This window comes from Sphaerospermopsis aphanizomenoides BCCUSP55, from assembly GCF_001586785.1.
Taxonomy (GTDB): Bacteria; Cyanobacteriota; Cyanobacteriia; order Cyanobacteriales; family Nostocaceae; genus Sphaerospermopsis_A; species Sphaerospermopsis_A aphanizomenoides_A.
On the sequence record NZ_LUFH02000003.1, the window covers coordinates 1 to 115343 of the forward strand.

Sequence of the window (115343 nt, forward strand, 5' to 3'; positions counted from 1 at the left end):
ACCGCCAGCGTTCATCCTGAGCCAGGATCAAACTCTCCGTTTTGTTAAGTTTGTTTTTAGCTCTTTTGACTGATTTCTACCTCAGTCCGGTAATTATCTTTACTTGACGCAGGTACTTGTTATATACTGGCTTTCAAACTATAATGTTTTCAAGGTTCGGTGTCCCTCCGAGTCCCGCTCTCTAGCGGCTCTCTCTCAGGCACTTATTCAATATATCGAACCTACTTTGCAATGTCAACTCTTTTTTCAAACTTTTTGGGAAAAAATTTTTTTAACGGCTCAAAGCTGCTGATAGTGCTGGGTTTAGGCAACAATGGTTTAGGCATTGTTGACTTAAGGAAGAGTAGATAGTGAATTTTCAGTCAGTAATAGCGGTTTTACATCAGTTTTGGGGTGAGCGTGGTTGCTTGATTGCTCAACCTTATGACATGGAGAAGGGAGCAGGCACTAAAAACCCCCATACTTTTCTAAGGGCTTTGGGTCCAGAACCTTGGGCTGTTGCTTACGTTGAACCTTGCCGCCGTCCGACGGACGGGCGCTATGGAGAAAACCCAAATCGGTTTCAACATTATTATCAATATCAAGTGCTGATTAAACCTTCACCAGATAATATCCAAGAAATTTATCTTGATTCTTTAAGGGCTTTAGGGATTCGTCCAGAAGATCATGATATTCGGTTTGTGGAAGATAACTGGGAAGATGCGACAGTGGGGGCTTGGGGTACTGGTTGGGAAGTGTGGTTAGATGGGATGGAAATTACTCAGTTTACCTATTTCCAACAATGTGGGGGTATTGATTGCCGTCCGGTGTCCATTGAGATTACTTATGGTTTAGAGCGACTGGCTATGTACCTCCAGCAAGTGGAAGCCATTACTAAGATCCAATGGACGGATAACATTACTTATGGTGATGTTCATCTTCAGGGTGAGATTGAGCAGTGTACTTACAATTTTGAAGCCTCGAATCCTGAGATGTTGCTGACGCTGTTTAATATATATGAGCAGGAAGCTACTCAATTAACGGAACGAGGACTGGTTTTACCCAGCTTGGACTATGTAATTAAGTGTTCCCATACTTTTAACTTGCTCGATGCACGTGGTGTAATTTCCGTGACGGAACGGACTCGTTACATTACCAGGATTCGACATTTGGCCAGGAAAGTGGCTCATTTATATGTTGAGCAAAGGGAGAAGTTGGGTTTCCCATTGCTTAAAAATGCCGTAAGTTGAACAATAGGCTAAGTGTTAATTTTTGTAACCCCCCAGAACAGGGGGGTCATAGTTGAAAATAGTGGTGTGTGTCAGATGATCAATATCAGTGAAGCTTTAGAACCTATTGCGACTTGGTTTCGTTCTTTGGGTGTTCCTGAACCAATTGTGCATTGGGGACATCCTGTGATGATGGGAATTGTGATTTTTGTGGTGGGTAGTTTTGTGGGTGTGACAGGTTGGCGAGGAAAACTGCTGCAAGATGTGAGTAAAGATGCTGCGCTTAAAAGTCGAAACGCCCATCGTCAGTTAGCACCTTGGTTATTTATCTTTTTGGCAGGTGGTTATACAGGTGGTGTATTGTCTTTGGTGATGCAGCATCAACCACTTTTTGAAAGTCCTCATTTTTGGACTGGTTCGATTGTATTGTTATTGCTCTTGGTGAATGGTTTAATTTCTTTAAGCGGATTTTTTGGAGATCAAGCTGGTTTACGTGCAGTTCACGCTTATTTAGGAAGTACAGCACTTTTGATTTTGTTTGTTCATGCTGTATTAGGTTTTAATTTGGGTATGTCTTTGTAAAGTTAGTATTTTCCAATTTTTCGATTTTGTTGGGTGGCGTTGTCGCTTAACCCAACCGACAATTATTTTTCTACTAAACTGCATTTGCATTTGTTTATATAGAGTTACTTGTATACAGCAGCCTTTAGCAGTCAGCGGTCAGCAGTAAAACCCTTTTGGTGCAAGGCTTTGTAATAAAAACTTGTACCTGTTTGATCTGCAATATGCTGTATAAATTTTATTATTTGGTGGTTTGGCAATTAAATTTTTATGATGCAGAGTAGTGTAATAATTTGTCTTGCCTATATTTTAGGGTTGCTATTTACGGTAGTTCCTTGGGGTGGTGTATGGGTTTTGGTGTTGGGGATATTAGCCGCAGTTCTATTTCGTGCCAGTTACATTAGTCTATGGAAATTTACTCAGAAACGCGGAAAGCCTGTAACCAAGTCTAAGACAGGGACTAATACTCCGCTAACTACACCTCATCCCAGAGTTTGGCTAATAGCCGGTTTAGTGGGGTTGTTGGCAACTGTGTATTTTCAATTGCGGATACCCCAACCAGGAGAAAAAGATATCAGTCAGTTTGTTTCTGGTGAAAATAATCGTAATCAAGAACAATTGGTAATTGTACGTGGGGACGTTGCTACTAATCCTCGTTTAACTCGCAGTCAAAGGGGACAATTTTGGCTGAATGCAACCCAGCTAGATGAAGTGAAAAATGATCAAGGCCCGGCCAGTTTACCCAAAGGCGTGACTGGTAAGTTGTATGTGACTGTGCCTATACTGCAAGTTACTGGTTTATATCCTGGCCAACAAATTGCTGTCACGGGGATGTTGTATAAGCCAAAAGCGGCATCAAACCCTGGTGCTTTTGATTTTCAGAGGTATCTGAAACAGGAAGGTACTTTTGCGGGTTTGATTGGTAAACAGATCAATTTTATTGATGAAGAACGTCAATGGGGATGGTGGCAGATTCGGGAAAAAATTGTGCGATCGCAAGTTCGTTGGTTGGGTGTTCCCGAAGGTCCCCTTGTGAGTGCAATGGTTTTGGGTAGCAAGGCTGTAGATTTACCTTATGATATCCGTGATTTATTTGTAAAAGCTGGTTTAGCTCATGCTTTAGCTGCTTCGGGATTTCAAACTTCTCTGATTTTAGGTGTAATTTTACAACTAACTAAACGTGCAAAGAAGGGAACTCAAATTATTTGCGGTGCCTTGGGTTTAATGACTTTTTTGTGTTTAGCTGGGTTTCAAGCTGCGGTACTCAGAGCCGTAATTATGGGTTTTGCCGCTTTAGTTGGTTTAGCTTTGGATAGAAAAGTTCAACAACTTGGATCTCTACTTTTAGCAGCTACATTATTATTGTTATTTAATCCTGTTTGGATTTGGGATTTAGGTTTTCAACTTAGTTTTTTAGCTACTTTAGGATTAATTGTTACAGCCACACCAATAACTAAACGTTTGGATTGGCTGCCACCTGCGATCGCTTCTTTAATTTCTGTTCCTTTAGCTGCAACAATTTGGACTTTACCCCTACTATTAAACATTTTTAGTGTAGTTGCAGTTTACAGTGTGCCATTAAATATTATCACTACACCATTGATTTCTGTCGTTAGTATTGGTGGTATGGTTAGTGCTTTATTCAGCTTAATTGTACCAGATTTAGGTAGCACATTAGCAAGTTTTTTATACTATCCAACTCACTGGTTAATTAAATTGGCTAATTTTTTTGCTGATTTGCCAGGAAGCTCATTGGCAGTTGGAAGTATTTCTACTTGGCAAATGTTGGTAATTTATGGATTAATTATATTTACTTGTTTAATGCGCTGGTGGCAGCGCCGATGGTGGTTTGCTGGATTAATTGCCGTTGTTTTAGTAATAGTTCCTGTTTGGCATTCTGCCAACAACTTATTGCGAATTACATTACTAGCAACTAATAAAGAACCTGTGTTAGTAATTCAAGATAAAGGGCAAATAACTCTGATTAATAGCGGTGATGAAGGAACAGGACGTTTCACAATTTTACCTTTTTTACAACAACAGGGTATCAATAAAATTGATTGGGCTATTTCTAGTAAATTTTTAGCTAATCAAAATGATGCCTGGTTAGAACTTTTGGCAAATTTACCTATCACTAATTTTTATGCTTATGCCTCCCAGGTAGAAAATAATCTTGAAACTCAAATAATTCAGGAAAAGTTGCAAAAACATAAAGGGATTTACCAATCTTTATCATTCGGACAAACTGTCAATAACGGTTCAACCATTGCCCAATTTGTAAATGATCAATTACCAATTTTACGATTACAAATTTTTGGACAAAATTGGTTATTAATAGGTAGTGTCAAATCTCAACAAATACAACAGCTAGTGAAAACAGGCGGTTTATCTAGTCCGCAGGTGCTTTGGTGTCCATCAGAATCTTTAAAGGATTTGGTTTTGGCATTGCAACCACAAGTAGCTATAGCATCGGCGAATAATCTTGATAGCAAAACTTTATCAGCTATCAGTAAAGGGAAAACTAAACTGTTCTTCACAGGTGAAGATGGGGCTATTCAATGGACACCTAATGGTGACTTTGAAGCTTTCATCCAAGTTACAGAAAATAAATCTTCCAGTTTTTGACAAGTTTAGGAATCGAGATGTTATAATTGTGAGCAATGTAAAATATTATTCCTTTTATTCACTAAAAATCAGCGAATAAAGTGAATAATACGGTTGGAGAGGTGTCCGAGTGGTTGATGGTGACGCACTCGAAATGCGTTTTGGGGAAACCCAACGGGGGTTCGAATCCCCCCCTCTCCGTTTAATAAATTAAGTACGAACAGTTTCCGGCCACAGTTCTCGCAATGCAGGTGGCATCATGTTAATAACATCTTCAATTTCTCCTTGAGAAACTCGTTGAGCCATAATTTTGAAGACAGCACGCACTAAAGTTTCAGGATCGATATCAGCATTAACATTGCGGAAGTAATGACTGATATGTTCAAAGAATTCTTCCTTAGTTTTATCTTTGTGTTGTTTAGCACCTGGTCGCCAATTTTCGTAATAGAATCCACCTAATAAAATGGGTAACTGCGCTCCTAAATGGGCAGCTTCTTCTACAGTCAAGCGATCGCGCAATGTATGTAATGTCGCTCGTAAAGCTTGAAAAACTTGGTGTTTATTTTCCCAACCTAATTCTTTTGCTAACTCATTCACCCAAGGAATAGTTTTCTGCAAAGTTGCATCAAAAATATCTAATCCTGTCATTGTCATAATTTTTTCTCCTTCAGCGCAGCAATATAAATTGAGTTTAGAATCTAAAAAATCTGTTATCAGTTCAGATGATATAAAGCTAAATATTTATCAACTTCTAGCTAATGAAGTAAGATTTTATCTCCATTCCTCTATCTGGTAGGGGATTAATATCTTTACATCACTGTATTTTAGGTTAAACTAATGCCAGTATGTGAGGAGTAAAAAATGGCAACTCGCAACCAGGTGGAACTATTGGCGTTGAGTTTTGTTAGTGTTTGCTTTTGTTTGGGTATTAGTTTAGGAGTGACGATCAAATTTGGCAAAATACAGCAATCAGATGCTGCTGCGACAGAGATTCCTGTATTTACGCCTGATTCCATTCCGAGCTTAGAAGATGAACTACAGACAGTCACTATTAAAGCTGTTGGGGATATTATTCCTGGAACAAATTTTCCTAACTATAAATTACCGCAAAATCCCAATCAGTTATTACCGAAATCTGTAAGAACGCACCTAGAAGGAGCAGATATTTTATTTGGTAATTTTGAAAGTAGCTTAACTTACCATCCTTACAGTGCAAAAGATATCAGTCGCGGACAAACTTTTGCTTTTCGTTCACCACCTGCGTATGCTCAATTATTTGCCGAAGCTGGTTTTGATGTCTTCAATATAGCCAATAACCACACGATGGATTTTGGTGTCATTGGGTTTAGAGATACAGTTAAAAATTTAGAAAATGCGGGGATAAAAACATTAGGTCATAAAAATCAAATTCTCTACCTAGAAGCTAATCAAATACCAATTGCGATGATTGGCTTCACAACATATAACTTATATAATTCAGTTCATAACTTAGCCACAGCTAAAGCTTTGGTAGAAGAAGCGAAAAATAACGCCAAAATTGTCATTGTTTCCATGCAAGTTGGCGCAGAAGGAACTGCTGCTTTGCACGTAAAAGATCAGACAGAATTTTTCTACGGTGAAAACAGAGGTAATTCCTTAAAATTTGCCAGGACAATGATTGATACAGGAGCAGATTTAGTTTTAGGACACGGGCCTCATGTTCCGAGAGCAATTGAATTTTATAAAGGAAAAATCATTGCTTATTCGTTGGGTAACTTTTTAGGATATCGAACTTTAGCTACTAATGCTCAAACAGGTTACTCAATGATTTTAGAAGTCAAACTGAACTCAGAAGGTCAATTAGTATCTAGTAAAATTATCCCTGTGCATTTAAATAAACATGGTATCCCACAAATTGATCAATATTTCAGAACTGTGGGACTACTGCGTTATTTAAATAATCATGATTTTCCTGATAGTCAGCTAGAAATTAATCAAAAAGGAGAAATTGTGGTTGTGAATCAAAAACAAAATTTAGATACAGCAAAAAATCGAGAATAGGTAGCACCAATTTGAAAAGTTATATCAAGTTCGGCTAATTACTTACGATATATAGCAATTCTCATTCAAGTGAGGTACAAGCAGTCATAGTTAAACGCAGATGGACGCAGATAAACGCAGATGATTTTGTACTTCATTAGACTAGGAAATGCTATAAAAGTGTTGGAAATATTTGCTTTTTTATATTCCCTATTCCCTATTCCCTGACCCAACAGATATCGTAAGTTTTCCACCGGACATGATATTACTCTGATTTTTCCAAAGACTTCTCCTCTGTTGAAGATTGATTATCGCTAGACGAATTTGATTTTGTTTCTTGGGTTGGTACAACTACCGCAGAAGGATCTTTACTCTGAGATTCTTTTGGTGGTGCTGGAGGTATGACCACAGGATTTTTAGGTGGTGGTGCTGGAGGTATGACCACAGAATCATCTTGTGTTACAGGTGCGGATGAATCAGAATTCTGATTAGAAGCTGGTGGGACATTTTCTGAGGAAGGTGTAGAGGTAACACGAGGAGATGATTTAGCTTCCCGTAGCTTTTCACTCAGGGATGGTGTAGAAGTAACAGCAGGTGTAGATGTGGTACGTCGAGTTTTGCGGAATGGAACTTCTGGAGAATTATTTTCAGGTTCTTGAGATGAGTTTTCTGGAGAAGAGCGATCGCTACGCTGACCAGAGGTAACGCTTGCTTGACTATCTGTATCGCTACTGGGAGTTGCTTCTTGGTAAATACGACGTTTGCGTTTGCGTCGTTCAGATGTAGAAAAAGAAGCAGATTCACTGGGATAATCTGTTTGATTTGCTGGACTTTCAGGTGAAGTTGTACTTCCAGCTACAGGGTTTGGAGTAGTCAGTTCTGGTTTAGATTCCTCAGACAGCGGATTAGGAGTTTGTAACTGAGATTTAGGTAGTATTCTGGTAATAGTAAATCCTGTGGTAGCAGCCGCTAAAACTATACCAATGCTGATCAATATCTTAGTTAGTGGTAATTTGTTTTGTATTGCTGTAACTGCTTCCACTGGTGATGAGATGGTAGTAGGAGTAGGAACAGCTTGGTTGAGGAGATTTTCTGATTCTTGGACAGATAAATCAATCGTTGGTGCTGGTTGGGTTGGTAATGATGGTGTCATCTCAAAGCCATTTCTACCAGGTAGTAATTCTAGCCACTCTGCTACTGTAGCTGGACGAAAACGCGACTCTACAGCCATACCTCGCATAACTGCTTGATTAATAGACGCACTGAGGTGGGGTTGCAGTTCACGAGGAGAAGCCATTGGTTGGCGATCGCGCAACAATGAAGGGATAGGAACTTGTCCTGTTAACAGCGCATATAAAGTTGCCGCTAAACCATAAACATCTGTTGCTGGAGTGCGTGGTGCTTGAGTTAAATATTGTTCAATCGGTGCATAACCCTCACTCACTAAACCTGTGTGAGTTTGTTTAACACCGCTATTAAATTCTCTAGCAATACCAAAATCAATTAGCACTACCTCCTGAGTTCCTTGACGGAGGATAATATTATCAGGTTTAATATCTCGGTGCAGCAAACCATTATTATGTACTACCTGCAATGCTGCCCCAATTTGGCGAATATAATGCACTGCTGTCTCTTCTGGTAATGGTATTCCTGGCAAAACGAAGGCTTGACCTAAAGTTTCCCCAGGAATATATTCCATCACCATGTAGGGTAGGTCATTCTCCACAAAAAAATCACTAACCCGGACAATATTGGGATGGATGCAAGTAGCTAATCTTCTGGCTTCATCTTGAAATTGACGCTCAAACTTGGGAAAATCAGGATTTTGTCGCAACCGTTCATTGATCGTCTTCATCACTACCTCTTGTCCCAAGTAGTGATGCTTCGCTTTGAACGTAATACCAAATCCACCCCGGCCTATCTCTTGGATGATAGTATATTTTCCACTTTGTAAAATTGTGCCTGTTAACATAGGGAAACTTGATTCCTTAGTGGGCGGTTGACACTCCCCTCAGCGGTTTTGTCTTATTCATCATATAGCAGGAGACAAAATACAGGTAAAAGGTGACAGGTGACAGGTGACAGGGAACAGGTGACAGGTGACAGGTGACAGGGAAAGCTGAAAATTGTCAATTGTTAAAATCTCTGACCTATGCCAATATGTACTCGACTATCTCCTTGGTCATTAATTCCATAGTCAGCGCGAATTAAACCCAAAGGTGACTCAACACGGACTCCTGCACCATAACCAAAACCACTACCAGGTTTGTTCCGCACACCCGCAGGATCTCCAATTACCGTATCACCAGATCCTAAATCTGAAGCAAAATCTGCGAATATCACACCTCCAGCGATGGGGAAGATGGGAAAACGATATTCAGCAGAAGCTAAAACATAACTGCGACCACTGGCTACATCACCAGCATCATAACCACGCACTGAATTAGAACCACCTAAATTAAAGGTTTCATAGGGTGGTAAATCTCCGATCACTGTACCAGCTTGCAAATTGAGAGCAAATATTTGTGGCTGTTTGCTATTAAACCATTTAACTGGCAAAAACTGGCTGTAATTACCCCTGAGACGATTCATGGTAATCTGACCATGACCAACGGGAATAGATTGTTCGGTGCTGAAAGAGAGGATAGAACCTTGAGTTGGTTTGACAGGGTTATCCCTCTCGTCTTTGGTTGCTGTGAAGGATACTGTAGTGAGGTCATCTATTCCCGTATCACTGAAAGATAATTGGTTATTGTTGGCATCTCTGGGGGTAATATTACCTTCCCGATCACGGATGGTGACACGAGTATAGTTAAGACCGACAGAAGCATCCCAACCATCTAGCTGTTGTTGCACACTGAAACTACCACCTATTTTCCCTTCTCGGACTTTTTCGCCATTGGCCAATGTGATGGTATCGTCGAAGGTATCTGAAAGTTGTCTTCTTCTAAAGGTTTTGATGTTATAACCTAAGCGTTCAGGATTGCTTGCTCGATAAGGACTATTAAAATTAGTGTTAAACAGAATATCCTGGCGATTTACTTCCACATTAGCTGTCAAGGTATCATTAATACCGCCAACATTTTGGTCTCTATAACTGACAACCACTGATATCCCATCATCAGCATTGTAACCGCCACCCAAGTTAACTGAACGCGCCCCAATTTCTTGCAGTTCATAAACTAAATCCAGTTTTGTTGCATCTCCTTCAAAGGCAACATTGACACTTTTAAATAAACCTAATTTATATAAAGTTTGGACATCTTGCTGGGCTAATTTGTCTTCAAATACTTTACCTGGTTTTAATTTGAGTTGCTGTCTGAGGAAATCTTCTTTAGTTCTGCCTTTAATGGGATTACCTTGATTATCAACCTTTTGTCCCTCGTCATTCAGAAAGCGAAATTTGACATTACCCACCAACCCTTCAGCTACATTTACCGTGAGGATACCTTGGCGGCTGGGTTGAATTGATAGTACCCTGGCTAGGGTATAACCATTTTCTGCATACCATTTATTAATTTGTTCTACTATTTGTTTCAGTGCGGCTGGACTGATATCTTTACCAATCTGATTCCTAAATTTTTCTAAGGCTACTTGATAGGTGAGAATTTTTGCACCAGATAGCTGTAATGCTTGCACTACTACAGGTTGAACTTGATAAACTACATTCAAACCAGCAGAGGTAGTTGTGGTGTTAACATTAGCACTAGTAAATAAACCAGTATCCAGAATTGCGGCTACATCTTTTTGCAATTGGGTTTGACTGGTTTGTCCTCCTGTTTTAGTTTTAATAACTTGGCGAATTATTTGCTCTAATTCGGGATTAGCACCAACTATCTGTACATTAGTAGCAAGAACAAATAGATCATTATCTGTATCTGTAATCAAGTTGTTATTAATATTTTCGGGTACAACTACAGGTGGATTTAAGTTGTTATTAATATTGTTATTAGTATTATTGGGTACAACTACAGGTTGGGAACTAAATTCTACAGCATAAGTAGTTTCAGGAGATGCAACTGTTTCCTCTGGTGTCGGCTGAGTTTCTACAAACGGAACTACTACCACATCAGTGGCTGATTCGGTTTTACCTTCTGGATTTGTGGTTTGATTAAGTAGAGCATTTGCTTGCTGAGTGGCATTACTAGCAGCTAAAGTAGCTAATGTGAAAATTGCCGCAGAAGAAACTCGCATAATTAATATTGATTAACTTCATCAACTGGTAGTTAGTAGCAGTCATCCGATTTTAGATTTTGGATTTTGGATTTTGGATTGACCTCACAGATAGGGGGCTTGTAGCATCAAGGAATTATTGGACAACAAGAGGGGGGTAGGGTTTAGGGTGTAGGGTCAATTGAATTAAATTCGTAATTAACTCTTCCTATACCTGTGAATTCATAGACAGGGAATTGTAATTTTTTGTTTCTGGTCACAAAAGTTGTCAGCAAACGCTGATCTAATTATTGCCTGAATAAATTTAAAGACAGAAGATTTGAAGTAAATTAGGTACAAACCTCAATCTAAAAGTCTTTGCTGGCAAGCATTTGAAAGCTGACTGCTGACTGCTGACCGCTGCTGTAAGTATTTATCTCTAAGGATAGTTTATAGCAGGGGAAATACAGGTTTATTTAGTAATCACCAATACTTATTATCAGACGCTATGATGACAAATTGCAATAGGCCGCAGCGATTGCCATTCAAAAATATAAAATATAAAATCCTATGACTAATTTATTGCCATTATCTTTGATGACAAATTCCCTAGCAGCTACTTCGCGGTTACAGTTACTGGTTTTAAGTAATGGTCATGGAGAGGATATCATTGCTGTGCGTATTTTACAGGAACTGCAACGGTTATCTTCGCCACCAGATATTTTTGCTTTACCAATTGTAGGTGAAGGGCGTGCTTACCAGCAGTTGGATATACCCTGTATTGGGGCGGTTAAAACCATGCCTTCCGGTGGCTTTATTTATATGGATAGTCGCCAATTGATGCGAGATGTGCAGGGTGGTTTGGTGCAGCTGACCTGGAAGCAAATTCAGGCTATGCGCCGTTGGGTAAATTGTCAGACAAAATTAGGTAATAAGAAGGCGATTTTAGCGGTGGGGGATATTGTACCACTGTTGTTTGCAGCTTTCAGTGGCGCTAACTATGGGTTTGTAGGAACGGCAAAATCTGAATATTATGTGCGAGATGAGGCGGGTTTGTTACCGAGAAAATCAAAATCGGCACGTTGGGAAAACTTTTCTGGTTCGATTTACCATCCTTGGGAAAGGTGGTTAATGAGTCGTCGTCGTTGTCGGGCGGTGTTTCCTAGAGATTCGCTGACGACGGAAATATTAAGACAGTGGCCGATCCGGGCTTTTGATTTGGGTAATCCCATGATGGACGGTTTAGAACCAAATGTGACAAGGGCAAAATTTTATAGTGCTGAACAAGAAGAGATTGTTCGGCCTTTGATTGTGACTTTGCTTCCTGGTTCTCGCGCTAATGAAGCTTATGCTAACTGGGAAGTTATTATGACTGCTGTATCTGGTTTGATGACTAGTTGGCGGGAGCGAAATATGGTATTTTTAGGTGCGATCGCTCCCGGTTTAGATGGGGATATTTTATCTCACACTCTGCAAATTCAAGGTTGGCATAGATGTACAGAATCTCCCATTCAACTAGCTGATCAAGATTGCTTGACGTTTAAACAAAAGAATAATTATGTAATTCTCAGCCAAAAAGCTTATAGTGACTGCTTGCATTTAGGAGATTTGGCGATCGCAATGGCAGGTACAGCGACAGAACAATTTATTGGTTTAGGCAAACCTGCGATCGCTATTCCCGGAAACGGTCCTCAATATAACCCCGCTTTTGCTGAAGCCCAAAGTCGTCTTTTAGGATCATCTTTAATTTTAGTAGACCAACCAGCCAAAGTTGCCCAAGTAATCCAATCCCTGTTTAAGAATCCTGACCTTTTTAATCAAATTGCCGAAAATGGCAGCAAACGTATGGGTCAACCAGGTGCAGCAAAACGCATTGCGGAATGTTTGCAAGTACAATTTAGTTGAAGTTGAAACCATTTTAACCCACTAACCCAGAACGCAAAGCCCGAACCGCAGCTTGGGTACGGTCATCAGCACATAGTTTGTTTAAAATATTGCGAACGTGAGTTTTGACTGTCCCCACCGTAATGTATAGCTTTTCGGCAATTTGTCCATTACTGCAACCAGCAACTATTAACTCTAAAATTTCCAGTTCCCGTTGAGTTAAGGGATAAGTTTCGAGAACTTGCTCATATTCTGTGGCTAGTGCCTCGATTTTTACAGTTTTTGGTTTATCTGTAGTTGTACTTTCGCCTGGTAAACCCAAACGCATTTTTTTTAATACCACGTTGGCAATAGCCGGATCAATCCAAGAGTTACCAGCGTGAGTAGCTTGTATTGCTTCTGTCAATTTATTGATGCTTGTTTCTTTCATATAGTAAGAATCTGCCCCAGCTGCAAAAGCTGCTAGAACTGCATCTTCTGTATGATTCATGGTCAAAATGAGAATTTTTGTATTTGCTTGTCCGTTTTCTAACTGTTGGCGCTTAAACTTACGAGTCAGTTCAATCCCGTCCATATCTGGTAAACCAATATCTACTACAGCCACATCAGGTTTAGTGGTTTCCAAGAGTTTTAAACCCTGAGTAGCATTGGCTGCTTCACCAATCACTTTTAAACCGCTCTGTGACTGTAATGCTGCCCTTAGTCCCATGCGGGTTAAATCATGATCTTCAATCAAAAGAATGCTAATTTCACTCATTGTTACACTCAACGATATAATATCTGTTTGTATCTGCTTGCTGCTGTGAACTTAAAACATTTTGTAAGTATTTGATTTTACTGTTTCCCCAAACCAAAGGTAGATGATATTTTAAATGAGTTGCATCCACCGAGAGAAATAATAAATTCCACTTATTTTATTTTAGGCAGAAGTAAAAATCTAGCTACGGATATATAGCTATTAAGAAAAAAAAGATGAAATATTGATACGAATGTAAAATCAGGTAGGTATCAAAATCAGAAATAAGGAGTTGATCAATGCTGATAACTGTTGGCTGACAGATGAATGCTTATACTTAGCATAATCAACTAAAATCAGACAGACACATAACTATGTTATCTTAACAGTACAGGTAGAAACTAACCTGTGATTAGTCCAAGAGAACTGTTTATTCCTTATGTAAATAAGGACAGAATTCCAAGTTAATGATTAAGTATACAGTTATCAGTGAATGCCTATGCCAAACTAGGCAGCAAGTGTAGCTATCGGGGCAAGACTTTATGGCCAACAACTTGAATCAGGAGTTCAGGAGTATGCCTCTAGCTTGCATCTTATCCCCTGCAAAGATGCTATGCCTTAGGGAAGCTTTCGCTTCAGCGATACAGAAGACTTATGCCAAAAAGCTGCTTACCTTAGACATAGCTTGGCATTAGCCATAGGCCAAACCAAGCAGATTAAACCAAGCAGATTAAGAAGAGGAATGAATTTTTTTCCTCTCACCCCTACACCCTGATATTTTTGTAACTAGTAACTTGGGTTAATGCTTCATGAGTAACAACTCACTTATCAGAACTGAATACTTTTTTAGTGAGTAAAATTGCTCAGGTTTATGATACACAATATTTCTATGCAACTCTCACTAATGGCTGAGGACGGTGAATCATCTACTCATTTACAATTGTGTTGAGATGGATAAAGTATTTTATTTTACTTTATATGGACTCTAGATCATGGGGGAGGGAATTGTTTTCATCTGCAAAATTGCTAATTGTTTACCAATAATTATTAATTAACCATGAACAGTTTTCTCTTAACTAAAGTTATCAATAGTAAATTCTTAGTTACATGATTGAAAAAAACAAATGCTGTACATCAATGTATACTGCACAGCGAAAATAAAAACTGATGGAAGAGACGCTAAAAATTTTGGTTGTAGATGATGATGAAGTAGATCGCATGGCAGTCCGTTTAGCCCTGACGAAGGCAAGTGTTTACATGGAAATCAGCGAGGTCAGTGACTGTAATGATGCCCTCTCTGTCCTCGAAAATACTAAATTTGACTGCGTTTTTCTCGATTATCACTTACCAGACCAAGATAGCTTAACTTTAATACACAAGCTGCGCTCTTCAGAAATCAAAGTTCCCTTAGTCATTCTCACTGCTCAAGGAGAGGAAAAAATAGCTGTTGAGTTGATGAAAATAGGTGTGACAGACTATCTGATTAGATCTCAGCTATTCTCAGAAAATTTAACACGAGTTTTACAAAATGCAATTCGATTATATCAGGCTGAAATGAAAGCCGATGTGGCATATCAACAACTCAAAGAAAGTCATGAACAACTAATTCGTAAGAATCAAGAATTGGAGCAACAACAGCAAAAAATTCAGTTGCAAAATTTGAGATTGTTAGAAGCCTCACGACTCAAGTCAAAGTTTTTAGCAACCATATCTCATGAGTTGCGAACCCCAATGAATGCCATTATTGGGTTTTCACAGATACTATTACGTCCCAAGTTTGGTAATCTTACTAATCAGCAAGCGGATATGGTGGAGCGTATCCTCAATAATGGTAAGCATTTGCTGATGCTGCTCAATGAAGTCCTGGATTTTTCCAAATTAGAATCGGGAAAATTAGAACTAAAACCGGAAATATTTGATTTATCGAAAATAGTTAATAACTCTGTATTGGAAATACGCTCCTTAGCTGAAGCTAAAAATTTATCTTTGCTTGTGGAAATAGACTTACAAAATAGTTTAGTATTCAATGACCCAATCAGAGTACGTCAGATTATAATTAACCTGCTTTCTAATGCGGTTAAATTTACAGAAACGGGAGGAATTTGGATAGAAGTGACAGAAATTCCCAAAAATAGATTAACCATGACGATCCGAGATACAGGAATCGGCATTTCTCCTCAAGATTATACACATATTTTTGAAGCATTTCGACAAGTAGATCAAGGGATTAGCCGTAAATATCCTGGAACTGGACTAGGTTTAGCAATTACTGATTCATTGGTAAAAATGATGGGAGGAAAAATATTTCTGGAAAGTCAATTAGGAGTGGGTTCAATATTTAAAATTGAATTACCACGTCAAATAACATCAGCAGCTAATGATGTAGGAGATGATTATAGTTTAAATTTAGCTAGTGATGATGGAATTTATTTTTATCATCAAAATCCACGCCAAATACCACCACAATTAAACAAAGCTTCAATTGAATATCCTCATCTCAAACTGTAGATTAATTGTCAGCATTCAGCCGTCAGCTATCGGCACGGCTTCACCGAACGGAGACGCTACGCGAACAGAGGAACTCCGTTAACGCCGTGGCGTAGCCACTTACTGATGAATGATAGCTGAATACTTAAGATTAAGTTAGCTTAATTTGAAAAAGTTGTAAATTATTATGTCTGTTATCAAAAGTGATAAAGTTGACCGTATTCTTGCCGTTGATGATACTAGGGATAATTTAATTTTAGTGCAAACACTTTTAGAAAGTGAGGGTTATGAAGTTGAATTAGTATCAGATGGTGCAACTGCTTTAGCAAAAGTGAAGCAATCTCCACCGGATCTGATTTTATTAGATGTGATGATGCCGGGGATGGATGGTTATGAAGTAACACGCAAAATTCGTAATTATGCTGATCTTAGTTATATTCCCATTTTGTTGATCACAGCTTTTCACGAATCTAGTGTAGTTGAAGGATTAGATGCTGGTGCTGATGATTTTATTCGGAAACCATTTGATACAGATGAATTACTGGCAAGAGTGCGATCGCTATTGCGACTGAAGCATAGTATTGACGAACAACAAAAAATGACTCGTCAAAGAGAAGATTTTGTTTCTCGTCTCACCCATGATTTACGCACACCTTTAGTAGCAGCTGATCGAATGTTAGCACTGTTTCAACAGGAGACTTTTTGTAAAATTTCTCCCGAAATGAAGCAAGCGATCACTGTAATGATTCGCAGTAACCAAAATTTAATGCAAATGGTGAATACTTTACTAGAAGTATATCGCTTTGAGGCAGGGAAAAAAACCTTAAATTTAGAAAGATGTGATTTACAGGAAATAGTCCAAGAAGTCATTAGTGAACTAACACCCCTGGCGATTGAGAAAAACTTGACTCTCAACTTAAACACTCATGAATTAAACCAGCTAGGTAATAATCCTGGCATCATCATTGCTGATAAACTAGAAATCCGGCGTGTGTTGAATAACTTAATTGGTAATGCTATTAAGTTTACGGATACAGGGGGTATCGAAATTCGCCTTTTTGAAACCTTACCTACCAAAACTGATCCAGGTGAAATCGTCATTGAAGTTGCAGATACAGGTTACGGAATAGCACCAGAAGATCAAGCAACTATTTTCGAGCGATTTCGTCAAGGGAGAAATAAAAGATCAGGTAGTGGTTTAGGACTCCATCTGTCACAAATAATCATAGAAGCACATGGAGGCCAAATAGAAGTTCTCTCAGAATTAGGTAAAGGCAGCGTGTTCACTATTAGACTACCGAAAAAAACTAATTTTGATTAGTTCTAGCTTTCCTGACAGACTTCCAACGGAGAATAGGGAACAAATTTATCATCAAGCAACCGCCAAATAATCTCCTCTAAATCCTCCAGCATATAGGGTTTACTAATGTAGTCATCAAAACCTGCTTTAAGGATACGTTCTTTTTCTTCCCTACCTGCTAAAGCCGTAACTGCAACTACTGGAATATCGGCAGTAAGTGGTTCTCGTTTTAAAGATCGCACAATATCTAGACCATTTAAACCCGGTAACAAAATATCCAACAAAATTAAGTCTGGGTGATACTCTTTCGCTACTAATAGTGTTGTATAACTTTCATTTTGACAAATAAATCTACACCCTAGTAACTCCAGTGTATAACTCAGTAACAGTAGACTATCATCATGATCTTCTACTACTAAAATTAAAGGTGACTGAGAGCTTTGCTTCTTTTCATCACTCATGAATGAATGTGTCAGATACATCTCTTCTCCAGAAAATTAAGTTGGGCTTTATCGTCTTTATAGTTAAATCAGACGATAATTCCGCAAGTCATCAGAGAGTGCTTATTCAGGATTAGATTGTGTTTTGCTGGCGCTCAGTTGCTCATCCTTACCCACATCACAAAGGAAAGAAAAACTCAATCTGAATAGCTTTAGCAGACACCCCTTGATTATATGCAAAATTACAGAATATTTTCCTCATAAGTTCACAATAACTTTATCGAGAAAAATTGCATAGTTATTTCCTCTAGTATCACTTCTAACTTGTCTATAATCTCAATAGAGGAATCCTATTCCCTGCCTCAATGAGTAATTAGGGCTACGCCAAGCTACGCTATCATTAATCAAACCGGAGTCCTAGATATTGATTATGTGTAATTCTGTATAAGAACCAAGATCACGTAAATGATGAATATACAGGTAAAAATTGTGAGGATTTATTAAATAATAGTAACTTTAGCAACATGATCATTTATTGTGGGGGAGGAAAAGTTGTTTTGACTACACAAATGGGATAATTTATTTTTTGGCGTTCCCTTAGCTACCAACGGAATTCATACGAAATCTTACTGAATTTTAATACTACTTAATTAAGATACGATAGTAAGCATTCAGCTATCAGTGGTCAGCAGTTAGCTAAAACCTGTTTTGAGACTGAGTTTAAGGATTTGTTTTGGGAAACTTACACCAAACTTAATTAGTAATCCTTTTGTCAGAATGCTCATAAATTCATGGTTGAAAATTGCTGATAGCTGTTAGCGCAGCTTGCCGTATGATTCCTAAGTCGTTATGCACGCTATAGGCGTTAGCTGACGACTGAATGCTTACATACGATACAATTTTTGTATCATCTCTGGCATGATGAAAAAATAATTCTAGGCTTGCTAAACTAGATATAGATATGGATTTTGACTATTTCGGCAGTAACGATAATAATTCCGCGAATAACAATCGACAAAACCTACTCTCTAGTGGTTGGAGGCCATTTAACCGTGATTTTGATTGGGGCTATTTCCAGCAACTAATATTGAACGATACCCAGGAATTAACCCAAAAAAGTATTAATTTACTTAGTTATTATGCAGATGCTTTAGCTAGAAAAGAATATGCTTGGTGGGCAAATATATTAAACTTAGCATCTGACTATACTCGTGGTGAATTGCAAAAATTTTGGAACTTTATTACACCGGATGCACTCACTCCAGATTATCGTTACAAAGATGTTTTAAGTACAGAAACACCTATTGTTCAATTCGTCAGTCGTAACAGTATTCCTATTGACTATGTTCTCAATTTATTGCAAGAAATTACTGTTTTAAGAGTGCTACGTTTATTAGAACGCCCTGATATTATCACTCAATATTACTCAGAGAGAGATTTCTATTTTCCAGTCGAAAAGTTTGTTAGCTGGGAACGCCTAGATGTAATCAATACCGTTTATGCCTACTGGTCTAAACATGATATTTGGTTACAGATTGATCCCTATGATCGGGGACGGAGACAATATACCTTAATGTCGAAAAATTTAGCGCCATTAATTAATAAAGCCACTTATGATTTAGCAGTGATGTTAAGTGGATATCAAAATCGTGTCGGTAAGGTGCATAATCAGTTTCCTATTCGGTCATTTTCTCAAGAAATTCAAAATTTTACTGATTCAGTTCAGCAAGCTATTCTCAATCAAAATCAACTAGCAGTTGTGGTGCATGGAGAACCAGGTACCGGTAAAACAGCATGGACACAATCAGTAGCAAAAGAAATTCTTGTCCCTTTAGGCTATGTAATTTTTATTTTGGATCATGATGCCATTACTAACTTTGTTCCCCCAAGCTATTTAGAAAGAATTTGCATTATCATCAACGAAGCTGATAACCTAGCTCAAAATAGAGCTTCAGAAGTAGCCCAATATAACAACAAAACTGAGCATATTTTAGCGTTGTTAGATGGCACTTTGTACCAAAGTGTAATTGATGAATCTGGAGTACAAATTAAGCAGCGTTTGGTGGTATTGATGACTTGTAACACTACAGAAAGATTAGATCCAGCTATGCTACGCAAAGGAAGAGTAGATTTAATGTGTGAGTTTACCCAACGTTTTGTTTAAGCAATCAAGGATTTTATTCCTGACTCCTGACTCCTGCTATACATAAGTTAATACTCCTTGTTCCCATTGGGAGAATATCTGATCAAAAATCCATGAACAAAGTTTTCCAATCAGAAGAACAGCAAATTACTAGATTATTTTCTCACCTGGAATTTGATGGCAATAAATTAAATCATCAACCAGGTAGCGTCTTAGAAAGCACTGCTTTGATTGCTGTAACTACCATTGCTGCTGGCAACAACGAAACCAACGAAACCAACAAAAATTAACAAATAGCGTCTATAGATCGCTTATACCAGGTAGTTAAATCACATTAATTACAATGATTACAGTGGCATTAGCCTTAATCGGAAAACAAATTTTTTCAATTTAATCTCCATTTTAACATTATGAATCCACAATCTCCCTTGCAATTGACTAAAGGGGCAATTCTGCGGTTAAGTTTGTTATTTTTAGCAATGCTTGGGTTTGTTGTGTGGTTAAATCAGTCTGGGTCATTGGAAAATGCCCAACTTTTAGAAAACCTTTATCGTCAGGGAAATTATATTGAGGCTGTATTATGGGGTTTGTTTGCATTTGGATTTATAGTATATAGCTACAAACGAGATTCCCGCATAGCTAAACGTAAAAATCAAATTACATCTCTAATTTTCCTGTTGTTTGGATTATCTGATATTGTCGAAGTGCAAACGGGAGCATGGTGGAAACCTTGGTGGTTATTTCTCTGGAAAGCAAGTTGTGTTTTAGGGTTTATAGTTTGCTTTTGGGATTATTTGAAAACTCATCGTTCCCACAATCACTAAATTAATTTTAATTGTTAATCAAACATCATTAAATATGAGTAATTTACGCTTGGTTAAAATCAGCAAATTTATGAGTAAATATTTACGTCATGAACCAGAAGAGATAGGCATTCAATTAGCTCCTGGTGGTTGGGTTACTGTAGATGAACTGCTAACAGCTTGTGCTAATCACAAATTTCCTATCACCCGTGAAGAATTAGAAGCAGTTGTTGCTACTAGCGATAAAAAACGCTTTGCTTTTGATTCTACATTGACTTTGATTCGTGCTAATCAAGGACACAGTATAGAAGTTGATTTGCAGTTAGAACCTGTTGTACCTCCCAATCTGCTATATCACGGAACAGAAAGCAAATCTGTAGATGCGATTATGCAAACAGGAATTTCTAAAATGTTACGTCATCATGTACATTTATCTTCTGATATTGCCACAGCAAAAACAGTGGGTGCAAGACACGGAAAACCTGTTATTTTGACTGTAGATGCTGCTAGGATGTATGAGCATGGTTACATTTTCTATCGTTCTGATAATGGTGTTTGGTTAGTAGATCATGTACCACCTGAATATTTACGAACAATTTCATCTGATTTAGGTAGACAAGAGTGAGCATTTCCTATTAACTCGGATTTAAATTACGAATTACGCATTACAAATTCTGGAAATACTTCTTTTGATAGACTTAATAAGTAGATAAAATTACTAATCTATGGATAGGAATTCTCATGGATTAGACTATGAATATTATTGCTTGGATAATTCTGGGTCTGATTGCTGGAGCTATTGCTAAAGCTATTTATCCTGGTCGTCAAGGTGGCGGAATTTTAGCCACAATGGTATTAGGTATGGTTGGTCCTTTAATTGGTGGAACTTTAGTTACTTTGTTAGACACAGGCACTTTACAATTTACATCTGCAACTTTGAGTATTCCAGGAATTATTGTGGCACTTATTGGGGCAATAATCGCCATTTTTCTTTGGGGATTATTTACTGGACGTACGAGTGATTAGTGGGATAGTTAAGATGATTTAAATACCTAGAGCCGAGATATTAGCAAATAAAATTTAGTCAAATATAAAAAGGTAATGAGTTTTACCCCATTACCTATTACTCATGATGAAAATACAAGTAATTAAACACCAACTTTTACTCTTGACCAAACACCATTTTCATCTTCATCAAATTGTTGATGAACTGCATCCCAAGCAGATCGTTCAGCGGTAGACTCGTCTGTTGTATCATTAAGTATGGAGTTATAACGCTGAATAAATGTACGCTGCGCTTCTTCTGATAGATGAGCGCGAACTTCAGGAGATAAGTCTTCTGGACTGTTACATGGACCTGGACAAGGATGAGCTAGTGTTTTACCAATAGTTTGAATTTCTTCACCACCAGCACTTTCTAAGATCAATTGAAATTCTCCACTGCGATCGCTTGGTATTTCTACCATTAATAAAAACTCTCCCGCTTCTAAGCGAGTTTGATAAACCGCAGCTTTATCTTCTGGCATTCCTAAAGCAGTAAAAACTGATACTAAACCAGCACCAGCACTACCAGCGATCGCGCCACTTGCAGCACCCAGCAGCAAAGCACCAATAGGGCCTGCTGCGACAATTGGTCCCACAAAGGGAATAAACAATACACCTACACCCGTCAATAAGCTGAGGAAGGAACCAAACAAAGAACCAAAAATTGCTCCTGTTCTCAAACCTCCTAAAATTACATCTCGCTTGCTAATAAAACCAGAAATTCGCGTTTCTGACTGGAAATTTCTACCCATCACCGAAATATGATCTTTCGGTACACCTCTATCTAGTAAACGCCGAATTACATCATCAATTTGCTTTTGTTCTTTAAATATAGCTGAGATGGTACGCTCTGCTTGATATCCTTCTGGCACTTCTTTACTCCTTGTATTTTTTCAGGGAATTTATGTTAATAATTCTTGACTACACACCAACCGGAACTTTATTTTCTGTTGGTTGTTGTCTACCATCCGGTTCTAATGCTTGTCCTTCAATAAATGAGCGCAACATCCAAGCCATTTCTTCATGTTCTTCCATCAATTCAGTTAAAAAATCAGCAGAACCTTGATCATGAAATTCTTCGCTACATTGGTCTACATGATTTCTTAAATTGCGAATCACCTGTTCATGATCTTCTACCAATTGAGTTACCATTCCCGTAGCTGTAGGAATTTCTCCGCTATGTTCTTTGAGAGTAGCAAGATTGAGAAATCCTTCCATTGTGCCAGTGGGATAACAACCCAAAGTCCGAATTCTTTCAGCTATTTTATCAATATTTTCCGTCAGTTGTTCATAGTGTTCTTCCCACAGTTCATGCAAGCTGCGAAACTGTGGTCCGACAACATCCCAATGATATTTTTTCGTTTTTACTAGCAGTACATAAGCATCTGCCAAATCTTGATTTAACAAATTCATCACCCCGTGACGCTGTTCGTCTGTTAAACCAATGTTTATTTTATGTATGGTCATCATTTATCATCCCTATTAGCACGTAAATAACTTACATATAAGTTTTAAAAATATCGAAATAATCCTCATCAACCAAAGGAAAGATTAACCTTTAATTACTTTTATCCTTTTGGTAATATATAGATTATTAATTACCTAAAATTAGTTAAAACCCCCGACTTATTCACAAATCGGGGTTATTGTTATGATATTTACTTGTTGCTACCTGTCATTTTTTCCAAAAATCCTTCTACTTCCTGCTCTACAGAAGTCGCACTTTGTGAATTTTCGGGACGCTTCATTTTTTCAATATCAGCATCTCCCTGAACTTCATTCAGTCCCCTCTTTGTTTTTTCTTGAGATTCTCTCATTCCTATTGGTGGTTCTTTAGCTGCTTCATCAGTTTTACGTTGAGTTTCCAATAGTTGTGTTGTTGCTTCTGTCGGATCACTCTGATAACTACTGATAGCTAAAACAGGAAAAGCATTAAATAAAAATATGAAGGTACAAGCAAAAGCTACTAATATCAACCTGGATACTAATTGCCCTCTAGACTTAACAAAATCAAGAACTGTCATTGTTATTATTTTTAGGTTTATTTTGTGGTTCAATATAAAATAATAATTAAATAAAATATGTTTTTAATCCGTCTCTAGAGAGAATTAAGATGAATCTTAAATTGAGGTATAAATAATTCTTTAGATAGAAAATAAGACTTGACCTAGAGGGGATTTGAGAAGTATGAGAATTGATTTTAATCCTCCCTACCTACCCTTGTAAAAGGCTGAATCAAACAATCAAATTTCTCCTTTTTAAAGTAGGTTGATGGGGATATGTAGCTAAACCACTAGCTAAAATTGAGATTTTCTGTTAATACTGTAAAAATTCAAATTCCCATCGTGTGAAATATAAGTAGAACGACGGAAAAAAACCAAACTATGTAAAGAAAAGTAAATTAACCTAAAACCCTTTTTTCTCTTGCCTCGTGCTTTGTCATAACGACAATTTTTAACACCTACCTACTTAGCTATCATAGATAAAAATTTATGCACCCTGATAATTCCACAAACAACCACAAACAAACAATCAAAATAATTGCTATTTCCACAATAGCATTATATTTCACAGCTTGTACCAATAGCCCAAATAGACCACAATTAAAAACCAACAGCGAAGCCGTGGGTGTTTCCATTCCTGAAAAACAACCTGATACCAAATCACAACCACCTGCTAAAATCGAAAACTTGAATTTTATCGTTCCTGCAAAATTTCAAGGAAAGACTGTTTATAAAGTCGAACCCAAAAGTAACGAGAAAGTTATTGCTTTAACTATTGATGATGGACCCTGGCCAAAAACCACAGCAGCAATGTTAGATATCTTCAAACAAAATGACGTGAAAGCCACATTCTTTTGGGTAGGAACTTCATTAAAAAATAATCCCGAAATTGCTAAACGAGTTGTAGCTGAAGGTCACGCTATTGGTAATCATACATGGCATCATTGGTATCAAGGCATGGATCAAGCTACAGCTAAAAGTGAAATTGAAAAAACAAATGAATTAATTTATAAAACAACAGGCGTAAAAACAGCTTTATTTCGTCCACCTGGAGGTTATTTAAATAATGGTTTAGCCGCCTATGCTAAAAGTCAAAATAATGCCGTTATTATGTGGTCTTTAACTTCAGCCGATACTGATCGTCATGCAAAATATCAAGTATTTGTGAAAAATGTGATTAAAGGTGCAAAACCAGGAGCAATTGTGTTGATGCACGATGGAGGTGGAAATCGTGAAAGAACAGTCAAAGCCTTACCAGATATTATTAATAAATTGAAACAACAAGGTTATAGATTTGTGACAATTCCTGAATTATTAGAAATGGAGAAATAAAAGATTACAAAGGACAAAAATCTATGCCTAAAAATAAGCGTAAACAAATAATAAAACTTCTTGGTATTATCATCATAATATTGATTATCCTAGGAATAATCATCGTTCCCAAAATACCAGAAATTCCCCTCACTAATCTCAATGCAGTTCCAGTCACTCCACCACCATGTCAATTAACTGAACAATTACAGCCTTCTCCTAACAGCGCAAATTTGACTTTTAACATCCCTACTAAATCTCAATCTCAAATTTATCGTCGAGTAACACCTAATAATAATGAAAAAGTTATTGCTTTAACTATTGATGATGGATCTTGGAAAAAAACCACAGCAGCAATGTTAGATATCTTCAAAGAAAATGATGTAAAAGCCACATTCTTTTGGGTAGGAACTTCATTAAAAAATAATGCAGAAATTGCCAAACAAGTTGTCGCCGCAGGACACGCTATTGGTAATCATACCTGGACTCATGCCACTAAACCCATGAATCCCATCACAGCCAAAAATGAAATAGAATGTACTGCTCAACTTATGTACAAAACTACAGGAGTGAAAACATCCTTATTTCGTCCTGCTGGTGGTAGGTTAAATAATGGATTATCAGCTTATGCTAAAACTCAAAACTATGCCATTTTTAAGTGGACAGTAAATTCCGGTGATACGAATTTATCTGACCCAGAATTTATTGTTGATAATGTTCTCCAAGGTGCAAAACCAGGTGCTATTGTTTTACTGCATGATGGACGAGGCGATCGCACCGCCACAGTCAAAGCCTTGCCAGAAATCATTAGGGAACTAAGACAGCAAGGCTATAGATTTGTCACTATTCCCGAATTACTGGAAATGCAGTATTAGGTTTAAATAGGGGATGCTGAGTGCAATTGTTTTTGACTCAGCACTCATTACTCAGCACTCAGCACTGTTTACAGACGCACAAAGTTGAGCTTCTTGCCACAGTTTCCCTAAAAAGAACTCGGCTCGATCGCTCATCAATGTCACAAACACACCATCAGCATTGTCATAACCATCAGATAACCAAGAACCCTGCAAGGTGACTTCCAGATACTCAGCATCACAGACAGACAGCGCCATGATGTCACTGTCATTGTGCTGCACCTCAGCCTTCAACCTTTCTACTCCTGGTAAATCCACAGGTAGCAAAAAGGAAGCTGTACTAGGTTCAAAATGTAAAGGTTGACCAACCCGTAGTGCCAAAATCACTCTTTGTCCTACCCATTCTTCTAAGGACAGAGTGAGATGCTCTAAATAAAAATTGTTTTCGGTATAAGTTAATTTCAGCATTCCTTTCGCTCTCCTGTTATTCCAGGTTGGCTTGCATATTGATCCAAAATTGTTCTGCAAAAGAAACAGCAGGGTGCTGTGGTGCTTTTGGTTTTTTTCGCAATTGCATACCAGCTTCCCCTAGGGTTTTATCACCTTTATGGGAGTTACATCTTTCACAAGCTGTAACCACGTTATCCCAGGTATGCAAGCCTCCCTTAGATCGGGGAATCAAATGATCTAGAGTCAGACGTTTGGTACTACCGCAATATTGACAACTGTGATGGTCTCGCCGCAGCACTTCTCGCCGATTCACTGGTGGCACTTTCCACATTCTTTCAGCAGCCGCAATTTTTAACCGGATGTGCTTTGGTACGGAAATTACCAAGTTAGGTGAGCGAACTAACCAGCCTCCTTCCGTAGAAAAATCCACTGGTTCAGCCTTGTTGGTTACTAATAATACAATTGCTCGCTTGATATTCACCTTACACAGTGGCAAATAATTTTGAGAAAAGACCACCACGGATTGTTCTAACACTTGCATGGCACTTGTCACAGTCTGACTCCTTATCAACGGTTATCAGGGAATAGGGAATAGGGAATAGGGAATAGGGAATAGGAAAATAGATAATTTTGAATTTAGAATTTATTTGTCATCTGTCACCTGTCACCTGTCACCTGTCACCTATCACCTATCACCTGATGAAAAAACCCCCGCTTCTGATTTAGGTGAAGCGGGGGTTTAAAATTGACCTGATATTTTTCTGGTCTTATTGTGGTACTGCATTTCTGCACCTGTACCCCCCGCTTCTTATTTCTATCTGTGGTTTACTATTTGGCGCATCCAGGCCAATATATCTGAAATCATCATTACCCTCTGTTGTTTGCCCACCATGCAGTTGGCGATCGCCCATAAATAAATACTCCACTCCCACAGCGGCAAATTCCCAACTGGCTTGCCAAATAGTGGAATGCGAAGTAGTAGAAATGGGGTAAATAGATTTCACAGCAAATTTCACCTGTTAAACATTACTGTAAACATACTACACTTGTATTACCATCTTGTCTATACCTCTAAGGAGAAAAAATCATGCATACCATCGCACGCACCTCAACCACCGATATGGAAGTTACCAGCATCCGTTTAGAACGGGAACTGAAAGATAAACTCAAAGAGATAGCTGGTAATCAGGGATATCAAGCTCTAATTCGAGATGTCCTGTGGAACTATGTCCAGCAAAAATCCGGTGAATGGAAACCCCGATTTTCCCGTGCTGATATTCGAGCCAGCATTGCAGCTACAGCACAGCAAGATGAACGCTGTGTCCTCACAGGTACATTAATTCAAGCTCAACAACCGATGTTATTGGGATTAACGAAAAATGGCGATATAGTGCCTCTCAGTGTTGAAAGTTTAGCTGGCTAGTCCATCACAGATCTACTACTTTTAAGCTTTTGTAAAATTTTTGAAAAATGCAGTCTAGTTATTTACATTAGTAACTGGGCTGCATTGATCGCAACGACGGGTAAATGTTCTGTAAGTTCAATTAAGTTTCTCTTACATAAGTAATTTAAAGCAAAAATATATTATATTAAGCACTAAAACGTATAGTGTTAACGCGGAGAATATTGATGATATTTTTTATTGAATTCCAGAGTAATTACGGTTTATGTAAAGTTGCAGACGAGATATCCTAGTTTTGGGACAGTAGCCTAAATCAGTCTCAAAATTACCAAACTCATAGAACCAGAATGCTAATCTTGGTAAGATTATCGTCATCCAAACAGCAAAAATTAGTTGATAAAGCTCATAGATACAGATAAGCAAAACATCCAAATGTCACCAAAATTTAGTTGAAGTCTTTATAAACAGCTTACGATTTATCAGGGTGCTGCAACACAACTAACAGTTGCGTGCAAACTAAACAAAGGGATGACTATCCACCAGCGAACCAATAATGAAAAAGCGTTTATTGCCACTACCAGACTGCATAAAAGATAATGATGTAGAACAACTACATCCATACCGAGCCAAGCTCATGCAGCAACAAGAAACAACAGCCCAAGCCTTGGCGCAGAAGATTAATCATATCATCGCCAATAGCCAGACAACATCATTGATGTTGCAAGAAATTGCTCACCTCTTAGGAGTAGCCTTCAAAGTAGATTGCTGCTGTCTGGTAACGGTAACAAAAGATGGATTTAGCGAAGGTTGCGCGACTAATTGGTGTAGTGAAGAATATTTAGGATTACCACCTTCCCAAGAAATTCTATCAACAGATCAGTTATTGATCAGTTCACCAGTTGTACAATGTGCTGCTGAAACATTAAGCATTGATGATATTTCCTTAATTCAGCAAACCCTAGTCATTGGCTCTCAAACTTTACCAATACCAATTAAATCGGTTTTAGCAATTACCACTCGATTTAGTGGGCAAAATAATGGTGTAATTTGCTTAATAAAATTCCAAAATTATGAATGGAATGAATCAGAAAAACAATTATTACAAGCAATAGCCTCATCCTGTGCGATCGCTCTAGCTCAAGTAGCACAAACACAGATACTTAATACTCAAAAACAGTATCTACACAAAACCAACCAGCATCAAAGTTTAATTAAACAATTAACTATATTAAGCCTTAGTAACTTGGAGTTGAATCAAATGCTCCAGTTAGTTATTTCATCTACTGCTGAATCTTTAGAAGCAGATCGAGGATTGCTAATTTTATTGAAATACACAGATCCCATGTTTAGGAATCGTCCTAAAAAACAAATTCCTAAAGCTAAAGCTACTGTAGTAGGAGAATGGACTAAAATCCAAAAGATATCTAACACTGCTTTAGACAACCAAGTCCAGACTTTTTCTCTGTCAGAATGTGGTTTATGCCAGCGTGTATTTACAGAATCTGGAAAACCAATTATGGTTGATAACTCTATAGATTTAAAGGAGAATTTACAACCCAATCCATTGTTTGCTCTTGATCAGTTTCCGGCCACACTGTTAATGCCATTAGAAAATCAAGGCAAAGTTTTGGGATTTTTAGTTTTACAACAAGCGGTTACTCGCAGTTGGCAACCCGCAGAATTAAATCTTGTGGAAATGGTCTGCGCTCAATTAAGTAATGCCATAATTCAATCACAAACACTGCGGCAAGTCCAAAATTTAGTAGATGAAAGGACAGAGCAACTCAAACGGAGTTTAGAAGTACAAGCAAAATTGTACGAAAGAACAAAGCAGTATGTTGAACAGCTACAACAACTCAACGAACTCAAAGATGAATTTGTCAGCAACCTCAGCGATCGCTTGCGTTATCCCTTAACAAATATGCGAATGTCAATTCGTAACTTGCGGTTGCCAGGTATTACTCCAGAACGTCAATCTCGATATCTAGACATTCTCGAATCAGAATGTACCAAGGAAATCAACCTCATTAATGACCTGCTGACTCTCCAGAAACTAGAAACTCATCAAGAAGCACCGCAATTACAAACCATAGATTTAAATACCAGAATTAATGACTTGGTAGCTGCGGCAGAAAAGCCATTGGCAGACCAGGGATTATCAGTCAACGTAGATTTACCGAAAAAGCCCTTAAAGCTGCAAACAGAAGTGGAAAGTTTTGATCGCATTGTGCAAGAACTTTTAACCAATGTCAGTAAATACTCGGAGCGCGATACGATAGTCCATGTACAAATGACTCACAAAGTCGAACAAGAACTTGATCAAGTTATGATTAAAGTGACTAATACAGGACGTGGCATCTCACAAGAGGAAGCGGCCTATATTTTTGACAAGTTCCGTCGTGGTAAAGGACGTTGGACTCCAGGTACTGGCTTGGGATTGGCATTAGTCAAGTCTCTGGTACAGCACTTACATGGAGCGATCGCCATTGAAAGTACCCCCATAGCCAACTCTCAATTGAGCGAAATTTGTTTTACCTTGACCCTTCCTCAGTTTTCCGCAGCAACTAAACCAGATTCTCAACAGTGACTACAGAAAACAACACAGCGGGACTTAACTCCCCCATCTCTATTGACGAAACTCGACTAGAAGACAGCGTCAATGCTGACCAAGTAACCATCCAAGTCGAGAAATTATCAGAACGACAACGACAAATTACTGCCAAAGTGCTAATTCCCCACCCTGTCGAAAAAGTCTGGAAAATTCTCACAGACTACGAAGCCTTGGCAGAATTTATTCCCAACCTGGCCAAAAGCTCTCTGTTAGAGCATCCCAATGGAGGTATCAGGTTAGAACAGATAGGCTCTCAACGCTTGCTCAATTTCAAATTTTGTGCGCGTGTAGTTCTAGACCTGGAAGAAATTTTCCCTAAACTAATTAACTTTCAAATGGTAGAAGGAGATTTCAAAGGTTTTTCCGGGTTTTGGTGCTTAGAACCCTATTCCCTGGGTGAACATCAAGGAACACATCTCTGCTACACCATCCAAGTTTGGCCTAAGCTAACAATGCCCATATCCATCATTGAAAGCCGACTCAGTAAAGACCTACAACACAACTTACTGGCAATTCGCCAACGTGCAGGTGAGTTAACCTTCAGTTGAATATTTTCTATTGGTAATATTCAACACAAATTAATTTCAGGATAGAAAAGAAACCTCATTTATTTCTTTTCTATTCTTATCTAAATTATTGATTTGTTTTTAGATACCCCCAGGGGAATTCGAATCCCCGTTACCTCCGTGAAAGGGAGGTGTCCTAGGCCTCTAGACGATGGGGGCGTGGACTTCAGACTTTTAATAATCTACCGGATTTTTTCGAGGATGTCAACACCTTTTTCCAAAAAATTTTTGATGCTATCTAAACTGAGTTGGAGCAGGTTGAAAAATTCATGCTTTCTCCTCAACTCGATACTTGGTACTCGAAAGTCGGCAGTCTCATGAATTCCGTGTTTTATCCAAAAATCTCTGAATTTCTTAACGATGGAAGTATGGTTTCTAGTACGCCATGTCCGGTAATATGGCAAAATATCCGGACTTGAAGTATCTGTTGTACCCTGTAGAGTTATTATTTATGATTCTGGAGCAAGGATTTTGGTTCTAACGCTCAAAATCTAAAACATGGAAGCATCTTTTGAAATTACCCTACAGATGGTGTTTACAGTCCTGGCAGGCATTAGCGCCCAGGTGATGGCAGCATATCTGAAGCTGCCGAGCATCGTCTTATTACTGTTGTTAGGCATCATCTTAGGTGCTGATGGTCTTGGAGTATTACATCCGCAGTTATTAGGAACTGGACTAGAAGTAATTGTCTCTCTGGCAACGGCAATTATCTTATTTGAAGGCGGACTCAAACTGGATTTGCGGGAGTTAGGCAGAGTTTCAGTCAGTTTGCAATTGCTTGTCACCTTGGGAACACTAATCACGCTGCTGGGTGGTAGTATGGCCGCGCACTGGCTGGGAGAATTTCCTTGGAATATAGCTTTTCTCTATGCTTCTATAGTCGTTGTTACCGGGCCTACAGTTGTTGGTCCCCTACTCAAACAAATCAACGTAGATCGACAAGTAGCAACTTTGTTGGAAGGGGAAGGGGTTTTAATTGACCCAGTGGGAGCTATCCTAGCCTACGTTGTTCTCGATACGATTTTGAACGGTGATGCTGACCCCCTCAAAGCCATCATGGGTTTAATATTGCGTTTGGGTGTAGGTGCAATGATTGGCGGTGTGGGCGGTTATCTGATGAGTTGGGTGTTCAAACACGCCAGTTTTTTATCTTTTGAACTCAAAAATCTGGCAGTTTTGGCCACATTGTGGGGTTTGTTTACTCTGGCACAGACGATTCGCAGTGAGTCAGGAATTATGACTACGGTCATGGCTGGGGTTGTATTTGCCAATTCATCAGTTCCAGAAGAACGGCTATTGCGAAGCTTTAAAAACCAACTCACAATTCTCAGCGTGTCTGTGTTGTTTATCCTCCTAGCCGCTGACTTATCTATTGCCAGTGTGTTGGCCTTGGGTTGGGGTAGTTTATTGACAGTTTTGGTCTTGATGTTTGTGGTGCGCCCAATTAATATTTTGTTCTGCACTTGGAACAGTAATCTCAATTGGCGACAGAAACTGTTTTTAAGTTGGGTTGCACCGAGAGGAATTGTTTCTGCTTCTGTAGCTTCTTTATTTGCTATTTCGCTGACACAAAGGGGTGTAAATGGTGGTGATGCCATTAAAGCTCTGGTCTTCTTGACAATTATCATGACTGTTGTCTGTCAAGGCTTGACGGCGGGCTGGATTGCTAAATGCCTGGAAATCACCTCCAAGGAAGCAACTGGAGCGGTAATTGTGGGTTGTAATCCTTTAAGTTTGTTGATCGCCCGGTTTTTCCAAGAGCGAGGAGAAAGTGTGGTGATGATTGACACTGACTCGGAATACTTTGCTCAAGCTGAAGCTCAAAATCTACGGGTGATTGCTAGTAGTGCGCTAGATGCAGAGGTTTTAGAGGAAGCTGGTATTGCTTCCATGGGAACTTTTTTAGCGATGACTAATAATGGCGAGGTGAATTTTGTCTTAGCACAACGGGCGGCTGAGGAATTTAGTCCACCCCGTGTCTTGGCGGTATTTCCCCGTGATCAGCAAGCACCTAATTCTGCCAATGTGAAAGTTAATCAAGCTTTTGTCTCTGACTTAGCAGTTAAAACGTGGAATGAGTATTTAAGTAATGGAAGAGTAAAATTAGGAACAACGACTTTAAATGAGACTGAATTTTCTAGTCAACAGGAACATATCCAAGAAAAGATTCGGACTGGAGTGTTAGTACCACTGTTGATAGAAAGGGAAGAACGCCTGCAAATAATGTCAGCAAATCAAGATTGGGAAGTAGGCGATCGCATTATCTACCTGTTATACGATTCCCGACCAAATCTTTTAAAACGTTTATCTGGTGCTAGTCAATCTACAACTTTGGCTTTAGAAAAGTTGCCAGAGGTGGAAGAAGTACCCACTGCTAAGTTGTCTCAACTTTCTGCTACTGAAGTTTCTGGTAATTGAACATTTCTTGCTCTTGCCATAGCAAAGCCGATCAATTTACCACTGCTCAGATCAGAGCCGTGAAAGCAAGCACCTAACCCGGCTTTTGGCACTTCAAAATGTCCTACGTTAATTCTTAAACAAATTTAACCAAAAATCTGGACGAACCCTCATTGTTGATAAATTATGTCTTTATATTAAAATTTTAATATTTTTTGTCAGAAAAAATACTTATTACCAGCTTAATACCTTGATTCAACCTGGTAATTTACTAAGAACTATGAAAAAAATAAAAACTGAATATAATTGGAATTTTCCTGTTTTGCAGGCCAACATAGAGAGTTATTATAAGGAAATAAGCTAAAAAACCTTGAGACGGAGATTTGACGCTTGGTTGAAAAACTCAGCCGTCCTTGAGGCAAGGAATGAAAGCCAATTAAGGCGTTTACGCCTCAGCGACTTTATGCTATGTTGCTTTCAACAGGTAAGGATCATTAACCGTCTTCATGGAGAGTGTCAATTGTTAGAGAGACTCATATCTAATAATTGCCATATAATCTAAAGGATATAATCTCTGATACAGCATGGCAGAAAGGAATCTGTATCAAAAATAAATAAATAGATAAGATTATAATTACACCCTTCTGCCTGTTTGAATTAGTCAACTGCAACCGAGCCGAGTGAACGATAACAGCTATGTCTTACGTCTCCCTGCTGAAGAATATACCAGAAAAATTAAGCCAACCAACTGGGATAGCAGCTATAGCCTCTCTTGGCATCCACGGTGCTATTGCCTTGATTGTGCCATTAATGCCTGTTAATTCTAGTAAGTCCTCAGAAACTAATACTACTAAAGCTGTGGGATTAATGGAATTGACTCCGGCTGATCAAAACCGTTTACCACAAACTCCTGGTACATCAGAAGTTGCTTTACAACCGCCCCAATTGCCTCTACAACAGCAACTTCCTCCGGCCAGCTTTGATAGCCAATCAATAACATTACCACCCTTACAACCGCCTTTACCTAGCCAGCAGGTATTGCCATCTATCCCAACATCACCAGCAAACTATAATCTTGCTTTCTTACCCAGAAGACAGACGCTTCAGAGATTTTCGAGCGGCGGTTTTAGAACTCAGGTTTCTAATTTTCAACCTACAGCCACATTACGCCGTTCAGAGTCTCCGTTTGTTAATGATATAGATGCCAAAATTAAAGAAACCCAACCGCTGAATATCAACAGGTTGCCAGAAGTTCAGGCAGATAATAAATTACCAGATGCGCCACTTAGTAATCCATCTCCCGATGCTATTGACATTGGTTCGACAACAACAGCACAGGAAATGACTCCAAGACCAACAGGACAGTTAGGAGATAACTCAGCGCAAATTGCGGCCAATTCACCTTCTGGACTTGTTGGTGAACAATCTCTACAAGACAAACGCCAATTAGTAGCCGCAGCACCAAATTCTGTACCATCACCAGAAGCTGTAATCATTCAGCAACCAGAACAGCGCACTTCAAGTCGGTCTGATTCACAAACGCAAAAAAGAGAAGAGTTACAGGCTCACCTAAATTCTTACAACACCATCAGACAAGCTATTGAGCAAGAATATCCCAACGCTAAAGAAAAACCTGTCATTCGTGAATCTATCTCTACAGACAAACGCGATATGGAAGGTACTGTCTTGGGTAGATTAGTTGTAGATCCTGATGGCAAGGTTTTAGATATTAAGTTTCAAGATAAGTCATTAGCTCCCAAATTACAGTCCCAAACTAGGGAATTTTTCAACGCTAATCCACCTAAAGGTGAGCAGCGCATTAGCTCTTATCCATTCCAACTGCTGTTTAAAAATAGTAGCGATAATAATCTTCGCAAGAAGACCCCAGAGCTAAAGCCGTCACAAACTCAAGATGCTCAAACAGTTATTGAGCAACAAGAGATAAAAAATCAGGCTAATAATCAAGCTGTGATTATTCCCAATCCATCATCTACACCTGTAGTTACTGATAATCCATCTAATGTGTCTACTGAATCTGCTAAAAAGCTAATAAAACAGTTACGTCAAATTAAGGAAGAAAGAGAAACCTTAAATCAAGAAAAATAAAATCATCGAATTTTAGATTTGAGGTAGGCATTCAGCTTTTTCAAGGGTACGCCAAAAATCAATGGTTTAGGACTGGTTGTGGTCTGGGTATTGGGGATTGGGCAGAGTTTGTTCATGTTTATTTTTTTTCTACCCCACACCCCACACTCCAGACTTTATAAATTACCAACCTGTTTCAGCTTTCTGGAAAACATAAGCAGCCACCTCTAAAATTTCTTGCTCGCTCAATTTGTTTTTAAAGGCAGGCATAGCACTTTTACCATTTTGAACTTGGTGGATAATAGCCTGGATGGGGTTAATATCATAATTTTCTAAGTATTTTGATAGTGCTTCCTTTTGTAAAGTTTTATTTTCAACGAGGATATTAGCACCTCCTATATGGCAAGCAGCACAGTTAGTGTTAAAAATTTTGCGACCATTGGATGTTTCTGTTGCTAAGACTGGATAAATAACTGTCAAGTTCAACAACAGGGCGATCGCCAACACCAGATTTAATAAAATTGGTTTTATGATACTTCTCAACAGATTTTCCTCACAACCAGCATGATGCAGCCAACATACGTATAATATAATACGAATTTGCTAGGTTGATAATTTTGGCAAATTTGAGTAAAACTAACGGCGGTGACTAGCTTATCCCTCTATTTTTACCAAGGATAAAACTTGTTACCGCCGCTTTTCAATTATTTGCGCCACCTAATGAGCAAAAAAAATCATTTGGTTTCAGATTAGCAAGATTTCTAGCCTTCAACAATAATTTTACCAGCCATACCAGCACCACGGTGGGGAGTGCAGTAGAAAGAGTATTCACCAGTAGGTGCATCTGCGGGAAAAGTTGTTGTTACTTTCTGTCCAGGATTCAACAATAATTTACTGTGAGACAAAGATTCAGCTAAAGCTTTATCCCCAGCAGGATTTTTAGCAGGATCAAACACAACATTATGGGGAGCAAGTTTATTATTTACCCATTCAATTGTGTCACCTGGTTTAACAGTCAACTTTTTAGGTTGAAATTGCAACAGTCCTTTGTCACTACCCAATTTGATCTGGTAGGTTTCAGCAGATGCAGTGGGAGTAAAAATAGCAAAGCTGCTAACAACCAGAAGAACGGTTAACACTGCTAAAGTTAAGCGTCTCCAACTAGCTGCAATTAATTTCATGGGTCTCTCCTGAGATATAGTTTTATTTTTCTGTTCTTATTTTAAATACAATTAACGCCAAATATGACAATCCGTCATAGATAAATTTTTTTTTAAGAATGGAAGGTTATCAATAGCAAAATTACGGCTAAAATGCAAAGTTCCCAGTCCTGGTTCAAGAGAGCAAACTCAAGTAGAAGCAGCAGGTATATTCAACCAAAAACGACAGTTATGCTTGAATGCACTCAGGTATCAGGACTCGGAACTGAGATTTTTCCACAGTAAGGGCTAAATTTCCCCTACTTCATTTAGTAATGAATCTTACCACCGCCCCATCTAATACCAACAATTTTTGGTTGAACGAGGATGTGACCTGCGATCGCTGTTAAGTCATCATCTGTCAAGTTTCTCATTTCTGTGAAAATATCTGCACTCTTGAGGCTGGGATGTATTTCCGAGATTTCTTCTTCCCCGTCGTAAGTTGTGGGATTTTTCATGTAGTCTACCAACCCTTCAATGTTGTTACGATTTGGTGTAGCCAGGGACAAAGCTTCTGGTTCTAGTCCCACGTTTTGGTTGGTCTTGGTTATACCCCCTGCATGACATTGAGCGCAAGTGTCATTAAATAATTTTTTACCTTTTGCCAGTTGTGGCACGCTGATGACAACAGTGTCACCTTTAGCATTCAAGGCTACGGTTCTGGTAGCTTGATCCAGTTCTACGGCTGTTGCATTACCGATAAATAGCTGAAATGTCAGTAAAACAGTAGCAACAACAACGCCAATCAATCTTCTAAACATATTTCCCCTTTCTGTTTTTAATGCTCAACACAGCTAAGACACTAATAGTTCCAAAAAGCATAGATATTTATCTGATGCTAAAAGTTGGTCGGTGATCATGCCGACGGGGAGAACTAGAACACCCCCTGACCCCTGGGCTAAAAGCTGTCGGGATTACTTTACGTAAAATGTTCACGCTATCATTAACATCAGCATGAATCAGTTTACCATTAGCTGCTCTATGCTGTTGCTGAACTGAGTTTCTCCATAAGTAAGAATAGGGTCAAGAGCGGGTTTGAGGATGGAGACTTTTTATTTTTTGATACAAATCTTTATAAATAAATTTACAAATCACAATATTAACCTTTTGCTTCTGTCAAGGTTTAACCTTGAATCAAGTAGCGGTTGCAAAAGGCATAAATTCATAGATCTGCTAGGTTAAACCCAATAGAGGTTGACATGATCCATTCTCATAGCTGACGTATTCACCTTTGAACGTATTTAAGCCCAAGGGTAATTTGTGTTTACGGACAATACAGCAAAAATTAAGAAAAAGTTTAACGAAGGCAGGAGGCAGAAAGCCGTTGTTGTAACGCGGATTTGTACCCCGCTCCAAAAACTTTGGACGAAGTCCGGTTTTAGACCCGATTGTTTTGATAAACTGTTACCCATCAAGTCTAATCTTGGTTGATTTATCTCCTATGGCAGAGAAATCACAAAAGGTGGGAATTTCCCACCCTGAATTTACTCAGCAAACACACTAGCAAAAAAGTCCAGCGTCTCTTTCAAAGCCTTAATGAAAACATCAATTTCTTCACGAGTATTGTAAAAAGATAAACTTGCTCGTGCAGTTCCCGCTAAACCTAAATGACGGTGTAATGGTTGTGTACAATGATGTCCAGAACGAATTGCGACACCTTCTTGATCTAACAATGTTGCTAAATCATTAGCGTGGACACCTTCGGCTGTAAAAGCTGCTAATGCGGCTCTACCTTCACCTTGAGCATTAGGTTTTGGCCCGTAGATTCTGATTTGGGGTATTTGAGCTAATTGCTCGAATAAATAAGCAGTTAATTCGGCTTCATAAGCATGGATTTTATCCATACCGATATTAGTAAGATAATCTATAGCTGCACCAAGGGCGATCGCTTCTCCAATTGCAGGTGTACCAGCTTCAAATTTATGAGGTAATTCTGCATAAGTAGAATGATCTAAATAGACTTCAGAAATCATTTCCCCACCACCGAAAAATGGCGGCATTGCTTCTAGTAATTCGAGCTTACCATATAAGAAACCTATGCCAGTGGGAGCGCACATTTTATGACCAGAAGCTACCAACCAATCACAATCAAGTTCTTGGACATTAATGGGAGTATGGGGAACACTTTGACAAGCATCAAGCAAGAATTTCGCACCGTATCTGTGAGCAATTTCGGCTATTTCTTTGGCAGGGTTAATACAACCCAAGGTGTTAGAAATGTGAACTATAGACACCAGTTTTGTTTTGTCAGAAATCAGAGTTTTAAACTGTTCTAAATCAAAAGTTTCTTCTGGTGTTAATTCGACAAATTTTAAGACTGCGCCTGTTTTTTGGGCAACAAATTGCCAAGGAACGATATTACTGTGGTGTTCCATAACCGAGAGAATTATTTCGTCTCCTGGTTGTAAATTGTTCATTCCCCAACTGTAAGCGACTAGGTTTATTGCTTCGCTGGCGTTGCGGGTGTAAACTATTTCTTGGCGTGATTTAGCATGAATAAAGTTAGCAATTTTATCTCGTGCTGCTTCATAAGCGTCGGTAGCTTTTGCACTTAAAAAATGTGCGCCACGATGAACATTTGAGTTATATTGTTCGTAATAATCACGCCAAGCGTTTAAGACTGATATAGGTTTTTGGGAAGTTGCGGCGTTATCGAGGTAAACTAATGGTTTACCGTGAACTTCCTGATGTAAAATTGGGAAGTCTTTGCGAACTTGATCGGCTAGGGTTTTGGTAGAAGTGAATGTCATATTTAATGAGTTTAGGAGTTGAGAGTTTTTTTAGAATTTATGATTTATGCAGAGGTTTTTAAGGAATGAACCGCAGAGGCGCAGAGGACGCAGAGAGAAGAGGTTGTTGGGTGGGTTTCCCCACTTTTTGAGGGTGGGGTTTTTTGGTTATTTGTTGGTGAGTGTGACGACTGTTTTTAACAGTTTTTCTCGCAAGGAAGTAACGGGTATTAAGTTAATAATTTCTGCTGCGAAAGCATTAACTAATAATTTGCGTGCGTCGGTTTCATCAATACCACGACTTTGCAGATAAAAGATTTCATCATCTTCTAATTGACTAACGGTAGCACCATGAGCGCATTTGACGTTATCTGCGGTTATTTCTAGTTGGGGTTTGGTGTCAATTCTAGCTTTTGATGATAACAGCAAATTGCGGTTTAATTGTGCAGCATCGGTTAATTGTGCGGGTTTGGGAACGAAAATTTTACCGTTGAAAACTCCATGAGCGCGATCGCCTATAATACACTTATGTAGCTGTTTACTAACACCATGAGGATGATTGAGAGCGATCGCACTGTGAGTATCAGCTAATTGTTTTTCAGCAATAACTGTTAAACCATTGAGTGTGGTTTCTGTTTGTTCTCCAGTTTGTAAAATCTCCAAATTATGACGGGAAATTTTACCACCAACCGTCACAGCATTACAGCTATAACGACTATACCGCGCTTGTGTCACCGCAGTTTTACCAATGTGAAAAGCAGCATCACTTTCTAACACAACTCTATTGTGACTAACCTGAGCATTTTCATTAACCCAGATTTCCGTCACACTGTTATTAAAATAAACCTCATCCTCTGCGCTCTCTGCGTCTCTGCGGTTCGTATACTCTTCAATCAAACTCACCTGAGAATTACTTTCAGCTATCACCAAACAACGAGGTTGAGAAATAATAGCATCTTCCGCAGCAACAGAAATAAATAACAGATGAATGGGATTTTCAACCACCACATTTTTACTAACCCATACCACTGCTACATCATTTAAAGCAGCAGTATTGAGAGCAGTAAAAACTTCCCTTGTTCCCTCAGACTGTGCTAAATATTCCTTTGCAACTTCATCAGGTAAAACATCCAAATTACCAACTTTTAAACCAGCAGGTAAATTTTTAGTATGAGATAAATTCGCTGCAAAAACACCATTCACAAAAACCAAACGGTGAGCAACTTCAGGTAGAACTAAACCATCTTGTAGGGACAATTCATGAATTATCCCTACATTAGTGAATTTTACCTCTTTCAGTGAAGATAAATCAGTAAAACGCCATTCTTCATCGCGGGTGTTGGGAATAACAGAATGACGCACCCATTTAACAGCATCATTCTTAACTTGTTGAACCCAACCACCATTTTCAGATGTAGAAACCTGATTTAATAAACCAGTTAAAAACTGATCTCGATCTAAAAAAGAATCAGAAATAGAACTAGGAGAAACTTCAATAGACATTACACACCTACCCCTAAAGCTTCTTCCAACACCCAATCATAACCGCGAGATTCTAACTCTAAAGCTAACTCTTTACCACCACTTCTAATAATCCGTCCTTGTGCCATCACATGAACAAAATCAGGCACAATATAATCAAGAAGACGCTGATAGTGAGTAATCATAATTGTGGCATTTTCAGCATTAGTTAATTGATTAACTCCATTAGCCACAATTTTCAAAGCATCAATATCTAAACCTGAATCAGTTTCATCCAAAATCGCTAACTTAGGTTCTAAAATAGCCATTTGCAGAATTTCATTCCGCTTTTTCTCACCGCCAGAAAAACCCTCATTTACACTACGGTTAAGAAAAGAAGAATTCATTTTTACAACTTCTAATTTTTCCTCAACCAAATCATCAAAATCGAAAGCGTCAACCTCTTCCAAACCTTGCGCCTTTCTCCGAGAATTATAAGCAACCCGCAAAAAATCCAAATTGCTCACACCAGGAATTTCCAGAGGATATTGAAAAGCTAAAAACACACCATTTCTAGCTCTTTCTGCTGCTTCCATTTCCAAAAGATTTTGACCTTGGAAAACCACCTCACCACCAGTAACAGTATAAGCTGGATGTCCCGCTAACACCTTAGAAAACGTACTCTTACCAGAACCATTTGGACCCATAATCGCGTGAATTTCTCCAGCGCGAACATCCAAATTCAAACCCTTTAAAATTGAAGTTCCATCAACATCAGCAGTCAAATTCTTAACCGACAAAATCAAATTACTATTCTCAATAATCATCTTTTCTTCCTCTCTTCCTCTCTTCCTCTGCGTTCTCTGCGTCTCTGCGGTTCGTTTAAAAAAACCTAACCAACACTACCTTCCAACTTCAAACTCAACAACTTATCAGCTTCAACAGCAAACTCCATCGGAAGCTGATTAAAAACATCCTTACAGAAACCGCTAATCATCATCGAAATAGCATCTTCTGGTGAAATACCACGTTGAGCAAAAAAGAATAATTGATCTTCACCAATCTTAGAAGTAGACGCTTCATGCTCAACCTTTCCAGTATTATTCTGAACTTGAATATAAGGAAAAGTATTAGCTTGAGCATTATCTCCAATCAACATTGAATCACATTGAGAATAATTTCTCGCGCCCTTCGCAGTGGGATTAATTTTCACCAAACCACGATAACTATTACTAGAATTACCAGCAGAAATTCCTTTAGAAATAATTGTACTGCGGGTGTTTTTACCAATATGAATCATCTTAGTTCCAGTATCAGCTTGCTGCATATTATTTGTTAATGCAACTGAGTAGAACTCACCCACAGAATTATCACCAACTAACACACAACTAGGATACTTCCAAGTAATAGCAGAACCAGTTTCTACTTGAGTCCAAGAAATCTTAGAATTGACACCTTGACACAAACCACGCTTAGTTACAAAGTTGTAAATTCCACCTTTACCATTTGCATCCCCAGCGTACCAGTTCTGCACGGTAGAATATTTAATTTCCGCATTATCTAAAGCCACCAATTCTACAACTGCCGCGTGTAATTGGTTGCTGTCGTACATGGGTGCTGTACAACCTTCTAAATAAGAAACATAACTACCTTCTTCGGCGACAATTAAAGTCCTCTCAAATTGTCCTGTATCACCGGAGTTAATACGGAAATAAGTTGACAATTCCATCGGACATTTTACGCCTTTAGGAATGTAGACGAAAGAACCATCACTGAATACAGCCGCATTTAAAGCTGCAAAATAATTATCAGCAATGGGAACAACGCTACCCAAATATTTTTTAATCAGTTCTGGATGTTCTTGCAGAGCTTCAGAAATAGAACAGAAAATAACGCCATCTTTGGCAAGTTTTTCTTTAAATGTAGTGGCTACAGAAACACTATCAAAAATTGCATCAACCGCAACATTACTTAATCGCTTTTGTTCATTTAAAGGAATACCTAATTTCTCGAAGGTTTCCAATAAAGTAGGATCAACTTCATCGAGGCTGTTGAGTTTTGCTTTCTTTTGTTTCGGCGCGGAATAATAAATGATATCCTGGTAATCAATGGGTGGATATTTGACATGAGGCCAAGTTGGTTCTGTCATTTTCAGCCATTGATGGTAGGCACGGAGACGATACTCCAGCATAAATTCCGGTTCGTTCTTTTTGGCGGAAATCAGGCGAATAACGTCTTCATTTAGTCCCCGTGGAATGGTGTCGGCTTCAATGTCGGTGACAAAGCCGTACTTGTAAGGTTGGTTGACTAAGGTTTTGACAGATGCGCTCATCGGTTCTCTCGTGTTCTCTTTAAAGGATGGGCGACGGGTTGCTTAACGCTGATTCCCGTTTTGTGTTACCGATTGCTAACAAGACTGCTAGAATAGGCTTAAGGATTAAAACAACTCGGCTGTTGTTTAATCTATTTTCATTGTACGATAGATTAACAACAACAATGTTGTTTAAGTCAAATTTTCAGAAAATTTTTTGGGACTAAAATGGCGACTACCCAGCAGTCCACAACAAAGCAGGATATTTTAGAGTATCTTTTAAAACAAGTACAAGCTACCGCCTTGGAGCTTGCAGAAGTATTAGATGTCAGCCCCCAAGCTATTCGCCGTCACTTGAAGGATTTGGAAGCCGAGAATTTAGTTGTATATTTTATACCTGATCAAGTTGCTATGGGTCGTCCTCAGCATCTTTATCAATTAAGTCAACGGGGACGAGAACAATTACAAAGGAATGTAACCCGCTTTAGTGATGGTTATGGAGAGTTTGCGGTTTCGCTGTTAGACACTTTAGCGGAAACTGTTGGACGTGAGCAGGTAAAAACGATTTTACAAAAACAGTGGCAACGTAAAGCGCAGGAATACCGGGAAAGGGTGGGTACTGGTTCTTTAAAAGAACGAGTTGCACACTTAGTAGAATTGCGAAAAGCAGAAGGTTTTATGGCTGAGTTTCACGCTGTGGAGTCAGATGTTAATAGTGGTGAAAGTTTCATTTTTATAGAACACACTTGCGCTATTTCTAATGTTGCGGAGTCGTTTCCTAGTGTTTGCGGTCATGAGTTAGAAATGTTTGCGGCGATTTTACCTGATTGTAATGTGGAAAGGACTCACTGGCTAATTCATGGTGAGCATCGTTGTGGGTATTTGGTGCAGAAAAGGTAGGTAGTTTTGAACGCGGATGGGTAATTTTATGTTTTTTGTCTTGGATGTGGGATGAAATTTGATGATTTGATAGACTAATTTATCAGGGTTTAGTAGTGCTAAATTATTACAGGTTAGGCATAAAAAAGGTGAGATTTTTTGGATTTCATGAATATTTCACTGAAAAATCGCTAACACAATTTATCTAAAGTTTATCAACTAGAGATTGACGCTTTATTTTATATTCTTCTTCAGTGATCAGACCTTGTTCAAACAACTTTTTTAATTGTATTAATGTCCTCTTTGCCGCTTCAAAAGTTCTAATGTTATGTTGGTGAGAGTTTAAAAATTTTGTTTCTCTTCGTCTTTTTCGTCTTATATTCCGGCTTGTTGAACGTGAATCTTTGATTTCTTCTATATGAACTTGAATGTTTGAAGGAGATACAAAAACTTTCTTTTTAACATGATCTGAAATTAAGGTTGTTTGGGTTGTTGTATACTCAACAACTTCTAAATCATCTTCTACTTGTTTAATGTTATCCCAATCAATCACCGCAACCCAAATATTGTCTTCTTGAGAATGTTTAACTATTCCCTCTACTTCTAAATCTTCGCTATAAAAAGTTAGTGTTTGAGCATCTTGTAATTCAATTTTTTGACGTGCTAAATCTTCAATTGTACCAATACAATTTAACCGCAGACGACCTTCTTCATCAGCATTATTAAAGTCTGCAAAAACTCTGCATTGTTGACTCAAACTTTGTTGGTTATTATTGTCCTGATAGTTGGAAGAATTGACTGGTGTATTCATTTGCAATCTCTATAAATATTATGGCTTTGGTTTAGGAATTGTAGGTGTGAGCAGATTACTAATTTGTTCTGGAGTTAAACCAGTTAATGTTGCATGATAACCTTTTCCAGAAGTTCTAACTACATCACCACCCGCTTTGCGAACTTCTCCTACTGTTGTAACACCTATTTGCGGATGAGGAATAGCTTTTGCTAATTCCTCTATTGATATTCCTATCTCACATTGTACAGAAATTCCTGTTATTCCACTGGGATGAGTACCTATTCCCATTTGGATATTTTCTGGACGGTTGCGGCCTCCTCGAACTACTAAGGCTTCATCTGGTATTTTTTCCACAAGGTTTAACTTTAATCATCATATACCCGATCATTACTTTACCAGTGATTGTTAATCTAGATATTGCGGGAGAATCGAATTAGCATATCTACCCAAATCATTCCTGAATGTGTAAAAATTGTAACCGCTCAATAAATGGGGGCGGACTACCTGTTCGGGAACGATTTTACGGCATTTGAGGCGTATCATGGAAGGATTTACCCCGGATTATTGAGCGGTTACCAAAAATCAAAAATGCACATAAATATTTTTGGGCATTTGTAACTTATGTTTCTTTACCACGGTACAAGTTTTGAAAATGTTAACAATATTCGGAGTAAAGGTGATAAGGACTGTAATACAATATAATCAAGTTCCAAAAATATAACTACATAAATATAAAAAATATGCACAACCTATCAATTCCAGCGCAAACATTACAGAAAGCATGGGAAAAAGGTTTACAGCAAGGTTTAACCCAAGTTGCTGTAAATATGTTACGAGAAGGGATTGAATTAGATTTTATCGTCAAACTAACTGGACTGCCATTAGAAGCAGTTAAAAATTTACAAGCTGTTAATATAGATGATGATCAAATATTAGTTAAAGAATTTTTAGAAATGAGTGAATCATCATTAAATAAAGTTTGGCTTGATCCAGAGGAAGACGAAGCATGGAAGGATCTATAGAACCTTTAATTAAAGGTGATGTGATATCTGTTTCTTTTCCTTTTTCTGATACATCTTCGGTAAACTTCTAGCTGAATGTTCATAAGTCAAAGTTAAAAATTGACAACCTTTTGCTATCAATTCCCTTTGATCAATCATTTCATCTAATTGAAATTGATGATAGTGATATAATAGAATAATTAAAACTGCGAGGTGAATTTATATGGTAACTCTAGCACCTACTCACAGCAACACTCACACCAACAGCGTCATCCTCCATCATATTTCCTGGAATACTTTTGAAAGAATTTTATTAGAAACAGGTGATGATCGCTATAACAGGTTTACTTATAATCAGGGAATATTAGAAATTATGACTCCATTAATGCCCCATGAACATAATAACCGGTTGTTACAAAATTTAATTATTGTTCTAGTTGAAGAATTAAATCTCAATGTCAAAAGTACTGGTTCATTAACTTGTAAAAGAGAAGATTTAGCTAGAGGTGTAGAACCTGATTCTAGTTTCTATATACAAAATGAACCAATCATGAGAAATAAAACAAGTTTAGATTTAACTCAAGATCCCCCACCTGATTTAGTGATAGAAGTTGATTATGCTAGTTCTTCTATTGATAAATTACCGATTTATTTAGCTTTAGGTGTTCCTGAAGTTTGGCGTTATGATGAACCTGTGATGCAAATTTATAGTTTATCTGAGGATAAATATATTCCTTGTAATGGTTCACCAACTTTTGCGAATTTACCTTTAAATACAGAAATTCCTCAATTTTTAGCTTCTAGTTTAGAAGTGGGTGAGGTGTCAATGATTAAAAATTTTCGGAGTTGGTTAAAAACACAAATTTCCTGATTAAATTATGATTTAATAGTAAAAACGAGAGTTAGTAATTAAATAGATTTTTGACTTTTTATGGATATTTCACCTAATCAATCATCAACCCAATTTTTAACCCATGACGAATCTGCACAAGTTGATGCAGCTTTGCTATCTTCTCCTGAGAAGTTTTTAACGAGGTTGACAATTTCTTCTTTGCGGATTTTACAACATATCGCTAAAGAATATGATGTTTCTATTGAAGAATTGACAACAAAGCAAATCATTACTTGGTTTGAAATTGATGCGAAAATTAGGAGAGAAAAGGGAGTTGAAGAAGCGTTTTTGAAGTGGTAGGGAATAACTCTTAATTCGTAATTAATGACATAGGTGGTGCGTTACACTGTTGTTAACGCATTCTAGGAAACCTAATATATATGCCTAAAAGGCGAGTTTTGATTATTCAAATTTTCGCTATATTTGGTTTATTAGGACTATCTCTAATTAGTTGTAGTGCTAATTATCATCTCAGTCCATCCCCAAGAGGAGAAAAAACCATGAAATTAGCCAGCAGTGCTTTTGTTGATAATGGTTTAATTCCTACTAAATATACCTGTGACGGTGCAAATATTTCTCCTCCTCTAAGCTGGGATGAAATTCCCCCGTCAACCCAAAGTTTAGTATTAATTGTTGATGACTCAGATGCACCAGTAAAGACGTTTGTACATTGGGTTGTTTACAATATTCCCTCTACATTATACCAACTCCCAGAACAAATTCCTGCTATTAAAACCTTGACTAATGGTGCAGTACAGGGAAAAAATGATTTTGGCAATTTTGGCTATGGTGGTCCTTGTCCTCCTAGTGGAACACATCGCTATTTTTTTCAACTTTATGCTTTAGATAAAACATTGAGTTTAGCATCCGGTGCTGGTAAATCTCAAATTATCAGTGCAATGCAGTATCATGTTTTAGCACAAGCAGAATTAATTGGACGCTACCAACGCCAGCGTTAAATCATCAACAACAACAGAAAAATGAAAAATACCCTTTATAGTTTCTACACAAATTAGAACCTATAAAGGGAGAAATTGAAGTCATTAATGCCTCTGTTGAATAGAGGTATATTTAAGAAAAATTGAATAAGTAAACTGCAATTGTGTGACGAAATAGTTAGATAATTTTTTATCTAGTAATACGTCTCATTATTATTGAAGATATAACGTAGCTCATCCAAACCTCATCTATCTGGAGGTATAGAGAGGATATTCCTAAAGATATATTGACTAATATTAATAAATAAAGTAAAGTTCACAATTTTTAACATTTAGTATTATATTATACAATAATAATACTGTATTATTTTACTTATAAGAAAAAAGGCTGAAAACCCTTGAGGCTTCGCCGTGAGCGTCAGCCGAACGGTTAAGTTTTGGAGCATGGCGGAAAAATTTAACCGTCCTTTAGACAAGGGATGAAAGCCGGCTAAGGCGTTTACGCCTCGGTGACTTTGTGATACAATCGCCGTCACAGGAACGGTAATTAACCTGTATAAAAACCTAACTGCCTAATGGCAATCTGTACCTTGACAATTGAAGATATGGGGTTCTATTCCATAGTTCTAGTTCCTTCTCAGGAATAGGTAAAATCTTCATGGGAGCTAGACTTGTGTTGAGCGAAGTCGAAACACGACACAGAATTTAAACTCAAACAAAATTTGCAGCGATGCAACTACCTCGCCCGCTGGGGGAAAGTTAACGCTTGGGGAGAGAACCACCTCCCTTGTTAGACACCGCAAGGGATCTAGTCTAAGTGGACTCGTTGAACCAAGAATCTCCGCACCTTCAGGTCGGAGAGTGTCAAAAAGGCATAACCTTTATTGGTGCAACGGCTGCACTCGCTATCTCCTCTGCTGTGTAAACATCGGGGAATACTTTTCTGAATATTTGTAACGAAGCATTGACAGCTTAACTGGTGGTTCTAAATCCAAAGCACTTGTTTTGCTGGTATTCCTGACACGACCCAACACCCAAAACCCAGTTTTCGGTCAGGAGGGGAGAGTGAGAAAAAAGTCAATCGTCAAGGTGGTTAGGACATCAACTGAATGATAAAACCTAAATACCAAAACACCTTTCACACTCTCACCTATCACCTGTCATCTGTTCCCTACAAATGAATTTTTTAGGCAACCAAACTGAAATTACTACCACTGAGGGTAACATCAGGATTACCTAAATAAGCAAACTCAAACACGCTCACTCCACCTAAAACATTACCATTTTGGTTGTAGAACAAACTACCAGAGCTTTGACTAAAGACTATACGAGCATTACTAGCGTCTACAAACTCATCATCAGTGACCACTGCAAAATCTGTTAACGGTTGTCCTACAGAGTCAGTAATGGCATTGAAAGTAGTTTTACTCAACACAATCTGGTCTAGTCCCCCTTCAAACAGGGTAATAAAGTCAACACCCAGCGCATTAGTAAATACCCCACTACTTTGGAACAGATATTTATCACTACCAACTCCACCCGTGAGACTATCATCACCCGCTCCTCCCCAGAGGGTATCATTGCCGGCAGACCCTAGCAGTTGGTCATTTCCGTCACCACCAATCAAAGTGTTATCCAGTGTATTACCAGTGAGACGGTCATTTCCAGTACCACCAGTGGCGTTTTCAATCACGTTATTGGCAGAGAGAATCAGTTTCAGATTGCTATTGACCGTTTGTGATGTGGTGACAGCCAGATTGACCCTGACGGCGCTGGTAGTACCACTGAAGTCAATAGTATCAATTCCGCCAGTCGCTGTTTCGATAATAGTGTCAACTCCCAAAGGACTATTGGCCTGGTAAGAATAGCTATCATTACCGTCAAGACCTGACAGAGTATTATTGGCACTATTACCAGTCAGGATGTTATTGCCTGTATTACCTGTACCATTGATAACACCAGTACCAATGAGTTTGAGATTTTCCACACCACTGGGTAAAGTGCGGGTAATAGAACTTTGCAGGGTATCAGTAATAATGACTTCTCCAATCCCCGCATCTGGACTGATGGTAGCATTAGTAGCACCAGACAAGGTTACTGTAAAAGCTTCATCTGGTTCATTGAGGTTGTCATTCAGAATGGGAATAGCAATAGTACCCAAAGAACTACCAGCAGCAATATTCAAAGTACCAGTTAGATTTGTGTAGTCAACACCAGGAGTAGCGTTAACAGGTGTCAGACTATAGTTGACACTGACTGGTTGGCTACTGAGACTACTAAGGCTGACAGTGAGGAAAGCATTGCCATCTCTGCCTTCAACAACAATGATGTCATTGATAGATATAACTGGCAAAGATAAACCATCATCATTGGTAATTGTTCCGGTAACAGCAGTGGTTGTGCCAACGGTGTAACCAGTACCAGCAGCGAGTGTTAAAGCAACGGTTTCATTACTCTCAACGGTGGTATCTGCGGTTGGGTTGACAGTGAGAGTTGCTGTTGCAGAACCCGCAGCAAAGGTAATAGTTCCAGTCGTCCCCGTGAAAGTTGCTGCACCAGTTTGGGTGTAGTCTGTATTGAAGGTGGCTGTACCTCCAACTGTATAGTTAACGGTGAGGGCAGAGGTAGTGCTTCCGGTTCTAGTGAAGGTATAAACCAGGTTCGGTATTCCATCTTCTAGTACGCTTGTGGGGGCTACTGCTAGGGTGACAGATGTGGCCACAGTATCGTTATCGGCAATGGTGGCAGTAGCCGTTGATCCTCCAGCATAGGTGACAACTAGTTGCACATTAGTGCCTGGATCTCCAAAAGAGGCACCATAGATATACTCGGTGTTAACAATGCTATCAAGGGTTGAAATCAATCCTCCCATAGCAAAGGATTGACCACTCTTGCTATTCAGGGCGCTGACTAAAGCTGAGTTGAGGTTAATAGTAACTATTTGATAGTTATCAGCAGTAGTGAAGTTACGGCTACCGTAAATTGTGCCATCACCTAAGTCGTTGTAAATGCCAGTCAACCCGGAGCCACCAGCTATTAGGGTACTCACAGCGGTAGTTACATCCCGCAACTCATAAGTCTCACTGGCATCCCCACTTGCAAATTCGTAAGTGTTGATTTTCAGCTGGGCGGAAACAACAGGTTGGGAAAAGGTTGGCAGATTAAATGCCATCCAGTTTCGGTACAACGATGCAGAGTAGTCACCAATAATATAGTTAGTATTACCTGGATCGTGGTAGCCTGAATTGTTATACCAGCCTGTATCTACTGCTGAGATTACTGTCTGTGAAGAGGCTATTGTATAGCCAGTAGGAGGAGTAATCGTAACAGTGACAGTTTCATTAGCATCGACAACAGCATCATCAATGGTAGGTAAGGTAATGGTAGCTGTAGCTGAACCTGCGGCAAAGGTGACTGTTCCTGCCTGGGGATTGGTATAGTCTGAACCAACTGTAGCTGTACCACTGAGACTATAGCTGACATTCAAGGCTGCTGTGAGGTCGCCTGTGCGGGTGAGGGTAAAGACGCTACCAACAGATCCTGTTTCTGCTCCATCTATGGTTTTGACAATGGAGATTGTACCCAGATTATCATCATTGGTAATTGTTCCGGTAACAGCAGTGGCTGTACCAACGGTGTAACCAGTACCAGCAGTAAGTGTTAAAGCAACGGTTTCATTACTCTCAACAGTGGTATCTGCGGTTGGGTCAACAGTGAGAGTTGCTGTTGTAGAACCCGCAGCAAAGGTAATAGTTCCAGTCGTCCCCGTGAAAGTTGCTGCACCAGTTTGAGTATAGTCTGTATTGAAGGTGGCTGTACCTCCAACTGTATAGTTAACGGTTACGGCAGAGGTAGTGCTTCCGGTTCTGGTGAAGGTATAAACCAGGTTAGTTGTGCCATCTTCGTTAACGCTACCGGGAGCGACTGCGAGGGTAACGGTAGAGGAATCATCATTGGTAATTGTTCCAATTACACCCGATGTCGTACCAATGGTATAACCAGTTCCTGCGGCTATCTTTATATTAACAGTGTCATTACTTTCAATGATGGTATCTGCTGTGGGGTCAATGATGAGAGTTGCTGTACTTGCACCCGCAGCAAAAGTAATTGTTCCAGTTGTTGACGTGTAACTTGTGGCACCAGCTTGGGTGTAGTCTGTATTGAAGGTGGCTGAACCAGTAACCGTAAAGTTCACCGTTAGAGCAGAGGTGGTGCTTCCGGTTCTAGTAAAGGTATAAACTAGGTTGGTTGTTCCATCTTCTAGTACGCTTGTGGGGGCTAGAGCTAAGGTAATGGATGTCGCTACAGCATCGTTATCGGCAATTGTGGCAGTAGCAGTGTTAGAACCACTGATAGTGTAACCAGTAGGTGCAGTAATGTTGGCGATAACGGTTTCAGCAGCGTCTACAACCGCATCATCAATGGTAGGTAAGGTAATGGTAGCTGTAGCTGAACCTGCGGCAAAGGTGACTGTTCCTGCCTGGGGATTAGTATAGTCTGAACCAACTGTAGCTGTACCACTGAGACTATAGCTGACATTCAAGCCTGATGTGAGGTCGCCTGTACGGGTGAGGGTAAAGACGCTACCAACCAGTCCTGCTTCTGCGCCATCTGTGGTTTTGACAATAGATAGGGTACTCGCTTCATCATCAATAATCGTTCCGGTGACAGCGGTGGTTGTTCCCACGGTGTAAGCTGTGCTAGAAGCGAGTGTTAAAGCAACAACTTCATTACTCTCAACTGTGGTATCTGCTACGGGGTCAATTGTCAGAGTTGCGGTACTTGCACCCGCAGCAAAAGTAATGCTACCTGTTGTTGGGGAGAAACTTGTGGCACCGATTTGGGTGTAGTCTGTACTGAAAGTGGCTGAACCAGCAACGGCAAAATTGACTGTGAGGGCAGAGGTAGTGCTTCCGGTTCTGGTGAAGGTATAAACCAGGTTAGTTGTTCCATCTTCTAGTACGCTGCTGGGAGCTACTGCTAGGGTGATGTTGGGTAAAGTCAAGGTTCCGATGGAGAGTGACCAACCTCCGGCAATTGTCCCCACATCACCACCCACGTCATCCATAACGTAGAGGCTCCAATTCCCGTTGGGATTGGTGTTGTTAAACACGGAAAAATCTGTACCGTAAGGACCAATGGGGGCGGGAGAGTTGAAGGTATCTCCAGTTTCATAATCTACTGGTCGATAAGTACCACTTGTCAGCTGTAGTGAATCTGATAGAGCTTCTGTTGCAAATGGATCGAATACCAATGTAACGTTGCTCAGACCAGCAGATCCACCTGCATCTGACATTAAGATAGCTTTAGCTCCAGTTGGTCCGACTAGTAGGATATCAATGTCATCTGAATAAGTATGGCTGAGGTTGGTGAGGGTGACTCTGAGATTGGCAAGATTGCCACTGACACCTGAAACATTTATGGTTGAAGGATAGGGACTGCCAGCGGTTGCATCAAGTATGGAAATAGCGGCGGTGTTACTAAAAGTTGTGTAAGTTACTACTTCATCATTTGTGATAGTACCTACTACCGCATTTGTTGTACCGATGGTATAGGAAGTGTTACTGGCAAGACTGAGGCTAACAGTTTCATCACTTTCCAAAACCGTATCAGCAGTGGGGTTAACTGTTAAAGTGGCTGTGCTAGAACCTGCGGCAAAGGTTATAGTTCCGGTAGTAGAACTATAACTAGCGGCTCCGGTTTGGGTGTAGTCAGTATTGAAAGTGGCTGAACCAGCAACGGTGAAGTTAACGGTTAGGGCAGAAGTGGTGCTTCCAGTTCTGGTGAAGGTATAAACAAGGTTAGGTATTCCATCTTCAGCCACACTTGCAGGTGATACGGCTAGGGTGATAGTTGGGGGAATATCATTGTCAGTAATTGTGGCAGTAGCTGTGTCAGAACCACCGATAATGTAACCACTAGGTAATGTAATGGTGGCGCTGATGGTTTCGTTAGGATCGACTACAGCATCATTAATAGTAGGTAAGGTAATGGTAGTTGTCGCTGCACCAGCGGCGAAGGTAACAGTTCCTGCCTGGGGATTGGTATAGTCTGAACCAACTGTAGCCGTACCACTGAGAGTATAACTGACGTTTAAGGATGCTGTCAGGTCGCCTGTGCGGGTGAGGGTAAAGACGCTACTAGCAGGCCCTGTTTCTGATCCGTCAGTTGTTTTGGCGATGGATAGGGTATTGGAATTAGAAAACAGAATATTTAGACGATTAGAAGCAGCTACAAGATAGTAATCTTTGACTGTGACAGAACGTCCAGATCCTAGTCCCAGCACTAAGTTGTTTCCGCTTTGGGTTTGGGTAACACTGGCAGAAGTAAAAGCTGATAAGTTGAGGATATCTAAATTGTTTGCACCCTCTATGGTGTCATTACCAGTAGCAGTTGCAAAACCGTAACCATTGAACACATTTGCCGCCGAGTTGGCAATAATGTAATCATTACTGGAAGAGTTAATGAGATTCTCAATTGTTACTCCGTAAGCAAGTCTTGTACCACTAGTTGTAGCCTGGTAAGTTGTACCACTGGTATAACTAACAGGCGGACCCGCTGTGACGTTGTATCCTGTGCCATTGAAAGCTGTTTGCGTTGACAACCATCCACCTGCATTCAGGTCAAAGCGATAACCAGTAGCATTAAATCCCAATCCAGCAAAATTTAAAGTGTCTGTTCCGCCACTATCCCAAATTGTGATTTTATTATCAATAGTTGAGCTACCAACAGTTCGCACTCCATCTGAATATAGATCAGTATAGGTAAAGGTATAAGTAGTGTTGGTGGAATTGAATGATTTTGCTCCATAGAGATATTGCAAAGCCATGACATCATAAGCCATTGGGGTGCTAGGTTCAGCGCCAGAATAGAAGTTGTATGTCATTAGGCTGTTATCCCAATTGTCCTCACCATAAGGAAGGTAAGGAGGATCTCCTGCACCACTACCGTTATAGTTACCGGGATGTTTGAGACCTATAGCATGGAGAGTTTCATGGATTATAGTCTGATATCCATGAGTACCTGGACCGCCCTGAATTCCATTGGTATCAGCACTATTATCATAGCTAGAGTTAAAAAATACATCACCTGCTACGTCATTACTATTCCCCTGATTCGTATCGGTTGAAAATGGATAGTAAGCATAGGCATAGCCAGGATCAGTAGAAAGAAGATAGCGAATTTGACCATAACTAGAGACAGAGTCGCTAACTTCAACAAAATTGACGTTAATTAGTGGAGCGATCGCATTTTGCAGAATTGTGCGAACATTATTTTTAACAGCTTCACTGACAGGAGCTAACCCTGCTTCACTGCCATAGTAAGAGCCTCCAGAATAAAAACTGTAGGAGATGGTTGTAACTCCCCACTTGTAGCCTCCTAAAAGTGAGTCAATGCGATAATCTCCAGATGCAACTGAAGTGGCTTCCTGTGGACTAGTGTTCGATGAACTTAATGTTCCTTTTTGATTAGGAGGTGCTGTTGTACAAGCAGGACAGGAACAAATCATCAAGGAGGATGGATTGTGGTATGTAGCTTTTCCACCTTGTTGAACAATTGTATTACTATTGTCTAAGCCTTGAAGATTCAGACTTTTACCTTGCACATACTCAGCAAAAGTCGATCCTTGATTTCCACTACCAGTCTGATTAATTTGAGTATTAACAAAACTGCCAATTTCACTTAATAGAACTGTACTAATAGCTTGCGGCGTACTATTAGCAACAAAACTAGCTGAGAGATAAATCGTATTGCTGCTGCTGGCATATATACTATTAGCACTGTCAAGACTATCGCTAATTGTGACTTCCACTTTGGGCAGTTGACTAAAATCACCTGCCTGCCACTGAGAACGCAGATTAACTGCAACTGTACGGTCGTATTGTCCACCAAATAAAGTATCTAACTGTTGCCAAAAGTCTTCTAAATTCGCAAATTTGCTGAGTTTTTCATGGGTTAAATCGAGTAATGGTTTGATTATACTGTTCATAGAATTGATTAATTAGGTAAATGCCTGTCTGAATATTTGCAGTTTGTACTCATCGGAGAATTCAAACTGCACTCAACTAGTGATGGTTTTAGAAGTATTACTAGCAAGAATTTATGTCACAATTTATTCACACATCTTTTGTGACACTGTAACTTTGCACAATCGTGACATAACTATTTGCCAGTATCAATGCCAGATTCTGGATATAGATCGCAAATTTAGGTACATTTGATCTAAATTGACAAATTATTCCTTGATGCTACAAGCCCCCGGATTGATCCGTAGAATCATTCCGAAATCCTTACATCCAAAATCCAAAATCCTATGACTTACACACCTCAATCTAAAACCTTGATCACTCTAGTCATCACAATAGGGAAATTAACAGGGGATTGGGTCGTATGATCGTTGTAATACCTTTTAATTAGGTATTTTTACATTCATGCTGACACTTCTAAATTCATCATAATCACAAACACAGTTATAAGTAAATACAGAAAGTTCAGGTGTTAATACAGATTTGTATATAAAATTAATACTAATAACAGATATCAACACAAGGTTAAATTTAGCTATGAATCTTGAACAAACATTAAGCTTTTTAAATAAATTATTTGCTACCCAGTACAAAATACCCTTGACCCCTCTTGAACAAGAAATTATTCGACAAAGCTGGGAAGGTAAAGAATATAAAGACATGAAAATTGCGGGATATTCTTCTGCTTATATCAAGACTAATATTGCCCCGGAATTATGGAAAAAAATTTCTGAAGTTTTAGGAGTAAATGTAGTGAAAAAAAATTTACAGATAGTCATGGAGAATTTGCCACAGGAAAATTTTTTAACTCAGTTAGAGAAACCCGTTGAATTCGTGAAGCCAATGAAATTAGTTAATACTATTTCTGTACAAAATTGGCAAAATGTTTCTGATTTGGAAATATTCGGCCGTGATGAAGAATTAGAGATTTTGCAAAGATGGATTTTACAAGATAAATCTAGGTTGGTAGTAATTTCTGGAATGGGAGGAATGGGTAAAACTACATTAACCAGAAATCTAACCAAAGATTTAGCAATGAATCAAGAAACTAGATTTGAACATATTATTTGGCTTTCTCTAGAAAATTCCCCGACATTAGAAAATATTTTGAGAGAAATTCTTGATTTACTTGCACCTCAGCAACATTTGGCTCTGTCTATTAACAATCTATTGGATCAGTTGCGATCGCATCGGTGTTTAATTATTTTGGATGGTGTGGAAAATCTCTTTGCTTCAGATAGTTTAGCGGGTAAGTATCGTCAGGGATATGAACAATATAGTAATTTATTCAAACAAGTCAGTACATCAGAACATCAAAGTTGTCTATTATTAACGAGTATTGAAACTCCTAGAGAAATTGGTTTTTTAGCAGGCAATAATAGTCCTGTCCGCTTATTACAACTTCAAGGTTTAGCAATTGAGCCAGCTAAGGCAATATTTATAAACAGAGGATTAACCGAAGCGGAGAATTGGGAAACACTAATTAAATTATATCGAGGTAATCCTTTAGCATTAAAAATAGTAGCGACAATGATTTTAGAATTATTTAATGGTAAGACGGGGGATTTTTTAGCAGAAAATACTCTATTTATTGGGCAAATAGCAGATATCTTAGATCAACAATTTGCCAGATTATCTTATTTAGAAAAACAACTAATCCAATGTTTAGCTAATATCAAAGAACCAGTGAACTTTGCGCGTTTATATATATTTTTCGCTCAAAACATACCTAAGTCCCAAATCATCGCAGTGCTGGAATCTTTAGTGATGCGATCGCTGATTGAGAAAAATCTGGAAAACGGCGAATTTCTCTTTAGTCTCCAGCCAGTAATTCAAAAGTATGTTCAAAATTACTATATTTTTGAGTAAAATTACATATCCAAGAGTAACAGATGCGAACATGAGTTACTTATAAAAGAAATGTAAACTTCATGTCTTTGACTGTTGGAAGTCAGGACATATTTCTGCCAATCAACTTTTCTTGACCATCAGCGAGAAATCCACACCTTAAATCACCCAAGCATCGCGCTAGGATGTAATACAGTTAACGGCATAGTTTCAGGCGATTCAGTTGCTATGGACATTTCCCCCATCAAGGCTGTGCAAGCCCCCTATTACGGCGATAACTTCTACCGAACACCGCCACCAGATTTACCTTCTTTACTCCTAAAAGAGCGAATAGTTTATCTGGGGATGCCATTAGTTCCTGCTGTCACGGAATTGATCATCGCTGAATTGCTATTTTTACAATCCGACGACCCAGAAAAACCAATTAAAATCTACATCAACTCTACTGGTACTTCTGGTTACAGTGGCGAACCTATCGGTTTTGAAACCGAAGCTTTTGCCATCTTTGACACCATGAAATACATTAAGCCACCCATCCACACCATCTGTATCGGTTCGGCTATGGGTATGGCGGCGATGTTGTTAAGTGCTGGTACAAAGGGTTGTCGTGCTAGTTTACCCAACTCTTCTATTATCCTGCATCAACCCAAGAGCTACGCCCAAGGGCAAGCAACGGATATTCAAATTCGAGCTAGAGAAGTTTTGGCAAACAAAGCATCAATGGTGGATATTCTGTCTCGCACCACAGGACAAGCACCAGAAAAAATCACCAAAGATATGGATCGCCTCTTCTACATGACTCCTTACCAAGCCAAGGAGTACGGTTTAATCGACCGCGTGTTTGAAAAAGAAGAACTCGCCAACCCTCCACTCCCTGCAAGTGTGCTTTAAGAAGGTGACAGGTGACAGGTGACAGGTGACAGCAAGAAGGCAAAACCGTATTTTCCTTTCTTCTACTGTTCCCTGTTCCCTGTTCCCTGTTCCCTGTTCCCTTAATAAATTAAAACTGGAGTCGTAAAAATGCCTATAGGCGTTCCTAAAGTTCCTTACCGGATGCCCGGAGGACAATATACAGATTGGATTAGCATCTATGACCGCCTCTACCGGGAAAGAATTATTTTCTTGGGACGGGATGTGGATGACGAAATTGCTAACCAGATTATTGCCGTCATGCTTTATTTGGATTCCGATGATCCAGGTAAGGACATTTACTTATACATCAATTCCCCCGGTGGGATGGTGACATCTGGATTAGCGATTTATGACACCATGCAACACATCAAATCTGATGTTGTTACTATATGCGTTGGGTTAGCAGCCTCAATGGGATCTTTCCTGTTAGCAGCAGGCACCAAGGGCAAACGCTTGGCTTTACCTCACTCCCGGATTATGATTCACCAACCATCCGGTGGTACTCGCGGACAAGCTTCTGATATCGAAATTGAAGCTAGGGAGATTCTGCGAATTCGCAGTCAGCTAAATCAGATTTATGCTGATAACACTAGTCAACCTTTGTCCAAAATTGAAAAAGACATGGATCGGGACTTTTTCATGTCGGCTCAAGAAGCCAAGGAATATGGTTTAATTGACCGTGTGATTGAAGAACGTATCTAAAAAGGGAAAATAAATTCAAAATTCAAAGTTGAAAGTTCAAAAGTGGGAATTCTTAATTTTGAATTTTTAATTTTGAATTTTGAATTGGAGCAAATCAATATGGATCTTGGAGATTGCTACCGTTTATTGGGTTTAAGGTCGGGAGCCTCTTTTGCTGAAATCAAGGCATCTTACCGCCGACTGGTGCAGCAATACCATCCTGATATCAACCCGGATGATGAAAAATCTAAAGAAAAATTTATTGCCTTGACTGAGGCTTACAAACTCCTACAAACGGTAGTACCACCAGAGGAAATAGCCCCAAAATCACACAGTTCATCTACTTCATCAGCTTCTGTGGGCAGTCAGACGGAGGTAATATCCCAGGAGTCACCCTCAAAAACAACTGTGATGCCTCATCCACCATCGGTAGAGGACATAGAACAACGGTTAAAGTGGAAGACTTATGAGCAATTACAGCGGTTTTTACAAGAAAAACGGTTTCCCCAAGCGATCGCTCTCGTTGAAGCCTTAGCCGCAAGATTGCCAGCAGATCAGGAAGTACGTCAATGGCAAGCGATCGCCTATCAAATCTGGGGAAGGGCTTTAATTGGTGAAAAACAATTACCGAAAGCGAGAATCTATCTGAAAAAGGCTTTAAAAACAGACCCTCACAATAAAGCTCTGTTTAACGAAGTCCAGCGAGATTTTGAACGTTTGGGAATTAAATTTTAGAGTAACTAATTGTCAATAATCAATTGTCAATTATTCATTGATCACCTATCTTTCGGCATGAATATAATCCACAAAGTAAAATTTGGGAATCAGCCAAAGTTTTAACCAAGAATAAACTCCCATTCCTAAAAGTGCGGTAATGATTAATGGCAACCCTACCTTAATCCGCAACTCATCAGGAAGAATTGCCACACCAGAAACAGCAATTACAAAATATGACAAAAGCAGCATTTGTAATCTTTGGAAATTTTTTAGTGCATTACGACAACTACTACAATGTTGGGTATGTTGTCTGTAACGATCCAACATTACGGCACGGTTATCATTAATTTTACTTTCTGGATTGCTAATTCCTACCTCACGCCAAGGTAGCTGGCCTTGACAATATTTATCAAACCAAGTCCGAAATTCAATTACTAAACGGTCTGCGCTTGTAGGTAATTTATAGGCAGTTTTCCAACTTTCACTTTCTTGTTTTTGTTGCAGTAAAAACTCTTGCTGATTCAGTAAAATCATATCTCCATCTAAAACCACATTGCGGTTTGTGATGTGATCCCACCAACGGGGTGTAAGATAGTGGATATTTTTAGCAAAGTTCCGGGCAAACTGGGCTACAATTCTCGATTTACCTGGAGAAACTGGTACACAATAAACTATTAATCCTAATTTTTTTTGAGTGCCACCAATAGTAATAGCATATTCTAACCGACAAGGTGGTTCAAAAGAGATTGTTGTTGGCAAACCTCTAGCAATAGAAACTTCAATTAAATTTGCTGTAGATTGGATAACATTAATAGGTATTGGTGTTGCTTTATCTCGATTACCCTGTACCCCATGATGAGCAAAAGGAACATGACTAGGATCAGCTACATTTTCCACCAAAGTTTGCCAATCATATTCTAAATCACGGACTAAATTACTCCAAACAAAACCTTTGTTAGCATCTATTTGTGGTGACAAAGGTAAGGGTGTAGTTGCAGCTAGTTCTGGTGATTTTGCATCAGGCCAGACCCAAAGTAAATCATTTTCCTGACGCACTGGTAGGGAAACTACACAGAAATTTTCTGGATTTTTAGTGAGAATTCCCGGATTTTCTGCTTGGGGAATGTGAGTACACTTACCTTGAGGGTCAAATTGCCAACCGTGATAACTACACATTAAATTCCCTGTTTTGTCGTCAACGCGACCTTCACTTAAGGGTGCTAAACGATGAGGACATTGATCTAAAAATACCCCGTAGTTGTCAGAATTTCTGGGTTTCCAGATCACTAAACGTATTCCTAGAAGAGTTACGGGAACTGGACGCTCTGGATCAAGGTCTTCTATTGGTGAGAGAGGATACCAGTGCTGAAAAAAATTGAATTCGGCTTGCATTCCACTTCTTTTAATGAATTTGAGATTAACCAGGGTGTACTAAAAATTGTATGTGTGAATCTTTAATTACCGTAACCGTTAAATTGTTTGCTGCTTATCAAGAAGCCTATGGACTGACTGAACTAGTGCTGCAATTTCCTCATGGTACACCAGTAAAAATGATATGCGATCGCTGCATCACAGAACATCCAGAATTGGTCAAATGGCGTGATGTTACCCGCTTTGGCATTAATTTGATTTTTGTTGAACCAGACACACCTTTAAAAGACGGTGATGAAGTCGTCCTCATTCCACCTGTTAGCGGTGGATAATTTTGGATTTTGGATTTTGGATTTTGGATTTTGGATTGATCTATCTATATCTGTTCCCTGTTCCCTGTTCCCTAAACCATATCCGACAAAAATAGTCGGGTATGTTTGACGAGTATTTTGGCTCGTGCTACTATCAGTCCAAAGTTGACGGATACACGGGGAAAGCTAGTTTATGACTCAGGCAATCGCAAACTTAAACACAGCCAACACTTCTATATTGAAAGCATTAAAGTGTAAAGAATGTGGCGCGGAATACGAACTCCAAGCTAGTCATGTTTGTGAGTTATGCTTTGGTCCGCTGGAAGTCAAATATGACTATGAGGTTTTGCGTCAGTCTGTCAGTCGAGAAACTATTGAAGCAGGTCCTAACTCTATTTGGCGCTACCGTCACTTTTTACCCGTTGCTACCGACAACTATATAGATGTGGGAACTGGAATGACTCCCCTGGTTCGTTCCCACCGTCTTGCCCGTCGCCTGGGTTTAAATAAACTTTATATTAAAAATGATGCCGTGAATATGCCCACCCTAAGCTTTAAGGATCGGGTGGTGTCTGTGGCACTGAGCAGAGCGAGAGAATTAGGTTTTACCACTGTTTCCTGCGCTAGTACCGGCAACTTAGCAAATTCTACCGCTGCGATCGCTGCCCATGCTGGTTTAGATTGCTGTGTATTCATTCCCGCAGATTTAGAAGCTGGTAAAGTCCTGGGTAGTTTAATCTACAGCCCTACCCTCATGGCTGTAAAAGGCAATTACGATCAAGTCAACCGTCTCTGTTCAGAAGTTGCTAATACACACGGTTGGGGTTTTGTCAATATTAATCTTCGTCCCTATTATTCCGAAGGTTCTAAAACATTAGGCTTTGAAGTAGCAGAACAACTAGGTTGGGAACTACCAGATCATATAGTTGCACCTTTAGCTTCTGGTTCTCTGTTCACCAAGATTTATAAAGGTTTCAACGAATTTGTAGAAGTTGGTTTAGTAGAAGGCAAAAATGTCCGCTTCAGTGGCGCACAAGCAGAAGGATGTTCCCCCATCGCTACAGCCTTTAAAGAAGGAAGAGACTTTATTCAACCGGTTAAACCTAACACCATCGCTAAATCTATTGCTATTGGCAACCCAGCCGATGGGGTTTATGCTGTAGAAATAGCTCAAAAGACCAACGGTAATATTGAATCAGTAAATGATGCAGAAATTATCGAAGGTATTAAGCTGCTGGCAGAAACCGAAGGCATATTCACAGAAACCGCAGGTGGTACAACCATCGCCGTACTGAAAAAATTGGTAGAAGCTGGCAAAATTGATCCAGATGAAACTACAGTTGTTTACATCACTGGTAACGGGTTGAAAACCCAAGAAGCGGTTCAAGGCTACGTTGGTGAACCTTTGACTATTGATGCCAAACTTGATAGTTTTGAACGGGCGCTAGAAAGATCCCGTACACTTGATCGCCTGGAATGGCAACAAGTTCTTGTTTAGTCCTGAGCCAGTGGTCATTGGTGATTAGCAAAACAATGGATAATCAATGACCGCTGATAACTGATAACTGATAACTGACACCTGATAATTAACTATGGCCGTAACCGTTTTAGTTCCCACTGCTCTGCAAAAATTTACAAATAATCAAGCTGTCTTAGAATGCAGTGGTAGCAACATCGCTGAATTATTCGATTCTTTAGAACAAGTTTGTCCGGGTATTAAAGCGCGTTTGTGTGATGAAGAAGGAAAACCACGTCGCTTTTTGAACTTGTATGTAAACAGTGAGGATATCCGCTTTTTACAACTTACAGCAACTCCCCTGAAAGATGGTGATGAAGTAAGTATAGTTCCTGCTGTTGCGGGTGGTTGAGATTAGTATTCAGCTGTCAGTAGTCAGCTAAATACTAATCCTGAAAATAGCAGGGAGAGAGGGAGATTTTTTTGGCAAAGCGCAAAATCCAAAATTAATTTTATCCATCTCCCAATTTCCCATTAAGCGGTCAATAATGCCTTTAACTCTTCGGTTTTTAATCTTGGACCGTAGGTTGTAACTATTTTAGAAGCTGCGGTGGATGCTAATTTTCCTGCTGCTTCATAGCTCATACCGTGGGTAATACCATAAAGAAAAGCTCCTGCATACATATCACCTGCACCTACTGTATCGACAGCATGAACTTGAGGTGTAGCTATTTCAATTAATTTTTCCCCATCAAAGACTAAAGAACCTTTAGGGCCACGAGTAATAGCAAATTTATTGCTGAGAATTTTCAGTTTATCTACAGCTACCTGAAAATCTTCTGTTTCTGCTAAACCCAATGCTTCACTTTCGTTAGCAAAAATGAAATCTAAACCAGGTCCAATGATGTCTAATAGACCATCTTTGAAGAATTTTACCATGTTGTAATCAGACAGGGACATGGTGGTTTTAACTCCGGCATTTTTAGCTATGTCTCTAGCTTGGATAGCGGCTGCTTTACCTGTGGGAGATGTGACTAAATAGCCTTCAATATATAAATATTCTGAATCTGCGATCGCTTCTGGAACTAATTCCTGAGTAGAAAATTCTCCTGTAATTCCCAAAAATGTATTCATGGTACGATCAGCATCAGGAGTGACTAATACCAAACATTTACCAGTAATTCCTGCTTGCAGGTCAGCATTTTTTAAGTTAGTATCTACCTGACAATTAAGTAAATCTTGAATGTAAAATTCTCCAAATTCATCATTAGCAACTTTACAGGAATAAAAAGTTTTGCCTCCCAGTTGACTAATAGCTACTATTGTGTTTGCTGCTGAACCTCCACAACTTTTATGACAATGGAGATTTTTGAGATTTTCCAAGATCAGATTTTGACCTTCTTCATCTAGGAGAGTCATTACACCTTTATCAATGTTTAACTTTTCTAGCAACTCTGGAGATACTTCATATTCTATATCTACCAAAGCATTACCCACACCATAAACATCATATTTCTTACCCATTTTAGCTCCTAGAAAAATTATTCTCTGTTATCTGACTCAAACAAAATTGATAATAACAGATATGCAACAAATATAAAAAACTCTAAGTCATCCGTTATTATCTGCGTTTATCTGCTTTTATCTGCGTTTAATTTTGATGCCAATTCTGATGACTGGTAGCAAATTAGTTATTGACTAATATTTTTATTTCTTCATACACTTGTTTTTGAATAGTAAACCCAAAATGATTATGACTATATTCTTGCCAAAGTTGATCAATAGTTTGAAGACTAGATACAAGATATTCTCGCACGGCTTCTATTGGTTTTTGTCTTATCTGATCATCTATCTCATTATCTCTGAATAAAGCTGCTAAATCTAGAGTTTTTTGATGAAAGGAAAAGATAAGTTTTTGAGTTTCTATATCAGCTTCTTACCAATTTTTATCAGCTAAATATTGTTGCAAATTTGTATAATCAATTGTTTGATTGTTCATGATTTTTCTGTTGTTATCTTCAAAAATTAGGTGATTGAACTAAACCCAAATCATTGTTTACTAATGTTTACTAAGTGTGTTCGGATTAAAAAAGGCGATCGCGTAGCACAAATTTACTCTCAAGGTTGTTAGTCAAACTAAATTTATAGATAGAAATCCAAATGGAGATATTACACTTTTCTTGATGCTGTGATTAGACATCCTATGTCAAAATAAAAATGACTGACTACTCCAAGACGAGCTAGTTCTAGCAACAAATCTAAAAGCTAAACAAAGGATTAACCTCAGAAATGGCAGAAGAAACTAATCAAAATCTAGCGGAAACCGAAAAACCTGCTGCTAAACCTGCGGCCAAGAAAGAAAAAGCCCCCGCTGTGGAAGATAAACCGTTTGAAGAGTTTATTCAGCAAGAATACTTACCAGCTTTACAAAAGGCGATCGCTCAGGAAGGAGTACCAGACGTAAACCTGACTTTTGCCAAGCAGAAATATCCTATTGTTGGGTTTGACTCTGCTGAAGAATGCTGGCAAATTATCGGCTCTTGGCAAAGCGGACAGCGGCAGTTTAACGTATATTTCCCCGATGCAGATATTCAAGGTCAAAAGGGATTTTCTTGTAACGAAGGTAAAAAACCGAGTACCCTGGAATCTTTCTTAATAGATGAACGCAAAACTACCCTTGATTTACTGGTATCGCGCTTAGTCTACCGTTTAAATGGTCAAAAGTGGCTAGGTAGAAATTAATTATTGGTCAGTGGTCAGTAGTCAGTAGTCAGTGGTCAATAGTTATTTACAACTCGTGGAAATGGTAAGTAACGGCTCCTGTAACGGGGTCGTTATCTATTCTGGCATAACCAGATTTCATCATTTCTGTTAGGGCCTTTTCCACTTCTGCAAAACTAGCACCAGTAGCCTTGACACCTTGAGTTACGGTTAAATAACCGCCCTTGCTGTCTGCGGCTTCCAGCAATTTAACTATCAGTTGGTCGCCAGTGGGACGGTAAACTTGGGAATTAACAATTGGTTGATTTAGTGGTAAACCCAAAGGCGATAAACCTGCTTTCAGCCGCAAATTTTGTTCATATTCGTCTACCATTCCCGGAATCAGCAGTAAATCGACAATCTGTCCTATGTAAAATAGACCGAAAGTGCAAAACCACAATAAACCTGTTCCAATCTTGCCGTTGTATAAGCGGTGTAAACCACCAACACCCAAAAAACCAGCAGCACACAATATATATGAAGCAACAAGACGGTCTTTATTAGAATTGTTTTGTGTATTCTGTGTATTCATATTTTTATCACCTTTGTGTTGTCTATCTATTTTTGTATTTAAAACGATTAATACTCATATTAATTTAACTACCAACCTCAAGACTGGCATCGGTGATCTTCGCTAAATACCAATTTGCAAATCGTGATTCCGCAATAACTAAAGATTTGTTGCAACTCTTAACGTTTTATTTGCCTTTTTCTCATCTAGACATTGGTACACTGGATTTCATACAAATGTAATTATTGTCCTTAGTTCAAAATAAGAAAGACAAAAGAGCAATCAAGACATGGTAGATTCCCTAAAAAAACCAGGCTTTGAAGAAATGCGTCCTGGGGTCAAAGTCCCCTCTAAGGAAACCCTGTTAACACCCCGGTTTTACACAACAGATTTTGATGAAATGGCGCAGATGGATATCTCCGTCAACGAAGACGAGTTAAGAGCCATCCTCGAAGAATTTCGGGTTGACTACAACCGCCATCACTTTGTTAGGGATGCCGAGTTTGAACAATCCTGGGATCATATTGATGGGAACACTCGTCAATTGTTCATTGAATTTCTGGAACGTTCCTGCACTGCGGAATTTTCCGGCTTTTTGCTGTACAAAGAACTCGGCCGCCGTTTGAAGGATAAAAGCCCTGTCTTGGCAGAATGCTTTAACCTGATGTCACGGGACGAAGCGCGTCATGCTGGCTTCTTGAATAAAGCAATGTCAGACTTTAATCTGTCTCTAGATTTAGGGTTTTTAACTAAGAGCCGTAGTTATACCTTCTTTAAACCCAAATTCATCTTCTACGCAACTTATCTTTCTGAGAAGATTGGTTATTGGCGCTATATCACCATTTATCGCCATTTAGAATCCCATCCTGAAGATAGAATTTATCCAATTTTCCGCTTCTTTGAAAATTGGTGTCAGGATGAAAACCGTCATGGTGACTTCTTTGATGCCATCATGAGAGCGCAACCCCAAATGCTGAATGATTGGAAGGCTAAACTATGGAGTCGGTTCTTCCTATTGTCGGTATTTGCTACAATGTATCTCAATGACATTCAGCGTAAAGATTTCTATGCTTCCATTGGTTTGGATGCACGGGAATATGACATTTATGTGATTAAGAAGACCAATGAAAACGCTGGCCGGGTCTTCCCAGTCATGTTAGATGTGGATAATCCAGAGTTTTACGAACGTTTGGATGTGTGTGTCAAAAATAATGAAAAATTGGCAGCAATTTCTAACTCTAATACTCCTAAATTCCTGCAATTATTCCAAAAATTGCCAATTTACGTATCTCATGGTTGGCAGTTACTAAGCCTATACCTGATGAAACCCATTGATGCTGCTTCTGCTCACGGTCAAGCACGGTAATTTCATTAAATTTTGTCAAAAGATTGGTGGTTCTGTAAACAACAGAGCCATTTTTTTTATGTGCTTCAGTATATTGGGGGAGCAAATACCAAAAAATTAGCGTCATCCAATTTTGGATTTTAGATTTGAGATTTTTGGATTCATATACTAGGTTAAATGTCTATGCTTAAAGGTTTTGGTAGCAAAGTACCACTCCTCCTAACTTTTTGCTTATTAAATAGTTCTGGCTTTTTACCTGCTGCTGCTGTTGATGTTTGTGCAACCAACAATGACAAAGGAGACTATAAAATAGCTGACCGCTATGACCGAAATGGGGATAGAGGGACTGATGGCCGTGGGGGAAGAGATGGTCGCAATGGACAAAATCAAACTGTTTCTGCTGATGGTTCACCGTTAAATCTTGATTTATCAGGTACAAATGGTGAAGATGGGGAAGATGGAGAAAACGGTTCTCGTCCTAGATGTGGTAGAGATTACGGTGACAGAGAAAACAGAGATATTAATGCCCCTGATGGTGGAAATGGTGGGACTGGTGGTAGAGGTGGAAATGGGGGAAACGGCGGTTCTCTCACCGTTTATTACAGTAATTTGGCAGATTTAAAGAACATTTTTGTCCGTGCTGCTGGGGGAGAAAGTGGACGTGGTGGCCGTGGTGGTCAAGGAACAGACGGTTGTAACTGTCGTCGTCGGAGTTGGGAAGTAAAAAGCTGTAAAGGTACTCCTGGCAGTCCTGATTATAAATGTACTAACAAAGTTTATCGGTGTTATGACGGCAGAAATGGCAGTGATGGAAGTGATGGACTAGATGGTAAACGTGGCAGTTTAGGAACTTTAAGTATCATTAATAGTAAAGAACCGTTAGCAAATGATATGCCTTCTCGGACAGTAGCCATTTCTGAATTAGCAAGTCAACAATTCAACCTGTCCAAAAATAAATGGCGAATACGTCAAGGTGCAGTTTCTTTATTAGCTACTGGTTCTGTTATTGCTGATGAATATAGAGAATTTGAAAAGAGATTAGAAGGAACTTTTAAATTAATTTGGCAAGAAAAACAACCTATTAGTAGCTTTGCTAATCAAAATGTCCAACTTAGTTTAAATGATAATCAACAAATAGAAATTGCCTTTCCTGAAGATATGTGGGTTGATGGTAATGCTAAAGTTCAGGATAAATTAACAGAGTTTACTGTTAATTATGCCATTCCTAAACAAGAGGTAACGCGGTTAGCAGTCTCAGAATTTTCTGGTTCAGGACAAAACCTGAATTTAAAAATTGTTGATTTGGCAGCTAAGTCAGATGTAATCAATACTCAATTTAAAGTTAAATATCGGGCAAGAGATAATTTTTCTGGTGCTTTTGATTATCAGACTTTTTATGAAGGAGAAATTCCTGCTACATTAGTAACTCGTGAATATAATCGTTTTACTCTGGCTTTAGGTAAGCTAAAAATTCCCAGTGATGCCCTTAGTTCTGGTACAAATGTGGAGATTGAGTTAGTGGCAATACGTTCTTTAGGTGGACGTTCTGCACAACAAACTCTCAGATGGCAAGGTGCAATTCGCAGGAGTAAATAAGTAGGTGACAGGTGACAGGTGACAGGTGACAGAATGAAAAGTCTTTTATTATCTACATTTTATCATCTGTTGATGTCCTCAGTACCTTGGCTCTTACTATAATTAGTAATTAATTTTTGGAAGATTTGCCTTTATCCGCAACTATTTGGGAGAGTATATTTCCTATCAAATCTAGCAATTGATCTAGAAAAACGCCGATAATAGCGATGTAGAGTAGGGCATCAACTGTATATTTGTAACTACCTGCTTGATACCCCTTCCAAATTAGAAAACCCAATCCTTTCGCACCTACAAGCATTTCGGCTGTAATGACTGTAAACCAGGCTATCCATAAACCCAGTCTCAAAGCTTTAAATATATAATGGATAGCTACGCGAAAGTTATGATCTTGTTTGCGAAATTGTCGGATACCTGTGGCTGTTTCCACAATAATGGACCACAGGACACCAAAAAAAATAACAGAAATAGCTGCGGTTTCGTTTTCTTTAAAAAGAATCAATGCTAGGGGTAAAAATGCTATAGAAGGGATGCTATTTGGGATTTGAAATAATCGAGTAAATAGCTGATAAACTATACCATTAATACCAATCACAAAGCCGATAAATGTACCCAAAACAGCGGCGGGAATATAACCTACAAACAATCGTTGTAGGGTAGCCAAGATGTCCAATAATATACTGTTTTCCATTCCTCAGTTATGATTTGAAACGTCTGGGGAATCCTGAAACAAGAAAACTCAATAGCTGTGGAAAGGAAAAGTTGCAGCAGAGATAAAAACCCAACTAGATTTAATCTATCAGTAAGTAGAATTCTCAAGAATAAATTACATATTATTTTTATAATTTGGTTGAACCCCACAGATCAATCTGGGGGGTTGAGAATTTTGGATTTGGGATTGTTATATCAGCTAAGTTATTTCCCTATATTGCGTTTCATTTGTTCTAACTCATCTTGAGTTTCCCAGCGACGAAACTGTTCTTCTAAGTCGTCAAACTTGCTAGAATAATTACTAGCTGGATTTTGCCAAGCATTGTTTTCTAAACGCTGTTGGGTTTGAGCTTTTGCGCGTGCTGTTTGCGCTTCTGTTGCTTTGGCTTGGACTTCTTGACGACGCTGTTGAATTTTGCGTAGTAGTTCTTGAGATTGGGTAATGCGTTCTTTTAAACCTTGCATCTGTCCCCATTTTTGATTTCCTTCTCGCAGGAGTGCTTCTTGTCTTGCTTGTGCTGGTACAGCTAAATCTTCTCTACCTGCGGCCTTGGCTTTTTGAATACGGATGTGCCAACGTTGTATTTCTTGCGCGGTGGAGAGAATTTCTTCTTGCGATCGCTTCTCCTGCAATTGTAAATCTGCAATTAGTTTTAGTGTATCCTCTTCTTGCTCCCGCAGCTGTTCTAACAGCATCTCTAACTCCAAATGAGGGTTATTCCGCAAGAATTCTTCTAAACGTGCTTCTAAAAACCGACTTAAATCTTCAAATAAACCCACTGTCAGAACTCCAAATGTTGGGTATTTAACTATTTTATTGTAATAAGTCAGCATTCAGCCGTCAGCTATCAGCCATCAGCTATGTACCTTGAATATTGAAATACAAAGCATGAGAACAACCAGATGCAGATAACATTCATGAAATTAAAACTTCAAAATCTTTACTATTGCGGCTATTGGCTGATTACTGATAGCTGAATACTTACTGTAATAATTATTATCGTCAGTGGCACTCCTATAAATTTTTAACTACTCTTTAACTACTTATACATTAGTTATGAGTAGGAATTTATTACTATTTTTTAGAAAAAAATCACCTTAAATCTTTTATTTATACTTCTGTATCATCCCAGGATACATAACTAATAATTTTACATTTTTACCTATATTTATAAACAGTGTGAGCTATTACAGTATCAAGGAATTCCTTTTAATATTAAAAAATAATATAGAATTATAACTATAGAAGTTGCCAGAATAATTAGGAGAATCTAAAATTTGTCTCTCCTGATTATACAACAGTTTTCAAAAGCTGACTGCTGACTACTGATTGCTGACTGCTATAATAGCGATAATTGGGATATGCGATATCAAGTTAAGTTGAATAAAATAGATAAAGTCTACGCTATTTGGTGTCCTGCTTTACCTGGATGCTGGACAGTAGGTGATACGGAACAGGAAGCATTAGACAAAATCAAAGATGTAATTAAGGACTACTTGGCAGGATTTGATGAAGTTACTAAAAATGCGGATTTTTACTATATAGAAGTGCAATAATTTTGCTAAAATTTTGTATAGTTAATTTTTTATCACTTAAATTGGTGTCAACCAATAAGTAACACCTCTAACAGTTTTATCCTTTAAACCAAATTTCGGTAAACTCTCTTCATCCCAACCGAGATAAGTCCAGTGAGGGACATCATTTTCTACAGTTTGAAACCAACCATTTTGGTTCAATGCTTCTCGTTGTGCAGCACTAGATACTCTTAAATCCAGTGCTAATCCCCAGAGATGTTGTGAAGTTCCCGGTGGTGCAACTGTACCGAGAATTCTGGTTTCCTTTCCTTGTTTTACTTGTTCTAAAGTTTGATTGTTAGCGTATTTGTGCCAAAATCTTAAATTGGTAGTAAAACTGCGAGTACAGTCACCAGAATATCCTGATTTTAGAGGAATTTTTACCAAGCTTCTAGCTTTATTAAAAGCATCTGCGGCTACTTTTTGCAGGTAACATTCGCTAGTACCTTCAACTAAAGTTACTCGCATCTTTACCTGGAAATCCTGAGTTTCTTGTTCATTATCTAAAATGACCTTTGGTGGTAGTTTAATTTCTGGGTTTTGATTGATAAATACTGCACCATAAGCTTTTAGTAAAATATATTCATAAGTATTAGGTTGGGGAGTATTGACGATTTTATGGGTAATGGTAGCTAAAAAACGTTGTTGTTCATCTAATTGTTGATTAGGAATAAAGGGTATAGATGGTGTTGTGTTGAGATTGTTTATTTTGGCAGTATTTGGTAATGGTTGATAGTAGTGAATATTACTGCTGGCTACTAGAGTAAAAAATAGGAAGGTGATGATGGTGATAAAAGTTATTTTTCTTAAACGGCGTTTTAGTTTAGAGTGACGTTTCATTGAGAAATCAATTATTGGGACAACTTGGGTTTAATGATATGACAAAATTCTATGAACGTTTGGAAAGTGGGGAGATGTGTATTTTCAGATTCTCTCTGATTTAGAATAACATAGATATAAGTCTATTTAAATTATGCGTATTTAGAGTTGTAATTGCAGACGCACTACCTAAATTTTACTTATAAAAAATGTAAAAAATTAGCCTATAATAAGTTATGTGATATATCTATCATTCAATAGTCAAACTGTATAAATGAAAACAAAAAAATTAACAGCCATCGAGTTGTTTGCTGGTATTGGTGGTTTTCGTCTGGGTCTAGAAAATGCCAATATAGAAACTATATGGGCAAATGATATCAACGAACAGTGTTGTAAAATTTATAAGAGCAACTTTGGACAAGATTCAATTGTCTTAGGCGATATTAACGATATTTCCTTATCGGATCTACCTAATCATCATCTTCTAACTGCTGGTTTTCCTTGTCAACCATTTAGTCCTGCTGGTAAAAAACTTGGAGTTAGAGATAGTGTCAGGGGTACATTATTTGAACGTATTGTGGAAATTATAGATGCTAAAAAACCACAATATTTCTTTTTAGAAAATGTCAAAAGACTTGTGACAATGGAAAATGGCTATCATTTTCGAGTTATTTTAAATGCTCTTTCTGAATTAGATTATTTAATTGAATGGAGAATTATTAGCCCTATTAGTTTTGGTATTCCTCAAAATCGAGATAGAATTTTTATTTTTGGCACTAAATTAAATTATACGAATATCAATTCTCGCCTCTTGGAAAATACATCTGTTTTCTTAACTCAAGAAGATTTAATTGATTTGGAGGATATAGAAACATTGATTAAAAAATATATATTACCCATATCTACAAGTAAAGGCAAGAATTATAATTGGGGAATTGCTTATAAAAATCAAATGTTAACTCGAAATTTATCTACCTTGCCTGATATTCAACCTAGAAAGCGACTAAAAGATATTTTGCAAGAGGAAGCAGTGGTAGATACTCAGTTTGATTTTACAAAAGATACTTTAGAACGGATTAAACAAAGTAAGGCTGTAAATCGTTATTGCCAAGGAGTAGAAATATTATACAACCAAGAAGGAGGTTCGAGATTAGGTTATACAATATTTGGCATTAATGGGATTGCATCAACATTAACTGCTTCCACTTCTAGACATTATGAACGTTATCAAGTAGGTGATAAATTTCGACGTTTAACTAATGTTGAATATGCCAGATTAATGGGTTTTCATGATGATTGGTGTAGAGAAGCAAGAATTTATGACCAATATGCTTTATTTGGTAATGCAATTGTTCCTGTTTGTGTAGAGTGGGTATCTAAGAGAATTGGTAAGAAAAATTTTATGAATGCTAGTCAATTTGAAATTTTGTGTGACTTGAGAACGTCAGAATTCAGACAAAAAATCATAACACCAGTAAACATCCTGTAAATCCTGATTTAGACAGTAAATTTGTTCAGTGTATCAAAATATTAACGAAGAAATTACATAATAAGTATAAATGTGTAATACTACTGTAAATATAGCAGTATAAAGGAACTAAATATGGCTAATTGTCCTAACTGTGGTTCTAATCACATTCAAATTAAACAGGAAACTGATGTAAACTGGGGACGTGCCATAGCTGGGTATGCTTTATTTGGGGTTGTCGGTGCTGCGGTTGGTGCTGTTACAGGTGAAGATAGAAATGTTAATGCTTGTTTAGACTGTGGCACATCCTGGAAACCGCAAGATTTATATAATCTTTTGCAAGTTATTGAAAAATATACAGGTGTAAAACTAAATTTAGCTAAAGAAAGTCATCGTTCATTTATGAATAACTTTGTATCTATAATTATTCCTTATTTAGAAATAATTCCAGATACAGAGAAAAAAGGTGAACAACTTATTGCCAAAGCAAAAAAAGAAGCGGAAGTACCAGAAACCAATGGATATGCTGTTATAGCTGCTCTTGTCTTTTTGTTGTTGGCAATTTTTGGTGCTTTCATTATTCCGGGAGATAATGGTTTTACTTTTGCTTTTATTTGTTTCCTAATATTTGTGTTTTGCATTATCTTTGGATCAACTCAAAAAGACCAAAAAGTTATTGATGAAGCAGTAGAAAATGCCAAATTAAAAGCGATAGAAATGAATCGTCAAGTTGAAAGAAACCTGAAAAGAGAAATCAAAAATTTTATGGAGAGAAATCCTTTGTAATCAATAATATTTAACATCCTGTAAATCCTTAAATCCTGGACATCCTGATTCAGACATTTAATTGCTTGAATGTATCAAAAGTTTAATAAACCACTTGCATAAGAGGTTAAAAATGTAATAATACTGTAAGTATAGCAGTATAAAGGAACTAAATATGGCTAATTGTCCTAACTGTGGTTCTAATCACATTCAAATTAAACAAGAAACTGATGTAAACTGGGGACGTGCTATAGCTGGGTATGCTTTGTTTGGGGTTGTCGGTGCTGCGGTTGGTGCTGTTACGGGTGAAGATAGAAATGTTAATGCTTGTTTAGACTGTGGCACATCCTGGAAAGCTCAAGATTTATATAATCTTTTGCAAGTTATTGAAAAATATACAGGTGTAAAACTAAATTTAGCGAGACAACGTGATCGTTCATTCATGAATAAATTTATATCTGAAGTTGTCCCTTATCTAGAAATAATTGCAGATACAGAAAAAAAGGTGAAGAACTTATTGCCAAAGCAAAAAAAGAAGCGGAAAGTAAAGCTTTTGTCGGATGTAGTCCTTTGGGTTGCTTATTCTTTATATTTGGTATACCAACCATTATATCTTTGGGTGCAAATTCATCTCTTGGAGTAATTATTTTGCTTTTTATGATTTCATTACCTTTGATATTAGGCTTTATTATTGATGGTTTATCAGTTACAGCAAACCAGAAAAATGTTGAAGAGGCAGAAGAAAATGCTAAATTAAAAGCAATAGAAATGAATCGTCAAGTTGAAAGAAACATGAAAATAGAAATCAAAAATTTTATGGAGAGAAATCCTTTCTAACCAATCAATAATATTCAACATCCTGTAAATCCTTAAATCCTGGAAATCCTGATTCTGACAATTAACCAAAATATACGCTAAAATACCCACAGTAACTAACTTTTTTAAATTTTAACTTTTAATTCCTAACTACTTATGACCATGCACAATTCAGTAGAATTCCAAGACGCTTATGATGTCATCGTCGTCGGTGCAGGTCACTCCGGTTGCGAAGCAGCTTTAGCTACTGCCCGCCTCGGTTGTCGGACTCTGCTGTTAACCCTTAACCTAGATAAAATCGCTTGGCAACCTTGTAACCCCGCAGTCGGTGGACCCGCTAAATCCCAATTAACCCACGAAGTAGACGCATTAGGTGGAGAAATTGGTAAGATGGCCGATCGCACCTACTTACAAAAACGCATCCTCAACTCTTCACGAGGACCAGCAGTTTGGGCGTTAAGGGCGCAAACCGATAAGCGCGAATATGCAGCAGTCATGAAAGGAATTGTCGAAAACCAAGAAAATTTGACAATTCGAGAAGGCATGGTGACAGATTTAGTCTTAGGAAAGAGTGATGAAATTATAGGTGTTGAAACTTATTTTGGTGTCGCTTTTGAATGCAAAGCTGTAATTCTAACCACTGGGACATTTTTAGGTGGGAGAATTTGGGTCGGTAATAAATCTATGGAAGCTGGCCGCGCAGGAGAATTTGCGGCCGTAGGTTTAACAGAAACCCTTAACCGCTTGGGTTTTGAAACCGGAAGATTAAAAACCGGTACACCTGCACGAGTAGATAAGCGGTCTGTAGATTACAGTAAAATGGAGCTGCAACCAGGAGATGAAGAAGTCCGCTGGTTTAGTTTTGACCCCCAAGCGTGGGTAGAACGGGAACAAATTCCCTGTCACATGACCAGAACTACTAAAGAAACCCACAGATTAATACAAGAAAACTTGCACCTATCCCCTGTTTATGGTGGTTGGGTAGAAGCAAAAGGACCCCGTTATTGTCCGAGTATTGAAGATAAAATAGTCCGCTTTGCAGATAAAGAAAGTCATCAAATCTTCATTGAACCAGAAGGAAGAGATATACCAGAATTATACATCCAAGGATTTTCTACAGGTTTACCAGAAAATCTGCAATTGCTGATGTTGCGTAGTCTTCCTGGTTTGGAAAACTGCTTTATGCTGCGTCCTGCTTATGCGGTAGAGTACGATTATTTACCTGCGACTCAGTGTTATCCCACATTAATGACCAAGAAAGTAGAAGGGTTATTTTGTGCTGGACAAATTAACGGGACAACTGGTTATGAAGAAGCTGCTGCACAGGGTTTAGTCGCGGGAATTAATGCAGCGCGGTTTGTCCGGGGTCAAGAAATGATTATTTTCCCACGTGAGCAAAGTTACATCGGGACTTTGGTTGATGACCTCTGTACTAAGGATTTACGTGAACCTTACCGGATGCTTACGAGTAGGTCTGAGTACCGCTTATTACTGCGTTCCGACAATGCCGATCAACGGATGACACCCTTGGGTAGAGAAATTGGGTTAATAGACGATCGCCGTTGGGATTTATTTACCAGCAAACAAGAGCAAATTGTAGCGGAAAAAGAACGGCTGCATTCCACTAGAATTAAAGAACATGAGGAAGTGGGACGTGCGATCGCACAGGATACCCAACAAGCAATTAAAGGTTCAATAACCCTCGCTGACCTGTTGCGTCGTCCAGGAATACACTATGTTGACTTAGAAAGATACGCACTAGGCAACACCAGTCTTAACCAAGCGGAAAAAGAAGGGGCTGAAATAGACATTAAATATTCTGGATACTTAGCAAGACAGCAAAACCAAATTGAGCAAATCGCTCGTCAAGCAAATCGCCCCTTACCTGCCGATTTAGATTATAGTGCAATTGATACCCTTTCTAAAGAAGCTAGAGAAAAGCTGACCAAGGTGAAACCCTTAACAATTGGGCAAGCAGCCCGCATTGGTGGAGTTAACCCCGCTGATATCAATGCCTTGTTAATTTACTTAGAAATCCGTAAAACCAAGGTACAAAGCGAGGTTTCAGTCTAGACAGACACAAAAACTCATTCAAGGCGAGTATATTTAGGAGCAACTACAGAAGACTCATAGCATTTCCTAGTCTAATGAAGTACAAAACTATCTGCGTTTATCTGCGTCCATCAGCGTTTAATTATTACTGCTTGTACCTCACTGGAATGGGAATTGCTATATCACCTGCTATGCAAGAAAAAACTGGCTTTTCTATTCCAGATTTCTTCTTCTTTCTTACTCCTGAAGTGCGAAGCGTGGTGTAAGCCATACTCCTGGAACTCCTGGAACTCCTGAACTTCTGTAACTCCTGAACTCCTGAACTCCTGAACTCCTGAACTCCTGGAACTCCTGGAACTCCTGAACTCCTAACATCTAAATAGATTACATAGATTCTTGAAGTAAAATTATCAATTCTTTCCAAAGCAGAGTACAATTTAATACCATTGCTCAATCAATTTATCTCCTCTGGGATGAGTGATTAGCTTTTTGATTAAAAAACTCGATTTCCCAGTCACTATGGGTTTCGTTGCCCTTTCTTAGCAGCTAAATCAGAGGATGTCTATGATACCAGAAGCCAGCACCCATCTAATTATTTCCGAAGCCGTAGAGGAATTACTTCCTAACGAAGCCCTGTCCATAGAGACTTACGCTGAAGGCTTGATGGATGATCTCTTCACCGATATCGACAACATTCTGGATGCTCGTAGAAAACGCCCTGCAAAAGCTGTGAGGGCAGAATACGTGCCTGTACAAACAGTGACGGTAAAAATGCCAGAAGTTGTTTTACCACAAACAGTACATCGTGCAGTTCAGGCAATGTCGCCAGTCAAGAGCCAGCAAACGAGTACACTGGTATTTAACGCTCCTTCCGTAAATGCAATTACCAAAAAGACTGAGCAAAACCGTGGAGGTTTAACTAACCTGCTCATCCTGGGAGCAACTTTAAGCGCGGCAATGGTGGCTACACTGTATTTAACAGAGTCAGAATTAATCAATAAGCTGACTGACAAATTAATTCCGCAGACGTTACAAACCAGTCAGGTACAAACACCTGTAGTCCCACAACCAGACCCTCAAGCAGAGTTGGTTAATTATATGTTGGAAGCTTTAGCGGTCATAGACCAGCAAAGTAATACACCAACACCTCCTAAGTCTGGTTTCCCTGATGTCAACCTTAGCCAAGCAAACTCTCTAGCTTTACCCAATACCCAACCTGTTGGGACTTTACCTCCACCAGTTGCAGCTAACAATGTCTCACCTGCACCTAGTCGAGTTACAAATGTTGTAGAGCGAATATATATTCCTGTTTATCAAGCACCTCCTCCTGTAAACCCACTACCACAAGTTCCACCAGTACCAGCACAGCTATCTGCACCTCAAGCTTCTGCACCTCAAGCCGTAAAAGATACATCTAAAAATACACAAGTAGTAACCAAACCGATACCAGCAAAATCTTTACCAGCGGCTGTAAAACAAGCCAATAATTCTCTTGTACCCCGCATTGCACCACCAAAACTGCCTACAGCCACAACATCTGTACCAGCAACCAGACCAGAACCAGCAACAACTGCAATTCAGCAAGTTTATTTACCTACCTATTCAGCAGAGTTAGAGGGATTATTAGAGTTAGGTAGTAAGTCTGCGGCTTTATTTAAAGTTGATGGTGTGACTCGTCGGATTAATTTAGGAGAGAATATTGGTGCTACTGGTTGGAATCTAGTAGAAGTGAGTAACGGTGAGGCAATTATCCGTCGTAATGGTGAAGTGCGCTCAATTTATGCCGGTCAGAAATTGTGATAGTTATTAGCAGGGGAAAGATAACAGGTGACAGAGAAGAAGCAGGGGAACTGAGGAGATGGGGAGCTATCAAGTCAAAAGTCAAAAGTCAAAAGTCAAAAGTAATAACTCCTGCCTTCTGCCTTCTGCCTCCGGTTGGTGAGCGAAGTCGAACCACTGCCTTCTGCCTTGTCAAAACGACAATTTTTAACGCCTACCTACTTATTTTGAGTCATTAGTAACGTTGACTACTTTTATAATTTTTTCAAGTGTTCTCAATAGACGGCAAAATCTATTATGATTTTGTTACATATTTGTTAAGAAAAGTTACATGATTCTTAACAAAAGGGAATATTTGTTATGGGTATTTCACGTGATCAGAAAGCTCCACATGAGGTTGTTATCATTGGTGGTGGCTTCGGTGGACTATATGCGGCAAAGACTCTTGCTAACACAAATGTAAATGTTACTCTCATTGATAAACGTAATTTTCACCTATTTCAGCCGCTGTTATATCAAGTTGCCACAGGTACGTTATCACCTGCTGATATTTCTGCACCATTGCGATCTGTATTCAGAAAAAGTAAGAATACACAAGTGGTGCTGGGAGAAGTCAGTGATATTGATCCAAAAGCGCAAACAGTCATTGTGGGTGATCAGGTAATACCTTATGATACATTGGTTTTAGCCACAGGTGCTAACCACTCCTATTTTGGTAAGGATAACTGGAAAGAATTTGCTCCTGGCTTGAAAACAGTGGAAGATGCCATAGAAATGCGTCGTCGGATATTTTCGGCATTTGAAGCAGCAGAACAAGAAACTGATCCCGAAAAACGCCGTGCTTTGTTGACTTTTGTGATTGTGGGTGGTGGTCCAACTGGTGTAGAATTAGCGGGTGCGATCGCAGAATTAGCATACCAAACTCTCAAAGAAGATTTCCGCAACATCGACACCTCAGAGGCGAAAATTTTACTATTGCAAGGGGGCGATCGCATCCTCCCACACATTGCACCAGAGTTATCAGCAGCAGCAGAAGTTTCTTTGCAAAAATTGGGTGTAATTATCCACACTCAAACCAGAGTGACAAATATTGACAATGACATCGTTACTTTCAAGCAAAGTGATAAAGTACAAGAAATTGGCTCAAAAACTATATTGTGGGCAGCAGGTGTTCAAGGTTCAGCACTGGGGAAAGTCCTGGCAGAACGTACAAATGTAGAATGCGATTACTCTGGAAGAGTAATTGTCGAACCCAACTTGACCATTAAGGGTTATAAAAACATTTTCGTAATTGGAGATCTAGCCAGTTTCTCCCATCAAACTGGTAAACCCTTACCTGGTGTTGCACCCGTAGCCAAGCAACAAGGAGAATACGTAGGTACACTCATTCTCATCCGGCTTCATGGTCATACTTTACCAGAATTTAGCTACACCGACGTGGGTAGTTTGGCAATGATTGGCCAAAATTTAGCTGTTGTAGATCTAGGCTTCATTAAACTCAAAGGTTTCATCGCTTGGGTATTTTGGCTAGTCATTCACATCTACTTCTTAATCGAGTTTGACACTAAATTAGTAGTTGTATTTCAGTGGGCATGGAATTATATTACTCGTAATCGTCGCTCTCGATTGATTACAGGTAAAGAAGCATTTTTGGGTCCACAAATTATTAGCAATAACAGTCCTTTCCAGGCTACAGAAACTAAGCAACCAGTCAAGGTCTAGGATTTTTGTGGAGACAACTATCGGTTTCTTTTCCCCCTGTGCAATCAATGATTAGTTATTTGTAAGCATTCAGGATACAGAATACAGGATTCAGAATGAATGAGAGTTTTCGAGTTATTCTTGATAATTGATGAGAAAACGTACTGCTGTAGCTCACTACTACAAACAAATATTCTGACTCCTGACTCCTGAATTCTTACACATTATTAATTGTTAATATAGCCGTGGACAGGAGTGCGATCGCTCTTGATCGTCTCATTAGTATTTTGGCTGAAACCGCTGGTGCTGCTTTAGCTTCCCTGGATGAACGACGGGCTAATGAGGGTATATTGAAAAAGGTTTACAAATCTGGATGGGAGAGGAGATACATTCTGGCTAAAATAGCTTCATTCCATTCAACTACCCACCACCATGCTACTATACACCCCCAAGCACGACTAGGTAGGTGGGCTTTTGGCGCTGTTAAATTACAATCAATGTCTTTGTAGTTTAACCATTTTTTTGATTGTTTCCATCCTATTTGCTCACAAAAAGCTTGCCAATTTTTTTGGTAATCCTTTTGTGTTCCTCCTAAACTTTGATAAATCTGTTTTTGGATGGAAAATCCAAAGTGATCATTGCTGTATTTTAGCCACAATTTATCAATTGTTAGCAGCTTTTTAAGGGGAAATTTTTTAATATCTTCTAATCCTAAAACACCTTCTTTTTCTCGGTTGGCTATTTTCAGAATTAGTCTTGCTGTTTCGTAGTCTGCTTCTTTCCAGTTACCTGTTGCTAATAGTGTATCTAGCTTTTGATAGTCAGCGCCTGTTGAGGAAACTAATTGATTTGTATTCATATATAATTAAGTAAATTCTAGCTTAAAAAACTTTTATAAATATCAAGAGTAACTTGTTGAAAACACCAAATCAACCAAACCGAACAATTTAAAAAAGGCTTACTCCCAAAAATGTTTGTGTAGATTGTTAAAATTAAATCAACTAACCCAGAGCTAAACTGACCCCAAGCAACTGCAAACCGTAGGAAGTAACGAACTATGATCGCAGCCAATGAAAATTTCCCCACCCTAACGCCCGAAGCATATTTCACTTGGGAAGAAAAGCAACTAGAAAAACACGAACTGATCAACGGTCAAGTTTATGCCATGAGCGGTGGTAGCGTCAATCACGGTCGTATTGCTATCCGCTTCACCTCCATGTTTGATACCCATTTAGAGAATAGTGGTTGTATAACTGGGAATTCTGATATCAAGATTAACATTGTTGAGACGAATAACTATACCTATCCAGATGCGAGTGTAACTTGCGATGAACGAGATAAAAATACTTCCAACTATTTTACTTATCCCTGCTTAATCGTTGAAGTTCTCTCAAAAACTACCGAAGCCTATGATCGCGGTAGCAAATTCAGAATGTATCAACATAACCCCGTCTTGAAAGATTACCTATTAGTTAGTTCCACCAGCATAGAAATCGACCTGTATCACAAAAATGATGCCGGACAATGGATGATTATTAACTATGAAGAAGGCGACATCATTGAACTAAAGAGCATTAATCTCAATTTCCCCATTGAGCAAGTCTATCGCGGTTTAACCCTTGAACCAGAGAATAGGGAATAGAAATAAATTTAGCCATTTTTGTATCAATGGCAGGCAAGATACCTGCCCCACAAGATTTTGATTTTAACTCTCTATCGCTTCTTTAACCCATTGTTGTAATGTATTAACAACTTCCTCAATAGCAATTTCTTGAGATTCACGAGTGGCGCGTTTTACTACTTCAACTTTACCATTTGTAATCGCCCGACCTGTGACAATTCGATAGGGAATACCGATTAAATCAGCATCTTTGAATTTAACACCTGCGCGTTCATCTCGGTCATCAAGTAATGTTTCTACACCTGCTTTGTTAAGTTCGGTGTAAAGTTTTTCGGCAACTTCGATTTGTTGGGCATCTTTGATGTTAGGAATGGTGACAATGGCGTGATAAGGTGCGATCGCTACTGGCCAAATTATCCCATCTTTATCATAGGATTGTTCTACCGCTGATTGTGCTAACCGTGACACTCCCACGCCATAACATCCCATAATTAAAGGTTTTTCTTCCCCTTGTTCGTTGGTATAAGTTGCCCCCATTGCTTGGGAATACTTTGTACCCAGTTGGAAGATGTGACCTGCTTCTATACCTCTAGCTGTTTGTAGGGTTTGGCTAGGGTCGTGAACAGAGCGATCGCCTACTTTTGCCTTACGAATATCTACTACTAACTCAGGTAATTTAAACTGCTCACCCCAATTTGCACCAACTACGTGAAAACCAGTTTCATTTGCACCTGTAACAAAGTTCTTTAACTCCACAGCGGTTTGATCCACCAACCGCACAAATTTAGAACTTACTTGTTTACTGCCAGTAATATAATCATCACCTAAATCCGGGGCGATGTAACCTAAAGGTAAAGATTTTGCAGACCAGCTTGCAATTATTTCGTTAGTGGGTACACTGATAGAAAGGACAGTTTTAGCACTAAATTGGGAAGCTAATTTAGTCAATTCGTTTTGTAATTTGACTTCATTAACTTCCTGATCTCCCCGAATGTTTACCAATACCAAAACAGTCAAGCCGTTATCATAGACAGTTTGATATAAAACGTTTTTGACAATTTGGGTATGGGAACACTCCAGAAAAGCACAAAGTTTTTCTATTGTGTCTGTGCCTGGTGTTTCCCGTTTCTCAAAGTTGGTAAAAGGAGAAGTTTGGGCATCCGCAGGTAAAGAAACCGCTTTTTCTACATTCGCTGCATATTTACCATCTGCGGTATAGAGAACTTCATCTTCTCCTGCATCCGCTAACACCATAAATTCTGTCGAACCAGAACCACCTATAGCACCAGAGTCAGCTTCCACTGCGCGAAAAGCTAAACCAGCACGCCGCAGCATATTACTATAGGCTTGGTACATATCCTGGTAGGTTTTCTTTAAACTTTCTTCATCAGCGTGGAAAGAATAACCATCTTTCATAATGAACTCTCTACCACGCATCAAACCGAAACGGGGACGAATTTCATCCCGGAATTTGGTTTGAATTTGATACAAATGTAGAGGTAATTGCCGATAGGAACGAATCATATCACGGGCAACGGTGGTAATTACTTCTTCGTGAGTCGGCCCAAGTCCCAATTGTTGTTCCCTTCTATCAATGAGGGAAAACATGATTCCTTCAGCTTTAGTATAAGTATCCCAGCGTCCCGACTCCTTCCATAACTCAGCCGGTTGTAGCTGTGGTAGCAAACATTCTTCCGCACCAGTAGCGTTCATTTCTTCTCGCACTATTTGAGAAACCTTCTGTAAAACCCTCCACATCAAGGGGAGATAAGCATAAACACCACTACCGATGCGACGGATGTAACCTGCGCGGAGTAACAATTTATGACTAGGAATTTCCGCATCCGCAGGATCATCTCGAAGGGTAACAAATAACTTTTGTGACAGTCGCATCGTTTTTACCTTTACCAGTTTGCTAATTTGCTGAACACTAATAATAGTCTGTCTTGACAACGCCTACTGCGTTAACAAAGTTTATAAGAAAAAAGGCTGAAAACCCTTGAGGTTAAGTTTTTTTGCCAAGCTCTGAAACTTAACCGTCCAAAAGTTAGAACTCTAAAGCGATCTTTGAATTGGCGATCGCTAAGACACCCAAATATACATAAAACCTACAACCCTTTATCATACCATAAAAACAATTGTGCAAGAGGTCTAATATCACTTAGAGTTTTGGCAAAGATCTCCTGATGATCTTGAGTATTTACCGTCAAACAGATCTAGGGAAATTTAAAGATTTTTTGATTTTCAGGCAAAATTTCCGAGTTTTCACGGTAGAAAATCTATTAACAAACGTTAATATTTATGTAATAACTTGGAAATTATCTAAATTTTTATGTAATGAACTGACCAAAAAGTTAACTCATATTTAACTAAATATCTTCAGCTTATTAGTAAAATCAAGTTAAAGAGTTTTTAGATTGGGGATTTTCGTTAGCGAAGCTTACACAGCACAGCAGGTAATTTAAATTTATATTTTAGCAATATTGATCAAAGTCACTTTTATGAATTTAGGGAGCAACTATGGCCAATTATCACCTCATGGAATTCCATCAAATTCTCAAAGAATTTAATACTTGTACGCAGTTACAATATAATGGCAAGTTAGACATTAAAAATAATCAAGGTAAAACCTGGAGTTTTTATTATCAACTTGGACGGATGGTTTGGGCAACTGGAGGCACACATCCCTATCGTCGATGGTTGAGAAATATGGCTCAAAATTGTCCCTATTTGAATATAAATTATGTCCATTATTCTGCGGAAAGTATCTTAATAGATTATTGGGATTATCTGCTGCTAGAAAATTTATATGCTACTCAGAAAATTCAACCAGCAGAAATTAATAGTATTGTGGAAAACACAATCATAGAAATTTTATTTGATCTGGCTCAACAGAAGCATTTATCATCTTTTAGCTGTGAACGTAACCAAGAATTCATAATAAAATCACCGCTGATTTCTACAAGTACAAATATGTTTGTTAAACAAGCACAAGCATCTTTGCATGAATGGGTAGCAGCAGGATTAGAGGATATTTCTCCTTCTTTATCTCCAGTTTTACAAAAACCAGAGCAACTGCAACAGTTGGTGAGTCCATTAGTCTACAAAAACTTTGAGAGATTAATCAATGGTAAACATACTCTCTGGGATTTAGCGGCAAAAATGAATCAGAGTCTATTATCAATTACTCGTTCTTTACTTCCTTATATTCAACAACAAATTGTGGATTTGATAGAAGTATCAGATTTACCATTACCCACAAATAATATTAATAATAACCATCAGATTGCACAAAGTAAAAAAGGTAGATATCCGCTGATAGCCTGTATTGATGACAGCTTGCAAGTCTGTAAAATGCTAGAGGGAATTATTACTGCTAATGGTATGAGGTTTATGAGTATTCAAAATCCTGTAGACGCTTTACCAATGCTAATTGAAAATAAGCCAGACTTGATTTTTTTGGATTTAGTGATGCCGGTTATCAATGGTTATGAACTCTGTAATCAATTACGACGCAGTTCTGTCTTTACCCAGACACCAGTAGTTATATTAACTGGGAGTGATGGTGTGTTTGATAGAGTGCGATCCAAGGTTTTTGGAGCAACGGAATTTATCACCAAACCTGTAAAAACTGACCAGGTAATAGGGATGGTTGATAAATATTTACAGCCTGAACAGAAAGTAGAAAAGTTATCTAACTTAGTAGTTTCTTATTAATTGTCAATTGTTGAATAATCAAATTTGATTGGTAAACCATCTTGAAATATGAGGATTTCTCCAGGTGAGATTGGTGTCCAAACTTCGTTATCTGTAAGAGGAGTAGTGGCAATGACGGCAACACGGTCGCTGGGTGTAGTTAGCTCACTAAAATCTACAGTCATCTCTTCATCAATTAAGTGTGCGGCTGCAAAGGGCGCTTGTCGGATAATGTAACAAAGTTTGGTAGAACAGTGGGTAAAGAAATGTTCTCCATCGGATAGTAAATAGTTAAAAACGCCGATGGATGCTAATTCTTCCGTCACTTTACGTAACACAGAATAAAGCAATTTTATCGGTGGTTTACCTTCAGGAAAACTGGATCTTAAAGTGTTGAGAATTAAGCAAAATGCTTGTTCGCTATCTGTATCGCCTACAGGTTGAAAAAAGCCATGATTTTGAGGATGAAAATCTGGTAAATTCCCGTTATGGGCAAATGCCCAATACCGTCCCCAAAGTTCCCTTTGAAAAGGATGGCAGTTTTCTAGGGCAATTTTACCTTGGGTAGCTTTGCGGATATGGGCGATGACATGGGTGGAGTGGATGGGATAACGTCGGACTAACTCTGCTAGAGGAGAAGCTACAGAGGGTTTAGCATCTAAAAAAATCCGACATCCTTTACCCTCAAAAAAAGCAATACCCCAACCATCGCTATGTTCATCGGTTTTGCCTCCTCTAGCGGAAAACCCTTCAAAGGAGAAGCAAATATCTGTTGGTACGTTGCAATTCATTCCTAGCAGTTGACACATAAGGCAGGAAGAAGGTGACAGGTGACAGTTAAGAGGGAATAGGGAATAGGTGACAGAAGGCAAGAGGCAAAAGGCAAAAGGCAAAAGATGATTCTCTTCTACTCCCCTACACCCTACACCCTTACACCCTTTTTACCAAACTCTAAACTCTTTTTAGGTCATTTTAATGCAGTTATCAGGGATTTCTCAGAGCGATCGCCGATGATAGGTCAATTCTCATGGGAATGGCTTGGCTATGGAAGAAGAAAATAGCAAATAATAGATATATGGACAAACGCCATTTTTTACAAATTAGTGCCGTATTGCTTGGCACAGCCTTTTTTGCACGTTATATGAATGGGAGTTCGGAAACTATGGCAGCTGCGGATACTCAGTTTGAAGTTACCAAACCTGAAGACGAATGGAAGACGATTTTAACACCGGAACAGTTTCAGGTGTTACGGAAACATGGTACAGAACGCGCTCATACTAGCCCTCTGGATAAAAATTATGAGGCTGGTACGTATGTATGTGCTGGTTGTGGACAGGCTTTGTTTACTTCAGAAACAAAATTTGACAGTGGTACTGGTTGGCCTAGCTTTTTTAAACCTATTGAGGGTGCGATCGCAACTACTGTAGATCGGTCATTTTTTATGACGAGAACGGAAGTTCATTGCAGCCGTTGCGGTGGACACCTGGGTCATGTTTTTAATGATGGGCCAAGACCTACTGGTTTACGTTACTGTATGAACGGTGTTTCTTTGAAGTTTGAACCTGCTTAAGATTTTTATTTAGATGCGATCGCTCTTTTTGTCGATAAAGAAGGGGAGCGATCGCTCCTTTCTGTGTGGGAGAGCTATATTTTATGTAAGGCTTTATTTTTTATCAGATGCCAAGATGGAATTAGTATATTTTTATAAAATATAATATAAAATTACAAGCTAACTAAGTACATTGAGGTGGGTGATGATTCAAGAAAATATTAAAATTGATGACAACCAAAATCTAGAATTATTAGAAGAAAAATTTGAAGAAGAAGAAGAAGAAAGACGACCAGAATTAGATATCCCTCCAAAAGACAGAAAACTTATTACTCATCCCTATGATTTTATTATTCGTTCTCTGAAAGATCAAGTTGATGATGAAACACTTGTCTTAGCTGATAAATTTCAGCGTCGTCGAGTTTGGGATGATACAAAAGCAAGTCGCTTAATAGAATCTCTACTGCTGAATGTGCCTATACCAGTTTGCTATTTTGCTGAATTGGAACATGAACGTTACAGTGTTATAGATGGTCAGCAAAGACTGACAGCTATTTACCGCTTTCTTAATAATGAGTTTGCGTTAAGGGGACTAAAAGTACGTACTGAACTTAACAGAAAAAGATTTCATGAAATAGATGTTACTGACAAACGTTTAATCAACTCTCGTGCCATTAGGTGTATTGTGATTCTTAAAGAGTCCCATCCAGATATAAAATTTGATGTTTTTGAAAGGCTAAATACTGGTTCTGTACGTCTTAATTCTCAAGAATTACGTAATAGTATTTATAGAGGTAACTTAACTGATTTAATACGAGAATTATCGCAATATGAATATTTTTTAAAGGCACGTAATATCTCGATTCTCAACAGAAATTTAGAAGATTGTGTAGATAAGAGAATGCAAGATTGTGAACTGATACTCCGATTCTTTGCTTTCTATTTCAGACTCAATGAGTATCGAGGATATCTTGCTACATTCCTTGACGAATATTTAAAATCAGGTATCAAATTTGACACTCAAAAATTAGAACAACACAAACAGTTATTTGAGCGAGTAATTAATGATGTGTATTTTGTATTTGATCAACACGCCTTCCGTCGATATACATCAGATAATCGCTGGGAAAAAGCAATAAATAGATCTATATACGACATAATTATGTTATCTTTTGCTAATTTAGATTCTCATTTAATAAGAAGTAAAAAACCAGAAATTTTAAAAGCATTTCAATTATTGTGCCAAGATCCAGTATTTCAAGCAGCAATAACTTCCGGTACTACATACACAGATAGAATTCAAACCCGCCTAGATAAATGGAGAGATGAACTATCGATATTAGGGTTATCTGTTCCGTATTTGAAAGTAGGACAGAAACCTTAAATATTATGACAATTCAACCTTCCCCTGCCTTAAAAGATTTTTGGCAGCGTCTTCATGAAGTCAGTAGTTTGTTAAACCTTTGTAATAAAGTAACAATTCGCGGTAACTCAAATCAACCACCTACAGGTAGACAACTGACAGTGGAGGAAAGTATTTGTCGTGCTTCTCTCTTGCTACTTTGTAGTCACATGGAAGGTTTTTTTGAAAAATTAATTGAAGATATTCTTCAATTTCATGAAATAAATCAAACTCGTATATCTGAGCTTCCAGTCAATTTACGAGTTATTCAAATATGGAAAGATCCAGAAGGTTTAAAAAATGCACCAAGTCAGAAGAAATTGAATCACATCAAGGACATTTCCGTAAATATTTTTGTTGATGATAATCAGTTATGTAAAGGCGGAAGTTTTAATTTAGATTTACATATAAAAGGATTTGCCTCACCTGGTAGTGGAGAAGTAGAAAAACTTTTCCGTTCAGTTGGCATTGATAATATATGGAATCTTGTAGAACAGAAAGCTGGGACTTCAATATTAAAGTCAAGTTTAGATAATGTGGTTGGCAAGCGTCATCCCATAGCACATGGAAATGCAGGAGTTAAGCCCACTCCCCGTGATGTCACCATTTATATTAAAGATATGTGTAAATTAGCTATAGTTTTTAATATTATTGTGACTGAATATATTTGTATAAATTTTAATCAACAAGACCCTTGGAATCAGTTAAATTAGCAAATATATTCGCCAAATATAGCCATGCAGTTATTAAAATGCCAAGGTTGTAGTAGTAGCAATGGTAACAGCCAATCAAAATAATTGTATTTGCCACCATACCAACCAAAGGCTATTTTTTTGCTTTTAGCCATAGTTAGCCATAGTATTTTTTTACCCCAAACTCCCCACCAACTCCTGCAACCGATCGCTCCCATCACGAAAAATAGACCAACCATCACCTACTAACACTGCTTCCACTTTCTCCAAACTTGCCAAGCGACGAACGGAAGCTACAGCCTGTTCTCGATTTAACAGCTTTTCATCTGGCAACATATTTAAAGTCCCGGCTTTGTGCGATCGCACTAAATCCCCGGTAATTAATGTGGTTTCCTCCAATAACAAGGCCAACTCACCGGGAGTTTTAGAACCTTGCATTTCTATCACCTTTAGTCCTGGGACTAATTCTTCACCATCACTTAACCAGCGATCGCACACAATCGGGAAAGATTCCTTTTCTGCTAAAGGCCCAGCAATTTTCGAGTATGTTTGATTGGCAATTTCCCTAGCTGACCGCAGATGATCGGAGTTTGTCAATACAATCCAAAGCACTCCTCCTAGGGATTCTAGATGATTCCAATCATGGTTTGATAAGGCTACGGGATCAATCAAGATATTCCCCTCTGGTCGAATCCAGGCAAACCCATTAAAATCAATATTTCTAGTTGGGTTGAAACAAGACCAGCTATATAAATCAGGACGGTGCAAATATTTCATGATGATTCTGGTGCAAAACTGGCAATTTTTTGAATGCTTCTGAGCAGTCAGGGTATAATTAGGGGTGAAAAACTATCTATTTTATGCCTAATGGGCTAATAATGCCATCTTTAGGGTGATACTCAATTTTTCTTTTCCCATTCTGGATTTATCTGTACTGAATATAATTTTTTTTAAGAAGATCTTATTATTTTTTCATAAACTGTAGCATAGATATAATAATAAAGCAGCTTTCAGCAGTCAGCAGTCAGCTAAAAATAGTTCTCAGGCTAAGTTTAAAGGATTTTTAAGGGAGACTGATTGCTCGATAAAAATGATCATAAATTTCAGATCATAGCTGTAAAGCACTGCGGGCATAGCTGCGCTTACTGCGTAGCATAGTGTAGCCATTTACTGATTATTGACTGCTGAATACTTACCACTCAGGCATTTTGAAGGCAAAATTAACATGATGAAATGGCTACTTGGGCAACAACCCCATTGTCTAATCACAACATGGTTGAATTTCGCTTCACTGTTTTGTATTAGTGCAATTACCATCGGTTGTACACCTACCACTGATGATCATGCCAGCACAATCACAAAATCAACCAGTGAACCTGTAGTTAAAAAAAGTTTACGAGTAGCAGTAATCCCTTGGCAAAGCGTTGAAGAGCAAAAAACGAAACTACAACCATTAGCAAACTATTTACAAAAAACCATCAAACAGCCAATCATTTTTCAAATTACAAAAAGTTATGAAGATGCAGTAGATTTACTAGCGACAGAACAAGTTGATATGGGTTATCTAGCACCTTTAACATACATCAAATGTCAGGAACGTAATCCTAATATTCATCCACTGGTTTTACCTATTGACCAAATCACAGGAAGACCTTGGTACACTGCTGTAATTGTTGCGAACTCAGCCCAAGGAATCAAGTCCCTGAAAGATTTAAAAGGAAAAAGATTCGGTTTTGTTAGTCCATCTTCAACATCTGGCTTTTTAATGCCAATGCAAGCTATGAAAGCTCAGGGAATTGATCCTACAAGGAACTTTAGCGGCATTCGTTATTCTGGCAGTCATGATCAAGCAGAAACAGATTTGGTAAATGGAGTAGTAGATGCGATCGCTGATGATAAAGCTTCTTTTTTACGGAGTCAAAAAGCAGGAAAATTACCCACCACAAATTATAAAATCATTTGGGAATCTTATCCTATTCCCACCGCACCAATAGTTATTAACGTCAAAAAATTCTCACCAGCAGCCTTAAGCCAACTGCGAGAAGCTTTAATTGATGCCCCTGTTGGTGTTGTTGATGTGAGTGGGACTAAATCTGCTGGTTACACTTTAGCTAAAGACGCAGATTTTGAGCAAATTCGACAGATTTATCAACAAATGAAATCAGTACAAATACCAGCCAAATGAAGATTTTAACAAAGTTTATTGGTTCAACTTTGACTGCTATAGGATTAGTAATTGTTTTGTTGGGAGGTAGTACAGTCACCATCAAAACAATTGAAAAATCAGTTGAGCAAAGCCGCGAAAAAACTCATGAGGCTGTCCGTAAAACCCAAATTCTCAAGCTATCCCTAGAAGAACAGACTTCTGCACTTAAAGACTATCTCTTACTCAATCGTAATTCAGCAGATATAGAGAAATATGAACAGATAATATCTGTATTTTTAAACAACTTACAAGAACTAGAACAGCTAATGCCACAAGCAAAACAACCCCATGTTGTGCGTCGTCGGTATCAGTTTTTGATCCGTCTAGGTAAGGAATTAAAATATCAAGCTCAATCTTCTTCACTTGCTCAAACCCAGCAAGATGTAAAAGCCATAAACTCATTTCAAGATGACATCAAGTTATTTTTAAATGCACTAGTTAAAGAAGTAGAAGAACAAGATAAAATTACTAATCATAAAGCCGAGCAATTTAAACAAATTGCTACTGTATGCGTCTATATTTTAATTGGGTTAGTCTTATTAATTTTTATTGCCCAATTTGGACTAACTCTACTGCCAGTTATTCGTTCTATTCAAACACTGCAAATTGGTGCAAACCAACTAGGATCAGGTGATTTAGACTATAGGTTAAAGATTGATACTGGTGATGAAATTGAAGAATTAGCCTTAGCTTTTAATCAAATGGCAGCTAAATTAGCAGAATCTTATACTTCTCTAGAACAAAAACGCCAAGCAGCAGACATAGCCAACAAGGCTAAAAGTGAGTTTTTAGCAAATATGAGCCATGAACTTCGTACACCTTTAAATGGTATTCTTGGCTATACTCAAATTCTCAATCGTTACCCAAATTTGGGAGAAAAAGAACGCAAAGGTATCAACATTATTCATCAATGTGGCTCTCATTTGTTGACACTAATTAATGATATTCTGGATTTATCTAAAATTGAAGCTCGTAAATTAACATTACAACACCAAGCTATTCATCTTCCTTCATTTTTACAAGGAATTTCGGAAATTTTACGGATTCGGGCTGAACAAAAAGGTATTGATTTTATCTATCATCCAGATCAGAATTTGCCCACAGGTGTTGAAGTTGATGATCAGCGATTGCGACAAGTTTTAATTAATTTGTTGGGAAACGCTATCAAGTTTACTGACCAGGGAACTGTGACATTTAAAGTAGATAAATTAGTAGATCAACCAGAAACAGTGGGTAGGACTAAACTACGTTTTCAGATTACTGATACTGGCATTGGTATTAGTCCAGAATATTTAGCTAAAATTTTCCTCCCTTTTGAGCAAGTTAGTGATGCCAAAAGACAAGCAGAAGGAACTGGACTAGGACTAGCTATTAGTCATAACATTATTAGTTTAATGGGTAGCGAAATCAAGGTAGAAAGTCAGTTAGGAGTTGGCAGTACCTTTGTTTTTGAAGTAGATTTACCTCTAGCCGCAGATTGGCAACAGACAGCGATGAAAGCTAATGGAAAACAATTGATAGGATATGAGGGAGAAAAACAAAAAATTTTAGTAGTTGATGATAAATGGGAAAATCGCTCTGTAATTTGTAACCTGTTAGAATCCCTTAATTTTGAAATTTGGGAAGCAGAAAATGGAGAAGTAGGATTAACTAAAGCTACTGAAATGTTACCAAATTTAATTATTACAGATATCTTGATGCCTGTAATGAATGGATATGAATTTTTAACTAAACTGAGACAGTTAGAATTATTTAAGACTATCCCTGTGATTGTTTCTTCTGCCTCAGTTGCAGACAGGGATCAGCAAAAAAGTTTAGAGGCTGGTGGAGATGATTTTCTGTCCAAGCCAGTAGAGTCAGATGAATTATTTAAGCTTTTACAAAAACATTTAGAAATTACCTGGATCTATGAAGGAACTGATAATAATCTCAATTATAAATCATTTTTACCAGAAAATAATGAACATAAAAATCATGGCGTATCAATGGTGATACCTGAACAAGATGATTTAATGCAAATGCTACAATTGATTCAGGAGGGAAGGTTACAAAAACTGACAGAACTTGTTCATATTATCCAAAAAAAAGACCAAAAATATAATTGTTTTATTAACTATATTCTAGAACTAATTCAGAAATTTCAGGTAGAAACTATTGAGTCTTTTCTGTTAGAATCTATTATGGAATTAACAGATAAATAAAATTTGTAGCTTTTCCCCCTTTGAGATTTTAGATGGTGAATTCTTAAATGAGAATATAGGAATTATATCTGAATTATATTTTTTTCTATTTTCCCTGATTATACTTGAATATTCTATATTCCTCTTGCTTGCCTATTCCCTGGCCTAACAGATATGATGATAAAAGACAGTAATTTAATTCTAGTGGTAGATGATACTACAGCAAATTTAGAAGTAATATCTGAAGCTTTAGCTGATGCGGGATTTGAAGTAGCGATCGCTAAAGATGGAGAACGTGCTATCAAACAAGCAGAACGCACTTTACCGGGATTAATATTATTAGATATCATGATGCCTGGTATTGATGGATTTGAAACCTGTCGTCGTCTTAAAGCTTCTGATATTACTAAACATATTCCCGTGATTTTCATGACTTCTCTTTCTGAGAGTACAGATAAAATTACTGGACTTAACTTGGGTGCAGTTGATTATATTACCAAACCTTTTCACGAAGCAGAACTCATTGCTCGTGTCAAAACTCATTTACGATTATACCATCTTAACCAGCATTTAGAAGATCAAGTTAACCAGCGTACAGCAGAATTAAAAGCAGCAATGCTGAAAATGCAACAGTCACAATTCCAGTTGATACAATCCGAAAAAATGGCAACCTTAGGACAACTGGTAGCGGGAGTTGCCCATGAAATTAATAACCCAATTAACTTTATTCAAGGTAACTTAATTCATATCGAAGAATACGCCCAAACAATACTTGATTTTTTGGAACTTTATCAAAAAAACTGCCCTCAACCTATTCCAGAAATTAAAAGAAAATCTGAGGAAGTAGACCTAGAATTTATGCACAATGATCTACTCAAAATCCTTGCTTCTATGAAAATAGGAACGGATCGGATTCGCCAAATTGTCTTATCATTAAGAAACTTTTCTCGCACAGATGAATCTGAATTTAAAGCAGTAGATATTCATACAGGGATTGACAGCACATTATTAATTTTGCAGCACCGTTTAAAAGCCATACCTACACATCCAGCTATAAAAATAGTTCGAGATTATGGAAAATTGCCAGAAGTGGAATGTTATCCAGGTTTACTAAATCAGGTATTAATGAACATTTTAGCAAATGCTATTGATGCCTTAGAAGAAGTTGCGACTCAAAGGACATATCAAGAAATGCAAAACAATCCTTTGACAATCATTATTAAAACATTAATTAGAGAAAAAAAATTAGTAGAAATTTCTATTACTGATAATGGTATAGGTATTAAGGAAGAAGCAAAAAAACGGATTTTTGACCCTTTCTTTACCACTAAACCTGTTGGTAAAGGCACAGGTTTGGGTATGTCTATTAGTTATCATATAATTACCGAAAAGCATGGAGGTAAAATAGAGTGTTTTACCAAAGTTGGAGAAGGAACTAAGTTTGTCATTCAAATTCCTATTCAAAGGGAATATTAATTACCATATTTGACTTAAATCTAAAATAAATTCTGGTAAAATATCCTTACCATTTAATGTTTGTGGATGATCTAATTCTTCCACAACTTGACCAGGACGATAAATATATACTTTACGTTGTTTTCTATCAATTAACCAAGCTAATTTCACACCATTTTCTATATATTCTTCCATTTTTTCTTGTAGTGTTTTTAAGCTATCTGTTTCTGAACGCAATTCCACGACAAAATCAGGACAAATTGGCGCGAATTTCTTTCTTTGTTCTGCGGGTATTGCTTCCCATCTTTCCTTTTGTATCCATGCTGCATCAGGAGAACGTACCGCACCATTAGGTAAGGTAAAACCACCGCTAGAACCAAAACCTACACCTGTAGCATCTTGCTTTGTCCATATCCATAATTGACCAGTTAAATTAAAATTGCGTTCATCTGTTTCTGACCCGCTAGGTGACATAATTAATAAATCTCCAAGAGGGTTACGTTCAATTCTAAAATCACGGTTTAATTGACAGAAATCAAAAAATTGCTCATCATTCATGATGATGTTTGGTTGCATTTTCAGAACTATTGGTAAGATTTCTGTAACTACGGTTGTTTGTGTATTCATAGTTTTGATTTTCATACTATGTATAATCGACAAAGGGTTTAGCATTGCTAAACCCCTACATGATTTTAAAATTCCCCAGCTAATGCGGGAACGCAACGTTCACACAGTAAAGGATGTTCTTCAGATTCACCAACATGGGTAGAATAATTCCAACAGCGATCGCATTTTTCACCGTCTGCATTCACTACTCCAATTGTCCAATCTTCTGTGGTTGCGGTATATTTCAACTCAGAAATTTTTGCAGCATCATCTACTATTTCCACCTGAGATGCTAATAATAAATATCGCAACTCATCCACACCATTTCCCTTTTCAGGATTGAAATCTTTGATAGCTTCATTAAATTTTTGGCTTCCAAAGGTAGAATCACTTAATGTCGGTCTGACATAAATCAACACTTTCGATTCTAGGGAAGAACCAATCAATTTTTCAACCCTAGCCTGTTCTAACACCTTGTTAACATCGGTGCGAAGTTGCCGCAGTTTTTCCCAGGTATCAATTCGCAGAAGAGTTTTTCTAGCTTCTTCATCATCTTCTGGATATGTCCATTTTTTCTCCAACTGCACCCAACCAGCTTCAAATACTGATTTATAGGATGTTTTGTAGGGGATAAATTGCCAGATATCTTCAGCAGTATGACACAAAACTGGTGCGATCGCTCTCGCTAAATTCTCCAATGCAATTTGCAAAACTGTTTGACAACTGCGACGACGGAAAGCATCAGCAGCACTGATATATAATCTATCTTTCGCAACATCTAAATAAAAGTTCGACAAATCAACAACACAGAAATTCTGCACAGTTTGGAAAAAGCGGAAAAACTGGAAACTATCAAAAGCCTCCGTCACCTCATTAAACACCTCACGAATGCGGTGCAGCATATACTTATCCAAATCTGGCAAATCTGCAAAAGCTACAGCATCCTTTTGAGGATCAAAATCATGCAAACTACCCAACAAAAACCGTGCAGTATTGCGGATTTTATTCCTCACATCAGCGAGTTGTTTAATGATGTTGCTTCCCAGACGCACATCACCAGAATAATCAACCGAAGAAACCCACAACCGCAAAACATCCGAACCATAAGCGGGTTCTTTTTTCTGATCTTTTCCACCATTAATAATGATTTGCGGATCAACCACATTTCCCACAGATTTACTCATTTTGCGGCCTTGTTCATCTAACACAAAACCGTGAGTTAAAACCGTTTTATAAGGTGCAATACCATTAACCGCAACACTAGTTAACAAAGAAGATTGAAACCATCCCCGGTGTTGGTCAGAACCTTCCAAATACATATCCACAGGATAGCATAACTCCGGTCTTTGCTTGGCTACCGCTGCCCAAGAAGAACCAGAATCAAACCAGACATCCATTGTATCCGTACCTCTGCGGTAAGTCTTGCCATTATTTCGGTATGGTTCTGGTAGTAACTCCGACACCGACAACTCCCACCAAGCATCAGAACCCTTCTCTGCAAAGATAGCTTGGATGTGGTTAATGGTATCTGCATTCAGCAAAGCTTCCCCCGTTTCCTCATCATAGAACACAGGAATGGGAACACCCCAAGTCCGCTGACGAGAAATACACCAGTCAGAACGTTCTGCAACCATCGGTGTAATTCTATTCTCACCTTGTGCGGGAATCCAACGCACAGATGAAATCGCTTTTAAAGCATCTTCCCGAAAACCAGCCACAGAAGCAAACCATTGTTCAGTAGCGCGGAAAATCGTTGGTTTTTTCGTTCTCCAATCATAAGGATACTTGTGAGGATAAGCTTCCTCCTTCAACAGAGAACCGACCTCATTCAAAGCGTCAATAATCGCTTGATTACCATCGCTCAACACATTTAAGCCTGAAAACTTACCAGCTTCATCCGTAAAATTACCACTATCATCAACAGGCGCAAGAATCGGCAAACCGTAACGCTGCCCCACAATATAGTCCTCTTGACCATGACCAGGGGCAGTATGCACCAACCCAGTACCCGAATCAGTAGTGATATAATCACCTCCAACCACCACCGGACTTTCACGGTCAAACAGCGGATGACGGTAAGTAGTACCTTCCAAATCCTGACCAGAGAATTTGGCTTTTACCGTTAACTCACAATCCAAAACCGCAGTCAACCTTTCCACCAACTCAGCCGCAACAATCAGATACTTGCATCCTCTTTGCGTCTCTGCATCTGGACGCGAAACCTCCACAACAGCATATTCCAACGCACCATTCACAGCCACCGCCAAATTACCCGGTATCGTCCAGGGAGTAGTTGTCCACACAGCCACGCCCAAATCAGGCAAGAAGCCATCCAAACTAGCTTTTAACCCTTCTGCAACCTTTTGCACCGGAAAAGCCGCGTAAATACTTCGAGAAACGTGGCCTTCAGGATACTCTAACTCAGCTTCTGCCAAAGCGGTTTTAGAACTAGGACTCCAATGCACAGGCTTTAAACCGCGATAAATATAACCTTTGAAGAACATTTCCCCAAATACGCCAATTTGCGCGGCTTCGTATTCTGGTTTGAGGGTTAAATAAGGATTTTCCCAATCACCCCAAATCCCATAGCGTTTAAAGCTTTCTCGTTGTTCGTCTACGGTTTTTAATGCGAACTCTTTCGCTTTTTGTCGCAATTGCAAAGGTGTGAGATTTTGCCGTTCTGCCTGTTTCATATTTTGCAGAACTTTCAACTCAATGGGCAATCCGTGACAATCCCAGCCAGGAACGTAACGAATTTTACGACCTTGGAGCAAATGGTAGCGGTTAATAATATCTTTGAGAATCTTATTTAAGGCATGACCAATATGCAACTGTCCGTTAGCATAGGGAGGACCATCGTGCAGTATAAATAATTCGCCGGGGTTTTCTTCAGATAAGCGAGAATAAATGTTGTTTTCTTCCCAGAATTTTTGGATTTCGGGTTCGCGCTTGATTGCGTTTGCCCGCATATCGAAGTTAGTCTTGGGTAAGTTGACGGTATCTTTGTATTTTCCAGTTTCGGTCACAGTTTCATGCCTAAGATATGTTTGCAGTTATTTGATCAATTATAAGAGATGGTATGATTGTGGGATAAAGGTTTAATGTGTAAAAATTGCTATTGGTACACGACCAAGAGTTACTGATTCAGGATGATAACTCATACCTATGTAAAAAAATTGTTATTTTTTTTCTCAAAAATAGTTGATTTGTGAGTATTCTATTGTATTCTAATGAAAAACTGATTTCATTTTTCTACACATCAGAAATGAGGAGCAAAATATGCAGTTACAAGATTTAGCAAGTTTCTTTGCAATTCTGACAATTTTAGAGCCTGATAGCAAAATCTGCCAATTTACAGAAAAATTAGCTACAGCTGGTTCAGCAACTGAAGGAGAAACTGATACCACAGTTCTTAAAGAAATTAAGAAACATTTGCCTGAACTACAGAAAGAGTTAGAAACAATCCAACAAAATAAGTTGGCTCTTAAAGAAAAAGTTATAACCAAGATTTTAACACCTGATAGCTAAGGAAAAGTTAATCTCTTGATATAGCGATCACTTCCACCATGAAAGTGATCGCTATTTTAATCGTATGATAACCAGAGCAACATTTGACTTGACTTATGAGCAAGATTAATTGTAGGTTGGGTTGAGGAACGAAACCCAACACCTCACACTTATATTTTGATGTTAATGTTGGGTTTCATTTCATTCAACCCAACCTACTCGTTACCAATGTGATCATCAAAAATAATTTCCTCACCCGCACCCCACATCATGTCATAAATACCTTGACGCACCGCACGATGAAAACTTGAATATTCCCAATCTTTTGGTGCTGTTACCAAACCATGTTTCACCGGATTATAATGAATATATTCAACATGATTTTGAAAATCTATTTCATCTCTAATTAAATGTTCCCAAAAACGATGTTGCCATATTGCGCGTTGTTTTTTCTTTTTCCTAGATAAAGATATATTTTCTGGTACAATAGTTTCACATTTACGACTAAAATAACTTTTAATCAAACGCCAACGAGTTGAAAAATCATGATCATTTTCTGGTAATGTCCAAATACAGTGGAGATGATCAGGTAAAATAACAACAGCATCTATAATAAATGGATGTTTTTGCATGACATAACGAAAAGCATCTCTTAATCAAGAAACATTTTTTGGTAAACATAATATTTTTTGTCGTTTTTCTGTCACCACTGTAAAAAAGTATGTTCCTCCTTCCACCCTAGCGCGACGATATTGCATGATGTAAATAACTTTTAAGTAAAGTGATATTTTATTATATTTATTTTACCCCGTAGGTTGGGTTAAGCGAAGCGCAACCCAACATTAATTATGATATAGCGAAGCACAACCCAACATTAATGATAATATTCTGGTGGGTGGTTTTGGGTTTCACTTTGTTCTACCCAACCTACGAAATATTGCAGGTTATAAAAAATGAGTAAAAGTATGCCCAAGTTACTAGATATAGTAGCACTCACAGTTGATTTACCTGAATATAACTTATTACGTGGTCAAGTTGGTTCAATAGTTGAATTATTAGCTGATGGTGCTGCGTTTGAAGTAGAATTTAGGAACAAAACCTAAATAAAAATGTTTCAGCAAAATCTAATTAGCAAGTCGTTCATCTAGGGAAGCTAAAGCAGCACCAGCGGTTTCAGCCAAAATACTAATGAGACGATAAAGAGCGATCGCACTTATTACCAAAGCCGCAGGAAAACGATGTTGTAAAATGGCTATAGCAGTAGCTTCAAAAACCCCCAAACCTCCAGGCGCACCAGGAACAACTAACCCCAAAACCCAAGCAAAACTAAAAGCACCTAATAATAAAGGAACTTGGTTCAAGTTTAACGAACTTAGAGCAAACATAGTTAATATAAATCCAGTTCCACGCAATCCTAAAAAAACCAATTCTCCCAACAAAGGACGAAGAGGATAGCGTTCCAAAGTGAAATCACTGATAGATTGATTATTCACACCTTTATTTTTTAACTGATATAAAAAACCAATTACAGGATTTAAAAACCAAGGATGAACAGCAGCCAGCAAAATTAATAAACCAATCAACTGAAAAAATTGTATCCCAAAATTATTATTGTTAACAGCCAACTGATTACCGAACAAAACGACTATAATTAAAGCCGCAGCAGCCATCAATAAAGGTTCTAATAAAACACTGAGAGTCGCAACACCGTGAGAAACATTAGCATTTTTAGCCGCTAGAATACGTCCGTAATAATGCCAAACATTACCAGGTAAATATTTAGAAATATTGGTTTTCAAATAAACTTGAATAAATTCACAAGCTGATACAGATTGATGAAAATCTTTTAAAATCCAAGTCCATATCCAACCAGCCCAAATATGTGCAAGTAAAGTTACACCTGTAGCAATTGCTAAAATTGCCCATCCGGCTGCGTCAATACGGATAGAACTTACTTCTAGCCAATTATCCTTCAAGGCTTTGCCAACGAAAAGCAGTGTTACTCCTAAAATAAACCAGCGTAAAACTTTTTTCATGAGTATAATCTAATCATTAAATTGCCAAAATTATTATATTAAATAATATCTCTCCCTAGTTAGATAAAATTGTAATTTTTTCAACAGTAAAATGTGACCTACGCTAGAGGTTGATTGGGTTTTCTTTTTTTAAGTTAGTAAATGTTGTTGATGTGAATAAAATGTGAATAAGTTAATATCTTGCCAAAGATACAGCAGAGAACAGCAGTAAAATTTTCTTGAATTAAGGCTTTGTAACTAAAAGTTGCACTTATTTGTTGACTGACTGCAACCTGCAATACCCTTTTGGTAAATATTTGCTATTTGCTGTTTATAACAATAATTTGCCAAAAATTTGCAGTGTAATCATGTATAAGGAGGAATAAGTGAAAAATTTGATAAATTTCTGTAAAACCCTGCAAATACGCCAGATTTTAACTATCTTTTTAGCTGGAATATTGTTGATAGTTAGCACAGCTTGTAGTGGAGTAGATGCTCAAGGTGCAAATCCTAAAAATACTCCTGTACAAGCTGGTGGAGCAAATAATCCATATAAGAGTGGTAATGACAAATATACAAATTTGCGAATGTCCACTGACCCAAAAGTAACTACGGAAGCCAACAAACAAAAAAATGATCAAGCTAGTGTACCTGTAAATTTACAAATATTACTAGCTTCTACTCAAGAATCAAAAATACTTTACCCTGGTGCAGAAACGCCTGCGGGTAGGGTGAAGAAAGAAGCAGAATTACCCCTTATTACTGAAGAAGAATTTAAACATCCTGAACCTGGTGGATTAATTCAGCGTGAACCAGATGTAAAAACTCGCATTCAAGAGCGAATTGAAACGGTAACAGAATCAGTGGAAAAAGCTTCAGGATTTTTAAAAGAGAAAGGCGATGAAGCTGGTGCCAGACCTGAATTACAAAAAAATCCAGTCGTAGGCAAATAGAATTTTATTTTTTAATTCAGACAGAAATACAAGGAGAAAAAGATGAAAAAAGTAATTACTTGGTTGCATAATCTGCGTCCAATGAAAATTATAACCGTATTTTTGGCATCGACTTTTCTATTTTTAGTTCAAGCTTGTAATCGTCCAAGTATAGCTGGACAACCACCCCAACCTGCTGGACAACCACCAAATGTAAAAAGATATGATCCCACAAAAGATTATCCTATTTCTCCATATCAAGGTGGGATGAACAACTTTAGTGATGTAGATCCTAGAGCGAGAGATGCAGAAAGAGCAGCCAGAGCAAGAGCAGATGAGTTAATCGAAAATGCTCAAAGAAATATTGAACGCAAAGGAATTGATAGTACGGAGGAATATGTACGTAATTATCGTCAAGGAACACCTTTTGGTGAAAGAGTGAAAAACTTAGGTGAAGACGTGGGAAGTTCAGCCGAAGAACTGCGAGAAGGAGTAACTAAAGGAACTAAACGAGGAGTAGAAAATCTTCAGGAAAATGTTGAAAATGCAACCAAAGGTTTAACCAAAAATGTGCAACGTGGAAGTGAAGATATTGGCAAAAATATTCAACGCAGAACCGAAGATACAGGAGAAGCATTCAACCGAAATTTAAGAGACTCTAATTAAGATTAATTTCTCGTTTATCAGGTGGGCAATGCCCACCATTTTTGTATCCCACTTTTTCACCTACACCCTACACCATAGAGTACCGAGTACCGAGTACCGAGTGGTTGACTCGTATTCTACTCACCACTCATGACTCATCGCTCGTTACTTGTCTGTCCCCTACACTATACACCCTTTTTTAGTTAAGTTTGACAATACCAACTATGTAAAGCCAATCTTTGAATTTCTCGCCAAGGAATCTTATGTTTTCGTGCTAAATCTGCACAATCCTCATATTCTGGTTGTACATTAGTAATGCTTTGTTTTGTTCTTTGTCCTTTCCAAGCAACTTTAACACGCACATTACCATAAGGTGTTTCCACTTGTTGAATTTCCCGTTGCAAAATACTGCGTTGTCCAGTAGTTCGACGAATTCCTAAAGTAGTGGTTTCGCAAAATAAAACCTCTTCACAACTGACTAAATGTTCTGGATGACAAATTACAGTTAATAAAAACCCCGGACGTGATTTTTTCATCCCTATAGGTTGAGTAAAAACATCCACCGCACCGGCTGCAAATAAAGCATCAAAGACATAACCGATGGCTTGGGGATTTAAGTCATCAATTTGAGTTTCTAGTACAGAAATTGTTTCTAAAGTTGTTTCTAAATGGGGGCTAGTATCAGCAAATTCAGTGAAATGCGTCTTTTCATTTGCACTTTCACCTAGCCATAACCGTAGTATATTGGGGATGGGTAAGTCGAGAGAACCTGCACCTAATCCCACTTGTTTGAGGGTCATTGGCGGTGGTGAACCAAAACTTCTAGCTAAAGTAGTGGCGATCGCTGCTCCTGTCGGTGTCACCAGTTCTCTGTCAATACCGTTGCTATAAACTGGACAACTTCGCATTTCCCACAACTTCAACACCGCTGGTACAGGTACAGCCATTTGACCATGTGCAGCGCGAACAGTTCCTCCACCAGTCGGAAATGGTGAGCAGTATATCAATGGTAATCCTTCCTGATTGCTGTCGATCCCCAACCAATCTAACCCCAAACAAGTACCGACAATATCTACAATCGCGTCTACAGCGCCCACTTCATGAAAATGAACTTTCTCCGGTTCAATGCCATGTACCGCCCCTTCTGCCACTGCTAACTGGCGGAATACAGCTAAACTCCAAGCTTCTGCTTGTGATGGCAACTTGGCTTTGAGAATCATCTCCTCTATTTCTGGTAGGTGACGACCATGATGGTGAGAGTGATGATGGTGATGATGGTCGTGGTGATGGTGATGTACTAAATCAACATGAATTTTAGTAGCTTGCTGAGTTTGTCGATGGACAAGTTCTACCCGTAATTGGTATTCCTGCTCAATACCCAAACGATTGAGTTTTTCCACTAAATACTCTACGGGAACACCTAGACTTACCAAAGCACCCAGACACATATCACCGGAAATTCCAGTGGGACATTGAAAATAAGTAATTTTATTCATAAATTAGTCAGTTGTCAGTTGTCAGTTGTCAGTAGGAATAGGGAATAGGGAATAGGGAATAGGGAACAGGTAAAGAATTTTCTCCTCTGCTCCCCTACTCCCCTGCTCCGAAAGCTCCCCACAACCCACACCCAAATTCTTCCCCAGTCATGGCCAAAATTTTTGCAATTCATCCTGATAATCCCCAAAACCGCCGTATAGAGGATATAAAGTTGGCGCTCTCTAGTGGCGCTATCATGCTCTACCCTACTGATACAGTCTATGCCATTGGTTGTGATTTGAATGCCAAGTCGGCGGTGGAAAGAGTGCGGCAAATTAAGCAGTTAGCGAATGATAAACCATTGACATTTTTATGTCCTTCGCTTTCTCATGTGGCAACTTATGCCTTCGTAAGTGATACAGCCTATCGGATTATGAAGCGTTTGATACCAGGACCCTACACTTTTTTGCTACCTGCTACCAAGTTAGTGCCGCGACTGGTGCAAAATCCCAAGCGAAAAACAACAGGGATTCGAGTGCCAAACCATCATGTATGTTTGGCATTGCTGGAAGCTTTAGGAAATCCGATTATTTCCACTTCGGCACACTTACCGCCAAAGCATATAGATGACGAAATAGCTGAAGTCGATTCAGAATCTATTATGTCACGGGTAGAGCTATTTGACCGTTTGGATAATTTGGTGGACATTATTATAGATACAGGTGAAGAACCCACGTATCACGTTTCTACCATTTTAGACTTAACGGATGAAGAACCAGTCATTACACGGAGGGGGTTAGGTTGGGAAGCAGCAGCAGCTTGGGTATAATAAATAATCCTTACAGATGCAACCCTCTGTTTCGCAAATTGTGATAAACATACACCAATTTTGAAATTGTCATACAACAAGACGCTGGGATCACGGAAAAAGAGATGGCAGCAAATCTTGGCATTGCTAGGGTTTGGACTAATTTTAGCGCCTCCTCAACATCGGTGTCTCATCTTTGATCTAGTTGCTGATAAAAAAAGCGACACACTTGACAAGAAGCCCTTAACTTGTGAAATTTCATACAGTCTTATGGATGAACAGTATCAACGGCGAGTTTTGAACAATCAATGCGAGCAAGACTCTCTATTTATAACTGCATTTAAGAACTGTGTCTGCGTTTTAGTTAAGGTGCAATACCAATTTCAGGAAAAGTCATGAAAGCTAACCTCGTCAATCTGCCAAATTCTACACCTGCTTTTGAAAGTGATGTTCCCAGTGAAGACTTATCAGATACTAACTCTGATAGTCTTGTGCAACTGCTTTGTCAGGAAATGCAGTCTCAAGTAAAAGCTTCAAATGGATGTGTACAAGCTGTAACTAAACGCATAGCCAAAGAAGTAGAACGGATATGTGATAAAAGTTCCCGTATCCAAACTTCAGGTCAAATCAGGTCTTGGCAGATTACTTTAGCAAGACATCGGATCCAAAAGTGCCTACGTTACTATCAATTAGGTTCAAGACAAGGGCGCGTAGAATTACATAGCAGCTTAGGTGCTATTGTTTATCGTCACGTTACAGTTGCTGGCTCTGAATTAGGTTTTGAGGCTCGTTACAATCTGATTGAAGATTTTCTGCAAGCTTTTTATATTGAAGCAATTAAAGCTTTTCGCAGAGAAAATGAATTAGCTGAAGATTATACACCGCGTACTCAACTACAATTAGCTGAGTATATGGCTTTTACAGAGCAGTATGCTAAACGCCGGATTAATTTACCTGGTGGTGCTAATCAACAGTTGATTGTATTACGCGCTCAAGGTTTTGCTCGTCGTCAACCCCAAGAAACGACTGTAGATATTGAAATGGCTGTAGATTCTGCTAAGACGGAAGAGGCAGAGTCTTATCAACGTAATTTGGCGGTGCAACAAATTAGGTCACAGATGGTTGCTAAACCTAATTTTGACCCATCGGAGGAATCGGAACGCGATCGCGTCATTACGGAATTGATGAAATATCTGGAGTCTCAAGGTCAAGCTGATTGCATGGATTACCTTTCTCTGAAACTCCAAGACCTCTCAGCACCAGAAATTGACCAAATTTTAGGTTTAACTAGTCGTCAGCGTGATTATTTACAACAACGCTTTAAATATCACGTCGAGAAGTTTGCTAAACAACACCATTGGCAATTAGTACATCAATGGTTAGGTGCGGGTTTAGAACATAAGTTGGGTCTATCTTCTCAACAGTGGGATGTTTTTTGGAATCAACTCACAGAACAACAGCAGCAAATCTTTAAGTTAAAAACTGCAATGGAAAATGATCAAGCGATCGCCAAGGCTGTACAGTGTACACCAAAACAGCTACAAAAACGCTGGACTCAAATGCTAGAACTAGCATGGGCTATCCGCAACGGTCATGTTGAAGCTAAGACCTGCTGAAGAACCAGGTGAAATTGTTAAATTTATCTGTAGCCTTTACCATCTCATACACCTTTCTGTATAAAACTAATATCTCCTCTATTTCTCCCCAAGTAACGGGAGAATTAGAGAAGAAGCTCAACCCAATTAAAAATTTAAAATGGGAAAAGTATAATTTCATATTGGTTTCCAAATTTGCATCTGTTACACAATCTTTTTTAAACTGGATATTTTTAATAAATACATTTGTTTGCAAGTACAAAATTACCACCAATTTTGATCCATCACAAGATTCATATCCTTGATTTCTTCACGAAGTTAGGGATATTTGTTGTTTAATGAAAATTTAATCTGCCCTTCATCACTCTTTATTGCTGCTTTTGTGGAATCCTAGAATCAGCAGCATTTTGAGCAGAGGATTTGAGTATGACTAAAACTCAAGGGGTACAGGCCAATAAGTCAGGAAAAATTTTAGAAGGTAATATAGAAGCCATACTCAAAGGACATAATTATTTTCTCGTTGGCAACCATGTCCACAAAGAATTTTTATTTAATGCGGCTTTATTACCAAAACGTTATGGTAAAGAAGTTTATATTGGCACGGGAATTTATCAGACTCAACTGAAAGTAGATTTTTACATTATTGGTATACCTGCAATACCATCGGGTTTAATCATTGAGTGCAAATGGCAAGAAAGTGGTGGTTCAGTTGATGAAAAGTTTCCTTATTTAAATATGAATATTCAATCTTCATATCCTGCACCAACTATCATCATTCTGGGAGGGGAAGGGATGAGAGAAGGTGCAAGTAGTTGGCTAAAAGATAGAGTTAACGATAACCCCAATTTATTAGCAGTCTTGAGTTTAGATAGATTCATTGCCTGGGCAAATAAAAATCTCTAATAAGAAGTGATTAATAATTCCTGAATCACTCCACGTTTTTTAGCATTGGAATTAATAGACCTTGCCGCTGAAATCTTATGGATTTTGAAACTACTATACAATCCACGGATAAAATCACAATCTGAATTAGAAAGCATAATTTTCACACCACGTTCAGCTAATTCCGCAAATACATCTCTTAATTGCATCTGCTGAATTTCACCAAATGAATAGGTGCTATAAGCTGTAAAATTACTTGTTGCACTCAGGGGATAATATGGGGGATCAAAGAAAACAAAGTCATCACTGCTATTTGCATACTTTAATACTTGAGTAAAATCTGCTTTTTTAATTTCTGCCTGTGCAAGTGCTTTTGATGCAACTCGCAACACTTCTTCCTGACAAATACCAGGATTTTTATATCTACCTAAAGGTACATTAAATTTACCTTGAGAATTGACACGATACAGACCATTAAAACAAGTTTTATTCAAATAAATAAACCGAGCAGCTTTTTCTAAATTACTACCTTGAAGAGATGCACGCACTTCATAATAATAATCTCGATTATGTAGTCGTTTGTGTTTTTGTAGCAATTCAATTAAATCTTCAACATTATCTCTAACACAGCGATAAGTGATAATTAAATCAGTATTAATATCAGTTAAAACAGCTTGTTGTGGTTGCAGATGAAAAAAAACAGCCCCTCCACCTAAAAAGGGTTCATAATAAGTCTGGTAATATTTGGGAAAATAATCTTTATATTGCGAAATTAACTTACTTTTACCCCCTGCCCACTTCAAAAAGGGACGTGGGCAAGTTTCTTTGGGGATGTGACTGATCATGTAGTTATGACTAAACTAAAACTAAGCTACTCAAAATAAAACTAATAAAATCTAACGAATCATATTTTATATGAATTGAACGATTTTCAGCACTATAGATTACAATTAAGTTAAATAAACACCTGAAAACAAGCTCACAATTGATAACAAGGCAGTCTATATTCAAATGTTTGATGGATTTTGGGATAACGTCTTTCGCTACCCCCGGTACTTAATTACTATTGTCTTAGGTCTTTTTCTAAATACCTTTGAACCATTAATGCCGCTTTTGAAACGTCCAGTTACCTTAATCGCTCTTTTGGGCTTGTTTATGGGTAGTCTGGTATTTCTGACTCTCACTCTCCGAGCAATGCTAGGCTTGAGTACAATCTAGGCTAAGGCTTTATGAGGCTTGAGCCATCAGGAAGATTGCTGTTGATTTTACAGCTATTCTCCTGAACTTACATATATCAATCGTACAACCTCTGTGAGAAGGCGGAATCTATATGGCTACAAATCGCCGTGTTTCCCGCGTTGCTGAATTAATTAAACGGGAAGTTAGCCAAATGTTACTCAACGGTATCAAGGATGACCGTGTGGGGACAGGAATGGTCAGTGTTACCGATGTGGATGTTTCCGGTGACTTGCAACACGCCAAAATCTTCGTCAGTATTTATGGGACCCAAGAAGCTAAGGCTGAAACAATGGCTGGTTTAAAGTCAGCAACTGGTTATGTCCGCAGTGAACTGGGCGCTAGGGTCAGGCTACGTCGCACTCCAGAAGTGATATTTATTGAAGATCACTCCCTTGAAAGAGGTACTAAAGTGCTAAGTCTATTGGAACAACTCAAGCAGGAACGTTCAGCGGAAAGTACACAGGAAGATGACTAGGACTTTTCTAAAAAATTAGCTAGAATCCAATTTCCAAAACCTGGGTTTTACCTGGGTTTTTGGCTTTTAATTTGACTTGATTTATTGAGTTGATTTTATGTATCAAATCAAGCAAAAACAACAAATTTAGGCTGCATAGGTTAAAAAATTGTTAACAAATAGTTGTCTATAAATCTCACTAGTGTAATGTAACATTAGTGATTGGCAATAGTTTATACTGCTATTCCAGCATTAGCTTGCTGGTTTATTTTTTATAGAAAAATGTCAGTATGGCGACATTAGTCTTGAGGGCAATGATTTAAACTATAAGGTGTTTTTTATACAAACTATTTGAAAACACCACATCAAATTGTGACCATAGATATATAGATATCAATGTGTAAAACCTGTTAATTAGTAAACCAGATTGCAAAATCTACTTTTGCAAGAGTAGGCAAAAGGTTAAAGGGTCAAGACAAGTTCTACACTCCCCCTTAACCCTTCCCCTGCTTATACCAAAAGTCTAGTCTCTATGAAGTATTCCCATTGCTTCCTTGAGTCGTTTGGCATTAATAATATGAAGGGGAATTAGAAAAGGCGTTATCAATCCTTGACAAACTTAATATTTCTTTAGATAATTTACAGGTGTATAGCGTCAAAATGATAATAGTTCCGTATAGCAAACTACAAAACCTAGCCACAGGTCTAAATTATCGTCATTTTTTTCCTGATTAATTTTGGGAATACTATCTAAATCTAAATTTGTGAGTAAAAACAATGAGTGTGAATACGGTGCCTTCTATCAATTACTACTCTCTAGACGTGATCCAAGACGAAGCACGCCGACTAGTCCAAAAGGGAATGGTGAGCCGCCAACAACCAATATATACACTCTGCCAATACATCCCAGCTAGAGAGTGGGTTTGTGTTGAATGTGAATTGGAGAAATGTGATTTTTTATTGCGCGATCGCATTGGGGATTTAATTGGTCGTGAAGAATGGGACAACGACTAATCAAGAGTTGATATGGGCTAAGGTGTTAATTTTTGATATCTGGATTTGACAATATAGCATTCAGCAGTCAGCTATTAGCAGTCAGCTTTTTAAAACTCCTATCTCATCAGGATTTGAGTTTTTAAAGTTGTCCTGATTACCCTGCCAACTGCTATAAACAATTTAACGTCAAATCTTAAGTTAATCTCCCATTTTGACGAATATTTCCCGATCCATCATCTTTTCCCTTAAACACAGAATAATTAGAGTTTTAATTTATATACTGCTTTTTTGGTGCGCGATATCTATAATGGGCTACGCCTAAACATCGTGAATTTGAATCAGTAGTAACTGTTTTATTAATACTTGTCCAGGTTTCATAACTTGGGCAAGTATATTTTTTTATCCTGCTTGTTCTAAATATTGATTAATATCCTCAATCATGCGAGTAAGTTCGGCTTCTGTAGTTAAGCGAATGTTGATATTGCGAATAGTCAGCAGAACTTTGGCTGCAAAGGGAGTAGGCCAAATATTAGGATTACAGAAAACTTCTAAAAATACCTCCCCGGTGTAGCGATACTCTAACGGGGGTTGGGGAGTAACTTTAGCACCTCCAGGAGTGGGTTTAGCTGCAACAGCTTTGAGACTGGCCATTAATTTATCTATTGCTGCTTTTAATTCCCGTGCTGCTTGGGGTGAAAAACTAAAGGAAACAGAACCTTCACCGAGGTTCAGTGTCATAGGGGTAGAAGACATAGAGCTTTTTAATCACAACTTCTTGGTAATTACATATCTTACAGGAAGGATGGGGTATGGGGTGTAGGGGACAGATGAGTAACGAGCAATGAGTAATGAGTGATGAGTAGAAGACGAGTAAACCACTCGGTACTCGGTACTCAACTGCCTCCTGTCTTCTGTTCCTATTCCCTATTTCCTACTCTAGTTATTCATGATAATAATCGTCTATTCTGAGCAACTATATTACCTATATAAAATCGGTGTTATAGACCATGTTAGTTAGAATAAATGTCAATAAATTGCCAGATAAATTAGAGATTATCGAAAGAGTTATTTCTTACGGTGTAAGACTTTGATACATTTTATTTGTATCTATTTGTCCTTTAAGTTTTACAGTAGAAGTCAGAGAATATAATGGATAAATTCTTTATGACTTACGATAATCGTGCCGAAGTAAGAAAAGTTTTAATTATTACCCTTCTGCTCAATTTATTTGTGATGGCATTAAAAGCTATAGTAGGGTATTCAACAGGTTCTTTAAGCTTATTAGCTGATGCTTTACATAGTGTGACGGACAGTGCGAATAATGTTTTAGGATTAATTGCTAGTAAATTTTCTTCTCCCCTGCCAGATCGAGAACATCCCTATGGACACCATAAATTTGAAGCTGTAGGTGCTTTAGGAATAGCCGCTTTTTTAGGAATAGCTTGTTTTGAAATTCTCCAAGGAGCGATAGAGCGAATTCTCAAAGGTGGTTCACCTGTAAAAATATCAGGTTCTGAATTGTGGTTATTACTAATTGTCCTAGGTGTAAATATTTTTGTAGCCTTTTATGAACGTAATGTTGGTAGAAGGGTAGGGAGTTCAATTTTAATTGCTGATGCCACACATACAATGAGTGATGTGTGGGTAACAATCTCTGTACTGGGTGGGTTAATAGGAATTTGGTGGCTAAATTTCCAATGGTTAGATGTGGTGTTAGCCTTTCCGGTAGCTTTGTTGGTATTTTGGAGTGGTTGGTCAGTTTTAAAAGAGAATTTACCTTGGTTAGTAGATCAAATGGCGATCGCTCCCGAAGCCATTCATGCGATCGCAGTTTCAGTCCCTGGTGTAGTCAACTGCCATGATATTGCTTCTCGTGGCATTTTAGGTCGCCAAGTTTTTATGGAAATGCATTTAATAGTAGACGCACCAGATGTAGAAACTGCTCATAGAATTACTGAAGAACTAGAACGTCAACTAGAAGCACGTTTTAGTCCAGTCAGGATTTTAATTCACGTTGAGCCACCAGCATATCAGTCAGAAAGTATTAGCTTTGAAAATGGAACAAAATAGTATATTTTTATTCGCAACAATTCAAAGATTAACACTTAGAAAATGTGACTAAATTGGCGATAATTTCTACTAATTGACCAGGATCAACAGGTTTAGCTACATGAGTTTGAAAACCTGCTTCTAAAGCCCGGATACGATCCTCACTATCTGCGTAACCAGTTAAAGCCACAGCCGGAATTCTACCGCCTTCATTTGCTGTGAGCGATCGCACTTTGCGAATGAAATTGTAGCCATTTTCACCCGGTAGAGCAATATCACAGATCAACGCATCAGGTTTAAACTTGGGTAGTATTTCTAAAGCTAATGCGGCTGATGGAACTGTTCTCACTATTGCTCCATCGGCTTCTAAGACGATAGTTAGGTAAAAGCATGAATCATTATCATCCTCAACTACGAGAATGCGTAACCCAGTCAGTGGGAGGTTATTTTGCATAACATCTCCATAGGTGTTGTGAATTAAAAACAAGAATTGCGAATCAACTTTTCTTGCTCATCTCAATCACCATACCAATGGTAATTTTACTGCGATAATTCTAATTTATTACTGTTAATTAATTTTCTTAATCTATTAGTAATAACTAGGTTGATTGATAATGTTTTGATAAATAGGAGGAATATTGATGATGTGTGATTTTTTAGCGATTTTCGTCCAAAAAAATAGAGATATGAATATAGGAGTGCAGGAGTTACAGGAATTGCAGTAGTATGACTTACGCCAAGCTCCGCTATCAGTAGTTCAGTAGTTCAGTAGTATGGCTAACGCCAAGCTCCCCTATCAGGATTCAGAAGATTGACACTCTGCTCACCTGCTCCTATTCCCCCTGCACCCTACACCCCACACCCTAGTTTTTCACCTATTCCCACTCAATGGTTCCAGGTGGTTTAGAAGTAATGTCATAAACCACACGGTTAACGCCTTTTACCTCATTCACAATTCTGTTAGAAATTGCTTCTAGGACATCGTAAGGTACACGGGCCCAGTCTGCTGTCATACCATCTTCACTGGTAACAATCCGCAAAACAATGGGGTAAGCATAGGTACGTTTATCACCCATTACACCCACACTACGAATTGGCAACAACACAGCAAATGCTTGCCAATAGTCATGATACAAACCACGCTGATTGATTTCTTGACGAACAATTAAATCCGCATCACGTAAAATATTTAACCTTTCGGCTGTGACTTCGCCTAAAATGCGAATTGCTAAACCGGGTCCGGGGAAAGGTTGTCTTTGGACAATTTCTTCAGGTAAACCAATGGAACGCCCAACTTTGCGAACTTCATCTTTAAAGAGTTTTCGCAAGGGTTCAACCAGTTTAAATCTCAAATCTTTGGGTAAACCACCAACATTGTGATGACTCTTAATTTTTACTGCTACTCGTTCACCGGTTTTCGGGTCAACGTTAGTATCAGCAGATTCGATCACATCGGGATAGAGAGTACCTTGAGCTAAATAATCAAAGTGACCAAGCTGTTTAGATGTTTCTTCAAAGACGCGGATAAATTCATGGCCGATGCGACGGCGTTTTTCTTCGGGGTCTGTCACACCAGCAATAGCATTAATAAAGCGATCGCGGGCATTGACATACTCTACCGGAATATGAAACTGTTCTTGGAATAGTTTTAACAACCTTTCTGGCTCTAATTTCCGCATAAAGCCTTGGTCGATAAACACACAAGTTAGTTGTTCACCAATGGCTTTATATAATAAAAATGCCAAGGTAGAAGAATCTACACCCCCAGAAAGAGCCAACAATACCCGCTTATCACCGACTCTAGCCCGAATTTCCCGAATTGACTCTTCCACAAAAGCCGCTGTTGTCCAGGTAGGTTCACAGTCACAAATGTGATAAACAAAATTGCGAATTAATGCTAACCCACCAATGGAATGCACTACTTCTGGATGGAACTGCACACCGTACAGTTTCTTGTCGTGGTCAGCAATAGCCGCACAGGGAGTATTTTCTGTGTGTGCCAATAATTCAAATCCAGGTGGCATTTTTGTGACTGAGTCGCCATGACTCATCCACATTGTTGTTCCATCTTCGACATTAGTTAATAAGTCTGTAGGATCATCTATATATAATGATGCCTTGCCATATTCACCCCGGTCAGCTTTGGTGACTTCCCCTCCCAGTTGGTTCACCATCAACTGCATTCCATAGCACACACCTAAAATGGGGATACCTAATTGCCAGATTTCTGGGTAACAATGGGGAGCATGATCGCTATACACTGAATTTGGCCCACCAGATAAAATAATTCCCTTGGGATTTAACTGGCGCAAATGTTCAGCCGTTGTGCGATAGGAGAGAACTTCCGAATATACTTGAGTCTCACGGATACGCCGAGCAATTAGTTCAGAATATTGAGAACCAAAGTCTAAAATAACAATCATTTGACGATTTAGCTGCCCCAAATCTGCTTGTGTTTGAGGTGCTTGTTCGGTTGGTAGAGTCACCGCTGTATTCATGATGGCAAGAGTGTGTCTTTAGAGATAAAACGTGATTACCACTTCCGGCTGTTGAGGCTAGTAATGGTTAAAAAACCCTAATAGATAGACGCGACTGCTGCCGCGTCCGTTGAGCCGATAAATTTGGCTTGGTATTAAAAGCTATAATTATGTACTGAAAAAAAATATTTATTTGATTTATTTATGAGAATTCATATTAAGTTAGCATAATTTTTCCACTAACATACAACCAGTTTTACTCTTAATGATAATTTCCCGATTCCGGTCAAAGAGAACTGAACCACATACCGTTGTGTCTGTTCCTGGGTCTCTGTGGCTTTTCAGATATTCTTGGCAACGTATATCAATAGTTTCAGCAA

General features: G+C 38.5%; 103 protein-coding genes, 2 tRNA genes and 3 pseudogenes (1 of these 108 running past the window's edge). 63 read left to right on the plus strand and 45 right to left on the minus strand.

What is annotated here, in order from left to right; translation table 11 throughout:
- Positions 1–350: 350 nt before the first annotated feature.
- From glyQ to A0J48_RS01050, 4 genes are all read left to right on the plus strand, one after another.
- Positions 351–1229, plus strand: coding sequence for a glycine--tRNA ligase subunit alpha (glyQ, locus tag A0J48_RS01035; protein ID WP_200319497.1), 879 nt, complete (start codon positions 351–353; stop codon positions 1227–1229).
- 75 nt (positions 1230–1304) lie between these two features.
- Positions 1305–1790 carry a DUF4079 domain-containing protein gene (locus A0J48_RS01040; RefSeq protein ID WP_200319499.1) on the plus strand — a complete coding sequence of 162 codons (486 nt, stop codon included), beginning with the start codon at positions 1305–1307 and terminating at the stop codon, positions 1788–1790.
- Between the two features lie 249 nt (positions 1791–2039).
- On the plus strand, positions 2040–4394 hold the full coding sequence (locus tag A0J48_RS01045) for a ComEC/Rec2 family competence protein (protein ID WP_200319501.1): 2355 nt from the start codon (positions 2040–2042) through the stop codon (positions 4392–4394).
- Between the two features lie 95 nt (positions 4395–4489).
- Positions 4490–4574 (plus strand) — tRNA-Ser (locus tag A0J48_RS01050).
- Between the two features lie 9 nt (positions 4575–4583).
- Here the strand turns inward: A0J48_RS01050 and A0J48_RS01055 are convergent.
- On the minus strand, positions 4584–5027 hold the full coding sequence (locus A0J48_RS01055) for a DUF2267 domain-containing protein (RefSeq protein ID WP_200319503.1): 444 nt from the start codon (positions 5025–5027) through the stop codon (positions 4584–4586).
- Between the two features lie 207 nt (positions 5028–5234).
- Between A0J48_RS01055 and A0J48_RS01060 the strand changes: the two genes are divergently transcribed.
- On the plus strand, positions 5235–6413 hold the full coding sequence (locus A0J48_RS01060) for a CapA family protein (RefSeq protein WP_200319505.1): 1179 nt from the start codon (positions 5235–5237) through the stop codon (positions 6411–6413).
- A 244-nt stretch (positions 6414–6657) separates the two neighbouring features.
- Here the strand turns inward: A0J48_RS01060 and A0J48_RS01065 are convergent, their stop codons facing one another.
- On the minus strand, positions 6658–8364 hold the full coding sequence (locus A0J48_RS01065; RefSeq protein WP_200319507.1) for a serine/threonine protein kinase: 1707 nt from the start codon (positions 8362–8364) through the stop codon (positions 6658–6660).
- Between the two features lie 164 nt (positions 8365–8528).
- Positions 8529–10586 carry a BamA/TamA family outer membrane protein gene (locus A0J48_RS01070; protein WP_200319509.1) on the minus strand — a complete coding sequence of 686 codons (2058 nt, stop codon included), beginning with the start codon at positions 10584–10586 and terminating at the stop codon, positions 8529–8531.
- A gap of 528 nt (positions 10587–11114) precedes the next feature.
- Between A0J48_RS01070 and A0J48_RS01075 the strand changes: the two genes are divergently transcribed.
- Complete coding sequence (locus A0J48_RS01075) at positions 11115–12449, plus strand: lipid-A-disaccharide synthase-related protein (RefSeq protein WP_200319510.1); 1335 nt, start codon at positions 11115–11117, stop codon at positions 12447–12449.
- Positions 12450–12462: 13 nt separating this feature from the next.
- Here the strand turns inward: A0J48_RS01075 and A0J48_RS01080 are convergent, their stop codons facing one another.
- Complete coding sequence (locus A0J48_RS01080) at positions 12463–13185, minus strand: response regulator transcription factor (protein ID WP_200319512.1); 723 nt, start codon at positions 13183–13185, stop codon at positions 12463–12465.
- Between the two features lie 1146 nt (positions 13186–14331).
- Between A0J48_RS01080 and A0J48_RS01085 the strand changes: the two genes are divergently transcribed.
- On the plus strand, positions 14332–15672 hold the full coding sequence (locus tag A0J48_RS01085) for an ATP-binding response regulator (RefSeq protein WP_200319514.1): 1341 nt from the start codon (positions 14332–14334) through the stop codon (positions 15670–15672).
- Positions 15673–15838: 166 nt separating this feature from the next.
- Entirely contained in the window at positions 15839–16972 is a 1134-nt protein-coding gene (locus A0J48_RS01090; protein ID WP_200319515.1) for a hybrid sensor histidine kinase/response regulator, read from the plus strand.
- Between the two features lie 2 nt (positions 16973–16974).
- On the opposite strand, the gene A0J48_RS01095 is transcribed toward A0J48_RS01090, so the two are convergent.
- Entirely contained in the window at positions 16975–17433 is a 459-nt protein-coding gene (locus A0J48_RS01095; protein ID WP_200319517.1) for a response regulator, read from the minus strand.
- A gap of 919 nt (positions 17434–18352) precedes the next feature.
- On the opposite strand from A0J48_RS01095, the gene A0J48_RS01100 reads away from it, so the two are divergent.
- The 5 genes from A0J48_RS01100 to A0J48_RS01120 all read left to right on the plus strand — a co-directional run bounded on the left by A0J48_RS01100 (position 18353) and on the right by A0J48_RS01120 (position 21363).
- Complete coding sequence (locus A0J48_RS01100) at positions 18353–19555, plus strand: AAA family ATPase (protein WP_200319519.1); 1203 nt, start codon at positions 18353–18355, stop codon at positions 19553–19555.
- Between the two features lie 92 nt (positions 19556–19647).
- Entirely contained in the window at positions 19648–19824 is a 177-nt protein-coding gene (locus A0J48_RS01105; RefSeq protein ID WP_325078085.1) for a hypothetical protein, read from the plus strand.
- Between the two features lie 120 nt (positions 19825–19944).
- Positions 19945–20358 carry a hypothetical protein gene (locus A0J48_RS01110; RefSeq protein ID WP_200319521.1) on the plus strand — a complete coding sequence of 138 codons (414 nt, stop codon included), beginning with the start codon at positions 19945–19947 and terminating at the stop codon, positions 20356–20358.
- Positions 20359–20392: 34 nt separating this feature from the next.
- Positions 20393–20962 (plus strand): RNA 2'-phosphotransferase, encoded by a 570-nt coding sequence (locus A0J48_RS01115; RefSeq protein WP_200319523.1) that lies wholly within the window; start codon positions 20393–20395, stop codon positions 20960–20962.
- A 128-nt stretch (positions 20963–21090) separates the two neighbouring features.
- On the plus strand, positions 21091–21363 hold the full coding sequence (locus A0J48_RS01120; protein WP_200319525.1) for a GlsB/YeaQ/YmgE family stress response membrane protein: 273 nt from the start codon (positions 21091–21093) through the stop codon (positions 21361–21363).
- Positions 21364–21485: 122 nt separating this feature from the next.
- Here A0J48_RS01120 and A0J48_RS01125 read toward each other — a convergent pair whose 3' ends face one another.
- The 3 genes from A0J48_RS01125 to A0J48_RS01135 form a co-directional block, all read right to left on the minus strand.
- A complete protein-coding gene (locus A0J48_RS01125) occupies positions 21486–22253 on the minus strand; it encodes a ChaB family protein (RefSeq protein WP_200319527.1) in 768 nt (255 codons plus the stop codon).
- 49 nt (positions 22254–22302) lie between these two features.
- Entirely contained in the window at positions 22303–22842 is a 540-nt protein-coding gene (locus A0J48_RS01130) for a Dps family protein (protein WP_200319674.1), read from the minus strand.
- 197 nt (positions 22843–23039) lie between these two features.
- Entirely contained in the window at positions 23040–23405 is a 366-nt protein-coding gene (locus tag A0J48_RS01135) for a hypothetical protein (protein WP_200319529.1), read from the minus strand.
- 468 nt (positions 23406–23873) lie between these two features.
- On the opposite strand from A0J48_RS01135, the gene A0J48_RS01140 reads away from it, so the two are divergent.
- A complete protein-coding gene (locus tag A0J48_RS01140; protein WP_200319531.1) occupies positions 23874–24716 on the plus strand; it encodes a polysaccharide deacetylase family protein in 843 nt (280 codons plus the stop codon).
- 23 nt (positions 24717–24739) lie between these two features.
- Positions 24740–25570, plus strand: coding sequence for a polysaccharide deacetylase family protein (locus A0J48_RS01145; protein ID WP_200319533.1), 831 nt, complete (start codon positions 24740–24742; stop codon positions 25568–25570).
- A 51-nt stretch (positions 25571–25621) separates the two neighbouring features.
- Here the strand turns inward: A0J48_RS01145 and A0J48_RS01150 are convergent, their stop codons facing one another.
- From A0J48_RS01150 to A0J48_RS01160, 3 genes are all read right to left on the minus strand, one after another.
- Entirely contained in the window at positions 25622–26017 is a 396-nt protein-coding gene (locus tag A0J48_RS01150; protein WP_200319535.1) for an alr0857 family protein, read from the minus strand.
- 16 nt (positions 26018–26033) lie between these two features.
- Positions 26034–26552: an HNH endonuclease gene (locus tag A0J48_RS01155; RefSeq protein WP_325078090.1), complete on the minus strand. Its 519-nt coding sequence runs from the start codon at positions 26550–26552 to the stop codon at positions 26034–26036.
- A 214-nt stretch (positions 26553–26766) separates the two neighbouring features.
- Complete coding sequence (locus A0J48_RS01160; RefSeq protein ID WP_325078092.1) at positions 26767–27003, minus strand: hypothetical protein; 237 nt, start codon at positions 27001–27003, stop codon at positions 26767–26769.
- Between the two features lie 83 nt (positions 27004–27086).
- Here A0J48_RS01160 and A0J48_RS01165 point away from each other — a divergent pair, with 83 nt between their 5' ends.
- The 3 genes from A0J48_RS01165 to A0J48_RS01175 all read left to right on the plus strand — a co-directional run bounded on the left by A0J48_RS01165 (position 27087) and on the right by A0J48_RS01175 (position 30560).
- Positions 27087–27422 (plus strand): ribbon-helix-helix domain-containing protein, encoded by a 336-nt coding sequence (locus tag A0J48_RS01165; RefSeq protein WP_200319539.1) that lies wholly within the window; start codon positions 27087–27089, stop codon positions 27420–27422.
- A 532-nt stretch (positions 27423–27954) separates the two neighbouring features.
- Positions 27955–29988 carry a GAF domain-containing sensor histidine kinase gene (locus A0J48_RS01170; RefSeq protein ID WP_200319540.1) on the plus strand — a complete coding sequence of 678 codons (2034 nt, stop codon included), beginning with the start codon at positions 27955–27957 and terminating at the stop codon, positions 29986–29988.
- A gap of 35 nt (positions 29989–30023) precedes the next feature.
- Positions 30024–30560 carry an SRPBCC family protein gene (locus A0J48_RS01175; protein WP_325078137.1) on the plus strand — a complete coding sequence of 179 codons (537 nt, stop codon included), beginning with the start codon at positions 30024–30026 and terminating at the stop codon, positions 30558–30560.
- Between the two features lie 104 nt (positions 30561–30664).
- Here the strand turns inward: A0J48_RS01175 and A0J48_RS01180 are convergent.
- A tRNA-Glu gene (locus A0J48_RS01180) sits at positions 30665–30737 on the minus strand.
- Positions 30738–31076: 339 nt separating this feature from the next.
- Between A0J48_RS01180 and A0J48_RS01185 the strand changes: the two genes are divergently transcribed.
- Together A0J48_RS01185 and A0J48_RS01190 are read left to right on the plus strand one after the other, a co-directional pair.
- Positions 31077–32996: a cation:proton antiporter gene (locus tag A0J48_RS01185; RefSeq protein WP_200319544.1), complete on the plus strand. Its 1920-nt coding sequence runs from the start codon at positions 31077–31079 to the stop codon at positions 32994–32996.
- 675 nt (positions 32997–33671) lie between these two features.
- Positions 33672–35081: a hypothetical protein gene (locus A0J48_RS01190; RefSeq protein WP_200319546.1), complete on the plus strand. Its 1410-nt coding sequence runs from the start codon at positions 33672–33674 to the stop codon at positions 35079–35081.
- A 162-nt stretch (positions 35082–35243) separates the two neighbouring features.
- Here A0J48_RS01190 and petJ read toward each other — a convergent pair whose 3' ends face one another.
- From petJ to sufB, 7 genes are all read right to left on the minus strand, one after another.
- Positions 35244–35603 carry a cytochrome c6 PetJ gene (gene petJ, locus A0J48_RS01195; protein ID WP_234300650.1) on the minus strand — a complete coding sequence of 120 codons (360 nt, stop codon included), beginning with the start codon at positions 35601–35603 and terminating at the stop codon, positions 35244–35246.
- A 218-nt stretch (positions 35604–35821) separates the two neighbouring features.
- Entirely contained in the window at positions 35822–36241 is a 420-nt protein-coding gene (petE, locus tag A0J48_RS01200; RefSeq protein ID WP_200319548.1) for a plastocyanin, read from the minus strand.
- 287 nt (positions 36242–36528) lie between these two features.
- Positions 36529–37020 (minus strand): photosystem II cytochrome c-550, encoded by a 492-nt coding sequence (psbV, locus tag A0J48_RS01205; RefSeq protein WP_200319550.1) that lies wholly within the window; start codon positions 37018–37020, stop codon positions 36529–36531.
- A 723-nt stretch (positions 37021–37743) separates the two neighbouring features.
- Entirely contained in the window at positions 37744–39009 is a 1266-nt protein-coding gene (locus tag A0J48_RS01210) for a cysteine desulfurase (RefSeq protein ID WP_200319552.1), read from the minus strand.
- 147 nt (positions 39010–39156) lie between these two features.
- Positions 39157–40491 carry a Fe-S cluster assembly protein SufD gene (gene sufD / locus A0J48_RS01215; RefSeq protein ID WP_200319554.1) on the minus strand — a complete coding sequence of 445 codons (1335 nt, stop codon included), beginning with the start codon at positions 40489–40491 and terminating at the stop codon, positions 39157–39159.
- Positions 40491–41276, minus strand: coding sequence for a Fe-S cluster assembly ATPase SufC (sufC, locus tag A0J48_RS01220; protein ID WP_200319556.1), 786 nt, complete (start codon positions 41274–41276; stop codon positions 40491–40493). Before sufC ends, sufD begins: the two co-directional genes overlap by 1 nt.
- A 65-nt stretch (positions 41277–41341) precedes the next feature.
- Positions 41342–42781: a Fe-S cluster assembly protein SufB gene (sufB, locus tag A0J48_RS01225; RefSeq protein WP_200319558.1), complete on the minus strand. Its 1440-nt coding sequence runs from the start codon at positions 42779–42781 to the stop codon at positions 41342–41344.
- A 207-nt stretch (positions 42782–42988) separates the two neighbouring features.
- On the opposite strand from sufB, the gene sufR reads away from it, so the two are divergent.
- Positions 42989–43660, plus strand: a complete 672-nt coding sequence (gene sufR, locus A0J48_RS01230; protein WP_200319560.1) for an iron-sulfur cluster biosynthesis transcriptional regulator SufR — start codon at positions 42989–42991, stop codon at positions 43658–43660.
- Between the two features lie 184 nt (positions 43661–43844).
- Here the strand turns inward: sufR and A0J48_RS26680 are convergent, their stop codons facing one another.
- Together A0J48_RS26680 and A0J48_RS01240 are read right to left on the minus strand one after the other, a co-directional pair.
- Entirely contained in the window at positions 43845–44450 is a 606-nt protein-coding gene (locus tag A0J48_RS26680) for an SHOCT domain-containing protein (RefSeq protein ID WP_234300651.1), read from the minus strand.
- An 18-nt stretch (positions 44451–44468) separates the two neighbouring features.
- Complete coding sequence (locus A0J48_RS01240; RefSeq protein WP_200319562.1) at positions 44469–44786, minus strand: flavoredoxin; 318 nt, start codon at positions 44784–44786, stop codon at positions 44469–44471.
- Positions 44787–45172: 386 nt separating this feature from the next.
- Here A0J48_RS01240 and A0J48_RS01245 point away from each other — a divergent pair, with 386 nt between their 5' ends.
- From A0J48_RS01245 to A0J48_RS01260, 4 genes are all read left to right on the plus strand, one after another.
- Positions 45173–45454 carry a hypothetical protein gene (locus A0J48_RS01245; protein WP_200319564.1) on the plus strand — a complete coding sequence of 94 codons (282 nt, stop codon included), beginning with the start codon at positions 45173–45175 and terminating at the stop codon, positions 45452–45454.
- A gap of 202 nt (positions 45455–45656) precedes the next feature.
- Positions 45657–46304, plus strand: coding sequence for a Uma2 family endonuclease (locus A0J48_RS01250; protein ID WP_200319566.1), 648 nt, complete (start codon positions 45657–45659; stop codon positions 46302–46304).
- A gap of 60 nt (positions 46305–46364) precedes the next feature.
- On the plus strand, positions 46365–46625 hold the full coding sequence (locus A0J48_RS01255; RefSeq protein ID WP_190558331.1) for a hypothetical protein: 261 nt from the start codon (positions 46365–46367) through the stop codon (positions 46623–46625).
- An 80-nt stretch (positions 46626–46705) separates the two neighbouring features.
- Positions 46706–47284, plus strand: coding sequence for a YbhB/YbcL family Raf kinase inhibitor-like protein (locus tag A0J48_RS01260; RefSeq protein WP_200319568.1), 579 nt, complete (start codon positions 46706–46708; stop codon positions 47282–47284).
- Between the two features lie 1165 nt (positions 47285–48449).
- Here A0J48_RS01260 and A0J48_RS01265 read toward each other — a convergent pair.
- Positions 48450–55253, minus strand: a complete 6804-nt coding sequence (locus A0J48_RS01265) for a Calx-beta domain-containing protein (RefSeq protein ID WP_200319570.1) — start codon at positions 55251–55253, stop codon at positions 48450–48452.
- A 574-nt stretch (positions 55254–55827) separates the two neighbouring features.
- Between A0J48_RS01265 and A0J48_RS01270 the strand changes: the two genes are divergently transcribed.
- From A0J48_RS01270 to A0J48_RS01285, 4 genes are all read left to right on the plus strand, one after another.
- Positions 55828–57159, plus strand: coding sequence for an NB-ARC domain-containing protein (locus A0J48_RS01270; RefSeq protein WP_200319572.1), 1332 nt, complete (start codon positions 55828–55830; stop codon positions 57157–57159).
- A 207-nt stretch (positions 57160–57366) separates the two neighbouring features.
- Positions 57367–58029 (plus strand): ATP-dependent Clp protease proteolytic subunit, encoded by a 663-nt coding sequence (locus A0J48_RS01275; protein WP_200319574.1) that lies wholly within the window; start codon positions 57367–57369, stop codon positions 58027–58029.
- 129 nt (positions 58030–58158) lie between these two features.
- Positions 58159–58752, plus strand: coding sequence for an ATP-dependent Clp protease proteolytic subunit (locus tag A0J48_RS01280; protein ID WP_200319576.1), 594 nt, complete (start codon positions 58159–58161; stop codon positions 58750–58752).
- Between the two features lie 99 nt (positions 58753–58851).
- Entirely contained in the window at positions 58852–59466 is a 615-nt protein-coding gene (locus tag A0J48_RS01285; protein WP_200319578.1) for a J domain-containing protein, read from the plus strand.
- Positions 59467–59511: 45 nt separating this feature from the next.
- On the opposite strand, the gene A0J48_RS01290 is transcribed toward A0J48_RS01285, so the two are convergent.
- Positions 59512–60840, minus strand: a complete 1329-nt coding sequence (locus tag A0J48_RS01290; protein ID WP_200319580.1) for an aromatic ring-hydroxylating dioxygenase subunit alpha — start codon at positions 60838–60840, stop codon at positions 59512–59514.
- A 50-nt stretch (positions 60841–60890) separates the two neighbouring features.
- On the opposite strand from A0J48_RS01290, the gene A0J48_RS01295 reads away from it, so the two are divergent.
- From A0J48_RS01295 to A0J48_RS01305, 3 genes are all read left to right on the plus strand, one after another.
- Complete coding sequence (locus A0J48_RS01295; RefSeq protein ID WP_200319582.1) at positions 60891–61151, plus strand: MoaD/ThiS family protein; 261 nt, start codon at positions 60891–60893, stop codon at positions 61149–61151.
- 172 nt (positions 61152–61323) lie between these two features.
- Positions 61324–62628, plus strand: coding sequence for a threonine synthase (gene thrC / locus A0J48_RS01300; protein WP_200319584.1), 1305 nt, complete (start codon positions 61324–61326; stop codon positions 62626–62628).
- A gap of 94 nt (positions 62629–62722) precedes the next feature.
- Positions 62723–62998: a MoaD/ThiS family protein gene (locus A0J48_RS01305; protein ID WP_200319586.1), complete on the plus strand. Its 276-nt coding sequence runs from the start codon at positions 62723–62725 to the stop codon at positions 62996–62998.
- 122 nt (positions 62999–63120) lie between these two features.
- On the opposite strand, the gene A0J48_RS01310 is transcribed toward A0J48_RS01305, so the two are convergent.
- Positions 63121–64110 carry an adenosine kinase gene (locus tag A0J48_RS01310; RefSeq protein WP_200319588.1) on the minus strand — a complete coding sequence of 330 codons (990 nt, stop codon included), beginning with the start codon at positions 64108–64110 and terminating at the stop codon, positions 63121–63123.
- 163 nt (positions 64111–64273) lie between these two features.
- Entirely contained in the window at positions 64274–64402 is a 129-nt protein-coding gene (locus A0J48_RS27355) for a GUN4 domain-containing protein (RefSeq protein ID WP_200319590.1), read from the minus strand.
- 473 nt (positions 64403–64875) lie between these two features.
- On the opposite strand from A0J48_RS27355, the gene A0J48_RS01320 reads away from it, so the two are divergent.
- On the plus strand, positions 64876–65328 hold the full coding sequence (locus A0J48_RS01320) for a DUF2996 domain-containing protein (RefSeq protein WP_200319592.1): 453 nt from the start codon (positions 64876–64878) through the stop codon (positions 65326–65328).
- A gap of 46 nt (positions 65329–65374) precedes the next feature.
- On the opposite strand, the gene A0J48_RS01325 is transcribed toward A0J48_RS01320, so the two are convergent.
- Positions 65375–65878 carry a TM2 domain-containing protein gene (locus A0J48_RS01325; RefSeq protein ID WP_200319594.1) on the minus strand — a complete coding sequence of 168 codons (504 nt, stop codon included), beginning with the start codon at positions 65876–65878 and terminating at the stop codon, positions 65375–65377.
- A 268-nt stretch (positions 65879–66146) separates the two neighbouring features.
- Between A0J48_RS01325 and acsF the strand changes: the two genes are divergently transcribed.
- Both acsF and A0J48_RS01335 read left to right on the plus strand, forming a co-directional pair.
- Positions 66147–67223 carry a magnesium-protoporphyrin IX monomethyl ester (oxidative) cyclase gene (acsF, locus tag A0J48_RS01330; protein ID WP_200319596.1) on the plus strand — a complete coding sequence of 359 codons (1077 nt, stop codon included), beginning with the start codon at positions 66147–66149 and terminating at the stop codon, positions 67221–67223.
- Positions 67224–67385: 162 nt separating this feature from the next.
- A complete protein-coding gene (locus A0J48_RS01335; protein ID WP_200319598.1) occupies positions 67386–68798 on the plus strand; it encodes a collagen-like protein in 1413 nt (470 codons plus the stop codon).
- Between the two features lie 109 nt (positions 68799–68907).
- On the opposite strand, the gene A0J48_RS01340 is transcribed toward A0J48_RS01335, so the two are convergent.
- The gene (locus A0J48_RS01340) at positions 68908–69486 is read right to left on the minus strand and encodes an ABC transporter permease (protein WP_200319600.1); all 579 of its coding nucleotides are present in this window, start codon (positions 69484–69486) and stop codon (positions 68908–68910) included.
- A 224-nt stretch (positions 69487–69710) separates the two neighbouring features.
- On the minus strand, positions 69711–70286 hold the full coding sequence (locus A0J48_RS01345) for a TIGR04376 family protein (protein ID WP_200319679.1): 576 nt from the start codon (positions 70284–70286) through the stop codon (positions 69711–69713).
- A 582-nt stretch (positions 70287–70868) separates the two neighbouring features.
- On the opposite strand from A0J48_RS01345, the gene A0J48_RS01350 reads away from it, so the two are divergent.
- On the plus strand, positions 70869–71063 hold the full coding sequence (locus A0J48_RS01350) for a type II toxin-antitoxin system HicB family antitoxin (protein WP_200319602.1): 195 nt from the start codon (positions 70869–70871) through the stop codon (positions 71061–71063).
- Between the two features lie 36 nt (positions 71064–71099).
- Here A0J48_RS01350 and A0J48_RS01355 read toward each other — a convergent pair whose 3' ends face one another.
- The gene (locus A0J48_RS01355; protein WP_200319604.1) at positions 71100–71921 is read right to left on the minus strand and encodes a D-alanyl-D-alanine carboxypeptidase family protein; all 822 of its coding nucleotides are present in this window, start codon (positions 71919–71921) and stop codon (positions 71100–71102) included.
- Positions 71922–72174: 253 nt separating this feature from the next.
- Here A0J48_RS01355 and A0J48_RS01360 point away from each other — a divergent pair, with 253 nt between their 5' ends.
- The 5 genes from A0J48_RS01360 to mnmG all read left to right on the plus strand — a co-directional run bounded on the left by A0J48_RS01360 (position 72175) and on the right by mnmG (position 77022).
- On the plus strand, positions 72175–73389 hold the full coding sequence (locus A0J48_RS01360) for a DNA cytosine methyltransferase (RefSeq protein ID WP_200319606.1): 1215 nt from the start codon (positions 72175–72177) through the stop codon (positions 73387–73389).
- Positions 73390–73503: 114 nt separating this feature from the next.
- Entirely contained in the window at positions 73504–74154 is a 651-nt protein-coding gene (locus A0J48_RS01365) for a hypothetical protein (RefSeq protein WP_200319608.1), read from the plus strand.
- Between the two features lie 154 nt (positions 74155–74308).
- Positions 74309–74776, plus strand: coding sequence for a hypothetical protein (locus A0J48_RS01370; protein WP_234300653.1), 468 nt, complete (start codon positions 74309–74311; stop codon positions 74774–74776).
- Positions 74749–74970 (plus strand): hypothetical protein, encoded by a 222-nt coding sequence (locus tag A0J48_RS26695; RefSeq protein WP_234300654.1) that lies wholly within the window; start codon positions 74749–74751, stop codon positions 74968–74970. The genes A0J48_RS01370 and A0J48_RS26695 overlap by 28 nt, the downstream gene beginning before the upstream one ends.
- A gap of 135 nt (positions 74971–75105) precedes the next feature.
- Positions 75106–77022, plus strand: a complete 1917-nt coding sequence (mnmG, locus tag A0J48_RS01375; protein WP_200319610.1) for a tRNA uridine-5-carboxymethylaminomethyl(34) synthesis enzyme MnmG — start codon at positions 75106–75108, stop codon at positions 77020–77022.
- A gap of 124 nt (positions 77023–77146) precedes the next feature.
- Here the strand turns inward: mnmG and A0J48_RS01380 are convergent, their stop codons facing one another.
- Positions 77147–77455 carry a hypothetical protein gene (locus tag A0J48_RS01380; RefSeq protein ID WP_200319612.1) on the minus strand — a complete coding sequence of 103 codons (309 nt, stop codon included), beginning with the start codon at positions 77453–77455 and terminating at the stop codon, positions 77147–77149.
- Positions 77456–77565: 110 nt separating this feature from the next.
- Between A0J48_RS01380 and A0J48_RS01385 the strand changes: the two genes are divergently transcribed.
- From A0J48_RS01385 to A0J48_RS27700, 3 genes and pseudogenes are all read left to right on the plus strand, one after another.
- A complete protein-coding gene (locus A0J48_RS01385; protein WP_200319681.1) occupies positions 77566–78801 on the plus strand; it encodes a hypothetical protein in 1236 nt (411 codons plus the stop codon).
- Between the two features lie 339 nt (positions 78802–79140).
- Positions 79141–80502, plus strand: a complete 1362-nt coding sequence (locus A0J48_RS01390; RefSeq protein ID WP_200319614.1) for an NAD(P)/FAD-dependent oxidoreductase — start codon at positions 79141–79143, stop codon at positions 80500–80502.
- A gap of 233 nt (positions 80503–80735) precedes the next feature.
- Positions 80736–80822, plus strand: a pseudogene (locus A0J48_RS27700) (UPF0104 family protein); the annotation flags it as partial.
- Positions 80823–80842: 20 nt separating this feature from the next.
- On the opposite strand, the gene A0J48_RS01395 reads toward A0J48_RS27700, so the two are convergent.
- Positions 80843–81340 carry a GUN4 domain-containing protein gene (locus A0J48_RS01395; protein WP_200319616.1) on the minus strand — a complete coding sequence of 166 codons (498 nt, stop codon included), beginning with the start codon at positions 81338–81340 and terminating at the stop codon, positions 80843–80845.
- A gap of 198 nt (positions 81341–81538) precedes the next feature.
- Between A0J48_RS01395 and A0J48_RS01400 the strand changes: the two genes are divergently transcribed.
- Complete coding sequence (locus tag A0J48_RS01400) at positions 81539–82123, plus strand: Uma2 family endonuclease (RefSeq protein ID WP_200319619.1); 585 nt, start codon at positions 81539–81541, stop codon at positions 82121–82123.
- Between the two features lie 63 nt (positions 82124–82186).
- On the opposite strand, the gene proS is transcribed toward A0J48_RS01400, so the two are convergent.
- Complete coding sequence (gene proS / locus A0J48_RS01405) at positions 82187–83995, minus strand: proline--tRNA ligase (protein WP_200319621.1); 1809 nt, start codon at positions 83993–83995, stop codon at positions 82187–82189.
- 627 nt (positions 83996–84622) lie between these two features.
- Here proS and A0J48_RS01410 point away from each other — a divergent pair.
- Entirely contained in the window at positions 84623–85819 is a 1197-nt protein-coding gene (locus A0J48_RS01410; RefSeq protein ID WP_200319623.1) for a response regulator, read from the plus strand.
- Here A0J48_RS01410 and A0J48_RS01415 read toward each other — a convergent pair.
- Positions 85816–86607 carry a class II glutamine amidotransferase gene (locus tag A0J48_RS01415; RefSeq protein WP_200319625.1) on the minus strand — a complete coding sequence of 264 codons (792 nt, stop codon included), beginning with the start codon at positions 86605–86607 and terminating at the stop codon, positions 85816–85818. The genes A0J48_RS01410 and A0J48_RS01415 overlap by 4 nt on opposite strands.
- A gap of 266 nt (positions 86608–86873) precedes the next feature.
- Between A0J48_RS01415 and msrB the strand changes: the two genes are divergently transcribed.
- The 3 genes from msrB (at position 86874) to A0J48_RS01435 (ending at position 89462) form a co-directional block, all read left to right on the plus strand.
- Entirely contained in the window at positions 86874–87368 is a 495-nt protein-coding gene (gene msrB, locus A0J48_RS01425; RefSeq protein WP_200319627.1) for a peptide-methionine (R)-S-oxide reductase MsrB, read from the plus strand.
- A gap of 184 nt (positions 87369–87552) precedes the next feature.
- Positions 87553–88731 (plus strand): DUF262 domain-containing protein, encoded by a 1179-nt coding sequence (locus A0J48_RS01430; protein WP_200319629.1) that lies wholly within the window; start codon positions 87553–87555, stop codon positions 88729–88731.
- 5 nt (positions 88732–88736) lie between these two features.
- Positions 88737–89462, plus strand: coding sequence for an MAE_28990/MAE_18760 family HEPN-like nuclease (locus tag A0J48_RS01435; RefSeq protein ID WP_200319631.1), 726 nt, complete (start codon positions 88737–88739; stop codon positions 89460–89462).
- Here A0J48_RS01435 and A0J48_RS01440 read toward each other — a convergent pair.
- Together A0J48_RS01440 and A0J48_RS01445 are read right to left on the minus strand one after the other, a co-directional pair.
- Entirely contained in the window at positions 89459–89596 is a 138-nt protein-coding gene (locus tag A0J48_RS01440) for a hypothetical protein (RefSeq protein WP_200319632.1), read from the minus strand. The two genes, A0J48_RS01435 and A0J48_RS01440, sit on opposite strands and share 4 nt — an antisense overlap.
- Before the next feature lie 19 nt (positions 89597–89615).
- Positions 89616–90218: an MBL fold metallo-hydrolase gene (locus A0J48_RS01445; RefSeq protein ID WP_200319634.1), complete on the minus strand. Its 603-nt coding sequence runs from the start codon at positions 90216–90218 to the stop codon at positions 89616–89618.
- 448 nt (positions 90219–90666) lie between these two features.
- Here A0J48_RS01445 and phnD point away from each other — a divergent pair, with 448 nt between their 5' ends.
- From phnD to A0J48_RS01460, 3 genes are all read left to right on the plus strand, one after another.
- Positions 90667–91626 carry a phosphate/phosphite/phosphonate ABC transporter substrate-binding protein gene (gene phnD / locus A0J48_RS01450; RefSeq protein ID WP_234300656.1) on the plus strand — a complete coding sequence of 320 codons (960 nt, stop codon included), beginning with the start codon at positions 90667–90669 and terminating at the stop codon, positions 91624–91626.
- Positions 91623–93848, plus strand: coding sequence for an ATP-binding protein (locus A0J48_RS01455; protein ID WP_200319636.1), 2226 nt, complete (start codon positions 91623–91625; stop codon positions 93846–93848). The genes phnD and A0J48_RS01455 overlap by 4 nt, the downstream gene beginning before the upstream one ends.
- A 153-nt stretch (positions 93849–94001) precedes the next feature.
- Positions 94002–95303 carry a hybrid sensor histidine kinase/response regulator gene (locus tag A0J48_RS01460; RefSeq protein ID WP_234300657.1) on the plus strand — a complete coding sequence of 434 codons (1302 nt, stop codon included), beginning with the start codon at positions 94002–94004 and terminating at the stop codon, positions 95301–95303.
- On the opposite strand, the gene A0J48_RS01465 is transcribed toward A0J48_RS01460, so the two are convergent.
- Entirely contained in the window at positions 95304–95909 is a 606-nt protein-coding gene (locus A0J48_RS01465) for a Uma2 family endonuclease (protein ID WP_200319638.1), read from the minus strand. It lies immediately after the preceding gene.
- A 65-nt stretch (positions 95910–95974) separates the two neighbouring features.
- The gene (gene ileS / locus A0J48_RS01470) at positions 95975–98914 is read right to left on the minus strand and encodes an isoleucine--tRNA ligase (protein WP_200319640.1); all 2940 of its coding nucleotides are present in this window, start codon (positions 98912–98914) and stop codon (positions 95975–95977) included.
- Between the two features lie 253 nt (positions 98915–99167).
- Here ileS and A0J48_RS01475 point away from each other — a divergent pair, with 253 nt between their 5' ends.
- Positions 99168–99416, plus strand: coding sequence for a hypothetical protein (locus A0J48_RS01475; protein WP_200319642.1), 249 nt, complete (start codon positions 99168–99170; stop codon positions 99414–99416).
- 194 nt (positions 99417–99610) lie between these two features.
- On the opposite strand, the pseudogene A0J48_RS01480 reads toward A0J48_RS01475, so the two are convergent.
- Positions 99611–100153 (minus strand): annotated as a pseudogene (locus A0J48_RS01480) (REP-associated tyrosine transposase).
- A gap of 195 nt (positions 100154–100348) precedes the next feature.
- On the opposite strand from A0J48_RS01480, the pseudogene A0J48_RS01485 reads away from it, so the two are divergent.
- Positions 100349–100492, plus strand: a pseudogene (locus A0J48_RS01485) (DUF4926 domain-containing protein); the annotation flags it as partial.
- A gap of 27 nt (positions 100493–100519) precedes the next feature.
- On the opposite strand, the gene A0J48_RS01490 reads toward A0J48_RS01485, so the two are convergent.
- Positions 100520–101431, minus strand: coding sequence for a lysylphosphatidylglycerol synthase domain-containing protein (locus A0J48_RS01490; protein WP_200319646.1), 912 nt, complete (start codon positions 101429–101431; stop codon positions 100520–100522).
- 365 nt (positions 101432–101796) lie between these two features.
- On the opposite strand from A0J48_RS01490, the gene A0J48_RS01495 reads away from it, so the two are divergent.
- On the plus strand, positions 101797–102363 hold the full coding sequence (locus A0J48_RS01495) for a DUF6658 family protein (protein ID WP_200319648.1): 567 nt from the start codon (positions 101797–101799) through the stop codon (positions 102361–102363).
- A gap of 42 nt (positions 102364–102405) precedes the next feature.
- Complete coding sequence (locus A0J48_RS01500; protein WP_200319650.1) at positions 102406–103008, plus strand: hypothetical protein; 603 nt, start codon at positions 102406–102408, stop codon at positions 103006–103008.
- Positions 103009–103190: 182 nt separating this feature from the next.
- Here A0J48_RS01500 and larC read toward each other — a convergent pair whose 3' ends face one another.
- Positions 103191–104483, minus strand: a complete 1293-nt coding sequence (gene larC / locus A0J48_RS01505) for a nickel pincer cofactor biosynthesis protein LarC (protein WP_200319652.1) — start codon at positions 104481–104483, stop codon at positions 103191–103193.
- A 149-nt stretch (positions 104484–104632) separates the two neighbouring features.
- Here larC and A0J48_RS01510 point away from each other — a divergent pair, with 149 nt between their 5' ends.
- From A0J48_RS01510 to A0J48_RS01520, 3 genes are all read left to right on the plus strand, one after another.
- Positions 104633–105292 (plus strand): L-threonylcarbamoyladenylate synthase, encoded by a 660-nt coding sequence (locus A0J48_RS01510; protein ID WP_200319653.1) that lies wholly within the window; start codon positions 104633–104635, stop codon positions 105290–105292.
- A 374-nt stretch (positions 105293–105666) separates the two neighbouring features.
- Entirely contained in the window at positions 105667–106887 is a 1221-nt protein-coding gene (locus A0J48_RS01515; protein WP_200319655.1) for a HetZ-related protein, read from the plus strand.
- A gap of 405 nt (positions 106888–107292) precedes the next feature.
- Entirely contained in the window at positions 107293–107769 is a 477-nt protein-coding gene (locus tag A0J48_RS01520) for a PD-(D/E)XK nuclease superfamily protein (protein ID WP_200319657.1), read from the plus strand.
- Here the strand turns inward: A0J48_RS01520 and A0J48_RS01525 are convergent.
- Positions 107766–108593 carry a DNA adenine methylase gene (locus A0J48_RS01525; RefSeq protein WP_200319659.1) on the minus strand — a complete coding sequence of 276 codons (828 nt, stop codon included), beginning with the start codon at positions 108591–108593 and terminating at the stop codon, positions 107766–107768. The two genes, A0J48_RS01520 and A0J48_RS01525, sit on opposite strands and share 4 nt — an antisense overlap.
- Before the next feature lie 166 nt (positions 108594–108759).
- Between A0J48_RS01525 and A0J48_RS01530 the strand changes: the two genes are divergently transcribed.
- From A0J48_RS01530 to A0J48_RS01540, 3 genes are all read left to right on the plus strand, one after another.
- Positions 108760–108966 carry a DUF751 family protein gene (locus A0J48_RS01530; RefSeq protein WP_200319660.1) on the plus strand — a complete coding sequence of 69 codons (207 nt, stop codon included), beginning with the start codon at positions 108760–108762 and terminating at the stop codon, positions 108964–108966.
- A 112-nt stretch (positions 108967–109078) separates the two neighbouring features.
- Positions 109079–109462, plus strand: coding sequence for a 30S ribosome-binding factor RbfA (gene rbfA, locus A0J48_RS01535; protein ID WP_200319663.1), 384 nt, complete (start codon positions 109079–109081; stop codon positions 109460–109462).
- A 756-nt stretch (positions 109463–110218) separates the two neighbouring features.
- Entirely contained in the window at positions 110219–110455 is a 237-nt protein-coding gene (locus tag A0J48_RS01540) for a DUF4327 family protein (protein ID WP_096537447.1), read from the plus strand.
- Between the two features lie 381 nt (positions 110456–110836).
- On the opposite strand, the gene A0J48_RS01545 is transcribed toward A0J48_RS01540, so the two are convergent.
- Positions 110837–111190, minus strand: a complete 354-nt coding sequence (locus tag A0J48_RS01545) for a hypothetical protein (RefSeq protein WP_200319665.1) — start codon at positions 111188–111190, stop codon at positions 110837–110839.
- A 411-nt stretch (positions 111191–111601) separates the two neighbouring features.
- On the opposite strand from A0J48_RS01545, the gene cdf31 reads away from it, so the two are divergent.
- Positions 111602–112507 carry a CDF family zinc efflux transporter Cdf31 gene (gene cdf31 / locus A0J48_RS01550; protein ID WP_200319667.1) on the plus strand — a complete coding sequence of 302 codons (906 nt, stop codon included), beginning with the start codon at positions 111602–111604 and terminating at the stop codon, positions 112505–112507.
- A 28-nt stretch (positions 112508–112535) separates the two neighbouring features.
- On the opposite strand, the gene A0J48_RS01555 is transcribed toward cdf31, so the two are convergent.
- The 3 genes from A0J48_RS01555 to cbiD all read right to left on the minus strand — a co-directional run.
- The gene (locus A0J48_RS01555) at positions 112536–112940 is read right to left on the minus strand and encodes a response regulator (RefSeq protein WP_200319668.1); all 405 of its coding nucleotides are present in this window, start codon (positions 112938–112940) and stop codon (positions 112536–112538) included.
- A 421-nt stretch (positions 112941–113361) separates the two neighbouring features.
- Positions 113362–114984, minus strand: a complete 1623-nt coding sequence (gene guaA / locus A0J48_RS01560; protein ID WP_200319670.1) for a glutamine-hydrolyzing GMP synthase — start codon at positions 114982–114984, stop codon at positions 113362–113364.
- Positions 114985–115185: 201 nt separating this feature from the next.
- On the minus strand, positions 115186–115343 hold the 3' portion of the coding sequence (gene cbiD, locus A0J48_RS01565) for a cobalt-precorrin-5B (C(1))-methyltransferase CbiD (protein WP_200319672.1). The gene runs 958 nt beyond the window's last position; only the last 158 of its 1116 coding nucleotides appear in the window; the start codon falls outside the window, past its right edge; the stop codon is at positions 115186–115188.

What these genes read in the sequence shown, in the direction of transcription:
- A0J48_RS01040 (WP_200319499.1), top strand. Translation starts at nt 1,305, where the DNA reads ATGATCAATATCAGTGAAGCTTTAGAACCTATTGCGACTTGGTTTCGT.
- A0J48_RS01045 (WP_200319501.1), top strand. Translation starts at nt 2,040, where the DNA reads ATGATGCAGAGTAGTGTAATAATTTGTCTTGCCTATATTTTAGGGTTG.
- A0J48_RS01055 (WP_200319503.1), bottom strand. Translation starts at nt 5,027, where the DNA reads ATGACAATGACAGGATTAGATATTTTTGATGCAACTTTGCAGAAAACT.
- A0J48_RS01060 (WP_200319505.1), top strand. Translation starts at nt 5,235, where the DNA reads ATGGCAACTCGCAACCAGGTGGAACTATTGGCGTTGAGTTTTGTTAGT.
- A0J48_RS01065 (WP_200319507.1), bottom strand. Translation starts at nt 8,364, where the DNA reads ATGTTAACAGGCACAATTTTACAAAGTGGAAAATATACTATCATCCAA.
- A0J48_RS01070 (WP_200319509.1), bottom strand. Translation starts at nt 10,586, where the DNA reads ATGCGAGTTTCTTCTGCGGCAATTTTCACATTAGCTACTTTAGCTGCT.
- A0J48_RS01075 (WP_200319510.1), top strand. Translation starts at nt 11,115, where the DNA reads ATGACTAATTTATTGCCATTATCTTTGATGACAAATTCCCTAGCAGCT.
- A0J48_RS01080 (WP_200319512.1), bottom strand. Translation starts at nt 13,185, where the DNA reads ATGAGTGAAATTAGCATTCTTTTGATTGAAGATCATGATTTAACCCGC.
- A0J48_RS01085 (WP_200319514.1), top strand. Translation starts at nt 14,332, where the DNA reads ATGGAAGAGACGCTAAAAATTTTGGTTGTAGATGATGATGAAGTAGAT.
- A0J48_RS01090 (WP_200319515.1), top strand. Translation starts at nt 15,839, where the DNA reads ATGTCTGTTATCAAAAGTGATAAAGTTGACCGTATTCTTGCCGTTGAT.
- A0J48_RS01095 (WP_200319517.1), bottom strand. Translation starts at nt 17,433, where the DNA reads ATGTATCTGACACATTCATTCATGAGTGATGAAAAGAAGCAAAGCTCT.
- A0J48_RS01100 (WP_200319519.1), top strand. Translation starts at nt 18,353, where the DNA reads ATGGATTTTGACTATTTCGGCAGTAACGATAATAATTCCGCGAATAAC.
- A0J48_RS01105 (WP_325078085.1), top strand. Translation starts at nt 19,648, where the DNA reads ATGAACAAAGTTTTCCAATCAGAAGAACAGCAAATTACTAGATTATTT.
- A0J48_RS01110 (WP_200319521.1), top strand. Translation starts at nt 19,945, where the DNA reads ATGAATCCACAATCTCCCTTGCAATTGACTAAAGGGGCAATTCTGCGG.
- A0J48_RS01115 (WP_200319523.1), top strand. Translation starts at nt 20,393, where the DNA reads ATGAGTAATTTACGCTTGGTTAAAATCAGCAAATTTATGAGTAAATAT.
- A0J48_RS01120 (WP_200319525.1), top strand. Translation starts at nt 21,091, where the DNA reads ATGAATATTATTGCTTGGATAATTCTGGGTCTGATTGCTGGAGCTATT.
- A0J48_RS01135 (WP_200319529.1), bottom strand. Translation starts at nt 23,405, where the DNA reads ATGACAGTTCTTGATTTTGTTAAGTCTAGAGGGCAATTAGTATCCAGG.
- A0J48_RS01140 (WP_200319531.1), top strand. Translation starts at nt 23,874, where the DNA reads ATGCACCCTGATAATTCCACAAACAACCACAAACAAACAATCAAAATA.
- A0J48_RS01145 (WP_200319533.1), top strand. Translation starts at nt 24,740, where the DNA reads ATGCCTAAAAATAAGCGTAAACAAATAATAAAACTTCTTGGTATTATC.
- A0J48_RS01150 (WP_200319535.1), bottom strand. Translation starts at nt 26,017, where the DNA reads ATGCTGAAATTAACTTATACCGAAAACAATTTTTATTTAGAGCATCTC.
- A0J48_RS01165 (WP_200319539.1), top strand. Translation starts at nt 27,087, where the DNA reads ATGCATACCATCGCACGCACCTCAACCACCGATATGGAAGTTACCAGC.
- A0J48_RS01170 (WP_200319540.1), top strand. Translation starts at nt 27,955, where the DNA reads ATGAAAAAGCGTTTATTGCCACTACCAGACTGCATAAAAGATAATGAT.
- A0J48_RS01185 (WP_200319544.1), top strand. Translation starts at nt 31,077, where the DNA reads ATGGAAGCATCTTTTGAAATTACCCTACAGATGGTGTTTACAGTCCTG.
- A0J48_RS01190 (WP_200319546.1), top strand. Translation starts at nt 33,672, where the DNA reads ATGTCTTACGTCTCCCTGCTGAAGAATATACCAGAAAAATTAAGCCAA.
- petE (WP_200319548.1), bottom strand. Translation starts at nt 36,241, where the DNA reads ATGAAATTAATTGCAGCTAGTTGGAGACGCTTAACTTTAGCAGTGTTA.
- psbV (WP_200319550.1), bottom strand. Translation starts at nt 37,020, where the DNA reads ATGTTTAGAAGATTGATTGGCGTTGTTGTTGCTACTGTTTTACTGACA.
- A0J48_RS01210 (WP_200319552.1), bottom strand. Translation starts at nt 39,009, where the DNA reads ATGACATTCACTTCTACCAAAACCCTAGCCGATCAAGTTCGCAAAGAC.
- sufD (WP_200319554.1), bottom strand. Translation starts at nt 40,491, where the DNA reads ATGTCTATTGAAGTTTCTCCTAGTTCTATTTCTGATTCTTTTTTAGAT.
- sufC (WP_200319556.1), bottom strand. Translation starts at nt 41,276, where the DNA reads ATGATTATTGAGAATAGTAATTTGATTTTGTCGGTTAAGAATTTGACT.
- sufB (WP_200319558.1), bottom strand. Translation starts at nt 42,781, where the DNA reads ATGAGCGCATCTGTCAAAACCTTAGTCAACCAACCTTACAAGTACGGC.
- sufR (WP_200319560.1), top strand. Translation starts at nt 42,989, where the DNA reads ATGGCGACTACCCAGCAGTCCACAACAAAGCAGGATATTTTAGAGTAT.
- A0J48_RS26680 (WP_234300651.1), bottom strand. Translation starts at nt 44,450, where the DNA reads ATGAATACACCAGTCAATTCTTCCAACTATCAGGACAATAATAACCAA.
- A0J48_RS01245 (WP_200319564.1), top strand. Translation starts at nt 45,173, where the DNA reads ATGCACAACCTATCAATTCCAGCGCAAACATTACAGAAAGCATGGGAA.
- A0J48_RS01250 (WP_200319566.1), top strand. Translation starts at nt 45,657, where the DNA reads ATGGTAACTCTAGCACCTACTCACAGCAACACTCACACCAACAGCGTC.
- A0J48_RS01255 (WP_190558331.1), top strand. Translation starts at nt 46,365, where the DNA reads ATGGATATTTCACCTAATCAATCATCAACCCAATTTTTAACCCATGAC.
- A0J48_RS01260 (WP_200319568.1), top strand. Translation starts at nt 46,706, where the DNA reads ATGCCTAAAAGGCGAGTTTTGATTATTCAAATTTTCGCTATATTTGGT.
- A0J48_RS01265 (WP_200319570.1), bottom strand. Translation starts at nt 55,253, where the DNA reads ATGAACAGTATAATCAAACCATTACTCGATTTAACCCATGAAAAACTC.
- A0J48_RS01270 (WP_200319572.1), top strand. Translation starts at nt 55,828, where the DNA reads ATGAATCTTGAACAAACATTAAGCTTTTTAAATAAATTATTTGCTACC.
- A0J48_RS01275 (WP_200319574.1), top strand. Translation starts at nt 57,367, where the DNA reads ATGGACATTTCCCCCATCAAGGCTGTGCAAGCCCCCTATTACGGCGAT.
- A0J48_RS01280 (WP_200319576.1), top strand. Translation starts at nt 58,159, where the DNA reads ATGCCTATAGGCGTTCCTAAAGTTCCTTACCGGATGCCCGGAGGACAA.
- A0J48_RS01285 (WP_200319578.1), top strand. Translation starts at nt 58,852, where the DNA reads ATGGATCTTGGAGATTGCTACCGTTTATTGGGTTTAAGGTCGGGAGCC.
- A0J48_RS01290 (WP_200319580.1), bottom strand. Translation starts at nt 60,840, where the DNA reads ATGCAAGCCGAATTCAATTTTTTTCAGCACTGGTATCCTCTCTCACCA.
- A0J48_RS01295 (WP_200319582.1), top strand. Translation starts at nt 60,891, where the DNA reads ATGTGTGAATCTTTAATTACCGTAACCGTTAAATTGTTTGCTGCTTAT.
- thrC (WP_200319584.1), top strand. Translation starts at nt 61,324, where the DNA reads ATGACTCAGGCAATCGCAAACTTAAACACAGCCAACACTTCTATATTG.
- A0J48_RS01305 (WP_200319586.1), top strand. Translation starts at nt 62,723, where the DNA reads ATGGCCGTAACCGTTTTAGTTCCCACTGCTCTGCAAAAATTTACAAAT.
- A0J48_RS01310 (WP_200319588.1), bottom strand. Translation starts at nt 64,110, where the DNA reads ATGGGTAAGAAATATGATGTTTATGGTGTGGGTAATGCTTTGGTAGAT.
- A0J48_RS01320 (WP_200319592.1), top strand. Translation starts at nt 64,876, where the DNA reads ATGGCAGAAGAAACTAATCAAAATCTAGCGGAAACCGAAAAACCTGCT.
- A0J48_RS01325 (WP_200319594.1), bottom strand. Translation starts at nt 65,878, where the DNA reads ATGAATACACAGAATACACAAAACAATTCTAATAAAGACCGTCTTGTT.
- acsF (WP_200319596.1), top strand. Translation starts at nt 66,147, where the DNA reads ATGGTAGATTCCCTAAAAAAACCAGGCTTTGAAGAAATGCGTCCTGGG.
- A0J48_RS01335 (WP_200319598.1), top strand. Translation starts at nt 67,386, where the DNA reads ATGCTTAAAGGTTTTGGTAGCAAAGTACCACTCCTCCTAACTTTTTGC.
- A0J48_RS01340 (WP_200319600.1), bottom strand. Translation starts at nt 69,486, where the DNA reads ATGGAAAACAGTATATTATTGGACATCTTGGCTACCCTACAACGATTG.
- A0J48_RS01350 (WP_200319602.1), top strand. Translation starts at nt 70,869, where the DNA reads ATGCGATATCAAGTTAAGTTGAATAAAATAGATAAAGTCTACGCTATT.
- A0J48_RS01355 (WP_200319604.1), bottom strand. Translation starts at nt 71,921, where the DNA reads ATGAAACGTCACTCTAAACTAAAACGCCGTTTAAGAAAAATAACTTTT.
- A0J48_RS01360 (WP_200319606.1), top strand. Translation starts at nt 72,175, where the DNA reads ATGAAAACAAAAAAATTAACAGCCATCGAGTTGTTTGCTGGTATTGGT.
- A0J48_RS01365 (WP_200319608.1), top strand. Translation starts at nt 73,504, where the DNA reads ATGGCTAATTGTCCTAACTGTGGTTCTAATCACATTCAAATTAAACAG.
- A0J48_RS01370 (WP_234300653.1), top strand. Translation starts at nt 74,309, where the DNA reads ATGGCTAATTGTCCTAACTGTGGTTCTAATCACATTCAAATTAAACAA.
- mnmG (WP_200319610.1), top strand. Translation starts at nt 75,106, where the DNA reads ATGACCATGCACAATTCAGTAGAATTCCAAGACGCTTATGATGTCATC.
- A0J48_RS01385 (WP_200319681.1), top strand. Translation starts at nt 77,566, where the DNA reads ATGATACCAGAAGCCAGCACCCATCTAATTATTTCCGAAGCCGTAGAG.
- A0J48_RS01390 (WP_200319614.1), top strand. Translation starts at nt 79,141, where the DNA reads ATGGGTATTTCACGTGATCAGAAAGCTCCACATGAGGTTGTTATCATT.
- A0J48_RS01395 (WP_200319616.1), bottom strand. Translation starts at nt 81,340, where the DNA reads ATGAATACAAATCAATTAGTTTCCTCAACAGGCGCTGACTATCAAAAG.
- A0J48_RS01400 (WP_200319619.1), top strand. Translation starts at nt 81,539, where the DNA reads ATGATCGCAGCCAATGAAAATTTCCCCACCCTAACGCCCGAAGCATAT.
- proS (WP_200319621.1), bottom strand. Translation starts at nt 83,995, where the DNA reads ATGCGACTGTCACAAAAGTTATTTGTTACCCTTCGAGATGATCCTGCG.
- A0J48_RS01410 (WP_200319623.1), top strand. Translation starts at nt 84,623, where the DNA reads ATGGCCAATTATCACCTCATGGAATTCCATCAAATTCTCAAAGAATTT.
- A0J48_RS01415 (WP_200319625.1), bottom strand. Translation starts at nt 86,607, where the DNA reads ATGTGTCAACTGCTAGGAATGAATTGCAACGTACCAACAGATATTTGC.
- msrB (WP_200319627.1), top strand. Translation starts at nt 86,874, where the DNA reads ATGGACAAACGCCATTTTTTACAAATTAGTGCCGTATTGCTTGGCACA.
- A0J48_RS01430 (WP_200319629.1), top strand. Translation starts at nt 87,553, where the DNA reads ATGATTCAAGAAAATATTAAAATTGATGACAACCAAAATCTAGAATTA.
- A0J48_RS01435 (WP_200319631.1), top strand. Translation starts at nt 88,737, where the DNA reads ATGACAATTCAACCTTCCCCTGCCTTAAAAGATTTTTGGCAGCGTCTT.
- A0J48_RS01440 (WP_200319632.1), bottom strand. Translation starts at nt 89,596, where the DNA reads ATGGCTAAAAGCAAAAAAATAGCCTTTGGTTGGTATGGTGGCAAATAC.
- A0J48_RS01445 (WP_200319634.1), bottom strand. Translation starts at nt 90,218, where the DNA reads ATGAAATATTTGCACCGTCCTGATTTATATAGCTGGTCTTGTTTCAAC.
- phnD (WP_234300656.1), top strand. Translation starts at nt 90,667, where the DNA reads ATGATGAAATGGCTACTTGGGCAACAACCCCATTGTCTAATCACAACA.
- A0J48_RS01455 (WP_200319636.1), top strand. Translation starts at nt 91,623, where the DNA reads ATGAAGATTTTAACAAAGTTTATTGGTTCAACTTTGACTGCTATAGGA.
- A0J48_RS01460 (WP_234300657.1), top strand. Translation starts at nt 94,002, where the DNA reads ATGATGATAAAAGACAGTAATTTAATTCTAGTGGTAGATGATACTACA.
- A0J48_RS01465 (WP_200319638.1), bottom strand. Translation starts at nt 95,909, where the DNA reads ATGAATACACAAACAACCGTAGTTACAGAAATCTTACCAATAGTTCTG.
- A0J48_RS01475 (WP_200319642.1), top strand. Translation starts at nt 99,168, where the DNA reads ATGCAGTTACAAGATTTAGCAAGTTTCTTTGCAATTCTGACAATTTTA.
- A0J48_RS01490 (WP_200319646.1), bottom strand. Translation starts at nt 101,431, where the DNA reads ATGAAAAAAGTTTTACGCTGGTTTATTTTAGGAGTAACACTGCTTTTC.
- A0J48_RS01500 (WP_200319650.1), top strand. Translation starts at nt 102,406, where the DNA reads ATGAAAAAAGTAATTACTTGGTTGCATAATCTGCGTCCAATGAAAATT.
- larC (WP_200319652.1), bottom strand. Translation starts at nt 104,483, where the DNA reads ATGAATAAAATTACTTATTTTCAATGTCCCACTGGAATTTCCGGTGAT.
- A0J48_RS01510 (WP_200319653.1), top strand. Translation starts at nt 104,633, where the DNA reads ATGGCCAAAATTTTTGCAATTCATCCTGATAATCCCCAAAACCGCCGT.
- A0J48_RS01515 (WP_200319655.1), top strand. Translation starts at nt 105,667, where the DNA reads ATGAAAGCTAACCTCGTCAATCTGCCAAATTCTACACCTGCTTTTGAA.
- A0J48_RS01520 (WP_200319657.1), top strand. Translation starts at nt 107,293, where the DNA reads ATGACTAAAACTCAAGGGGTACAGGCCAATAAGTCAGGAAAAATTTTA.
- A0J48_RS01525 (WP_200319659.1), bottom strand. Translation starts at nt 108,593, where the DNA reads ATGATCAGTCACATCCCCAAAGAAACTTGCCCACGTCCCTTTTTGAAG.
- A0J48_RS01530 (WP_200319660.1), top strand. Translation starts at nt 108,760, where the DNA reads ATGTTTGATGGATTTTGGGATAACGTCTTTCGCTACCCCCGGTACTTA.
- rbfA (WP_200319663.1), top strand. Translation starts at nt 109,079, where the DNA reads ATGGCTACAAATCGCCGTGTTTCCCGCGTTGCTGAATTAATTAAACGG.
- A0J48_RS01540 (WP_096537447.1), top strand. Translation starts at nt 110,219, where the DNA reads ATGAGTGTGAATACGGTGCCTTCTATCAATTACTACTCTCTAGACGTG.
- A0J48_RS01545 (WP_200319665.1), bottom strand. Translation starts at nt 111,190, where the DNA reads ATGTCTTCTACCCCTATGACACTGAACCTCGGTGAAGGTTCTGTTTCC.
- cdf31 (WP_200319667.1), top strand. Translation starts at nt 111,602, where the DNA reads ATGACTTACGATAATCGTGCCGAAGTAAGAAAAGTTTTAATTATTACC.
- A0J48_RS01555 (WP_200319668.1), bottom strand. Translation starts at nt 112,940, where the DNA reads ATGCAAAATAACCTCCCACTGACTGGGTTACGCATTCTCGTAGTTGAG.
- guaA (WP_200319670.1), bottom strand. Translation starts at nt 114,984, where the DNA reads ATGAATACAGCGGTGACTCTACCAACCGAACAAGCACCTCAAACACAA.